General features: G+C 66.1%; 95 protein-coding genes, 1 tRNA gene and 1 other RNA gene (2 of these 97 running past the window's edge). 58 read left to right on the plus strand and 39 right to left on the minus strand.

Annotated features, from left to right (window positions below):
• Positions 1-457 carry the beginning of a calcium/sodium antiporter gene (locus LV475_RS09675; protein ID WP_136867589.1) on the minus strand. 515 nt of this gene lie to the left of the window's left edge, so 457 of the gene's 972 nt are visible here — the first part of the coding sequence; it begins with the start codon at positions 455-457; the stop codon falls past the left edge of the window.
• A gap of 246 nt (positions 458-703) precedes the next feature.
• On the opposite strand from LV475_RS09675, the gene LV475_RS09680 reads away from it, so the two are divergent.
• The 5 genes from LV475_RS09680 to LV475_RS09700 all read left to right on the plus strand — a co-directional run bounded on the left by LV475_RS09680 (position 704) and on the right by LV475_RS09700 (position 5413).
• On the plus strand, positions 704-1606 hold the full coding sequence (locus LV475_RS09680) for an energy transducer TonB (RefSeq protein ID WP_250106212.1): 903 nt from the start codon (positions 704-706) through the stop codon (positions 1604-1606).
• A gap of 96 nt (positions 1607-1702) precedes the next feature.
• The gene (locus LV475_RS09685; protein ID WP_136866677.1) at positions 1703-2440 is read left to right on the plus strand and encodes a MotA/TolQ/ExbB proton channel family protein; all 738 of its coding nucleotides are present in this window, start codon (positions 1703-1705) and stop codon (positions 2438-2440) included.
• A 3-nt stretch (positions 2441-2443) separates the two neighbouring features.
• Positions 2444-2857 (plus strand): ExbD/TolR family protein, encoded by a 414-nt coding sequence (locus tag LV475_RS09690; RefSeq protein WP_136866678.1) that lies wholly within the window; start codon positions 2444-2446, stop codon positions 2855-2857.
• Entirely contained in the window at positions 2854-3036 is a 183-nt protein-coding gene (hemP, locus tag LV475_RS09695) for a hemin uptake protein HemP (protein WP_125199421.1), read from the plus strand. Before LV475_RS09690 ends, hemP begins: the two co-directional genes overlap by 4 nt.
• Before the next feature lie 127 nt (positions 3037-3163).
• Positions 3164-5413, plus strand: coding sequence for a TonB-dependent receptor family protein (locus LV475_RS09700; RefSeq protein ID WP_250106213.1), 2250 nt, complete (start codon positions 3164-3166; stop codon positions 5411-5413).
• An 861-nt stretch (positions 5414-6274) separates the two neighbouring features.
• On the opposite strand, the gene LV475_RS09705 is transcribed toward LV475_RS09700, so the two are convergent.
• The 4 genes from LV475_RS09705 to LV475_RS09720 all read right to left on the minus strand — a co-directional run bounded on the left by LV475_RS09705 (position 6275) and on the right by LV475_RS09720 (position 10676).
• On the minus strand, positions 6275-7369 hold the full coding sequence (locus tag LV475_RS09705) for an ADP-ribosylglycohydrolase family protein (protein ID WP_250106214.1): 1095 nt from the start codon (positions 7367-7369) through the stop codon (positions 6275-6277).
• 1159 nt (positions 7370-8528) lie between these two features.
• Positions 8529-9308: a PhzF family phenazine biosynthesis protein gene (locus LV475_RS09710; protein ID WP_136866681.1), complete on the minus strand. Its 780-nt coding sequence runs from the start codon at positions 9306-9308 to the stop codon at positions 8529-8531.
• Positions 9309-9499: 191 nt separating this feature from the next.
• Positions 9500-10090, minus strand: coding sequence for a YceI family protein (locus LV475_RS09715; RefSeq protein WP_250106215.1), 591 nt, complete (start codon positions 10088-10090; stop codon positions 9500-9502).
• Positions 10091-10121: 31 nt separating this feature from the next.
• A complete protein-coding gene (locus LV475_RS09720) occupies positions 10122-10676 on the minus strand; it encodes a cytochrome b (protein ID WP_250106216.1) in 555 nt (184 codons plus the stop codon).
• A 426-nt stretch (positions 10677-11102) separates the two neighbouring features.
• Between LV475_RS09720 and LV475_RS09725 the strand changes: the two genes are divergently transcribed.
• The 7 genes from LV475_RS09725 (at position 11103) to LV475_RS09755 (ending at position 22743) form a co-directional block, all read left to right on the plus strand.
• On the plus strand, positions 11103-12029 hold the full coding sequence (locus tag LV475_RS09725; protein WP_250106217.1) for a LysR family transcriptional regulator: 927 nt from the start codon (positions 11103-11105) through the stop codon (positions 12027-12029).
• A 163-nt stretch (positions 12030-12192) separates the two neighbouring features.
• Positions 12193-13254: a Fe(3+) ABC transporter substrate-binding protein gene (locus tag LV475_RS09730; RefSeq protein WP_250106218.1), complete on the plus strand. Its 1062-nt coding sequence runs from the start codon at positions 12193-12195 to the stop codon at positions 13252-13254.
• 83 nt (positions 13255-13337) lie between these two features.
• A complete protein-coding gene (locus tag LV475_RS09735) occupies positions 13338-14969 on the plus strand; it encodes an ABC transporter permease (RefSeq protein WP_247709487.1) in 1632 nt (543 codons plus the stop codon).
• Positions 14970-14996: 27 nt separating this feature from the next.
• The gene (locus LV475_RS09740) at positions 14997-16076 is read left to right on the plus strand and encodes an ABC transporter ATP-binding protein (RefSeq protein ID WP_136866687.1); all 1080 of its coding nucleotides are present in this window, start codon (positions 14997-14999) and stop codon (positions 16074-16076) included.
• On the plus strand, positions 16054-16920 hold the full coding sequence (locus LV475_RS09745) for a TatD family hydrolase (RefSeq protein WP_136866688.1): 867 nt from the start codon (positions 16054-16056) through the stop codon (positions 16918-16920). The genes LV475_RS09740 and LV475_RS09745 overlap by 23 nt, the downstream gene beginning before the upstream one ends.
• A gap of 142 nt (positions 16921-17062) precedes the next feature.
• Positions 17063-21253, plus strand: coding sequence for a bifunctional diguanylate cyclase/phosphodiesterase (locus LV475_RS09750; protein WP_250106219.1), 4191 nt, complete (start codon positions 17063-17065; stop codon positions 21251-21253).
• Between the two features lie 44 nt (positions 21254-21297).
• Positions 21298-22743, plus strand: a complete 1446-nt coding sequence (locus LV475_RS09755) for a sensor domain-containing diguanylate cyclase (RefSeq protein WP_136866690.1) — start codon at positions 21298-21300, stop codon at positions 22741-22743.
• A 102-nt stretch (positions 22744-22845) separates the two neighbouring features.
• On the opposite strand, the gene LV475_RS09760 is transcribed toward LV475_RS09755, so the two are convergent.
• Together LV475_RS09760 and LV475_RS09765 are read right to left on the minus strand one after the other, a co-directional pair.
• Positions 22846-24735, minus strand: coding sequence for a sensor domain-containing diguanylate cyclase (locus tag LV475_RS09760; RefSeq protein WP_136866691.1), 1890 nt, complete (start codon positions 24733-24735; stop codon positions 22846-22848).
• On the minus strand, positions 24732-25079 hold the full coding sequence (locus LV475_RS09765) for a hypothetical protein (RefSeq protein WP_136866692.1): 348 nt from the start codon (positions 25077-25079) through the stop codon (positions 24732-24734). The genes LV475_RS09760 and LV475_RS09765 overlap by 4 nt, the downstream gene beginning before the upstream one ends.
• Positions 25080-25360: 281 nt before the next feature.
• On the opposite strand from LV475_RS09765, the gene LV475_RS09770 reads away from it, so the two are divergent.
• Positions 25361-26995 (plus strand): methyl-accepting chemotaxis protein, encoded by a 1635-nt coding sequence (locus LV475_RS09770; RefSeq protein WP_136866693.1) that lies wholly within the window; start codon positions 25361-25363, stop codon positions 26993-26995.
• 78 nt (positions 26996-27073) lie between these two features.
• On the opposite strand, the gene LV475_RS09775 is transcribed toward LV475_RS09770, so the two are convergent.
• The gene (locus tag LV475_RS09775; protein WP_211238788.1) at positions 27074-27586 is read right to left on the minus strand and encodes a DsrE family protein; all 513 of its coding nucleotides are present in this window, start codon (positions 27584-27586) and stop codon (positions 27074-27076) included.
• Between the two features lie 104 nt (positions 27587-27690).
• Positions 27691-28551 carry a 4-hydroxybenzoate octaprenyltransferase gene (ubiA, locus tag LV475_RS09780; RefSeq protein WP_284047304.1) on the minus strand — a complete coding sequence of 287 codons (861 nt, stop codon included), beginning with the start codon at positions 28549-28551 and terminating at the stop codon, positions 27691-27693.
• Between the two features lie 141 nt (positions 28552-28692).
• On the opposite strand from ubiA, the gene LV475_RS09785 reads away from it, so the two are divergent.
• On the plus strand, positions 28693-29223 hold the full coding sequence (locus tag LV475_RS09785) for a gamma carbonic anhydrase family protein (protein WP_136866694.1): 531 nt from the start codon (positions 28693-28695) through the stop codon (positions 29221-29223).
• A 22-nt stretch (positions 29224-29245) separates the two neighbouring features.
• Here the strand turns inward: LV475_RS09785 and LV475_RS09790 are convergent, their stop codons facing one another.
• A complete protein-coding gene (locus LV475_RS09790; protein ID WP_156227740.1) occupies positions 29246-30211 on the minus strand; it encodes a metal ABC transporter solute-binding protein, Zn/Mn family in 966 nt (321 codons plus the stop codon).
• A 131-nt stretch (positions 30212-30342) separates the two neighbouring features.
• Between LV475_RS09790 and LV475_RS09795 the strand changes: the two genes are divergently transcribed.
• Positions 30343-31014 (plus strand): metal-dependent transcriptional regulator, encoded by a 672-nt coding sequence (locus LV475_RS09795; RefSeq protein WP_250106220.1) that lies wholly within the window; start codon positions 30343-30345, stop codon positions 31012-31014.
• 1 nt (position 31015) lies between these two features.
• Here the strand turns inward: LV475_RS09795 and LV475_RS09800 are convergent, their stop codons facing one another.
• The 5 genes from LV475_RS09800 to ssrA form a co-directional block, all read right to left on the minus strand.
• Complete coding sequence (locus tag LV475_RS09800) at positions 31016-32140, minus strand: TRAP transporter substrate-binding protein (protein WP_250106221.1); 1125 nt, start codon at positions 32138-32140, stop codon at positions 31016-31018.
• Positions 32141-32275: 135 nt separating this feature from the next.
• Positions 32276-34480, minus strand: a complete 2205-nt coding sequence (gene uvrD / locus LV475_RS09805) for a DNA helicase II (RefSeq protein ID WP_250106222.1) — start codon at positions 34478-34480, stop codon at positions 32276-32278.
• 75 nt (positions 34481-34555) lie between these two features.
• Entirely contained in the window at positions 34556-35866 is a 1311-nt protein-coding gene (locus LV475_RS09810; protein ID WP_247709488.1) for a Glu/Leu/Phe/Val family dehydrogenase, read from the minus strand.
• A gap of 88 nt (positions 35867-35954) precedes the next feature.
• Entirely contained in the window at positions 35955-38849 is a 2895-nt protein-coding gene (locus tag LV475_RS09815) for an EAL domain-containing protein (RefSeq protein ID WP_169303564.1), read from the minus strand.
• Positions 38850-39039: 190 nt separating this feature from the next.
• Positions 39040-39401: a transfer-messenger RNA gene (ssrA, locus tag LV475_RS09820) on the minus strand.
• 275 nt (positions 39402-39676) lie between these two features.
• Here ssrA and LV475_RS09825 point away from each other — a divergent pair.
• The 3 genes from LV475_RS09825 to LV475_RS09835 all read left to right on the plus strand — a co-directional run bounded on the left by LV475_RS09825 (position 39677) and on the right by LV475_RS09835 (position 45346).
• Positions 39677-40894, plus strand: coding sequence for an EAL and HDOD domain-containing protein (locus LV475_RS09825; protein WP_169303565.1), 1218 nt, complete (start codon positions 39677-39679; stop codon positions 40892-40894).
• A gap of 56 nt (positions 40895-40950) precedes the next feature.
• Positions 40951-41187 carry a hypothetical protein gene (locus tag LV475_RS09830; RefSeq protein ID WP_136866701.1) on the plus strand — a complete coding sequence of 79 codons (237 nt, stop codon included), beginning with the start codon at positions 40951-40953 and terminating at the stop codon, positions 41185-41187.
• A gap of 397 nt (positions 41188-41584) precedes the next feature.
• Positions 41585-45346 carry an EAL domain-containing protein gene (locus tag LV475_RS09835; RefSeq protein WP_250106223.1) on the plus strand — a complete coding sequence of 1254 codons (3762 nt, stop codon included), beginning with the start codon at positions 41585-41587 and terminating at the stop codon, positions 45344-45346.
• A gap of 643 nt (positions 45347-45989) precedes the next feature.
• On the opposite strand, the gene LV475_RS09840 is transcribed toward LV475_RS09835, so the two are convergent.
• Both LV475_RS09840 and LV475_RS09845 read right to left on the minus strand, forming a co-directional pair.
• Complete coding sequence (locus LV475_RS09840) at positions 45990-47414, minus strand: heavy metal sensor histidine kinase (RefSeq protein ID WP_136866703.1); 1425 nt, start codon at positions 47412-47414, stop codon at positions 45990-45992.
• Positions 47411-48094, minus strand: a complete 684-nt coding sequence (locus tag LV475_RS09845; protein WP_136866773.1) for a heavy metal response regulator transcription factor — start codon at positions 48092-48094, stop codon at positions 47411-47413. Before LV475_RS09845 ends, LV475_RS09840 begins: the two co-directional genes overlap by 4 nt.
• 183 nt (positions 48095-48277) lie before the next feature.
• On the opposite strand from LV475_RS09845, the gene LV475_RS09850 reads away from it, so the two are divergent.
• The 7 genes from LV475_RS09850 to LV475_RS09880 all read left to right on the plus strand — a co-directional run bounded on the left by LV475_RS09850 (position 48278) and on the right by LV475_RS09880 (position 55769).
• A complete protein-coding gene (locus tag LV475_RS09850; protein WP_136866704.1) occupies positions 48278-49090 on the plus strand; it encodes a DUF4175 domain-containing protein in 813 nt (270 codons plus the stop codon).
• A gap of 154 nt (positions 49091-49244) precedes the next feature.
• A complete protein-coding gene (locus tag LV475_RS09855) occupies positions 49245-50237 on the plus strand; it encodes a YncE family protein (protein WP_136866705.1) in 993 nt (330 codons plus the stop codon).
• A 134-nt stretch (positions 50238-50371) separates the two neighbouring features.
• Complete coding sequence (locus tag LV475_RS09860) at positions 50372-51064, plus strand: DsbA family oxidoreductase (RefSeq protein ID WP_169303567.1); 693 nt, start codon at positions 50372-50374, stop codon at positions 51062-51064.
• Between the two features lie 173 nt (positions 51065-51237).
• Entirely contained in the window at positions 51238-52188 is a 951-nt protein-coding gene (locus LV475_RS09865) for a cation diffusion facilitator family transporter (RefSeq protein WP_136866707.1), read from the plus strand.
• Between the two features lie 234 nt (positions 52189-52422).
• Positions 52423-53607, plus strand: coding sequence for a cation:proton antiporter domain-containing protein (locus tag LV475_RS09870; protein ID WP_136866708.1), 1185 nt, complete (start codon positions 52423-52425; stop codon positions 53605-53607).
• A 390-nt stretch (positions 53608-53997) separates the two neighbouring features.
• Positions 53998-55500 (plus strand): multicopper oxidase domain-containing protein, encoded by a 1503-nt coding sequence (locus tag LV475_RS09875; protein WP_136866709.1) that lies wholly within the window; start codon positions 53998-54000, stop codon positions 55498-55500.
• A gap of 56 nt (positions 55501-55556) precedes the next feature.
• On the plus strand, positions 55557-55769 hold the full coding sequence (locus tag LV475_RS09880) for an SHOCT domain-containing protein (RefSeq protein WP_136866710.1): 213 nt from the start codon (positions 55557-55559) through the stop codon (positions 55767-55769).
• Positions 55770-55969: 200 nt separating this feature from the next.
• On the opposite strand, the gene LV475_RS09885 is transcribed toward LV475_RS09880, so the two are convergent.
• Positions 55970-56662, minus strand: coding sequence for a Spy/CpxP family protein refolding chaperone (locus LV475_RS09885; protein ID WP_169303568.1), 693 nt, complete (start codon positions 56660-56662; stop codon positions 55970-55972).
• A 319-nt stretch (positions 56663-56981) separates the two neighbouring features.
• On the opposite strand from LV475_RS09885, the gene LV475_RS09890 reads away from it, so the two are divergent.
• The 6 genes from LV475_RS09890 (at position 56982) to LV475_RS09915 (ending at position 64463) form a co-directional block, all read left to right on the plus strand.
• Complete coding sequence (locus tag LV475_RS09890) at positions 56982-57446, plus strand: cupredoxin domain-containing protein (protein WP_136866712.1); 465 nt, start codon at positions 56982-56984, stop codon at positions 57444-57446.
• Positions 57447-57513: 67 nt separating this feature from the next.
• A complete protein-coding gene (locus LV475_RS09895) occupies positions 57514-59436 on the plus strand; it encodes a copper resistance system multicopper oxidase (RefSeq protein ID WP_250106224.1) in 1923 nt (640 codons plus the stop codon).
• 63 nt (positions 59437-59499) lie between these two features.
• Positions 59500-60246, plus strand: coding sequence for a copper resistance protein B (locus LV475_RS09900; RefSeq protein WP_211238789.1), 747 nt, complete (start codon positions 59500-59502; stop codon positions 60244-60246).
• Between the two features lie 168 nt (positions 60247-60414).
• On the plus strand, positions 60415-62526 hold the full coding sequence (locus LV475_RS09905; RefSeq protein WP_136866714.1) for a copper-translocating P-type ATPase: 2112 nt from the start codon (positions 60415-60417) through the stop codon (positions 62524-62526).
• 39 nt (positions 62527-62565) lie between these two features.
• Positions 62566-62802: a GDCCVxC domain-containing (seleno)protein gene (locus LV475_RS09910; protein WP_136866715.1), complete on the plus strand. Its 237-nt coding sequence runs from the start codon at positions 62566-62568 to the stop codon at positions 62800-62802.
• A 302-nt stretch (positions 62803-63104) separates the two neighbouring features.
• The gene (locus tag LV475_RS09915) at positions 63105-64463 is read left to right on the plus strand and encodes an APC family permease (protein WP_136866716.1); all 1359 of its coding nucleotides are present in this window, start codon (positions 63105-63107) and stop codon (positions 64461-64463) included.
• Between the two features lie 381 nt (positions 64464-64844).
• Here the strand turns inward: LV475_RS09915 and LV475_RS09920 are convergent, their stop codons facing one another.
• The 4 genes from LV475_RS09920 to LV475_RS09935 form a co-directional block, all read right to left on the minus strand.
• Positions 64845-65366: a hypothetical protein gene (locus LV475_RS09920; protein WP_136866717.1), complete on the minus strand. Its 522-nt coding sequence runs from the start codon at positions 65364-65366 to the stop codon at positions 64845-64847.
• A 225-nt stretch (positions 65367-65591) separates the two neighbouring features.
• Positions 65592-65831: a type II toxin-antitoxin system Phd/YefM family antitoxin gene (locus LV475_RS09925; protein ID WP_136866718.1), complete on the minus strand. Its 240-nt coding sequence runs from the start codon at positions 65829-65831 to the stop codon at positions 65592-65594.
• 261 nt (positions 65832-66092) lie between these two features.
• Positions 66093-66168, minus strand: a tRNA-Thr gene (locus LV475_RS09930).
• Positions 66169-66205: 37 nt separating this feature from the next.
• The gene (locus LV475_RS09935) at positions 66206-67153 is read right to left on the minus strand and encodes a CHAD domain-containing protein (RefSeq protein WP_169303569.1); all 948 of its coding nucleotides are present in this window, start codon (positions 67151-67153) and stop codon (positions 66206-66208) included.
• Positions 67154-67339: 186 nt separating this feature from the next.
• On the opposite strand from LV475_RS09935, the gene LV475_RS09940 reads away from it, so the two are divergent.
• Genes LV475_RS09940 through ubiB form a run of 3 tightly spaced genes read left to right on the plus strand, consistent with a single transcriptional unit; the run spans position 67340 to position 70802 of the window.
• Positions 67340-68470: a phospholipase A gene (locus LV475_RS09940; RefSeq protein WP_169303570.1), complete on the plus strand. Its 1131-nt coding sequence runs from the start codon at positions 67340-67342 to the stop codon at positions 68468-68470.
• 35 nt (positions 68471-68505) lie between these two features.
• The gene (locus tag LV475_RS09945; RefSeq protein ID WP_136866721.1) at positions 68506-69144 is read left to right on the plus strand and encodes a ubiquinone biosynthesis accessory factor UbiJ; all 639 of its coding nucleotides are present in this window, start codon (positions 68506-68508) and stop codon (positions 69142-69144) included.
• The gene (ubiB, locus tag LV475_RS09950; protein ID WP_136866722.1) at positions 69144-70802 is read left to right on the plus strand and encodes a ubiquinone biosynthesis regulatory protein kinase UbiB; all 1659 of its coding nucleotides are present in this window, start codon (positions 69144-69146) and stop codon (positions 70800-70802) included. The genes LV475_RS09945 and ubiB overlap by 1 nt, the downstream gene beginning before the upstream one ends.
• Positions 70803-71004: 202 nt before the next feature.
• On the opposite strand, the gene acs is transcribed toward ubiB, so the two are convergent.
• The gene (acs, locus tag LV475_RS09955) at positions 71005-72966 is read right to left on the minus strand and encodes an acetate--CoA ligase (protein ID WP_250106225.1); all 1962 of its coding nucleotides are present in this window, start codon (positions 72964-72966) and stop codon (positions 71005-71007) included.
• 832 nt (positions 72967-73798) lie between these two features.
• Between acs and xerD the strand changes: the two genes are divergently transcribed.
• The 4 genes from xerD (at position 73799) to LV475_RS09975 (ending at position 78770) form a co-directional block, all read left to right on the plus strand.
• Positions 73799-74704 carry a site-specific tyrosine recombinase XerD gene (xerD, locus tag LV475_RS09960; RefSeq protein WP_250106226.1) on the plus strand — a complete coding sequence of 302 codons (906 nt, stop codon included), beginning with the start codon at positions 73799-73801 and terminating at the stop codon, positions 74702-74704.
• 184 nt (positions 74705-74888) lie between these two features.
• Positions 74889-75656 carry a DsbC family protein gene (locus LV475_RS09965; RefSeq protein WP_250106227.1) on the plus strand — a complete coding sequence of 256 codons (768 nt, stop codon included), beginning with the start codon at positions 74889-74891 and terminating at the stop codon, positions 75654-75656.
• 392 nt (positions 75657-76048) lie between these two features.
• Positions 76049-77689, plus strand: a complete 1641-nt coding sequence (locus tag LV475_RS09970; RefSeq protein WP_156227651.1) for a methyl-accepting chemotaxis protein — start codon at positions 76049-76051, stop codon at positions 77687-77689.
• A gap of 175 nt (positions 77690-77864) precedes the next feature.
• A complete protein-coding gene (locus tag LV475_RS09975) occupies positions 77865-78770 on the plus strand; it encodes an NAD-dependent epimerase/dehydratase family protein (RefSeq protein ID WP_169303571.1) in 906 nt (301 codons plus the stop codon).
• 11 nt (positions 78771-78781) lie between these two features.
• Here LV475_RS09975 and LV475_RS09980 read toward each other — a convergent pair whose 3' ends face one another.
• From LV475_RS09980 to ppa, 12 genes are all read right to left on the minus strand, one after another.
• Positions 78782-79468, minus strand: a complete 687-nt coding sequence (locus LV475_RS09980) for a transposase (protein WP_136866728.1) — start codon at positions 79466-79468, stop codon at positions 78782-78784.
• A gap of 416 nt (positions 79469-79884) precedes the next feature.
• Complete coding sequence (locus tag LV475_RS09985; protein WP_250106228.1) at positions 79885-80943, minus strand: porin; 1059 nt, start codon at positions 80941-80943, stop codon at positions 79885-79887.
• 347 nt (positions 80944-81290) lie between these two features.
• Positions 81291-82268, minus strand: a complete 978-nt coding sequence (gene lipA / locus LV475_RS09990; protein ID WP_250106229.1) for a lipoyl synthase — start codon at positions 82266-82268, stop codon at positions 81291-81293.
• A gap of 145 nt (positions 82269-82413) precedes the next feature.
• On the minus strand, positions 82414-83034 hold the full coding sequence (gene lipB / locus LV475_RS09995; RefSeq protein WP_284047306.1) for a lipoyl(octanoyl) transferase LipB: 621 nt from the start codon (positions 83032-83034) through the stop codon (positions 82414-82416).
• A gap of 98 nt (positions 83035-83132) precedes the next feature.
• A complete protein-coding gene (locus LV475_RS10000) occupies positions 83133-83516 on the minus strand; it encodes a YbeD family protein (protein WP_250106230.1) in 384 nt (127 codons plus the stop codon).
• Complete coding sequence (locus LV475_RS10005; protein ID WP_250106231.1) at positions 83513-84385, minus strand: aminotransferase class IV; 873 nt, start codon at positions 84383-84385, stop codon at positions 83513-83515. The genes LV475_RS10000 and LV475_RS10005 overlap by 4 nt, the downstream gene beginning before the upstream one ends.
• Before the next feature lie 34 nt (positions 84386-84419).
• Positions 84420-85592, minus strand: a complete 1173-nt coding sequence (locus LV475_RS10010; RefSeq protein WP_250106232.1) for a D-alanyl-D-alanine carboxypeptidase family protein — start codon at positions 85590-85592, stop codon at positions 84420-84422.
• Positions 85589-86407, minus strand: a complete 819-nt coding sequence (locus LV475_RS10015; RefSeq protein WP_250106233.1) for a septal ring lytic transglycosylase RlpA family protein — start codon at positions 86405-86407, stop codon at positions 85589-85591. The genes LV475_RS10010 and LV475_RS10015 overlap by 4 nt, the downstream gene beginning before the upstream one ends.
• Complete coding sequence (gene mltB, locus LV475_RS10020; RefSeq protein WP_250106234.1) at positions 86397-87446, minus strand: lytic murein transglycosylase B; 1050 nt, start codon at positions 87444-87446, stop codon at positions 86397-86399. Before mltB ends, LV475_RS10015 begins: the two co-directional genes overlap by 11 nt.
• A 263-nt stretch (positions 87447-87709) precedes the next feature.
• Positions 87710-88849 (minus strand): rod shape-determining protein RodA, encoded by a 1140-nt coding sequence (gene rodA, locus LV475_RS10025; protein ID WP_250106235.1) that lies wholly within the window; start codon positions 88847-88849, stop codon positions 87710-87712.
• A gap of 3 nt (positions 88850-88852) precedes the next feature.
• Entirely contained in the window at positions 88853-90691 is a 1839-nt protein-coding gene (mrdA, locus tag LV475_RS10030) for a penicillin-binding protein 2 (protein WP_250106236.1), read from the minus strand.
• A gap of 117 nt (positions 90692-90808) precedes the next feature.
• On the minus strand, positions 90809-91339 hold the full coding sequence (ppa, locus tag LV475_RS10035; protein WP_125198003.1) for an inorganic diphosphatase: 531 nt from the start codon (positions 91337-91339) through the stop codon (positions 90809-90811).
• Positions 91340-91546: 207 nt separating this feature from the next.
• On the opposite strand from ppa, the gene LV475_RS10040 reads away from it, so the two are divergent.
• The 9 genes from LV475_RS10040 to LV475_RS10080 all read left to right on the plus strand — a co-directional run bounded on the left by LV475_RS10040 (position 91547) and on the right by LV475_RS10080 (position 101472).
• The gene (locus tag LV475_RS10040) at positions 91547-92212 is read left to right on the plus strand and encodes an adenylate kinase (protein WP_136866737.1); all 666 of its coding nucleotides are present in this window, start codon (positions 91547-91549) and stop codon (positions 92210-92212) included.
• 9 nt (positions 92213-92221) lie between these two features.
• Positions 92222-94564 (plus strand): LPS-assembly protein LptD, encoded by a 2343-nt coding sequence (locus LV475_RS10045; RefSeq protein ID WP_250106237.1) that lies wholly within the window; start codon positions 92222-92224, stop codon positions 94562-94564.
• A 108-nt stretch (positions 94565-94672) separates the two neighbouring features.
• Positions 94673-96103: a peptidylprolyl isomerase gene (locus LV475_RS10050; protein WP_156227622.1), complete on the plus strand. Its 1431-nt coding sequence runs from the start codon at positions 94673-94675 to the stop codon at positions 96101-96103.
• Complete coding sequence (gene pdxA / locus LV475_RS10055) at positions 96084-97058, plus strand: 4-hydroxythreonine-4-phosphate dehydrogenase PdxA (RefSeq protein ID WP_430886874.1); 975 nt, start codon at positions 96084-96086, stop codon at positions 97056-97058. Before LV475_RS10050 ends, pdxA begins: the two co-directional genes overlap by 20 nt.
• Positions 97059-97060: 2 nt before the next feature.
• Complete coding sequence (gene rsmA / locus LV475_RS10060; RefSeq protein WP_156227618.1) at positions 97061-97894, plus strand: 16S rRNA (adenine(1518)-N(6)/adenine(1519)-N(6))-dimethyltransferase RsmA; 834 nt, start codon at positions 97061-97063, stop codon at positions 97892-97894.
• Positions 97895-97968: 74 nt separating this feature from the next.
• Positions 97969-98691 (plus strand): 6-phosphogluconolactonase, encoded by a 723-nt coding sequence (pgl, locus tag LV475_RS10065; protein WP_156227616.1) that lies wholly within the window; start codon positions 97969-97971, stop codon positions 98689-98691.
• Positions 98688-99089: a Co2+/Mg2+ efflux protein ApaG gene (gene apaG / locus LV475_RS10070; RefSeq protein WP_250106239.1), complete on the plus strand. Its 402-nt coding sequence runs from the start codon at positions 98688-98690 to the stop codon at positions 99087-99089. The genes pgl and apaG overlap by 4 nt, the downstream gene beginning before the upstream one ends.
• 124 nt (positions 99090-99213) lie before the next feature.
• Positions 99214-100050: a symmetrical bis(5'-nucleosyl)-tetraphosphatase gene (locus LV475_RS10075; protein ID WP_136866744.1), complete on the plus strand. Its 837-nt coding sequence runs from the start codon at positions 99214-99216 to the stop codon at positions 100048-100050.
• A 36-nt stretch (positions 100051-100086) separates the two neighbouring features.
• The gene (locus tag LV475_RS10080) at positions 100087-101472 is read left to right on the plus strand and encodes an MFS transporter (protein ID WP_136866745.1); all 1386 of its coding nucleotides are present in this window, start codon (positions 100087-100089) and stop codon (positions 101470-101472) included.
• On the opposite strand, the gene LV475_RS10085 is transcribed toward LV475_RS10080, so the two are convergent.
• Positions 101432-101893, minus strand: coding sequence for a nuclear transport factor 2 family protein (locus tag LV475_RS10085; protein ID WP_156227612.1), 462 nt, complete (start codon positions 101891-101893; stop codon positions 101432-101434). The two genes, LV475_RS10080 and LV475_RS10085, sit on opposite strands and share 41 nt — an antisense overlap.
• Entirely contained in the window at positions 101890-102666 is a 777-nt protein-coding gene (locus LV475_RS10090; RefSeq protein WP_136866747.1) for an SDR family NAD(P)-dependent oxidoreductase, read from the minus strand. The genes LV475_RS10085 and LV475_RS10090 overlap by 4 nt, the downstream gene beginning before the upstream one ends.
• Before the next feature lie 145 nt (positions 102667-102811).
• On the opposite strand from LV475_RS10090, the gene LV475_RS10095 reads away from it, so the two are divergent.
• The 6 genes from LV475_RS10095 to coaE all read left to right on the plus strand — a co-directional run bounded on the left by LV475_RS10095 (position 102812) and on the right by coaE (position 109376).
• Entirely contained in the window at positions 102812-103786 is a 975-nt protein-coding gene (locus LV475_RS10095; RefSeq protein ID WP_231505793.1) for a MerR family transcriptional regulator, read from the plus strand.
• Positions 103787-103877: 91 nt separating this feature from the next.
• Positions 103878-104327 (plus strand): PAS domain-containing protein, encoded by a 450-nt coding sequence (locus LV475_RS10100; protein ID WP_250106240.1) that lies wholly within the window; start codon positions 103878-103880, stop codon positions 104325-104327.
• Positions 104328-104795: 468 nt separating this feature from the next.
• Positions 104796-106493 carry a type IV-A pilus assembly ATPase PilB gene (gene pilB, locus LV475_RS10105; RefSeq protein ID WP_136866749.1) on the plus strand — a complete coding sequence of 566 codons (1698 nt, stop codon included), beginning with the start codon at positions 104796-104798 and terminating at the stop codon, positions 106491-106493.
• A 28-nt stretch (positions 106494-106521) separates the two neighbouring features.
• Positions 106522-107754, plus strand: a complete 1233-nt coding sequence (locus LV475_RS10110; RefSeq protein WP_136866750.1) for a type II secretion system F family protein — start codon at positions 106522-106524, stop codon at positions 107752-107754.
• A gap of 85 nt (positions 107755-107839) precedes the next feature.
• Positions 107840-108715 (plus strand): prepilin peptidase, encoded by an 876-nt coding sequence (locus LV475_RS10115; protein WP_250106241.1) that lies wholly within the window; start codon positions 107840-107842, stop codon positions 108713-108715.
• 7 nt (positions 108716-108722) lie between these two features.
• Positions 108723-109376 (plus strand): dephospho-CoA kinase, encoded by a 654-nt coding sequence (gene coaE / locus LV475_RS10120; protein ID WP_250106242.1) that lies wholly within the window; start codon positions 108723-108725, stop codon positions 109374-109376.
• Between the two features lie 106 nt (positions 109377-109482).
• Here coaE and LV475_RS10125 read toward each other — a convergent pair whose 3' ends face one another.
• Positions 109483-109944, minus strand: a complete 462-nt coding sequence (locus tag LV475_RS10125) for a hypothetical protein (protein WP_156227599.1) — start codon at positions 109942-109944, stop codon at positions 109483-109485.
• An 81-nt stretch (positions 109945-110025) separates the two neighbouring features.
• Here LV475_RS10125 and ygfZ point away from each other — a divergent pair, with 81 nt between their 5' ends.
• The 5 genes from ygfZ (at position 110026) to LV475_RS10150 (ending at position 114077) form a co-directional block, all read left to right on the plus strand.
• The gene (gene ygfZ / locus LV475_RS10130) at positions 110026-111084 is read left to right on the plus strand and encodes a CAF17-like 4Fe-4S cluster assembly/insertion protein YgfZ (RefSeq protein WP_156227597.1); all 1059 of its coding nucleotides are present in this window, start codon (positions 110026-110028) and stop codon (positions 111082-111084) included.
• Positions 111085-111119: 35 nt separating this feature from the next.
• Positions 111120-111932 carry a thiazole synthase gene (locus LV475_RS10135; protein WP_136866754.1) on the plus strand — a complete coding sequence of 271 codons (813 nt, stop codon included), beginning with the start codon at positions 111120-111122 and terminating at the stop codon, positions 111930-111932.
• Positions 111933-111936: 4 nt separating this feature from the next.
• Complete coding sequence (gene trmB / locus LV475_RS10140; protein WP_136866755.1) at positions 111937-112638, plus strand: tRNA (guanosine(46)-N7)-methyltransferase TrmB; 702 nt, start codon at positions 111937-111939, stop codon at positions 112636-112638.
• Positions 112639-112644: 6 nt separating this feature from the next.
• A complete protein-coding gene (locus LV475_RS10145) occupies positions 112645-112923 on the plus strand; it encodes a YrhK family protein (protein WP_136866756.1) in 279 nt (92 codons plus the stop codon).
• A gap of 260 nt (positions 112924-113183) precedes the next feature.
• Positions 113184-114077, plus strand: coding sequence for a phosphoribulokinase (locus LV475_RS10150; RefSeq protein ID WP_136866757.1), 894 nt, complete (start codon positions 113184-113186; stop codon positions 114075-114077).
• 100 nt (positions 114078-114177) lie between these two features.
• Here LV475_RS10150 and LV475_RS10155 read toward each other — a convergent pair whose 3' ends face one another.
• On the minus strand, positions 114178-115343 hold the 3' portion of the coding sequence (locus tag LV475_RS10155; RefSeq protein WP_250106243.1) for a sensor domain-containing diguanylate cyclase. 745 nt of this gene lie beyond the right edge of the window; 1166 of the gene's 1911 nt are visible here — the last part of the coding sequence; its start codon lies off the right edge, out of view; the stop codon is at positions 114178-114180.

A 115343-nucleotide genomic window follows, 5' to 3' on the forward strand; every position in this document is an offset into this window, starting at 1 on the left:
CGACCTGCCCGCGTCGGCCCTGGTAGATGTTCCAGCCGAGCAGGGCGACCAGCAGCACGAGCAGCACGGCGCCCTCGACGCGGGTCACCTCGCCGTCGTAAACCTGCAAGGCGGCCACGGCCGTGACCGCCAGCAAGATCGGCATCTCGCGACGGATCACCTGCGAATGCACCGCGATCGGCGCGATCACCGCCGTCAGGCCGAGGATCAGCGCGATATTGGCGATGTTCGAACCATAGGCGTTGCCCAACGCGATGCCGGGACTGCCATCCAACGAGGCCATGACCGAGACCACCAGTTCCGGTGCCGAGGTACCGAATCCGATGATCACCATGCCGATCAACAGGGGCGACATCCCGAGGTGCTTCGCGGTCGCCGCCGCGCCGTCGACAAATCGATCCGCGCTCCAGACAAGCAACACCAGCCCCGCCAGGACTGCCAACACAGGCATCAACATCGCCATTTCCTCGCTTCGAATCGTTTGGTGGTCGTTTAGGGAAACTCTGCACGAATGCCATACCGCTCTGCGTGCCCTGCGGAGACTGGCATTCGTGCAGAGTTTCCCTGGGGCGGCACTTTACTGCAGAACGCCCACCGGGGTGATGGCGAGCCACGCCACCCACCCTATGTTGCGAATCATTCCGGTTTGCATCCGCCTTCGCGATTCACTACGCTGCTCGCTCCATTACGTCGCCGAGTCACCATGACCCACTCTCGCCTTACCCGTCCGCGCCACCTGGTCTGGCTTGCGGGCGCCGTTACCAGCCTCGTCCTGCACGGCCTGATCGTCTGGGCCCTGCTGACGTGGACGCGCGACGACGACGTCCTGATGGCGGCCAATCGGGGCGGCGGCGAGCCGGTCGAGGCGCAGTGGGTGGACCTGAGCGAGACCACGCCCGCCCCGCCCTCGCCGGCCAAGTCGACGCCCCCCAATCACGTCCCCATGCCGACGCCCACGCCGGAGCCGGAGCCGGAGCCGGAGCCGGAGCCGGAGCCAGAGCCAGAGCCAGAGCCGGAGCCGGAGCCGGAGCCAGAGCCGGAGCCAGAGCCGGAGCCAGAGCCGGAGCCAGAGCCGGAGCCGGAGCCGGAGCCAGAGCCAGAGCCAGAGCCGGAGCCAGAGCCAGAGCCAGAGCCAGAGCCGGCGCCGGAGCCAGAGCCGGAGCCGGAGCCAGAGCCAGAGCCAGAGCCAGAGCCAGAGCCAGAGCCGGAGCCGGAGCCGGCGATCGAGGCCGACGAATCGCCCGAGCGCGTCTCGGAGGCCGCGACGGATACCGCCGCCGACGAGGCGACGGCGGCCCAGGCCAGTGCCGAAAGCGACGCGCCGACCACCGAGCCGGGCTTTTCGGCCGGCTACCTCGACAACCCGCCGCCGGCCTACCCACGCGCTTCGCAGCGCTTGCGCGAAGAGGGGGAGGTACGCCTGCGCGTCGTGGTCGATCGCGAGGGCAAACCGGTCACCTGGTCGGTCGTGCAGTCCAGCGGCCACGAGCGGCTCGACCGCGCGGCCAAGGAGGCCGTCGCCAAGTGGCGTTTCGACCCGGCGACGCGCGGCGGCGAACCGGTGCGAGGCGAGGTGATCGTGCCGCTGCAATTCACGCTGCGGTAACAACCTTTTCGCGAGTGCGAACAGTTTGCATTTCGCTTTATCTTGATTATCATGCCGCTGGTTAGCCAGCTACCGAATCAACCTGGGGCTTGTCCGATGGATCTCTTTCTTGTCTTCGATCACGGCGACGGCGTCCTTGTCGGGGTGTTCCTCACCCTGCTGATCATGTCGCTCGCCACCTGGGCGGTTGCCGCCGCCAAGCTGTTCGCCCTGATCCAGCGTCGACGCACGACGCGCGACAGCATGGACGCCATCGCGCGCAGCCACCGGGCAGCCGAGCTCGAGCCCCGCCTCGCCGGCCGCGACGACCCCACCGCCGCCCTCGCCCGGGCCGGGCTGCAAGCGGTGCGCGATTATCGCGGCCCGCTCGACGGCGATGCCCAGGCCCGCCAACGCCTCGACGAGGCCCTGATCCGCGGCATCCGCCAGGCACTCGACCGACAGGAAACCCGGCTTCAGGCCGGCCAGCTGCTGTTCGCCACGGTCGGCTCCCTGGCCCCGTTCGTCGGCCTGTTCGGCACGGTCTGGGGTATCTACGGCGCCCTGATCGACCTGTCCTCGGCCAAGAGCGTGTCGATGGGCCTGGTTGCCGGCCCGCTGGGCGAGGCGCTGGTGGCCACCGCCGCCGGCCTCGCCGCGGCGATCCCGGCGGTGCTGTTCTTCAACCTGTTCAACCGCAGCCATCGGCTCTACCGGCAGACCCTGGATGCCGCGGCCCATGACGTGCACTCGCTGCTGATGAACGACCCGGACCTGGCCGAGTGGGCAGCGCCGCGTCGCCAGTCGTCCGCGCAACCGTCGACGAGATCCGCCAGCCGGCCGGCGGAGGTCTGAGCCATGGCATTCGGTCGACTCGACGATCACGACGAGCCGATGGCGGAGATGAACGTCATCCCGCTGGTCGACGTGATGCTGGTCCTGCTGGTGGTCTTCATCGTCGCCGCACCGGTGATCACCCACTCGGTCACCCTCGACCTGCCCAAGGCGAGCAGCGAACGCCAGGACGAGGACCCCGAGGCGGTCACCCTCTCGCTCGACAGCCAGGGCCAGCTCTACCTCGACGACAAGCCCGTCTCGCAAGACCGCCTGAAGAGCGTGCTTATCCAGGCCCGCCGCGATAACGACGAGCTGGTCGTCTACCTGCGCGCCGACGAGTCCGTGCCCTACCGGCTGGTCGCCCGCGCGATGGCCTCGGTAAAGACCGCGGGCATCGAACGCCTGGGTTTCGTCTCGGAGCCGGAAACGCCATGAGCAAGCCCAGCAACCAGGACAAACCCAAGGCGACGGGCGCCGAACGGATCGGAGCGCAAGGCCACTGCATCGAAAGCCGCGAGCTGATCTCGCGCGACGGCCAATGCTGGATCTGCCACGACGGCCAGCGCTACCAGCTGCGAGTCACCGCCGCCAACAAGCTGATTCTCACCAAGTAATCGAGGGAAGACCCTAACCCGCAAGCCAGCCAGACCCCTGCCCCACCCGGGCGGGAGGTCAAGCCAGCCAGCACTGCCAATCGGCCGGTTCCTACCGGCATGACAACGACACGACAGGAGAGCTGACATGACCTTCCGACCCACTCAGCGTGGGGCGCTGGCCGCCGCCATCGCCACGGCACTGAGCGCGCCCGCCTTCGCTCAAGAGAGCACCCAGGACTCGAACCAGGACTCCACCCAGGCCGTGCCGGTCACGGCCAGCCCGGTGCTCGACCGCATCTCGATCGTTGGCGGTTCGGCGGCGATCCGCGACGTCGCCGGCTCGGCGCACGTGCTCGATCACGAGACCCTGGAAACCATCCCCGGCAACGACCCGATGAAGGTCCTGCGCCAGGTGCCCGGCGTCTACGTCACCGAGGAGGAAGGCCACGGCCTGTTCCCCAACATCTCCATCCGCGGCGCGAACCAGGACCGCAACAGCCGCATCACGGTGATGGAGGACGGCGTGATGATCGCCCCGGCACCCTACGCCGCGCCGGCCGCCTACTACTTCCCCAATATCGCGCGCATGGACTCGGTCGAGGTGCGCAAGGGCTCGTCGTCGATCGAGTACGGCCCCTACACCATCGGCGGCGCGCTCAACATGACCTCCACCCCGATCCCGGGCGAAGCGCAGGGCCGCGTGCGGGTCTCCGCCGGCGAGCGTGACGCCAAGCGCCTGCACGCCTGGTACGGCGACAGCGAGGAGACCTTCGGCTACCTGCTGGAAACCTACCAGGACACCACCGACGGCTTCCGTGATCTCGACACCCCGCAGCGCGGCACGGACCAGCCGGGCTACGAGATCCAGAACTACCTGGGCAAGTTCCGCCTCAACACCCCGGCCAGCGCCGAGCGCTACCAGGAACTGGAACTCAAGCTCGCCCGCGACGACAAGACCATCGACGAGACCTATCTCGGCCTGACCCGCGAGGACTACGAGGCCACGCCGTACCGTCGCTACGCGGGGTCGGCGATCGACGAGATGAACACCGAGCACACGCAATACCAGCTGCGCCACTTCATCGAGGTCAATCCGGATCTGGATGTGACCACCACGCTGTACCGCAACGAGTTCCACCGCAACTGGTACAAGCTCGCCAGCGTCGACGGCAACGGCATCTCCGGCATCCTCGCCGACCCGGATGCCTACGCGGGCGAGATGAGCTGGATCACCGGCGCGAACAGCGACGACCTGCGCGGCACCATCAAGGCCAACAACCGCGAGTACGTCTCACAGGGCATCGAATCGCGCGCCAACTGGCACGTCACCACCGGTGACATCGACCATCACCTGAAATTCGGCCTGCGCTACCACGAGGACGAGATCGACCGCTTCCAGTGGCAGGACGAGTACGACATGGTCGACGGCTCGCTGGTGCTGACCGACCGGGGCGCGCTGGGGGATGCCGGTAACCGCGTCACCGAGGCGAAGACCATCGCCGCCTTCGTCCAGGACCGCATGGACTTCGGCCGCCTGGCCGTCACGCCGGGGCTGCGCTACGAGTCGATCGCCATCGACCGCACCCGCTATGCCGACGCCGATCGCACTACGATCTCGCGCGACGACGAGTCCGCCGACTACAACGTCCTGATCCCGGGCCTGGGCGCGACCTTCGACGTCAACGAGAACTGGCAGCTGCTCGGCGGCGTCTACAAGGGCTTTGCGCCCACCGGCGTGGGCGAGGCCGACGAGGAAGAGGCGATCAACTGGGAAGCCGGGGTGCGCTACCAGAACGGCGCGTTCCAGTCCGAACTGATCGGCTTTCTCAACGACTACGAGAACCTGGTCGGCCAGTGCACCGCCTCGACCGGCGGCGGCTGTGACATCGGCGACACCTTCGACGGTGGCGAGGTGCAGGTCCGCGGTCTCGAGGCGCTCGCCCTGTACGACCTGGCCGCCGGGCGCGACTGGGCCGTCAACGTGCCGCTGCGCGTGGCCTACACCTGGACCGACACCGAGTTCCAGAACAGCTTCGACTCGGACTACGGCGCCTGGGGCGACGTGAACCAGGGCGACGAACTGCCCAACACCCCCGAGCACCAGCTCTCGGTGTCCGCGGGCGTGGTGGGTGAGCGCTTCGGCGTCCACGCCACGGCCAACTACGTCGGCGAGACCCGCGCCGTGGCCGGCAGCGGCTCGATCCCGGCGGACGAGAAGGTCGATGCCCGCACCATCTTCGATCTCTCCGCGAACTACCGGCTGACCAAGCACGCCAAGCTGTTCGCCGAGGTGGAAAACCTCACCGACGAGACCTACGTCGCCGCGATCCGGCCGGCCGGCTTCCGCGTGGGCAAGCCGCGCACCGTGATGGTCGGGGCGCAGTTCGACTTCTGATTGAAGGACGTCGTTAGACGCGAGACCAAAAACCCCCGGCAAGGGTGATCTTGCCGGGGGTTTTGTTTTTTGGAGGCGGCGTTTCGTTATAGACCGGGCTCGAGCCAACGATCCCGATCTCTCGAGCCGACGCGGAGGGTTTCGCCCGCCTGTTGCGCGGAGTGGCCTTGGTCCACCGCCGTGCCCGGCGCGCGAGCCCCTTTTCTTGCTTGTCCAAGAAAAGAGGCGAAAAGAAGGACACCCCACGGCTTGGCCCTTCGGGCCTTCGAGGCCGGACGGCGTCCGACCTCGAAGCCTCACGACCGGCGAATGTCTCGGGGCCGGCTCGACGCGACATCGTGTCGCGCTGAGCCTCGGAGCGACGTCCATGTCGCTCCGACCCCGGCCACCCGCCGGCCGTGAGGCAAGCCCTAGGGGCAAATACCTTCGTTAACCGCCATGCCGGCTGCAGAGCGTTCATTCCACCGGAAACCGAAGGCATGTGCGCCGTTGAAGTCCATGCATTACATGGATCGAAGGGGGAGCCCCCCTTACGCCTTGCCTCGCGGGCGGGGAATCGCAGGGTCGGGCCGCCAGGGACGGCGGCCCGAGGTTCGCCGCGACACGACGTCGCGTCGAACCGACCCGTCCGCGATTGCCCGTTCGCGAGGCTGATCGCGGCAGCGATCAGGCCCTCAGGGCCAAGGCGTCGGGGTGTCCTTCTTTTCGTCGGTTTTCTTGAACAAGCAAGAAAACCGACTCGCGCGCCTGCCAATGCTGTTTGGTAGTCAGCACTTGCGTTGAAGGCGTGCGAAATCACAGAAGCGTCTGAATGCTTCTGCCCCCTTGTTCAGGTTCATCGCGCGTTGGCGTGAAAAGCCATCATGGGAGAGCTTCGGCTGCCACGGCCGAGGCCACTTGCTCGGCCCGCTGCTGTAACTCGCCGGCGTTTTCCAATCCGTCGATAAACCGCTGCGGGATTCCGCTCAAGCCCACCTGTGCCCCGGTAAGCGCCCCGGTCAGCATCGCCCGGGCCATGTTCTGGCCACCGCCATTGACCGCATGCAATACCGCCGCCTCGAAATCGTCGGCAAACTTTGCCGAGAGGTAGTAGGCCGCCGGAAGCTGGTGATAAATGGCGCACGGCATGCCGTACACCAGGGAGACTTTCCAGGGCGGCTCGATGCGTACCCCGGGATCGGCAGCCGCTGCTGCGATGAAGGACGGTGTCAGCAGGGCATCGGGCGAGGCAAAACGACCGGCCCGGGGCGGGTCCGGCTGCCCCGGCTGGGGCGGCTGCAGGTCATCGCTGGTGACGGCATGAAACGGCAAATCGCCACGTTTCACCAGGGCCATCAGCTTGTCTGAGATTTCCGTATCCAGGCGTTGCCCCTGAACCAGCTGGCCCAGCAACGCACCGTACGCCACGGTCATGGAGACCACGGTTTCATCCACCTGCGTCAGTGCGGTGTTGTCGGCAATGGCTGCCGCCAGTTTCTTGGGCTGAAATGCATAGCGCACGGCAATGGCAAGCGTGCGTTCAATGGCTTCAGTGGTATCGGCGTGACCACCCACTTGCCCCCAGGGCAGGCCCTGCTCGACGCGTTTTCGCCAGGCATCACGGATGGATTGGCTGGTGTAACCACCGGGACCGGAGGCCGGGGTGCCATCGAGCATTGGGAAGAGGTCGTCATCCAGACGCCGACAGAAATCGGCTTCGTCGTAACCATCCGCCTCCACCAGCGAACACAGCATCAAGTCGAGGATGATCCCCGCCTGGGAGAACTGGCCTGCCTTGAGGCCCTCGTGGTATCGACCGGGCTTGGGGTCGGTGTAATCGTCGATCCAGTCGCCGTAGTCCCGACGCAACTCGTCGAGGTTGTAGTACCAGTGCGGCCCCAGCCCCAGGGCATCGCCGATGAAGGCCCCCATGATCGCGCCGGCGGCCCGGTTCTGGATATCGTCGCGATTGGTCATGGGGCCTCCGACGGTGATTCGGTAAAGACGTCTCCGGTTATCGCTTACAAGCGTAGTCGGCACTCGGGAGGACATCTATCAGCCGATAGGGGCGGCATACCGGGGGAGAATTGTTTCGCACGCCGGTTGCATGGAGTGACCATGAGCTATCGCCGTGCCCAACGCGCGAGGGTCTTTTCTAAACGCGCCAACGGCGCGTGCCCCGCCATAAGCCGCACCAAGCAAGTTATTCATGGCACCGAGTTATCAGGTTCGACTGTCCCCTTCGCCCTTGCCGAGCGGCCGGGGTGCCGCAGGGTCGGCGCCACATGGACGTGGCGCCGAGGTTCGCCGCGACAGGACGTCGTGTCGAACCGACCCGTCCGCGGTGCCCCGGACGGGAGGGAAGCCCGCAGGGCCAAGGCGAGGGGTGCCCTTCTCTTTGGGCACTTTCTCTTGGGCAAGCAAGAGAAAGTGTCTCGCGCGCCTGCCAAAGCGGTTTGGTAAGCGGCACATGCGTTGAAAGCGTGCGAAATCACAGAAGCGTCTTTTAAAGGGTTCTGCCCCCTTTATTGGAGTCACATTCTTGGATCTATTTCTGCTCTTTGTTATGAAGCTCTAAAAGCTCCAGCGCTACTTTGTCGGCGGCATGTACTAAGCGATGATCAGGATGCTTCTCACAGTAATCCGTAACGCTTATCAGAATCCCAATCTCGGCGGTTGAGTGTAAGTCGATTATTCGCGCAACCCCAGAAATGAAGCCGAAAGCCCACTGTTTATGGCCCTCGTGTTCGTCAGCACTTTTGTCGGCAATATATTCGTTGCAAGTGACCTCTCCCGCTCCATAAAGGACGTTGTGGCGACTCTCAGCGGACACCGGGAGTGTTGTTGCCGTTAGCAAAGCCACCAGTACGGCACAGGATCTCATTGTGGTCATTGTTACTACACATCCCTATAAATTCGATTCGGGACCAACCCGCCCAACGTGGCTGTCTGCCTAGTGCATCACCGGCTTGGCCAAGCGGGGCAGGTTGAACGATAGCAGAACGTAGTAGGACCCTTCGCATGGTCCGTATTGCGAGTGCACGGAGACTCAAGTTGGCGCTTTCGTCAGGCCTTCGCCAGCCAGCCACGGACAACAAGGGGTCCGGGTAAAGTGGTCAGATCCCTTTTCTGTGACTCAGAAAGTGACCTCCGCCACCATGACCGTCACCGCCCCACCAGCCAACCGCACCCGATCACCCACCACCTCACAACTGAGATTGCCACCCCGCCTGGAAACCTGCCTGGCGGACAACCTCTCCTTGCCCAGCCTGTCGGCCCAGTACGGCGCAAGTTGGCAATGGGCCGAGCCAGTGACCGGATCTTCCGGGATACCGAGCTTCGGCGCGAAGAACCGACTGACGAAGTCCGCCTCGTCACCCGGCGCGGTCACGATCACGCCGCGCCGGTCGAGCTGGCCGAGCAGGGCCTGGTCGGGTGACAGGGTTCGGATGGTCGCTTCCGAATCGAACACGACCACGTAATCGTCACCGGCGAGCACCTCGAGCGGCTGCGCACCGAGCCCGCGAACCAGCAGGTCCGGGATATCTCGAGGTGTCGGCGGGCAGGCGGGAAAGTCCAGTTTCAGGGCCTTGCCTTCCCGTCTCACGAACAACGGGCCGCTGCGGCTGGCGAAGGTGATCACCGACTCGTCGTGACCGATCGACTCGAAGATGACGTGGGCAGCGGCGAGCGTGGCGTGGCCGCAAAGGTCGACTTCCCGGGTGGGGGTGAACCAGCGCAGGTCGAACCCGGTCTCGTTGGGGACGAAGAAGGCCGTTTCGGAGAGGTTGTTCTCTTCGGCGATGGCCTGGAGCAGGTCATCGTCAAGCCAGCGCTCGAGCGGGCACACGGCGGCCGGGTTGCCTTCGAAGGCGCGCGTGGCAAAGGCATCGACCTGGTATTGCGTCAGTTTCATTGGTGATCTTCCTCTACAACGTCAACCTCGATGGTAACCGGCCGAAACGGCCCAATCAGCAGCGCCCCTGTTCGACAGGGTTGATCGATGCCAGGCCGGATCGGCATGACCGGCCCCGCAAAAAAACACCCCGACAAGTCTGCCGGGGTGTGGAGCAATGGGCGGGCCGGACGGACCCGCAAGGTATCGGCTTACTGGCGAACACCCTCCACCGACAACGTCACTTCAGCCGTGGTCGCCGCCGGGCCCAAGTCGTAGTCGATACCGAAGTCCTTGAGCGTCAGCGTAGTGGTGCCGTGGAAACCGGCGCGGTAGCCGCCCCAGGGGTCTTCGCCCTCGCCGATCTTCTCGGCCTCGATCTCGATCTCCTTGGTCACGCCGCGCATGGTCAGATCACCGGTGATGACAAAGCCGTCGTCGGTCGACTCGATGCCGGTGCTCTTGAACGTCGCCTCGGGGTACTCCTTCACGTGGAAGAAATCGGCCTCGCGCAAGTGCTTGTCGCGCTCGGCGTGGTTCGAATCAAGGCTGGCCATGTCGATGGTCACCTCGACGCTGGCATCCTCGATGGCACCGTCCTCGTACTCGAAGCTGCCCTCGAAGTCGTTGAAGCGGCCGTACAGCCAGGAAAAGCCAAGGTGGTTGATGCGCCACTCGATAAAGGCGTGCTGCCCCTCGGTGTCGATGACGTACTCGGCCGCCTGGGCGGTGATGGGAAGCGCCGAGACGGGCGCGGCGATGGCGCCGGCCAGCAGGGCGGCGGAAAGGCGTCGGGTAATCATGGGTCGTCTCCTTCTTATAGGTCGGTTGGTTTCAGCGCCGGGACGCGGCGGGCCGGAGCATCCGGCGCAGGGTGTCGTCCCGGTCGAACAGGTGGTGTTTGAAGGCCGCCAGCGCGTGCAGCACGGCCAGGCCGATCACGGTCCAGGCGAGCCAGCGATGCACGTCCCCGGCGATGTCTTCCTGGTCGGGCAGGTCGCTGATGGTGGCGGGCACCGAGAACAGGCCAAACACGTCGATCGCGCTGCCGTCGGCGGTGGAGATCAGGTAGCCGGCGATCATCAGGGCGAACAGCAACAGGTAAAACGCCCCATGCACCACGCTCGCGGCCCGTCGCTCCCACGGCTTGCCGAGCGGGCGCGGCGAGGGATTGAGCCACCGCCAGAGCAATCGGGCGGTCAGCACCAGGAACAGCAGCACGCCGGTCGCCTTGTGAATGGCCGGCGCCTGGCGATACCAGGGGTCGTAATAGGTCAGCTCCACCATCCACCAGCCCAGCGCGAATAGGCCGATCACGGCGACGGCCACCAGCCAGTGAAGGCCGATGGCGACGAGGCCGTATCCCGTTTCCCTGTTACGCCACTGCATGCCTGCTTCCTTCACCCGCGGTGATCATTCACAGCCGGTCCAACCCGGCGATTCGTCTGGTGAACGGAGCATGGCCGTTGCGCGGGTGTTTTTAAATCCCTAATCTCGAAAAACACTGTTGCCGAAACGAGAACGACACTGGGGCTCCTCGAAAAATCGTCATGAGCCGCGCGAGTGCAAGGAGCCGCGCAGCGAGCGACGAGACATATCAAGAAGATAGGCGGATGCAGGCCGTCCATGGCCTGCACTCTTCGAGCGCACTGCGTGCGCTTCGATTCGCTCCAGGCGAATCGAGAGGAGCGAGTGACGACATGGCCGGGATGCCATGCCGGACGCAAGCCTGGCTTGCGCCAGTGAGGGACAAGGATGTCCCGAATCCGCAGGCGACGCCGCAATCGGGCGGCACAATAGGTTTTTGAGGTGTCCATGGACCGCTTTGCCGCACTGGCGAACTTCATCAGCATCGCCGACGCCGGCTCGATCAGCGCGGCGGCCGATCGGCTGGGCATCGCCAAGTCGGCGGTCAGCCGGCGGCTGCGGGAGCTGGAGAATCATCTCGGCGTGGAGCTGGTGCATCGCACCACCCGGCACCTGGCGCTGACCCCGTCGGGCGAGGACTTCTACCACCGCGCCACCCGGCTGCTGGCCGATCTCGACCAGGCCGAGGAGGCGGTCACCCGCGAACACGGCGAGCTGTCGGGCGTGCTGCGCATCGCCGCGCCGCTTTCGTTCGGCCTGATGCACCTGCAACCGGCGATCACCGCCTTCATGGCCGTCCATCCCGGGGTGAGCTTCGACCTCAACCTGGACGACGACGAGGTCGACCTGGTCGCCGACGGCTACGATCTCGGGATCCGACTGGCGAGCCTGCCGGACTCCACCCTGATGGCCCGCAAGCTCGCGCCGATCCGCAACCTCGCCGTGGCCAGCCCCGACTACCTCGCCCGTCACGGCACCCCGCGCCACCCGGCGGATCTCGCCGATCACGATTGCCTGATCTACAGCAACGTGCCCGAGACCCAGGTCTGGGGCTACACCAACGCGCAGGGGCGCTGGCAGCCGGTGCACGGCCGACGGCGGCTGCGGGTGAACAACGGCGATTTCCTGCGCGAGGCGGCCATTCGCGGTGCCGGCATCGTGATCGAACCCACCTTCCTGCTGCATCGGGCAATCGCCGAGGGGCAGCTGGTCCCGATCCTCACCGACGTGCCCTGGCCGGAAATCGGTGCCTACGCGGTCTACCCGCAGACGCGCCACCTGTCGGCGCGGGTACGGGCCTTCATCGATTTCCTCGCCCAGCGGTTTGCCGGCGAGCCCTACTGGGATCACCACCTGCCGATCACACGCGGGTGAGGCAACCTGACGCGAAGCCCGAGCGGGGAACTCGGATACCAATCGAAGTTGGACTAGGAATGATTCTCATTTGACAGCCGAAAAAAGCTTGGCTATCGTGGCCCGGCTTTCGATCGAAAAACACCACCAAATTCGCCTTTTCAAGAGCCAAGAGGTCTCGATCATGTCCCGAATTTTCCCGTTGGCCGCCCTGGCCCTCGCCACCGCTGGACTCGGTCTCGCCGGTTGCAGCGACAACGCCGAGCAGAACGGCGACACCACCGCCAACCAGGGCACGACCACCCTGAACGTCTACTCCGCGCGCAAGGAAGACCTGATCGCGCCGCTGCTGGATCGGTTCACCGACGAGACCGGCATCGAGGTGCAATTGCTGACCGCCAAGGCCGGCGCCCTGCTCTCCCGCCTGGAAAGCGAAGGTCGCAATACCCCGGCCGACCTGCTGATCACCGTCGATGCCGGCAACCTGCAGCGCGCCAAGGAGGCCGGCGTGTTCCAGGCGATCGACTCGGCGACGCTGACCGATCGCATCCCGGCCAACCTGCGCGACGTCGACAACCAGTGGTTCGGTCTGTCGCAGCGTGCCCGCGTGATCTTCACCCACAAGGAGAACGTCGAGGAAGGCGCGATCACCAGCTACGCCGATCTGGCCGACCCGAAGTTCAAGGGCAAGATCTGCATCCGTTCGTCGGACAACGTCTACAACCAGTCGCTGGTCGCCTCCCTGATCGCCGAGCACGGCGAGGAGTGGACCGAGGAATGGGCCAAGGGCCTGGTCGCGAACATGGCACGCAAGCCGCAGGGCGGCGATCGTGACCAGATCCGCGCCGTGGCCGCCGGCGAGTGCGACATCGCCGTGGCGAACACCTACTACTACGGCGCCATGCAGAACGGCAGCGACACCGATCGCGAAGCGGCCGACGCCGTGCGGCTGGTCTGGCCGAACCAGGACGACCGCGGCGCGCACGTCAACGTCTCCGGCGCCGGCATGGTCGCGGCGAGCGACAAGACCGAGGCGGTCACGCAGCTGCTCGAGTTCCTGACCACCGAGGCCTCCCAGGAGTGGTACGCCCAGGTCAACAATGAGTTCCCGGTCCGCCCGGGCGTGCCGGCCGCCGAGACGCTGGCCCAGTGGGGCGAGTTCAAGGCCGACGACCTGAACCTCTCCAAGCTGGGTGAGCTCAACCCGGCCGCCGTGAAACTCATGGACCGGGCCGGATGGCAGTAAGCCAGGACCCACAACCCCACGTCCTGATCGACAAGCCGGCCGTCCCGACAGGGGCGGGCGGCTTGTCTGCGTGGAAGGGGGGCATGATTCTGATCACCGCGCTGCTGGCCCTGCCGCTCGCGGTGATCGTTGCGTCCGTGTTCTGGCCGGACAAGGCGACCTGGTCGCACCTGGCCGACACGGTGCTTGCCGACTACGTCATCAATTCCGCCCTGCTGGCGATTGGTGTCGGGTTCGGCACCTTCATCCTTGGCACCGGCACGGCGTGGCTGCTGTCGGTGTGCGAATTCCCGGGCCGGCGCCTGTTCGAGTGGGCACTGCTGCTGCCGCTCGCGATGCCGGCCTACATCATCGCCTATACCTACACCGGCCTGCTCGACGTCGCCGGGCCGGTCCAATCCGGCCTGCGCGCGCTGACCGGCTGGTCGGTGGGCGACTACCCATTCCCGGAAATCCGCTCGCTGGGCGGGGCCATCGTGATGCTCACGCTGGTGCTCTACCCCTACGTCTACATGCTCACCCGGGCGGCCTTTCTCGAGCAGTCCTCCAGCGCGCTGAACGTCGCCCGTTCACTGGGGCTGGGGCCCTGGGCGATGTTCCGGCGCGTGGCCCTGCCGCTGGCGCGCCCGTCGATCGTCGCCGGCCTGTCGCTGGCGATCATGGAGACGCTGGCCGACTACGGCACGGTGCAGTACTTCGGCATCCCGACGCTGACCACCGGCATCTTCCGCACCTGGTTCGGCCTGGATGACACCATCGCCGCGGCGCAGCTCTCGGCCCTGCTGCTGACGTTCATCTTCACGGTGATCATCATCGAGCGGCTCTCCCGGCGACAGGCGCGTTACCACCATCACGGCCACTGGCAGGCACGACCCTCGTTCCAGCTGCGCCGCGGCCCGGCGGCGCTGGCCGTCCTGGCCTGCGCCCTGCCGCTCGCGCTGGGTTTCCTGGTGCCGTCGGCCCAGCTGCTGGCCTGGAGCCTGGAGGTGGCCCCCACCCGGGATCTGGGCGAGTTCGCGGTGCTGGTGTCCCGTTCGGTGGGGCTGGCCGGCCTGACCGCGATACTCGCGCTGTTGCTGGCGCTGTTCCTCGCCTACGGCCATCGGCTGATGCCCGGGCGGCTGACCTTCACCATCAACCGCATCGCCGGCATGGGCTATGCCCTGCCCGGCACGGTGATCGCGGTGGGCGTAATCATCCCGTTCGCCGCCTTCGACAACACGCTGGATGCCTGGATGCGCGACCAGTTCGGCATTTCCACCGGCCTGCTGCTGTCGGGGACGGTCGCCGCGCTGGTGTTCGCCTACCTGGTGCGCTTTCTTGCCGTGAGCCTCAACACGGTCGAGGCGGGACTCGGGCGCATCCGCCCGAGCATGGACGATGCCGCCCGCTCGATGGGCGCGAACGCCGGGCGCACGCTCTGGCGGGTGCATATCCCGCTGATTCGTGGCAGTCTTCTCACCGCCGCGCTACTGGTGTTCGTCGACGTGCTCAAGGAGCTACCGGCGACACTGGTCCTGCGACCATTCGACTTCAACACGCTGGCGGTCAGGGCGTTCGAACTGGCCTCCGACGAGCGACTGCGCGACGCCGCGCTGCCGGCCCTGGCCATCGTGGCCGCCGGCCTGATCCCGGTGATCCTGGTCAGTCGCTCGATCACCCGCGCGAGAGGACATGAAGGCAGCATCTCCAGCCGTGACCCGATCGATGAATAAGCCCGCGGCTCCCCGTGGAGCTCACTCATGAGTGAACGGCTTAGCCTGGTGGACCTGACCGTCCGCTTCGGCCGCACCACGGCGGTCGAGGGCGTCAACCTCAAGCTGCCGACCGGCGTGATCGGCTGCCTGCTGGGGCCGTCCGGCTGCGGCAAGACCTCGATCCTGCGCACGGTGGCCGGCTTCGAGTCGCCCAGCGCGGGCGTGGTGCGCCTGCACGGCAACACGGTGGCCGGCGCCGGCTGGGGCCACCCGCCCGAACAGCGCCGGGTGGGCATGATCTTCCAGGACCTGGCCCTGTTCCCGCACCTGACCGTGGCCGACAACATCGGCTTCGGCCTGCCGAAAAAACCGGCCGAAAACCGACAACAACGCATCGACGAGCTGCTCGATCTCGTCGGCCTGCCGGGCATGGGCAAGCGCTATCCGCACCACCTATCCGGCGGGCAACAGCAGCGCGTGGCGATCGCCCGGGCGCTGGCCCCGCGCCCGGAAATCCTGCTGCTCGACGAGCCGTTCTCCAGCCTGGACGTGGAGCTGCGCGAAACCCTGCCGCGCGAGCTGCGCGACATCCTGCGCGAGGCGGAGACCACCGCCCTGCTGGTCACCCACGACCAGGCGGAGGCCTTCGCCATGGCCGACATCGTCGGCGTCATGCAGGCCGGCCGGCTGCACCAGTGGGACACGGCCTACAACCTCTACCACCGCCCCGAGACGCCGTTCGTCGCCGACTTCATCGGCCAGGGGACGCGCATCGCCGGCACCATGGTCGGGCCGGGGCGGGTCAAGACCGAGCTGGGGTTGCTCGAGGGCCAGGTCTCGCACGAGTACCCGCCGGGCACCGAGGTCGACGTGCTGGTCCGGCCCGACGACGTGATCATCGATGCCGACGGCCCCGGGGTGGCGGAGATCGAGGAGCGCGTCTTTCGCGGCGCGAACTTCCTCTACACCCTCGCCCTGCCCGGCGGCACCCGTCTGCTCAGCCTGGCGCCCAGTCACGATCACTACGCCCCGGGCGTGCGGGTCAACCTGCGCCCGGCGTTCACCCACCTGGTGCTGTTTCCGCGCGGAGGGGCCTCACGCCATGCCGACAGTGACGAGGAATAACCGCCGCGTACTGGCCGCCGTCGTGCTCGCCGGCCTGCTCGGCGGCGGGTCGACCACGGCGCTCGCGACCACCCCGCTATTCGACGCCCACCTGCATTACAACGCCGAGCAGCGCGCGGCCATCGAGCCCCGGGCCATTCTCGAGACACTCGAGAGCAACGGCATCGAGCACGCCGTGGTCACCAGCCGCCCGCCGGAGAACGCCCGCCTGCTCGCCGAGCTGGCGCCCGACCGCATCGTGCCGTTCCTGGGCGTCTATCGCGCCAAGGCCGACAAGGAAACCTGGATGCACCGGCCGGATCTGCCCGCCCGGGTGGAGACCTGGCTCGACCAGGGCGATTACCGTGGTCTGGGCGAACTGCACATCTTCGGTCGTGACCGCGACAGCCAGACGTTCAAGCGCCTGGTCGAGATCGCCGCCGAACGCGGGCTGGTGCTGATGCTCCACGGCGATCTCGCCATCATCGACCGCGCCTTCGAGATCGCGCCAACCGTCGACGTGCTCTGGGCGCACCTGGGCGACCAACCCGACCCCACCATCCTGCGCGCCGCGCTCGCCCGCCACCCCGAGCACCTGTTCATCGACACCTCGGTGCGCGACGAGCGCTTCCTGGATGAGCAGGGCCAATTGCTGCCCGAGTGGCGCGCCCTGTTCGTCGACCACCCCAACCGCTTCGTCGTCGGGGTGGACACCTACAGCCTGGCGCGCTGGCAGCGCTTCGACGAGGCGGCCGACACCATCCGCCAGTGGCTCGACCAGCTACCCGACTCGGTCGCCCGGCGCCTGGCGCGCGAGAACGCACGCGAGTTACTGCTCGACCCGTTGCTGCTGGGCAATCCCTGACCCTCGACCCCGCCCGGCCAACAGACTGGACTTGCTCGCGGTATTGGACCATTCTTGAGCTAGCGCCGACGGTGCCCCACGCGGGCCGCCCTGGCAGCCATCATCATCCACCGCGAACCACGCCAGGGACTCCCCGGACGACATGACGTCGCGAGACCAGCAACCCGATCCCGCCCGACGACGCCGGTCAATCTCGCCCCTGGTGCTGGCGATTTCCTACGTGGTCTACGCCGGCCTGTGGATCCTGACCTCCGACTGGTTGCTGGGCCTGTTCGTGCCGGCCGAGCAACTGGCGCGGGTGGGGTTGTTCAAGGGGCTGGGCTTCGTCGCCGTCACCGGGGTGATCCTCTACCTGCTGCTGCGCTGGCTGGAGTCGAACCGCGCCGCGCCAGCCACCCCCGACCAGGTACCGCGCCGCCGGCGCAGCGGGCCGTTCATCGTCTTCTTGGCCAACCTCCTGGTCGTCGCGATCGTGACGGCCGGCACCTATCTCTACCGCGCACCACTGGTCATCGAATCGGCCCAGTCCCGACTCGCCGACGTCGCCGCCCTGCGCGCCGACTTCATCGATGCCTGGCTCGAGGAACGGGCCAGTGACGCGCTGGTACTCCAGTCATCGACAACGATGCAGGACGCCGCCGGCCGCCTGATCGAATCCACCGACGACAGCACCGAGGCTGAACAGGCGCGCGTGCTCATCCTCGACCGATTCGAGGCCCTGCGCCGCGCCTACGGCTACGAGGCCGCCGCCCTGCTCGACGCGAGCGGCGCCACCCCGCTGGTCAACCACGGCATGACCCGCTGGCCCGATGAACTGCGGCGCGCCGCCGATCTCGCCGTTGACGGCCAGGTCGTCGAACTCTCGCCCGATCTCTACACCGACCGGCACGCCCACATCGACTGGCTGATACCGATCGGTGACGAGGCACCGATCGCCTACGCCCTGCTGCGCGCCGACGTGCCGCCGATTCCCCACGGCATGACGAACGACGGCATGGCCACCCACCTGGCCCGCGCCCAGGACGACACCGTGCTGCTGCTCGACGACACCGCACGGCAAACCGCCGAGGACCCCTGGCCCAACCTGCCCTGGGAGCAGAGCGGCCTGCGCCCGGCGGACTTCACCGTCGACGCCCGACCGCATGCCATCGAAACCAGCAATGTGAGCGGGGCGCCCGTGATCGGGGCCGTGCATCCGATCCCGGGGCGGGAATGGGCGGTGGTGGCCACCCAGACGCGCGCGAGCGTCCTGCAACCGCTCTACCAGACGTTGTGGCTGCTCGCGGTGGTCGCCTTCTTCCTGCTGGCGATCATGGCCGTGATCCTCACCCTGCTGTGGCGCCGCACCCGCGAGAGCGACGCGTTGCGCTGGACGGCGCGCACCGCCGAGCAGGATCGGTTGCTGCGCGTGTTCTACGACATGCCGTTCTTCGGCATGGCCATCAGCTCGCCAAACGACCGCCGCCTTACCGATGCCAACCCGCGGCTGGCCGAGATGCTGGGGCACCCGGGCGAGTCGCTGGTGGGCAAGAGCTGGGACGAGTTGCTGGGCGATGCCCTGCACGGTGACGAACACCAGGCCATGCAGGACCTGATCAACGGGATGGTCGATCACTGTGCCCAGGAATTCAGCCTCAAGCGCCCGGACGGGACGACCGCCCACCTGCGTTTCGACACCCGCCTGACGCGCTCGGAGGATGGCCGGGCCGAGCGACTGGTCTCGATCGCCGAGGACGTCACCCGCGAGCGCGAGGCCTACCACGCCCTGGAGCATCAGAAGGATCTCTACGACCTACTCTCGCAGACCAACCAGGCGATCACCCGCTGCCGCACGGCCGACGATCTGTTTGAGACGGCGTGCCGCGTGGCAGTCGATCACGGCCACCTGGCATTCGCCTGGATCGGACTGATCGACCGCGACAGCGGCTCGGTCGAACCGGTGGCGCAATACGGCGACCAGACCGGCCACATCGACCAGCTCGAGGTCAGCATCTACCCGCATGAACCGGCCGACCAGGGACCGGTGGGCCGGGCGATCCGCGCCGACGAACTGGTGGTGGTGAACCACTTCCAGAGCGCCCTAGCGACCGGCATCTGGCACCAGCAGGCCATCGAGGCGGGCGTCGATGCCGTGGCGGCCTTCCCGATTCACCGGGGCGGCGAGATCATCGGCGCGATGGCCCTGTACGCCGAGGTCAGCGATTTCTTCGACGACGCGATCTGCCGCACGGTGGAAGAACTGGCCACCGACATCTCGTTCGCGCTGGACTACTTCGACCGCCTCGAGGACCTAGAGCGCGCCCGCGAAGCCGTCCAGGCCAGCCCCGCCGTGCTGTTCCGCTGGCTGCCCGAAGACGACTGGCCGACGGCCTTCGTCTCGAGCAACCTCGAACGCTGGGGGTATTCGGCCGAGGAGTGGCAGGCGCAACGGTACCCGTACGCCGAGATCATCCATCCCGACGACCTGGCGATGGTCGCCAGCGGTTTCGAGGAACAGGTCGCCAGCGGCGAGACGCAGTACCACCAGGAATACCGCGTGCGCATGGGCGACGGCGAGTACCGTTGGGTGGAAGAAGTCACCCTGGTGCGGCGCGACCCGCAGGGCACGCCGCTGTGGTTCGACGGCGTGGTCACCGACATCCACGACCGCCACGAGGTCGAGCAGCACGAGCGCCTGATGGCCAAGGTGATCGAGAACACCCGCGAGGGCGTGCTGATCACCGATCGGGACCAGGTGATCCTCGAGGTCAATCCCGCCTTTACCGACCTGACCGGGTACAGCGCCGAGGACGTGATCGGCCAGACACCCGACCTGCTCGCCTCGGGCCAGCACGACCGGGATTTCTACCATCGCATGTGGGAGGAGCTGGAACGCGACGGACACTGGCAGGGCGAGATCTGGAACCGTCGCAAGAACGGCGAGACCTTCCCGGAGATCCTGAGCATCAGCACGGTCACCGACCGCGAGGGCAACATCAGCCACTACGTCGGGCTGTTCGTCGACATCAGCCGCCAGAAGGAAAACGAATCCAAGCTCGATTTCCTCGCCCACCACGACCCGCTTACCGGCCTGCCCAACCGCCTGCTGATGATGGCCCGCCTCGAGCAGCTGATCGACGTGGCACGCCGCGAACATGATCATGTCGCCGTGCTGATGGTCGATCTCGACCGCTTCAAGGACGTCAACGACAGCCTTGGCCACGCCGTCGGCGACCAGCTGTTGATCAAGGTCAGCGAGCGCCTGCGCGACCGATTCGGCCAGGCCGACACCATTGCCCGGCTGGGCGGCGACGAATTCGCCCTGGCCGTCGCCGGCATCGACTCGGCCGCCGAGGTGGGCGAGCTGGCCGACCAGGTAATCAACGCGCTGGGCGAACCTTGGGAACTGGCCAAGGGTCAGCAGGTGCGCGTGCTCGCCTCGGTGGGCATTTCGCTCTTCCCGGACAACGCCGCCTCGCCGCTGGGCCTGATCCAGCAGGCCGACACGGCGCTCTACCGCGCCAAGGACGAAGGCCGCGGCACCTTCCGCTTCTTCTCCGACGAAATGACCGACGCGGCGCGCGATCGCGTCGCCCTCGAACTGCAGTTGCGTCAGGCGATCGACAACGACGAACTGCGACTGGTATTCCAGCCCCAGACCCGCCTCGACGATCACGGCCTGCACGGCGCCGAGGTGCTGGTGCGCTGGCAGCACCCGACCGAAGGGTTGATCTCGCCCGACCGCTTCATCCCCGTGGCCGAGACCACCGGCCTGATCTGGCCGCTGGGCGAGTGGGTGTTGCGCGAGGCCTGCCGCCAGGGCAAGGCCTGGCTGGATGCCGGCAGCGATTTCGGCCGCCTGGCGGTCAACCTCTCGCCGCACCAGTTGCGCCACGGCGAGGTCGACCGCCTGGTCAGGCGGGTACTCGAGGACACCGGCTTCCCGGCCGACCGGCTGGAACTGGAACTGACCGAGAGCGCGATCGTCCGGCGCGAGTCCGAGGCCCGCGACCTGCTCGATCGCCTGCGGGCGATGGGCGTGCACGTCGCGCTCGACGACTTCGGCACCGGCTACTCCTCGCTGGGCCAGCTGCGCGAATTCGCCATCGACGTGCTCAAGATCGACAAGCGCTTCATCGACCTGATCGACGAGCCCAGCGACCGCGGCCAGATCGCGCGCGTGATCATCGATCTGGGCCACACGCTCGGCCTGAAGGTACTCGCCGAGGGCGTCGAACGGCAAAGCCAGCTCACCTTCCTGCGCCAGTACCACTGCGACATCTACCAGGGCTACCTGGAAAGCCACCCGCTGCCGGGCGACGAGTTCGCCCAGCGTTACCTGTCCCACGCCTAACCCGGGCGTAGCGATTCACGCCCCGGACGTCATCTCCCGCGCCCATGCAACGCAACAAGCTCCTCTTTGCCACCGCCCTGACCGTCCTGCTGACCCTGGGATTCGTCGCCACCAGCGTGATCGGCTACTTCGTCGCCGAGGATTCGCTGGAACAGCAGATCGCCGAGGAGACCCTGCCGCTGACCAGCGACAACATCTTCTCGGAGATCGAGCGCGACCTGCTGCGATCGATCCTGATTTCCTCGTTGATGGCGCACGACACCTTCGTGCGTGACTGGGTGGTCGAGGGGGAAGAGGACCCGGAGGCGATCATCCGCTACCTCGCGGAAATCCAGCAGAAGTACGAGACCACCACCGCGTTTTTCGTCGCCGAGTCCAGCCGGCGCTACTACCACCCCGACGGGGTGCTGACGACGGTCACACGGGCGAACCCGGGCGATGCCTGGTACTTCCGCGTACGGGAGATGAACGAGCCGTTTGAGATCAATATCGACCACGACACGGCCGATCCCAGCCGGCTGTCGATCTTCGTCAACTACCGGGTCGAGGACGAGGCGGGCGAGTACATCGGCGTCACGGGCATCGGGCTCGCCGTCGAGACGGTCGCCGGGTTGATCGAGAGCTACCAGCGTCGCTACGGCCGCTCGATCTACTTCATCGACCGCGAGGGCACGATCACCCTGCGGGGCTCCGGCTACGACGGCCCGGAACGCATCCAGGCCCAGCCAGGACTGGCCCGCCACGCCATCCGCATCCTCACCAGCCCGAGCACCGATTTCGCCTACGAGCGCCCCGGCATCGGCACGACCTACGTCAATACCCGGCTGATCCCGGAACTCGACTGGTTCCTGGTGGTGGAACAGCGCGAATCGTCCGCCAATGCCCGATTGCTCAACACCCTGATCGTCAACATCCTGCTGGCGCTGGGCGTGACCGCCCTGGTGCTGCTGACCGGCGGCTGGACGCTGCGCAACTATCAGCGTCGGCTGGAGGCCATGGCCACCACCGACCGTCTCACCGGGGCGCGCAACCGCCAGGCCCTGGAGGTATTGTTCGAGCAGGCGCTGCGCCTGGGACGGCGCCATGACCAGCCGGTCTCGATCATCAACCTCGACATCGATCACTTCAAGGCCATCAACGACAGCCACGGTCATCAGGCGGGTGACCGGGTGCTCAAGGAACTCGTCGACACCGTTTCCTCGCAGATCCGGGAAATCGATACGCTCTGCCGCTGGGGCGGTGACGAATTCCTGATCCTGCTCCAGGACACGGATGCCGACCGCGCACGCCTCACGGCCGAACGCATTCGCGAGGCGGTGGCCCGACGCCAGCGTTCGCCCCAGAGTGAGGAGGGGTGGACCGTCAGCCAGGGCGTGGCGCAGTGTCGAGAGAACGAATCCCTCGACAGCCTGATCCATCGGGCCGACAAGGCGCTCTACCGGGCCAAGCGCAATGGCCGCAACCAGGTCGCCGTCGCCGAGCCCGGCTGATCGCCGCACCCGACCGCTGACCATCGTCGTCCACGAGCCCGGCACCCCGCCGATGGACGCCTGGCGGCTCGCGAAGGCATCGAGGTCGTGCCGATTTTCCCCCTACCGCTCGCGCTTTTGCCGGTACATGTCGGCGTCGGCCGCCTGCATGAGGGCCTCGGCGCTGCGACCGTCCTCGGGACAACAGGCCACCCCGATCGACACGCTCACCCGCGCCTCGCCCTGGTCGAGCTCGTAGGGCCGACCGACCTCCTCGCGCAGCTTGTCGACCACCACGCGCGCCTCGGCACGACTGGCGTGGCTGACCATCACCACGAACTCGTCGCCGGACAGGCGCGCCAGGCTGTCGGCCGACCGCATCTGCTCGCGCAGGCGCTCGGCCACCTGCTGCAGGAGCTGGTCGCCGGCGGCATGGCCGAACCCATCGTTGACCGCCTTGAACCCGTTGAGGTCGAGGTAGAGCAGGCAGAAGCCGATGCCGCCGTAGCGATGAAACTCGTTGACCGCCAGATGTAGCCGGTCGAGGAACAACCGTCGGTTGGGCAGCCGGGTCAGCGCGTCGTGGGTGGCCGCCCATTCCAGTGCGTTCTCCGCCTGCTTGCGCGCGGTGATATCGATGATCAGGATCAGCACGCTCGCCTCGGTCAGCGGCGAGCAGCGCCCCTCGTAGTAATGTCGCGAGCCGTCGAAGTCGAGGTGATACTGGTAGGTCTGCACCTCGCCGCTCGCCAACGTCCGTTGGATCACGGACAAGGTCAGCTCGGCGAGATCCGGCGGCAACACGTCCGCCACGGTGCGGCCCAGAAACGTCTCCGGCTCGGCCAGCAGGGGGATGCCGTCACCCGGCTCGAAATCGAGGATGCGACCCTCGGTGTCCATGGTGAACAGCAGGTCGGGCATCGCCTCGATGATCGCGGCATTGCGCCGGTGACTCGCGGCCAGGCGCCGCTCGCTGATCGCCACCTGCTCCAGCGCCGAGGCACGCCGCGTGAACAGCCAGCCGACCAGGAGCAGCAACAGCCCGGACACCACCGCCCAGATAAGCAGACGCCAGTGATGGTCATTGGCGTTGGCCGCCAGGCGGGACGACAGCAGGCTCAGGTCCTCGGCGGCCACCACGTCCAGCGGCCAGCCCGTCGGCCGGGCCAGCGCGTATTGAAACGCGTGACCACCGGACACGCCGGGAAACCGCCCGACCGGCTGCGCCGGGTCACCGGCCCGCAGCCAGTCAAGCAGGGTTTCCGACGGCAGGGTCGGGTCGGCCCGATCGAGCAGCAGGCCACCCTGACGATGGGCAAGCAACGAGACGAGGCGCTCGCTCGCCGTCACCCGATCGAGCAGCGCGGCCACGGCGGCGAGATCGATATACGCCACCAATACCCCGTGAAACGTCCCGTTCGCGTCGAGGAGTGCACGGCTCATCGCCATCAGGCGCGTGTCGCCCGCGTCGATCGGCTGGGAAAGGAACGCCGGATCCCCGGCGCGACGCGCGGGGGCCTTCACGTGGACACGGAAAAAGGCCTCCCCGGCGGGGTCGATCGGCAGGTCCGCGGCGCGACGGCGTGTGGCCACCGGCGCGCCCGATTCGTTGAGCCACCACAGGTCACGGACCAGGGCATTGGCATCGAGCGAGGACTCCATGGTCCGCGCGTGCTGCGAGGCCGGCTCGTCCAGGCGCTGGATCAGGCGCTCGCGGACCACCCGCAGGTCACGGTCGATGGCATCGAGCTCGCTGTCGATCAGGGTTGCCTGCATCAGCGCGACCAGTCGCGTGCGCTGTTCGACCTGTTCGTTGGCATGACGCTCATAGCGCTCGATCGCCTGCCAGCTCGACCAGGCCAGGACCGAGAAGATCAGTGCCCAGATCGCGAGCAGCAGCAACCCGACTCGATACGCCGGCCAGGTGGCGCGGGTCGGCGATCCGCTGCCCTGGATCGAGCGACCCGGAAGTGAGGCCCCGGCATCCTGGCGGGACTCCGAGGACGAAGTCATCCGTCGGTTTCCAGCAGCCGGACACGCGCCGCCCCGTCGCGACGGTCAATCTCGAACTCGACCTCGACGTACTCGGGCTCGTCATTCATCGGGGTGGGGTCATTGGTGCAGGCACAGCCGGCAACCACGCTGGTAAAGAACAGGCCGGCATGGATGCGCAATCGCGTCGCATCGCCCCGGCTGCTGATCACCATGACCGACAGGGCATCGCCCTGCGCGACGTTGCCGTGGGCCATGCCCTGCTGTAGCGGCAACTCGTCCGGGGACAGTGCCGACACCTCGGCCTTGAAGGTCGCCTCCCGGTCGGCGGGCGCGGCGCTTGCGGTTTGCGGCAGGGTCAACATCGCCAACTCCTCATGCCGGGAAATGCCCGGCCATGGCTCGACTGTAGCGCATGGCGCGGAACGCATGAAGCCCGGCCCCGTGCCGCCAGGAGCGGCCCGCGCGGCAGGCGGACCGATCGTGCACTACCCTTTTGCGGTCTATGCAATCGGTCGACCCGACCAATCGGTTTATGAGCGAATGCTAAACCTTTCGTCCAACCGGCCGATACGCCAACTCAACAGCACCTTTCGCCCCGCGCGGGCCGACTCGCAGCAAATCGACCCGGCACAGGAGATCCATAATGAAGAACCTGCCCATCGGCACCCGGCTCGGCCTGGGTTTTGGCCTGCTCACCCTGTTGATCGTGCTGATCGCCGGGGCAGTCTGGACGCAGTACAGCCAGGTGCGCGACGCCCAGGCAATCAACCAGCACACCTACCTCGTGCTCGAGGAACTCGAGAGCCAGGTACTGTCCCTGGTGAACATCGAAACGGGCCAGCGGGGCTACCTCGTGACCGGCGACGAGAGCTTTCTCCAGCCCTATCACGACGGACGCGAGTCCTTCCTGCGCCGCAACGATCGGCTCGAGGAGATGACCGCGGACAACCCCAAGCAGTTGGAGCGCCTGGCCGAACTGGAAAAGCGTTACCACCACTGGATGGACAACTACATGCAACCGGCGGTCGATCTGCGCCGCGCGGCCGGCAATATCTCGCTGGAGGTGCGCCGCCAGGTCCAGGCCCTGATGGACGAGGCCAAGGCCGACATGGACGCCATGCGCGAGCTCGATCACGCCATGATCGACGAGGAGCGCGCCCTGCTCGAGGAACGCCAGGCCGCTCTGCAAACGGTCGATGCCCGCATGAAGGGCGTACTGTTCTTCGGCAGCCTGATCGGCGTGCTGATCGCCATCCTCGCCGGCCTGCTCATTACCCGCTCGGTGGTCCGCCCGATCCAGGAGGCCGTGGACATCGCCGATCACGTCGCCCAGGGCGACCTGACCATCGATCCGACCTCGGACGCGAAGGACGAGACCGGCCAGCTGATCCGGCGTCTCGGCGCCACCGTCAAGCGCCTGCGCGAGATGATGGGCGACATCTCCAACAGCTCCTCGCAACTGGCCGCGGCCACCGAGGAGATGTCGGCGGTCTCCGAGCAGACCAAGGGCGGGGCGGAGAAGCAGCGCGACGAGACCTCGCAGGTCGCCACGGCCATCACCCAGATGAGCAGCGCGGTCGAGGAGATCGCCCGGAACATGCAGAGCGTGAACGACTCGGCCACCGAGACCGACGATCGGGCACGGGCCGGCATGGAGGCGATGGACGACAACATGCGCGCCATGCAGTCGCTCGCCGACGACATGCAGCGCGCCGGCGACGTCATCCGCGACGTCAACAAGCACAGCGACTCGATCGGCTCGGTGCTCGACGTGATCGGCGGCATTGCCGAGCAGACCAACCTGCTGGCACTGAACGCCGCGATCGAGGCGGCCCGTGCGGGCGAACAGGGTCGCGGCTTTGCCGTGGTAGCCGAGGAAGTGCGCAGCCTGGCCAATCGCACCCAGGATTCGATCGGCGAGATCGAGCAGATGATCGAGAAGCTCCAGTCCGGCGTGCGCGAGGCCGTCGGCGTGATGGAGCGCAGCAGCGAGAGCGCCCGCGACACGCTCGACCGCACCGGCCACACCCAGGGCCTGCTCGACGAGATCGCCCAGTCGGTACGTCAGATCACGGATCTCTCCACCCAGGTGGCCAGCGCGGTCGAGGAGCAGACCGCCGTGACCGAGGAGATCAATCGCAACGCCGTGAACATCGACCAGGTCTCCAACGAGTCGCTCGATGCCATCGAGCAGATCAACACGGCCAGCGCCGATCTCGCCCGCCTGGCCGCGTCGCTCTCCGAGATGGTCGGCCAGTTCCGCCTCCAGCGCGGCTGAGTTTCGTCCGTCGCAATCAGCAAGGCCCCGCGTTTGGCGGGGCCTTTGTCGTTCATGTCGCGTCGACCGGGCGGGTGGTCAGAACATGGTGACCGGGTGGTAACCCTGGGCCTGCCAGCCGATCATGGCGACGAAACCGTCACCGGTCAGGTCCAGGCCGTCGAACAGCGTGTCGTTGTCGACCCCGAACACCTCGGTGGCCACCGCGCACACTTCCAGACGCACGCCGAGCTCGGCCAGCCGCGCCACCTCGGATTCGATCCGCATCAGGGTCGCCGGATCGGCCACGTCCTCGCCCGCCTCGGTGGTCAGGAACTGGACGGTCGGGCCGATGAAGACGATCACCAGGTCCGGCTCCAGGCCCTGGCGAACGAAATTGGCGTGCGTGCCGCGAATGATTTCCAGGTAGAACGCGGTCTTCTCGGCCTCGGTGAAGTCGATCTGGAAGACGCCCTTGGCCTCCTCCACCCCGGCGAGTGCCGCCGTGTCGTCGACGGGAGCGGCGGCCTGCGCCGACAAGGGCATCGCGATGGCCAGCACCACGGTGGCCATAAAGGCCGCCATGAAGGATTGGATCGTGCGCTTGATCATGGGAACACTCCGTTTCGCCTGAATGGGAACGCCGGCTGACCCGAGTAGGCAGACCAGATTACTTAGCCAGCTATCGGAGTGTAATCGGCCATGGCCGGCACTGCTCAGAGAAATCCCGCGATCAGGGCCAGCATGACGATGGCACCGAAGACGTTGTTGCGTCGAAAGGCCAGCACGCAGTCGTCGAGCTGGCGCGAGCGGGCGGTGCGCAGGATCCAGACGGCCGACACCGCGGCGACGGCCAGGCCGACGAAATAGCCGGCGGCGAGATCGACCATCGCGCCCACGGCCACCAGCCAGGCCAGCGTCCAGACATAGGAGAGCCCCACGGCCATGAGATCAAAACGACCAAACAGGATCGCCGAAGACTTCACCCCGATCTTGAGATCGTCCGGCCGGTCGGCCATGGCATACAGGGTGTCGTAGGCGAGCGTCCAGCCAATGTTCGCCAGCAGAAGCAGCCAGGCGACCGGGGCGACCTCGCCATGGTGGGCGGCAAAGGCCATCGGGATGGCCCAACCGAAGGCGAGCCCCAGGTGCACCTGGGGCAGGTGATGGAAGCGCTTGCCGAAGGGATAGGTGGCGGCCAGTATCACCGCCACCACGGACAGGGCGATGGTGGTGGCATTGAGCTGCAGCACCAGCAGGAACGAGATACCCACCAGGACGGCGAACACGCCCAGTGCCTCGCGCGAGGTGATCCGCCCGGTGGCCAGGGGGCGTCCCCTGGTGCGAGTGACGTGACCGTCGACGTGCCGATCGGCATAGTCGTTGATCGCGCAGCCGGCCGAGCGCATCGCGATCACGCCCAGGGTGAAGATCAGGAAGATGAACAGGTCGGGTTGCCCCGCGCCGGCGACCCACAGCGCCCAGTAGGTGGGCCAGAGCAGCAGGAAGATGCCCACCGGTCGATCCAAGCGGGTCAGGGCGAGGTAGGCGCGGGTTTTCTCGGCGATCAGGGACAAGGGGATACCTTAGCGGTCAGAAATCAGAGGGAAGATATCAGAACCACGCCCAAGCCTCTGCCCCTGACCTCTTCAAGCTTCCCGCTCCCGATACGCTAGAATGCCGGCCTGCAATCGCCCGATCGAACCCGAGGTTTCCGCATGATCCGCAATTTCCAGGCAAAGCTTCCGACCGTGGCCGAGGACTGCTGGGTCGACCCGACCGCGGTGGTGATCGGCGACGTGGTGCTGGACGAAGGGGTCTCGGTCTGGCCGAACGCGGTGCTGCGCGGCGATGTCCAGCAGATCCGTGCCGGGCGCCTGACCAACCTGCAGGACGGCGTGATCGTGCACGTCAACCAGCCGTCGGCCGCTCATCCGCAGGGCATGCCCTGCCGGATCGGCGAGGAGGTGACCGTGGGCCATCGTGCCATCCTGCACGCCTGCACAGTGGGCAACCGGGTGCTGGTGGGCATGGGCGCGATCGTGATGGACGACGTGGTGGTCGAGGACGAGGTGATCATCGCCGCGGGCAGCGTGGTCTCGCCCGGCAAGGTCCTGGAAAGCGGCCACCTCTACGTCGGCGCCCCGGCACGCAAGATCCGCCCGCTCAGTGACGAGGAACGCGAGCACCTGGTCGAGTCGGCGCGCTTCTACCGCGAGCTGGCGCAGGACCATCGCGCCAGCGGGTGATCGGCACGCCCACGGTACCCGGTTACTCGGCCGGCGCCTCGTTGCCCGCCGCCGGTAGCGGCTTGAGTCCCAGGATCAGTTCGCTGACGTTCTGACGGAACAGCCCGATGAACGTCCCGGTCGGGAGGTTGCTGTCGCCGAGCCACAGGCCGGTCAGCGGAGGCGCCAGGCCAACCGACTCGGGCAGCGCCGAGCCGCGCTTGTCCTCGAGCCATTGCTCGAGCGCGCCGTCGCCGACCCCGGCCACCGGGAAGACGTGCGGCGTCTGATTGCGCTCGATCAGCTCGATGGCCTTCTCGCTCTCGGCGGCGTCGGTCACGTTCAAGAGCTCGAAGTGATAGGCCTTGGCGAAGTAGGCGAACACGTCGTTGTCGGTGACCAGCACCCGCTCGCCCCGCGGGATGTCTTCCAGCAGGCCCTCGGTCTCGCGGTCAAGCGATTGCAACTCGATATTCACCCGCAGGCGATTGCCCTCGATCTCGCCGGCGACCGACTCGAGACGCTCCTTGAGCTCGATCGTCAGGTGATCGACCGCGTACTGGAGCAGCGAGGGATCGTGGTAGGTGTGCGGGTTGACGCCGTCCTCGGTCTCGATCAGGCGAAACTCCGGAATGCGATCGGTCAGCGTCACCCGGTCGGATGAGTCGCGCGCCTCGGCCGCCTCGATGAACTCGGGCATCAGACCCAGCCCCTGGTAGACCACGAGATCCGCCGACTCGATCCGCTCGCGATCGTCATCGTCGAGCTCGTACCCCAGCGGCGAGCGCTCGCCCTCGACGACCGCCTCGACCTCGACGAAACCGCGGGCGAGGTTCTCCACCAGGTTGGCGGTCATCGAGGTGTCGGTCACCACGACCAGCGTGTCGATATCCTCTTCGCCACCGGCGTATTGCAGCACCTCGTCCTGGGCGTGGGCCGCGGGGACCAGGATCACGGCGGCCAGCGACAGGGTCGCGGCGCGGGAAAGCCAACGGAAAAATGTCTGCACAACGAGCCTCGGATAGATGAATGCGTGGGGCGAGATCTGGCACGCGTGATGGTAGGAACCCGCGCCTGCCGGCGCAAGGACGTCTCGCTGCGGGCATGCTAACGTAAGGTCCCCCGACCCGAGGCGTAACCATGGCGAGCACCGCGTACGAGGATTACCTGAAAGCGATCTTCAAGCTGGCCGAGCAGTCGCCGGAGCCGGCGGTGTCCACCTCGGCGATCGCCGACCGGCTGGGCATCGCCCGCGCGTCGGTCACGGCCATGCTCAAGCGCCTGCATGCCGACGGGCTGATCCACTACGCCCGCTATCAGGGCGCGGCGTTGACCGACGCCGGCTGGACGATCGCCGTCGACATGATCCGCCGCCACCGGGTGATCGAGACCTTTCTCGCCCAGGATCTCAAGCTGCCGCTGGCCGAGGTCGATGCCGAGGCGGAAATCCTCGAGCACGCCTTTTCCAGCCGACTGATCGACCGGTTGTGGGACCACCTCGGCCAGCCCGAGTTCGACCCGCACGGCGCGCCGATCCCACGCCCGGACGAGGCGCCGGTCGAGCGGCGTCAGATGGTCGCGCTGGGAAGTCTCGCCATCGACGAGGGCGCCACGGTGGTACGTCTCGCCGCCGAGAACGCCGCCGACCTGCGTCGCCTGACGCAACTGGGAATCCTGCCCGGGCAGTTCGTGCGACGGCGCGCCAGCCAGCCCGGGTCGGCCGACGTGGTGGTGACGATCGGTCGCCACGAGCGGCCGCTGGCCGCGACGCTGGCCGAACGGGTCTGGACGATCCGCTCGGCCAGCGACTGACTCAGTCGAGGAAGCGCTGGCGCGAGGTGAGGAAGGCGTACTCCGAGCCCTCGGTCCAGCCGGCCACGTCACGGCGGTAGTCGGTCAGCGACTCGTAGACGCGCTTGGCGAACGCATCGCCCTCGGTGATCTCGGCGAGCACCTCGTTGGACTTCTCGAACAGTGCTTTCATGATCTCGTCACTGAAGTAGCGCAGCTCGACGCCGTGCTCTTCGGTGAGCGTCTTGAGCGCCCGGTTGTTGCGCGCGGTGAACTCGGAAAGCATGTCCAGCGCCGCGCTCTTGATCGCGCCCTCGACGATCTGCTGCAGATCCTCCGGCAGCGCCTCGAAGGCCTCCTGGTTGATCAGGGCCTCCATGGTCGCCGACGGCTCCTGCCAACCCGGGGCGTAGTAGTACTTGGCCGCGCGGTGGAAGCCGAAGGCGAGATCGTTGAACGGCCCGACCCACTCGGCGGCATCGATAGTGCCGTCGTTGAGCGCCTGGAACAGCTCGCCGCCCGGGGTGTTGACCACCGAGACGTCCAGCCGGCGCAGCACCTCGCCGCCGATCCCCGGCAGGCGCATCTTCAGCCCCTTGAAGTCCTCGACCGAGTCGATCGGCTTTCTAAACCAGCCACCCATCTGCGGACCGGTATTGCCACCCGGACGCGGGATGATGCCGTGCGGGGCGTAGAGCTCTTCCCACAGCGCGATACCCTCGCCGTGGTAGAGCCAGCCGTTCATCTCGTCGGCGGTCAGGCCGAAGGGCATGGCGGCGAAGAAGGCCGCCGCCGGCATCTTGCCCTGCCAGTAGTAGGCCGCGCCGTGGCCCATCTCGGCGGTGCCCGCCTTGACCGCGTCGAACACCTCGAGTGCCGGGACGATCTCGCCGGCGCCATAGACGTCGACCACCAGCCGGCCGCCGGACATCTCGGTGATGTACTTGGCGATGTTGTTCGCACCGGTGCCCAGCCCCGGGAAGTTCTTTGGCCAGGTCGTGACCATCTTCCAGCGGATGGGGTCGGCCGCGGTCGGGCCGCTCGCGGTGGCCGCACCGGCCTGTTCGCCGGTCTCGCTGTTGCAGCCGGTCAGGGCAGTGGCGGCGCCGGCGACACCGGCCCAGGTCAGAAACTCGCGGCGTTTCATGGCAGGACTCCTTAGATGGGTTCGGATGATTCAGTATTTGAAAAAACAGGAGGCGCGAGCCGGAAGCTCAAAGCCTGAAGCCGGAAGAATAGCCGCTTAAAGCTTCCCGCTTCCAGCTTCCAGCTTCACGCTCGGCTAGGCCGGCTGGAGATTCGCATACGACAGGATCAACCACTTCGCGCCGTGCTGGCCGAAGTTGACCTGTACCCGCGCCGAGGCGCCGGTGCCCTCGCAATCGAGGATGGTGCCCTCGCCGAACTTCGCATGACGCACGGTCTGGCCGATCTCGAAACCGGTCTCGTTCTGCTTGTGGGTGCGCGGGCCCGGCTCGCCCTCGGGTCGCCGGGCACCGAAGGCCGCCGCTGCACGGGTCGCCCGCGGGCGGACCTCCTCGACAAGATCCGGCGGCAGCTCGCCGAGAAAGCGCGACGGCATGGGGAAGATCTGCTTGCCGTGCAGGCGACGCGACTCGGCGCAGGTGATGGTCAGCTGCTGTTCGGCGCGGGTGATGCCCACGTAGCAGAGCCGGCGCTCCTCCTCGAGGCGCCCGGGCTCGTCGATCGACATCTGGTGCGGGAACAGCCCCTCCTCGACGCCGACCAGGAACACCTGCGGGAATTCCAGGCCCTTGGCCGCGTGCAGGGTCATCATCTGCACGCAGTCCTCCCAGGCCGCGCCCTGCGCCTCGCCCGCCTCGAGGCTGGCGTGGGCCAGGAAGGCCTCGATCTCGTTCATCTCCTCGTCGGTGTTGCGCTCCATGACGAAGCCGCGCCCGGCGGAGACCAGCTCGTCGAGGTTCTCGATCTTGGCCTCGCCGCGCTCGCGGTCGCGGTCCTTCTCGAACAGCGCGCGCAGGCCGCTCTTGTCGATGGTTTTCTCGATGCGCTCGCCCAGCTCGTCGTTGATCGTCTGCTGGTCGATCGCCTCGATCAGGGTCATGAACTGGCGCAGCGCACCGGCGGCACGCGGGGAGAGACGGTTCTCCGCCAGCAGGATCAGCGCGGCGTCCCACAGCGAGGCGCCCTGCTCGCGCGCCGCCTGGCGGATTTCATTGAGCGTCTTGTTGCCGATGCCGCGGGTCGGCCGGTTGACGATCCGATCGAAGGAGGTGTCGTCGTGGCGATTGGCCACGAGCTTCAGGTAGGCGAGTGCGTCGCGAATCTCGGCGCGTTCGAAGAAGCGCAGACCACCGTAGATGCGATACGGCATCCCCTCGCGGATCAACGCCTCCTCGAGCAGACGCGACTGGGCGTTCGACCGATACAGCACCGCGCAGTCGGAACGCTGGTGGCCCTCGCGCACGGCGGTGGCGATCTGCTCGACCACGAAGTTGGCCTCGTCCTGGTCGTTGAAGGCGCGGTAGAAGCGGATCGGCGCGCCCGACTCGCCCTCGGTCCAGAGGTTCTTGCCCAATCGCCCCTGGTTCCTCGCGATGACGCTATTGGCCGCCTCGAGGATGGTGCGCGTCGAGCGGTAGTTCTGCTCGAGGCGGATCAGGTGCGTGTTGGGGAAGTCGCGCGAGAAGTGCTGGATGTGCTCGACCTTCGCGCCACGCCAGCCGTAGATCGACTGGTCGTCGTCGCCCACGGCGAAGATGCCGTTGTCCTCGCCCACCAGCAATCGTGCCCAGGCGTACTGCAGGGCGTTGGTGTCCTGGAACTCGTCGATCAGCACCTGGCGGAAGCGACGCTGGTAGTGGGCCCGCAGGGCGTCGTTACCGCGCAGGAGCTCGGTGGCACGCAGCAGCAGCTCGGTGAAGTCGACCAACCCGCTGCGCTCGCAGACACGCTCGTAGGCCTTGTAGATCACGATCACCTGGTCGCGGATCGGGTCGTCGCCCGGTGTCACGTGGCGGGCGCGCAGTCCCTCTTCCTTGAAGCCGTTGATCATCGAGGCGACCAATCGCGGCGGGAACCGGTTCTCGTCGAGTTCCGCCTCGCGGATCAGGCGCTTGACCAGCCGCAGCTGGTCGTCCGAATCGATGATCTGGAAGCCCTCGGGCAGCCCGGCCTCCTTGGCGTGCTGGCGCAGCAGGCGATGCGACAGGCCGTGGAAGGTGCCCACCCACATGCCGTCGACGCCGCGCGGCCCCAGCTCCTGCCCGTCGAGCAACGAGCCCAGTCGGCCGCGCATTTCGCCGGCGGCCTTGTTGGTGAACGTCACGGCCAGCAGCGAATAGGGCGAGATGCCCTGCTCGGCGACCAGCCAGGCCATGCGATGGGTAAGCACGCGCGTCTTGCCCGAGCCCGCGCCGGCGAGCACCAGGGTGGCCAACGAGGGGCTAGTGACCGCCTCGCGCTGGGCGGCGTTGAGTGGGTCGAGAATCGGATCTTGAGACATGGGCGCATTGTACCGGAACCGACCCGCAAACCGACCGCCCGAACGGGCGGTTCGGGCAGCCAGCCAGCATCGATCCTACGGCCCGGTATCGCCGCAGAAATACCGCTCGGTGCCCAGCCCGTCCATCGCCATGGCGATGCGCTCGATCCCCTGCCGGTAGGCGGCCGAGCGCAGGGATTCGTCCTCGGCGATCGCCCGCTCGAACACCAGATCGGCCTGCTCGCCCAGCCGCTCGGCCAGGCGTCGTTCGATCTCGTCCTCGCTCCAGTAGTCGCCCATGCGGTTCTGCACCCACTCGAGGTGACTGACGATCACCCCGCCGCTGTTGGCGAGCACGTCGGGGATGACGGTCACGTCCCGCTCGGCCAGCTTGCGGTCGGCGGCGTTGTTGATCGGGCCGTTGGCGATCTCGAGGATGGTCGGTGCACGAATCGCATCGACGTTCTTCTCGGTGATGGCGTTCTCCAGCGCCGCCAGCACCAGCACGTCGACGTCGAGGGCCAGCAGTTCCTCGTTGGTGAGCTTGTCGACCTCCACCTCCGAGCACACCGTTTCCTCACAGTAGACCTGCCCCGAAAGCTCGGAGGACTCGTGCTTGCGCTCCCAGATCGGCAGCGGGTCGAGCCCCTCCTCGCGGTAGATCGCGCCGCGCGAATCGGCGATCGCGACCACCCGGTAGCCGGCATCGTGCGCCAGCCGCGCGAAGTGGAAACCGGCGTTACCGAAGCCCTGCACCGCGATGCGCGGACGCTGGTCGGCCCGGCCGCGGCGGCGCTCCCAGATATTGAGCACCTGCAATGCGCCGCGACCGGTGGCCGCCGTGCGACCGAGCGAACCGCCATGGCCCGGCGGCTTGCCGGTGATCACGCCGCGCTGGTGGCGGCCGGCGGCCTGACGGTACTCGTCGGCCATCCATCCCATGATGGTCTCGTTGGTGTTGACGTCCGGCGCGGGGATGTCGCGGTCGGGACCGATCACGTCGAGCAGGGCGCGGATGTAGCCGCGCGACAGGCGTTCGAGCTCGAGGCGCGAGAGCTGCTTGGGATCGACGCAGATACCGCCCTTGGCACCGCCAAACGGCAGGTCGACCACGGCGCACTTCACCGCCATCCAGAAACTCAGCGCGGCGACCTCGTCGCCGGTGACGTTGGGGTGGAAGCGGATGCCGCCCTTGCCCGGCCCGCGGGTGTTGTCGTAGAGCGAACGCCAGCCGGTGAACACCTTGAGCGAACCGTCGTCCATGCGCAGCGGAATCTCCACCTCGACCACCCGGTTGGGTTGCGACAGCCGCCGCCGGGCGTCCTCCGAGATGCGCTCGTCGTCCATCAGGGGCTTGAGATGCACCAGCGCATCGGCCAGCAGTCCACCGTTTTTCGTCATCGTCATTCCTCCATCGTCACGCGACCCCTGCCCGCCAGCGGTCACCGAGGGGCCATCGCCCTGAGCGTAGCAGCGCGTGAACGAGCCGACCGACTCAATCCGACAGGAGACGGGCAAAGCCCGCGGGTGGCAATGGCGGGCTGAAGAGGTAGCCCTGGTAGGTGTCGCAGCCGTTGGCGCGCAGGAAGGCCAGTTGCGCCTCGGTCTCGACCCCCTCGGCGATCACCGACAGCCGCAGGGCGTGGCCCATGGCGAGGATGGCACCGGCGATCTCGCGGTCATCGTTGTTCTCGGCGAGATCGTCGACGAAACGCTTGTCGATCTTGAGTACGTCGATGGGGAACTGGCGCAGGTAGGCGAGCAACGAATACCCGGTGCCGAAATCGTCGATGGCCAGGTGTAGGCCCAGGCGACGCAGGGCACGCAGCACCCGCACGGACCGCTCCTGCTGGTGCATCAGCGCGCTTTCGGTCAACTCCAGTTCCAGCCGGTCGGGCGGGTAGCCGGTCTCGTCGAGCACCGCCCGGACACGCTCGACCAGCGACTCGTCGTGCAGCTGGCGCGCCGAGAGGTTCACCGCCAGCCGTGGGACGGCCAGGCCGGCATCGCGCCATTCGCGACCCTGTCGACAGGCCTCGCGCAGAACCCAGTCGCCCAACAGGCCGATCATGCCGGTCTGTTCGGCCACCGGGATGAAGGCATCCGGCGGCACCAGGCCCCGCTCGCCGTCCCGCCAGCGCACCAGCGCCTCGGCGCCGATGATCCGCCCGCTGGCGATCTCGACCTGGGGCTGGTAGTGAAGCTCGAGCTCGCCCGCCTCGATCGCCCGGCGCAGGCGGGTTTCCATCTCGATGCGGTGTCGCGCGCTGGCCGTCAGGCTGTCGTCGAAGAAGCGGAAACCGCCGCGCCCCTCGGCCTTGGCCCGGTAGACGGCGGCATCCGCCTGCTGCAGGAGGGCTTCGGGGCTGCGACCGAAATCCGGGTAGCAGGTAATGCCGATGCTCGCGCCTAGGCGCACCTCGGTGCCGTTGTCCAGCCGCCAGGGCCGACTGAGCACCTCGATGACGGTCTCGGCCAGGCCGGCCAGGTCGGTTCGGCCCAGGTTCTCGGCCAGCACGGCGAACTCGTCGCCGCCCAGGCGGGCGAGACAGCGACCCTCCAGCAGGGATTCGAGACGTTGTGCCGCCTGGCGCAACAGGGTGTCGCCCACGTGATGCCCGTAGCTGTCGTTGACGTCCCGGAACCGGTCGAGGTCGATCAGCAGCAGCCCCAACGCGGCCACGTCCGCCGAGGCGACGCGCTCGTGCAGGTGGGAAAGCAACAGCGCGCGGTTGGGCAGATCGGTGAGCGCATCGTGGCGGGCGAGGAAATCCAGACGCGCCTCGGTGGCCCGCAGGCGCGACATGTCGGTGAACAGGTGGACCACGTGGTCGTCCTCGCCGACCGGCCCGACCACCCGGCTGATCGCGCGCAGCTCGGGGAAGATCTCGCCGTTCTTGCGCCGGCTGGTCAACTCCCCCTGCCAGTGCCCGCTCGTCGCCAGCGCCGTTCGAATCGTCGACCAGGGACTGGTGACGTGCTCGGCGTCCAGCAGGGTGACCGGTTGCCCCAGCACCTCGTCCTCCGTGTAGCCGGTCAGCGACTGGAACGCCCGGTTGACCATCACGATCCGCTCGTCGGCATCGGTGATGATCACGCCCTCGAGCGTGTTTTCCAGCACCGCGGCCGCCTCGCGCTGGCGTCGCTCGCCCTCGCGCTGCTCGGTGATGTCGGTGACCACCCCCTCGATCCGCTCGACCTGACCGTGCTCGTCTCGGAAGACGTGGGTCAGATCACCGACCCAGCGCGATGTGCCATCGGCGTGCAGGATGCGGTACTCCTGGCGGTAGGCCGTCGCCCCGGCGGCGAGCCGCTCCTCGACCTCCGCGCCGATCCGAGCGAGATCATCCGGGTGGACGATGTCGGCGAAGTGGCGGCGGCCCTCGAGGAAGTCCTCGGCCGTGTAGCCCCACCGCGAGACGTTGCCGGAGACGAACGCCACCGGCCAGCCCGGCGCCAGCCGCCAGCGAAACAGCACCACGGGGCTCGCCTCGATCACCTCGTAGGCCGTCTCCAGTTCCCGCCGGGTCTCGGCCAGGCGGCGACCCCGATTGACCACCGTGCGACGGAGCCAGAACGCCACGCCCAGGGCGAGGAACAGCAACGCCCCGCCAACACCCACCAGCCACGCCACCCAGCCGGGCACCAGCACCCGTGGGCGCTCGCCCAGCCAGCGTTCGAGGATGTCGAAGTACACGGAATCGCCGTCGGCCTGCCAACTGGACAGATGCCGGTCGATCGCCGCCAGCAACTCGGGGTTGCGCCCCTCCCCGGTCGCGAAGAACAGCCGTGCCGGCTCCATGACCACCGGCGTGCGCTCGAGGGCGTACTCGTCGTGGTAGCGACTGCCGAACAGATGGTTGACCACCGCCACGTCGGCGCGTCCATCGGCGACCGCCGCGAAGGCCGCGTGGAAGTCCTCGACCACGAGCGGCTCGAAGTCGACACCGAACTCGTCGAGCAACACCTCGATCCGCGACTGCTGGATCGAGCCTTCCAGCAGCGCGATGCGCCGGTTGTCCAGATCGAGGATCGAGCGGACCTGCAGATCCGGGCGACGATAGACCTGTGACCAACTGTGCAGTGCCGGCAGGGCATGAAAGTCGAGCCGGGCCTCGCGCGCCTCGCTGATCGCCACGTCCGGCATCAGGTCGATCTGCCCCTGGGCCACGCGATCGAGGCAATCGCCCCAGGCACAGTCCTCGAAGGAGAGCGTCCAGCCCTCCGCCACGGCAATCCGCTCGATCAAGTCGACGAATATGCCGGCCGGCTGCCCCGCCTCGTCACGAAACACCTTGGGGTCGTTTTCGTAGAGGCCGACCGTCACCTCACGGGCCGACACCGCGGTGGCCAGCAAGCTCAGCGCCAGTGCCCAGGCCAGTCTCCGCATGGCCCGGCCTAAGCCTCCGTAAAACAGTCGGTTAATTCCATAACCGGATAATGGCATGTTCTCCGCCACTTCGGAACGCCTATAGCGACGCCCCGACGTGCCTGGCCCAGGGCGCGCTCGCTCATCGGCGGCAAGGATCAATAAAAACAAAAAGGGCCAACCATCGCTGGCTGGCCCTTTCGGCAGGAATTGGTGGAGGTGGCGGGAGTCGAACCCGCGTCCGCAAGCCCTACGCTCTCGGTCCTACATGCTTGTCCTGTCTATTGCTTTAACCGAGTACTACCCGACAGGCAGGGAAGATACTCGGCGAGTCCGGTTTGAGTTTTAGTGGATCCACGCCGGACGCGCTTCACCACGAGCTTGTGAGAGTCGACGCCTGGGTTCCGGACGCACAAGCACGGCTCCGGCCAGACGGCACCCTACAGGGTTTTAAGCTGCGAGTGCGTAGTTGTCGTCGTTGGCAACTATTGGTTTTGCAGTTGTTTAACGAGGAGACTACACCTCGGCATGCACCTTGAGTTTCGCGACCCACGTCGAAGCCGTATCACCCCCAGGATGTCTTGCTGGAAACTGGGGCCCCGATTGGCGTTTTCAAGGGCCCACCCGGTCGCAACCGAGCATTCGTGCTTCAAGCTTACCGAAGTTAGAGGAAGGGATAGTGGAAAAGTTCCCTACCCCGCACACCTCCCGCTCCGGGACTCTGGAGTGTAGGTCATATGCATGGCGGCGCCAAGCGAATACCCTCTTGGCGCGATCACATGGTGATAAAGTGTCTCCTGTCCGCTTTCGCAGGTCTGATGACCAGACCGACTCGCAGGAATCCAGCCATGTGCGCTGACGTAGATCTCCCCTCCATTCTGCTCGCTGCACAGCCCATCTACGATGGCGCCGATAACCTGCGCGGCGTCGAGTTGCTGTACCGCGACAACCTGCAACGCACGGTCGAACAAATCGGAGACGAGCGCGCCACCAGCCAGCTGATCGTCAATCTCTGCGCCGGGATCACCGAGCAGATCGACCATTACCAGGGACCCGCGTTCATCAACGTCTGCCGCGACTTCCTCATGTCGCGGGCATTCCTGCCGCTGGAACCCGACAGCGTGGTGATCGAGCTAGTCGAACGCATCAAGCCGACCCCGGAACTGATCGAGGCCGTCGCCGAATGGCACGCCCAGGGGTTTCGCTTCGCACTCGACGACTTCGAGTTCCATGCGGACTGGGAACCGCTGCTGCAGTACGCCTCGGTGATCAAGGTCGACGTGCTCGACCGCGACGTCGACGAAATACTGGCTCAGAAGGAGCGCCTGGGGAATCTGGACTGCCAGTGGCTGGCCGAGCGGGTGGAGGACGAGTCGACCCGCAACCGGTTCCGGGACGCGGGCTTCACCCTCTTCCAGGGGTATTTCCTAGCGCGCCCCCGCGAGGTCCTTGGCACCCAACTGAACCCGTCGGCCCTGCACATGGTCCGCGTCATCAACACCCTCTTTTCCAGGGAGCCGCAATGGGCCGAGATCGCCGAGGCCATCGCCCATGACCCCGGCCTCGCAATCAGCCTGATCCGGATCGCCAACAGCCCCCTGTATCGCTCTCGGCAAGAGATCACCTCGCTCGAGGGCGTGGTGCGGCATCTCGGCCTCAACCATTTGCGCCGGTGGGCCGCGTTGATCACGTCATTGAATGCCAGTTCGCCGGAGGCCGCGCGGCTCATACTGTGGCGGGCCCAATTCTGCCAGGAGCTGGCCGAGCACTCGCGCCGAGGGGAGGTGAAGCCCGAGCAGGCATTCCTGGTGGGGTTGCTCTCGGGGGCCGACATCCTGCTGAACGTCTCCCTGGAGCGATTGCTCGATGAACTCGAACTGGGCGAGAGCAGCCGCGCGGCGATTCTCCATCGCCGCGGCGCAGCGGGTGCCATGCTCGCCCGGGCACTGCACGTCGAGCAGACCGTGGCCCTCAAGCGGGACCTCCATCAACTGCACCCGCGCATTCTCACGCGATACCGCCAGATCGGCGACCGTGTGCAGATGCTGATCAACCAGGCCAGCTGAGCCAGCCAGGCGCTGCCCAGGAGGGCACCGCCACGAGAAGGAAGGGACATCTGCTCATGGGCATGAAGACCATCGGGGCCGAATTCCAGATCACCAAAGAAAAGGTGCGTGGCCTTCGGCTGAGGACAGTCGAAGGCCTCGACGCCCACTCCGACCTCACGCTCACCGTCATGCACAACGTACTGAAAAAGCGGCGCGACGGCTCGTCACTGACCGAGAAGGACCAAGGTCATCGTGCTTCACACCTCGGGCCGTCTCACGCCGACGCGACAGTTCCCCGCGCCGCACGCTAGCGTTAAATGCCTCACCGGGTTCCCGCCATGAACACCCTGGCCACCCCGGCGAGGGCTCTTATCCCCTTCTAGGTGTCATGCAAACGACTGACTTCCGTTTCCGCTAGCGAGCAAGAGGTTCCCAGCTGCACCCCCAATCTCGCAGGCTGATCCGAGCCGAATACGCCTGAATAACGCACTCGATCGCTAACTATGCGAGCCTATTGCCTGATCGCTCAGGCTATCTCGCACCAAGGATTCCAGGAGCGGACACAGCCAACTCAACGCGAGACGAATTCCCAGGCCGGAATGTCTCGTTCTTGATTACGCTTTAGGCGTCTCGAAACCGAGCGGAGCATATGAGAATCACAGGCTACGAAACACTTACCAGCACCGCACCGCGAGATTTGATTCGGGGATGATTCGCGTGCGCCGTTTCGGCAAACAATCTCGCCCGTTCGAATCGGAGGCCCGCCTTTCCGCCCAGCTGATTATCTGGTCGGCGGGACTCGTAATGCTGCTAGGGTGCACGGTGCTGATCGGTTGGGGCGTCGGGTCACCCGCCCTGACCAGCATCCTGCCGACCTGGAAACCGATGGTCCCCGGGACAGCCATTGGGCTTGTGCTGGCCGCCTCGCTACTGCTCCTGTCGAGTGACAGTGCGCACCCCTCCTCTACGGTTAATCATCAAATCTCGACGGCCGCGGCCTCCCTCCTCCTGATCTTGCTGGCCGGCCGGCTCATCGCACCGGACTGGATAGCAGCTACCGGCCCAGCGCTTGCGGCTGGCTGGCTGGCGCTCTACGACACCCACTCCGGCCAAATGTCGTGGATAACCACTGCCGGCCTCGGGCTCTTCCTTGTCGGCATACTCGGCCTGTCACTGTCGGGCAGACGGCTTGCCGTGGTGGCAAGCGCGACGTCAATGGCTCTCTTGCTTGCCGGCATCCTAAGCTTAGTGGCCTACGCGATCCGCGCCCCGCTCCTGTTCGAGGGCGCATGGCTGGCCAGCGGCCTGATCTGGTTCAGTGCGCCGACCGCGGTGGCATTCACCCTACTAGGCATGGGCCTGTGGGCCGCTGCCCACGCCGCACGCCCGGCCAAGGCTCGCCTGGTCGTCGAGGCAAAACAACAGGCGCGACGGATCTACGCGACCACCGCCGTGATCGTGGCTCTGTCGTCGTTGCTGGTCGGCGTGATGGGCCTCAACCACCTGCAATCCACTACGCTCCACCAGGCCGAGTCGTCGATGCAGCAGACCCTCGAGGCCAAACGATCTCACCTCGACACCCTGCTCAACAAGGCGCTGGATCAGGCGGAACTGGTCGCATCGAGTCGCCGCATCGAGGCGATGTTCGACGCAAATCGCAACACCTTCTCGCGAGCGCACACCGAACGACTCGAGGCCAATCTGGCCCGCTTGGGCATCGACGCGGCCGTGATCGAGCATAACGGCCAGCAACGCCGCGTATTCGGATCGCTGCCGCCCGACTGGGTGGCTCGGTTTCCACTTCAGCTGGACCGGCCGGCCTCCCTGATCTGGGACGGCAGCTACGCTCTGGAGACCCGAATTTCACTGCAACAGTTCGACGTCGACGAGGATGCCGGCGGTGAGCTGGTGTTGCTCCACGCCATCCCAGCAATCGAGCGCTTGGTTGAAGAGGCCAACGACTGGGGACGTACCGGGACGCTGCCAATGTGTCTGCGTCTGGATGCTCGCTTGCTCAACTGTTTTCCGCAACGTGAGCAAGATGGCATGTACGTCATTAGCGACCAGATCAATGGCGAGCCGATTCCGATGAGCCGCGCACTGGCCGGGGCAACCGACGTCGAGATTCTCACCGATTATCGCAACCGGACGGTCTTGTCCGCTTACGGCCCGGTGGGCACTACGGGGCTTGGTCTGGTATTGAAGATGGACCTGGCCGAGATACTCGCCCCGGTTCGTAACGAACTGGTCACGCTAGCCGCTTTTCTTTCAGGTCTGATCGCGCTGGCCATCCTGCTCGTCCGATTGAGAGTTCGCCCACTGGTACGGGCACTGGTGTCCAGCCATGGGCGCGAAGTACGCGCGCATCGGCGCTTTGAGGCGGCGATGGAGTCGAGCCCGGACATCTTCGTCATCTACGAGGCGATACGGGATGCCAGCGGCGCGATCCGCGACTATCGCGCGGTGTACGCCAACCGCAACGCCAAGCAGATACTCGACCGCCACCGGGACGACCCCTCGCCTCACCCCTGCGCCGAACTGGTACCAGGAGACCCGGCACTGGTCGGCAGCTACCGGCGCGTCCAGGAAGCACGCGTGCCTCGCACCGACGAATGCAGCTGGACTGACGCCCAGGGGAACGCCCACTGGTTCCAGCGCCAGGTGGTCCCGATGGCCACCGGGGTGGCCACAACTTTCCGGGACGTTAGCGAAGAACGCCGGCTAACCCATCGACTGCAGGAGTCCAACGAGCAACAGCGCGCCATCGTGGAAAGCGCCGGGTACGCCATTGTTTCCACCGATCTCGACGGCGTCATACGGACATTTAACCGGACGGCAGAACGCATGCTCTGGCACACAGCGGACGAGCTGGTCGGCAACACGCGACTTGACGTACTGCACGATCCGGCGGAACTGCGCGATCGGGCCAACCAGCTCTCGCTCGAGCTGGATGCCTCGATCCCTCCGGGCACCGATGCCCTGGTAGCCAAGGCGCTGGCCCTCGGGCGCGACGAACACGAGTGGACGCTCATCCGGCGTGACGGCTCACGGTTCCCGGCGCGGGTCGCAATAACAGCGCTTCTCGATGATCTCGGGCGCCCGCGCGGCTATCTGGCCGTGGCCAGCGACATCACGGAACAGAAGCGGGCCGACGAATACATCCGGCACATCGCGCTTCACGACGTGCTCACCGGCCTACCTAACCGGGCCTTGCTCAATGACCGTCTGGGCGTAGCGATCGAGCAAGCCCACCGGAACGGCACCCCGTTCGCCCTCGCGATGATGGACATCGACCGCTTCAAGCAGATCAACGACACGATGGGCCACCACATCGGCGACCGGATCATCCAGGGGTTTGCCGAACGCATCGGTACCTGCCTGCGCCAGACGGACACGCTTGCGCGCATGGGTGGGGACGAATTCGTCCTGTTGCTCGACGACACCGACCAGCCCGGCGCCGAACGGGTCTGTCAGCGAATCAAGGAGTCGTTGACCCATCCCATCGAGACCGAGTTGCGCGGCATCTACGTCACCTCCAGTGTCGGCATCAGCCTGTGCCCGCGCGACGGCGACGACCCACACGAACTGTTGCGTTGTGCAGACGTAGCGCTCTACTGGGTCAAGGAGCACGGGCGCAACGGCTTTGTCACCTACCGGCCGGACATGGACCAGGGCGCATCCGAGCGAATGGCCGTGGAGGCCGACCTTCGCGAGGCCCTAAAGGACGAACGGCTCGAGCTGCATTACCAACCCAAGATCGACCTTCAAACGCAGGCGGTCGTCGGCCTCGAAGCCCTTGTTCGCCTGCGCCGGGGCGACGGCAGCTTGATCCCGCCAAGTCAGTTCGTGTCCGTGGCCGAGGAGGCCGGTCTGATCGTTCCTGTCGGCCAGTGGGTACTCGAGAAGGCCTGCCGGGATCTCGTTGAGCTACGCGATATGCTGGGGGCCGACCTGTCGGTAGCGGTGAACGTCTCGCCGCGCCAGTTCGTCAACGGCGACCTGGTCGCCCAGGTGACCGCCACCCTCGAACACAGCGGCCTGCCGGCCAATCATTTAGAACTCGAACTGACCGAAGGTGTGCTGATCGACGACCGCGAGGCCGTGCATGCCGCGTTGCGACAGCTTGACGCGCTCGGCATCACGTTGTCGATCGACGATTTCGGCACGGGTTATTCCAGCCTGGGATACCTCAAGCGTTACCCAATAAGCCAACTCAAGATCGACAAATCGTTTGTGCACGATCTCGCCGTCGACAGCAGCGACGCCTCGCTGGTCGAGGCGATCATCCAGATGGCCGCCAGCCTGGGGTTGTCCGTGGTTGCCGAGGGCATCGAGACTGCCGCCCAGCTCAAGATGCTGAGCAATCAGCGCTGCCGGTTCGGCCAAGGCTTTCTAATTGCGCCTCCCATGCCCAAGGCCGAGCTGATCACTTGGATGAACGACCACCCCACCGGCCGAACCGGAGACTGACCAGACCGACCCCGACCACCACGTCTTCGCACTCGGCACCCTCGACCATGTCGACCCACCCTGGCTGGCCCTTCACACTTTGGCGCTTCAAGCGGGCAAGCCCCCGACGAGGCCGCCAGGATGCAGGTCGGCGTGGTGGGCGTGGTGCGATTGCCGGAAATCGGAATAATAAAGGCCCCGCCCGGTTCGCTCCAGGATCGCCCTTGATGGACGTCCTGGCCGACCGTCTGGCGGGGCCTTTTCTGCCTCTTTTGAGGCCTGCACGCGTGTGCATTCTGTGTGCAAAACGTGTGCAAATCGGTTGATTTCGAGTGATATCTGGTGATGGCGTCAGCCATAGGAAACGCCAGAAATCAAGGACTTGTGGTGCCGGAGAGAGGAGTCGAACCCCCGACCTTGTCATTACGAAGACGACGGGATTTGGCGAGGACGGGGGACTGAAAAAGAGGACTTCGCGCTGCCGCGTGAAATGCGCACAACGGTGACGGCGAGTTGCTCAGGCTGGACTTGGTTGAGATCAATCAATCCGCGCGCGAGGGGGATCTATCGCACCCTGATTCGGGAAGGCCTGTCAGAGGTCACGGAGGGCCACCCGCTCCCAATCGGGTTCACTCACCCGCGAAGAGGGACAACCCTCCGTCGCTCATACCGGGACACCTGCCACCCTCTCCTCGGGCACCCGGGGCAGGGTAACGATGAAGCGCGCGACCCCCTGCGCGGAGCTCGCCGTGACATCACCCCCATGCGCCCGCACGATCGCCCGAGTGATGGCAAGCCCGAGGCCAAGACCACCGGTCGAGTCCTGATACCTCGGCCTGGCGTCATCCGCACGGTAGAAACGCTCGAATACGCGCGTCAGTTCCTCCGGGAGAATCGGCTCCCCCGTGTTCTCGACCGAGACCGACACGGTCGAGTCGTGCTCGGCGATGCTTACCCCAACACGGCCGCCTTCGTCGGCATGCCGGACCGCGTTGGACAGCAGATTGCTGAATGCCCGCCGCAGCATCAGGCGATTACCCCGGACCATGGCCCGCCCCGACGTGATCAGCCGCACGCCCTCCTCCTCGGCCAAGGCATCGTAGAACTCCAGCAATTCGCTCATTTCCTCGTGCATCCGGATGTCCTGGACCGACGGCAAGGAAAGCCCGTTGTCTGCCTTCGCGAGGAACAGCATGTCGCCGATCATGCGCGACAGCCGGTCGAGCTCCTCGCTGCTCGAGGCCAGGATCTCCTGATACTCCCTCTGACTGCGGGGCTGTGACAGCGCGACCTGGGTCTGCGTGAGCAGATTGCTGACCGGCGTACGCATCTCGTGGGCGAGATCGGAAGAAAAGTTGGACAGCCGCCGGAAGGCCTCCTCGAGGCGATCGAGCATGCAGTTGAGCTCGTAGGCCAGCCCGGTCAGTTCACGCGGGGCCGCGTCCTCCGGCAGGCGGTGGTTGAGCTGCGATGCCGTGACGGACGCTGCCCGCTCCTCGATCAGCCGCAATGGCGCCAGGCCGCGGCGGGTGGCTCGCCAGCCGAGAAAGCCGCTGAGGATGGCGGCGACGGGAATGAAGGCGGAGAGCGTGCGGCTGTAACGCTCCATGAAGCGCTCGTGGTGATCGATATTGATCGCCGCGACGACGATCATGGGCTTGAAGTCGGGCAGGGCGGGCTGGACCGCCTTGACCAGTCCGCGATATCGCGACCCATTGTCCCACCACGAGAAGACTCTCGGCGTCGAGCCGTTGGCCAGGTTACGCAGCTTCTCGCCCGGGAACGCGATATCCCCCGGCGACAGGATCGGGTTGCCGTCGGCCGTCTCGACGAACACCTTCAGCTCGGGGTCGCTTCGGAACATATCCACCACGGCACTCTGCAGGGCGGTCAGCTCCTCGGCCGCCGGCGGACGTTTCAGCAGACGCTCGAGCACATTCACCTTGCTCTGAAGGATGTCGCGGTCCATCTCCACGAAGTGGCGCTCGACCGCCGTGTGCAGTACCCAGGCGAGTCCCAGCAATACGGAGGAGGACACCAGGACGAACAGCAGGGTCAGGCGGGTGGTAAGGGAGGCAGGAGGTCTCATGCGCCCCCCTCGACCTCCATGACGTAACCCATGCCACGGATGGTCCGGATCAGGCGGGTATCGAAGGGTTCGTCGATCTTGCGTCGCAGGCGACGTACGGCGACCTCGACCACGTTGGTGTCGCTGTCGAAGTTCATGTCCCAGACCTGGGACGCGATCAGCGAGCGCGGCAGCACCTCGCTCCGGCGGCGCATGAATAGTTCGAGCAGCGCGAATTCCTTGGCGGTGAGATCGATGCGCTGCCCCGCCCGGGTCGCCCGATGACCGAGCAGATCCAGCTCCAGATCGGCGACCCGCAACGTGGTCGGTTCCGGCTCGACCCGCCCGCGACGCAACAGGGTGCAAACCCGCGCCAGCAGCTCGGAGAAGGCGAACGGCTTGACCAGGTAGTCGTCCGCGCCCAGCTCGAGACCGCGGACCCGGTCCTCGACCTGGTCGCGGGCGGTCAGAAACAGCACCGGCATGTCGCGGCCACCGCGCCGCAGGGTCTCGAGGATCTGCCAGCCGTCCATGTTCGGCAACATGACGTCGAGAACAACCAGGTCGTGATGTCCGGTCAGGGCCTGATGCAGTCCCTCCACGCCATCCGTCGCCAGGTCGACGGTATAACCGGCCTCGGTCAGGCCCTGCTGCAGGTACGTGCCGGTTTTTCGTTCGTCCTCGACGATCAACACCTTCATGCCGTTCTCCCGTTCGGTCCCAAGGGCATTCTGCCACTGCGTCATGATCCCCGCTCCGGATTACCGAGTTGTAATGTCCCGGTCAGGTTCCGGACAGGCCAGCGGACTAAGGTCATTCCCAAGAGCGGGGCGAGCAGGTGCCCGCCCCGCGCGATGCTGCATTCTCTCGAACGGAGGCAAACCATGAAAGCACTCTCCAAGACCGTTCTTGCCCTGTCCATGGGACTCGCCACGACATCCTTTGCCGCCGAGACGCCCCAACCGAACATGCCCGGCGGGATGATGGGCATGGCGAACAGCACGATGCCAATGGAGCGCATGCAGGAAAACGTCGAGCGCATGCGCTCGCAACTCGACCAGGCCCAGTCCGCCCAGAACGATGAAGAGCGCCGCAAGCTCATGCAGGAGTACATGCAGACCGTTCGCGAGACCATGGGCATGGCGGACAGGGCGATGCCCATGGCGCGCATGCAGTCGAACGTCGAGCGGATGCAGTCGCAACTAGAGCGGGCCCAGTCCGCCCAGAGCGAGGCGGAACGTGACGACGTCATGCAGGAATACATGCAGACCATGCGCGAGAACATGGGCATGGCCCGGCAGATGCAAGGCGGCATGAGCCGACAGATGCGAGGGCAATCCCGGCCGGGGGCAACGGAGTACTGCGATCGCGGCCAAGGAACGATGGGTAAGGGCATGATGGGCCGCAGCCCCGGGGGCCAGGGCATGATGGGCTCGGGCATGATGCACGGCGGCTCGAATCAGGGGGCCATGGGCCCGGGCATGATGGGCCACGGCAAGGGCTCGATGGGCTCGGGCATGATGGGCTCCGGCATGATGATGGGTCCTGGGATGGGAGCGCGCTGTGCCCAGCAGGGATCGACGCCCGCGCAGTCCGGACCAATGGCCGGCGGGGCGCCTTCCCGCATCGATCGCCTAGAACGTCAGGTGCAGCAGATGCGCGAGCAGATGCAGCGCATGCAGTCGATGAACGACTGAATCGCACTCACCCAGGAAAGGACAGCCCCGCCCTCCACCGCCAATGGCCCCGGTCGTCATCGCGACCACCAGCCGGTGGAGGCGGACGTCGACATGACAGGGGCGCGAGCGTCCACACCTCCTCCGCCCCTGCGCCTACATGGAGTGCATTCAAATGAGCCCTGAACGCCTGAAAAAGCTGCTTCTCCCGCTTGCCTTCGCGCTGCCGTTCGGCGGCGCCCACGGGGCGCCCACGGTGTACATCCCCTTGGGGAGCGGCGACGAAGTCATTGCAGTGGACGCGGCCACCGACGAGATCACCGCCACCTATACGGGGCTCAAGAATCCGCACGGACTCGTGGCGACCCCGGACGGCGAGTACCTGGTGGCAGGCAGCCTCTCGGAACGGCCGCTGGCCGAAGACGAGGATGCCGAGACGCCCAACAGCAAGCTCTATCTCGTCCACCCCGTGCACGGGCACGTAATGATGACCATTCCGGTGGCCGGCTGGACCCATCACGAGGCGATCACCCCCGACGGCCGCTACGTGGTGTCCACGCACCCGACCCGCGGCGGGGTTAGCGTCGTGGACCTGCGCGACAACCAGGTGGTCGAAACCATCCAGACGGGGCCGGCGCCGAATTACACGCTGATGGCACCGAACGGGAAGACTGCCTTCGTCAGCAACAGCGGGAACGGCACCATCAGTGAAATCGACCTGTCCAACTGGACGGTCAAGCGCACGCTCCAGGGCGGCCCCTCGCCCGAGCATCTGGTGCTGTCGTCGGACGGCCAGACGATCTACGCAACCAACCCCCGTGCCGGCACGATCTCGGCCGTGTCGGTGGACTCGGGGAAGGTGACCGAATCGTTCCACATCGGTGACGGCCTGCACGGCCTGGACATCGGCGATGACGGAAAGACGCTGTTCGCCAGCGCCAGAAGCGAGGACAAGCTGGTCGCGATCAACCCGGCCACCGACGAGCGCCGGACGTTGACACTCTCCCCGGCCCCCTACCACCTCGATACCATTCACGGCACCGGCAAGGTCTACGTCTCCAGCAGCAACCGGCCGGTCATCTGGGTCGTCGATCAGACAACCATGAAGCGGGTCGGCACGATCGACCTGCCTGGGGGCGAAGCCCACCAGATGGCGGTGGTTCCCTGACGCTTCCGGATCGGCGTCCCGGGCAGGCTCGCACCGCCTGCACGAGTCGACGCACCGGCTGATCCGTCGCGGTGTGACGCGAGAGCCACCACCGGATGCGAGCAACACGATCATTGCACCAACGAGGTTCCGGCATGAGCCACCAACTGCACGCAGAGTATTTCACCGACATCCTGTGCATCTGGGCCTACGGTGCCCAGATCCGGATCGAACAGCTGCAACAGGACTTCGGCGACGAGGTCACCATCACGCCGCGCTATATCCCGCTGTTTGCCTCCACGGACGAGCGCATCGGAGAAGGATGGCGCGACCAGGGCAGCTTTATCGGCTTCGGCCGACACATCCGCGAGGTGGCGCGTGACTGGGACCATGTCGAGGTGCATCCCGATATCTGGACGGGGGATCCGCCTGCCTCGTCTACCAGTGCGCACCTGCTGATCAAGGCGGTACAGCTGCTCGAACAGAATGGCGAACTGGATCACGCGGAGACAGAGGACTCCCCTTCCGAGGCACTGGCCTGGAACCTGCGAAAGAGCTTCTTTGCAGACAACGCAAACATCGCTCGGCGCGACGAGCAGCTCTCCATTGCCACATCGATGGGCCTGCCCATCCCGGCGATCAACGACATGCTGGATTCCGGGCAGGCACACGCAGCCCTGCACGACGACATGGAGGCTCAACAGCGCTACCAGGTGGCCGGCAGTCCCACCCTGGTACTCAACGAGGGGCGGCAGCGGCTGTACGGCAACGTGGGCTACCGCATTATCGAGGCCAACGTTCGCGAACTGCTCCACAACCCCCAGTCAGGTGAGGCGAGTTGGTGCTGACACCGATGCGCCCCGCACACTCGATGCGCCGTGTCGACATGTTCGGCTGGACTTGCCTGTGGCCCGATCCCGACAACGCTGGCGGTAGTTCGCTAGCGTGGTGTCGATGATGGCCCTCCGGTCGGTTATGCCGGCCGGACAACAAGCCCACTGACGTCCACAGGGTAGCGGTCATGTCGAATCATGCACGGCACGGCATCCAGGCTCACGGTGATCATCTGCCTTCCAGCGGACCGGGGATGCTGATCTCGGCCTGGCTGACGGGCACCTACTTCTTCGTCGAGATGGGGATCGGTCTCTGGACCGGCTCCATTGCCGTGATCTCGGACGCCTTCCACACCTTCTCCGCGGTTGGTGGCGTCCTGGTCGCGATAGTCGCCGCCCGGCTCGCCCACCGTCCGGCTGACGAGGACCATAGCTTCGGCTGGTATCGGGCCGAAATCATCGGTGCGTTGGTCAACGGCGGCTTTCTGCTCGCCATGGCCTTGCTGGTGCTGGTGATGGGGGCCATGCGCCTTTCCGATCCGATCGACCTGCCGACGGGGCCGATGCTCGCCGCAGCCGCCGGCGGGCTTTTGACCGAATTCATATCGTTGGGTTTGATCTGGAAGCAGAGCCGGAGCGATCTGAACGTGAGGGGTGCGCTGTGGCACATCCTCCAGACCTTCGTGGGCAGCCTGCTCATTATCGTGACGGCGCTGGTAATCCACTTCACGGGCTTTCTCCTCATCGACCCGATCCTCGGCATGGGGTTCGGCGTGGTCCTGCTCTGGGCGAGTTGGGGCATCCTGCGAGATGCAGCCCATTTGCTGATGGAGGGCACACCGGCTGGCATTGAACTGGGCGAGGTCGTCGAGGCGCTGGTAGCGCTCGATGGGGTTGCCGACGCCCACCATGTCCATGCCTGGGCACTGACTAGCGGGCGATACGTCTTCTCCGGTCACCTGCGAACCGTCGACGGCGTGGACCCGCAGGCCGTGCTGGAGTCTGGTCAGAAGCTACTGAAAGAGCAATTCGGTTTCTTTTTCGTCACGCTCCAGGTGGAGGCGGCCGCGCTGGACGAGAGCAGCGAGGGGGCTGTCGACGTGACACCCGGGCCGGTGTCGGGCCGGGACGAGCCGTGAAAACGACCACCCTGACTCAGACGTGGTCACGCGGACGACGGTGACGGCCGCTGGCCTCCGTGTCGGCCGGATGCAACCCGTCGCCCGGGGCGCCGGCCAACGCGAGCATGCGGGTCTCGACCCCGCCACGGACGCGGCAACGGAGCGACCAGGAATCGCCACGGCTCGCGCACCCGGTTCGGCCGCGCGGCAGACAGTGGACCATCCATCGCGGGGAGGCCAAAAAGCCAGCACATGGAACACACCGTTCTCACCGGAGTGATCATACTTCTGGCCGCGTCCGTCGTCGGACTGGCCGTATTCGCGCGACTCGGGCTGCCGGCACTGCTGGCCTATCTGGTCGTGGGCGTCATCGTTGGCCCCCACGGCCTGTCCTGGCTACCGCACACGGCAGACATCCACTTCCTTGGTGAATTCGGGGTGGTGCTGTTGCTGTTCACGATCGGCCTGGAATTTTCGCTGTCCCAACTGTGGTTGTTGCGAAAACAGGTCTTTGGCGTTGGCGGGGCGCAGGTCTCCGTCAGCGCCGCCGTCGGTGCCGGCCTGGCGTGGCTGTTTGGCGCTGAACCATCCGCCGCCTTCGTACTGGGCGGCGCCCTGGCGCTTTCCTCCACGGCCGTGGTCAGCCGGGAGCTGGCCCGCCGGGACGAGATCGGCCAGCCCCATGGCCGGCTATCGGTGTCGGTGTTGATATTCCAGGACCTGGCCGTTGTTCCCTTTCTGATCCTGATCCCGGTCCTGGGGGGTGATGCGGATACCGGGGCGTGGCAGGCAGTGACTGCGGCGCTCGCTCAGGGTGCGCTGGTCGTCGTACTGATGCTGGCGACGGGACGCTGGATCTTGCGACCACTGTTCCGCCGTCTGGTTGCCTACGGCTCCCAGGAGATCTTCCGGCTCACGGCGCTGCTGTTCGCCCTGGCGGCCGCCTGGGTCACCGAATACGCCGGGTTGTCGCTCGCGCTGGGGGCCTTTCTGGCCGGCGCCATGCTGGCGGAAACGGAGCACCGGCAGCAACTACAAATGGAGATCACCCCGTTCCGCGATGTGCTGCTGGGACTGTTCTTTGTCGTCATCGGCATGATGCTGGATCTGCAGGCCGTCGTGCGCTGGCTGCCCTGGGTGCTGCTGGCCCTAACCGTGCTTCTGCTCCTCAAAACGCTCACCACGACGCTCCTCGGCCGGATGCTGGGTGTGCCGAGGGGCACGGCCATGCACGCGGGCATCCTGTTGTCGCAGGGTGGCGAGTTCGGCCTTGTGCTGGCCACGCTGGCGGCGGCGGAAGGCCTCCTCGATGAGGCGGTGGTGCAGGTGATCCTGGCGACGATCATCCTCAGCATCGCCCTGACCCCGCTGCTCGCCCGATGGGCGGAACCATTGTCAGATCGGCTCTGCTTCGCGCACGGTCCGGCAAATCGATGATCGGTCCCGGGTGTCGCGCGTCCTCGACGACCAACATCCTCGTGCGGCTCTCCGATCCACGCAGGGCGTACTGCGCCTTCCGAGACCGCTGCCCACCCAGATTACCGCGTTGTAATCCCCGGGTCAGGCACGAGACAGACGGCAGGACTAGGGTTGGCGATAGGATCCAAGCATCAGGCGCGAGGAGTCTTCATCCGTCCCGCCTTGATCCTCAGCCAACGGGAGATTCGCCATGAGAGCGCGTTCCAGGACGTTGATCGCCGTCGTCAACGGCGCCGACCATAGGCGACGTTTCCAGCGGCCCAATGCAAGTGGCCAGGACCCGGCCCAGGGGTGCCAAGACCGACCATCGAGCCGGTTGCCTGATCAGACAATGACGGAGGAGTTGAAATGGATCGACGTCGCTTCCTGAAGAACAGTCTCGCCGCAGCAACTGCCGCAACGTGGGGCAGCGCCGCGACCGGAAGGGCCTGGGCGCGCCCGGCAGAGCGCCCGATGTTGCCCCTGCCCGGCCTGGTCGACGTGGAGAAAAGCGGTCGCCTCGACCTCACCGCACAGCAAGGTAGGCACACCTTTGGCTCAGGCACGGTCTCGTCCACGCTCGGCTACAATCAGGATTACCTCGGCCCGATCGTCCGGGCACAGCGCGGGCAGGACGTTGCGGTGCGATTGCTGAATGGGCTCGATGAGCCGCTGGCGACGCACTGGCACGGCCTGCTCGTCCCGGGTGAGGTCGACGGCGGCCCGCACCAGGCAATTGATCCCGGGGCCGTATGGGAACCCGTTCTTCCGATCGATCAACCCCCATCCACCGCATGGTTCCACGCCCATACCCATCCGCACACGGCCAGACAGGTCTACGCGGGACTCGCCGGCGTGTTCCAGATCGACGACGGGCGGGACGACGAGCGCGGCCTGCCGCACGAGCATGGCGTGGACGACTTCACCCTCGTCATCCAGGACCGGCGCTTCGACCCGTCGGGACGTCTGGACTATCGACTGGCCATGATGGACCGAATGCACGGCTTCCGGGGCGACCACATCCTGGTCAACGGCGCCCCCTACCCCCGCGCCCGGATGCCTCGCTCGATCGTCCGCCTGCGACTGCTGAACGGATCGAATGCCCGCATCTACCACCTACACTTCGACGATGGTCGCCCCATGCACGTCATCGCCAACGACTCGGGCTATTGGCCGAAGCCGGCGGCAGCCACCGAACTGCGTCTCGCCCCGGGCGAGCGCCTCGAAGTACTGGTCGACTTCCGCGACGGGCGAGAAGCCGAGCTGGTGACCGGCCCCGACCAGAACCAGGGCGGCCCGGGGATGATGGGCATGATGAGCGGCCTACGTTCGACCGCTTCTGCGCTTCTCGAAGGCGATATGCCGGTGCTGTCCTTCCACCCCGCTGGCGAGAAGGCCAAGGTCGACCGACTGCCAGAGACCATCGACGACGAACTGCCCGCGCCACCGACGGCATTCGCCCGGCGCCGTCACTTCACCCTCGACATGATGCTCGGCGGCATGCCGATGATGCGCGGCATGATGGGCGGAAGCGGCGGCCCGACCATGGGCATCAACGGCCGACCGTTCGACATGCAGCGCATCAACGAACAGGTAGGCCTTGGCACGACCGAGCACTGGACCATCGAGAGCAACATGCTGATGCACCCATTCCATATCCACGGGGTGCGTTTCCGGGTACTCACCGATGAGGCCGGACGTTCACCGCGGCTGGAGAACCGCGGCTACAAAGACACCGTGCTCGTGGATGGACGCGTCGAGGTTGCCGTGGACTTCACGCAACCGGCCAGCCGGGAAACACCCTTCATGTACCACTGTCACATCCTGGAGCACGAGGACGCCGGGATGATGGGGCACTTTAACGTTTCCTGACCGGTAGGCGGGCTCGCCACTGACATTCACCAACAATCCCGACGGGAGGAACGAACATGGACTACGCACATTTCATGGGATTCGGAGGCGGCTTCATGTGGATCATCTGGGTGCTCTTGATCGGAGTCGTCGTCTGGCTGCTTTTCGCCATCTCGCGACAGGATCGCTCCCTGGAATCCCCCAGCCCCAAGGAAATCCTCGACCGGCGGTATGCGAGAGGCGAGATTGACGACGAGACCTACGAGCGCATGAAAAAGGAGCTTGACTGACCCTCCTTGAATCGCTGGACGAGTCTGCGATTCACCAATGCCCGTTGGCGATCCAGCAAGGTGGCCACCCGAACCAGATTCGTCTCTGCCAACCAACCTCCCGCCGCACGCCTGGGCGTCCGCATGGCATCGAGCCACATAAAGTAGGCCGCCTGAACATCAGGCGGCCTTTTCTCTCTCAGACGAGGCGATAGTGGCCGTCAGTCGGCCCCGAGCGCTTTCTCCATACGCTTATGAGCCTCGATACGCTCCTCGGCCATCTTCTGCTGAAGATTACCGATCTCGCGCGACTTCTTCTTGATCGCCTCGTAATCCGGCTCGTCGGTCAATTGCAGGCGATAGAGCTCCCGCTGCCTCTCCTGCATCTTCTGCATGAGCTCGACCTGCTTGTCGTGCTGCTCCTCCTGAACATCCCGCAGGCGGTCGCGCTGCTGGTCGGTCAATCGCTGACCGCCCGCACCCCACTCGGGAACATAGCCACCACCATAACCGGGGCCCATCATCCCGGGACCGTAACCACCGCCTTGACCAGGGCCCATCATGCCGGGGCCGTAGCCTCGCATCATCATGCCGGGGCCATAGCTACTGCCCCGACCCATCATGCCGGGGCCATAGCCACCGCCGTAACCGGGCCCCATCATCCCCGGCTGACAACCACCTCGATAGCCGGGCCCCATCATGCCGGGGCCGTAACCACCACCCGGACCCATCATGCCCGGGCCATAGCCACTGCCGAAGCCGGGGCCATAAGGCCCGGAACCACCCATCATCCCGGAGCCGTACATGCCTTGCCTCGGCATGTGCTCATCGCTGAGGGCAGCAGGCGCCGCACCGGCGACAACAACAGCAAGGGCACAGGCGGACAGTTCGCGAACAAGTCTGACTTTTCTCATGACACTTCTCCCTCCTTCCGGATTGAAGGCCGTTTCGGATCTACGGAACGACGCCGCCGACCATAGCGATTGCTGTCGCCATAACTCAACGTGGTCAATCCCGCACATTCGAACCTTAGAAGCCCTGCCCGATGCTTCCCACTCCCCCCAAGCCATCTGACAAAAATGTAATCCGCCGGTCAGGCCGATGACAGAAAACCCGGCTGACAAAAACGTAATCCGTCGGTCAGGCGGGTGACAGGCCAGCGCACTAAAGTACTTGCAACGCATCGGGAGGCAGGCGCTTCCCCCACGCACCGCCATCAAGAGGACGACAGGCATGAACCGACGACAGACCCTGCTTGCACTCGCGCTGATGCCGCTGATGGCGAATGCAGCCGGCAATCATGGCGGCGGCCATCAGGAGACGACCGGCACGGCGGGCGACCCGGCACAGGTGGATCGCACCATCGAGGTCACGATGAGTGACCGGATGCGGTTCGACCCGGCGCGGATTGACGTGAAGGCCGGCCAGACCATCCGCTTTGCCGTGAAGAACACCGGCCAGCAGCCCCACGAAATGGTCATCGGCTCGCTCGACAAGTTGAAAGAGCATGCCGAGAAAATGCGCCGCAACCCCGGCATGAAGCATGAGGAACCCAACATGCTGCGGCTGGATGGCGGCGAAACGGGGGAGGTCATCTGGCACTTCGCCTCGCCGGGCGAGGTGGACTTCGCCTGCCTGATACCCGGGCATCTCGAAGCCGGCATGAAGGGGACCATCGACGTCCAGGCCGCGCCCTGACCCCCGGCCCGCGAAACGCCCCGCCACCGAATAAACCACGCTTTCCGTACGACGGAGGGAGACAACAATGGACCAGTACGAAACCCTGACCGGGAAGGGCCACTCTCGGCGCCGATTCCTGCGCAACGTCACATCCATGAGCGTCCTGGCGGCGCTGTACGGCTATGGTGGCGTGAGCCCGGCCCTCGCCTGGCCGCAGGTCGGCAACCATGAAGCCGAGCGCTTGGAGGATGGCGATACCGACATCTTCAACCTGGTGATCGATCGCACGCCGATGAAGATCGACGGCAAGCCGGCCAACCCGATCACCGTCAACGGCACCGTGCCGGGACCGGCGATCCGCATGCGCGAGGGCCGCAACGTCCGCATCCGGGTGCAGAACAAGCTCGATGAATGGACCTCGATCCACTGGCACGGAATCCTGCTGCCGTTCCAGATGGATGGTGTGCCCGGCGTGACCTTCGAAGGCATCCCGCCGAAGGACACCTTCGAGTACTACTACCCGCTCAAGCAGGCCGGCACGTACTGGTATCACAGCCACTCGGGCCTGCAGGAACAGCTGGGACACTACGGCCCGCTGATCGTCGAGCCGGCCGAGCCCGAACCGTTCGACTACGACCGCGACTACGTGATCATGCTGTCGGACTGGACCTTCGAGGATCCGCACGACGTCTTCCGCAACCTCAAGGTGGCCGAGGGCTACTACAACTACCAGAAGCGCACCGTCGAGGATCTGCTCGAGGACATTCAGAAGAAGGGCTGGTCGCAGACCATGCGCGAACGTGCCATGTGGGGCGAGATGCGCATGAGCTCGCGAGACCTGCTCGATGTCACCGGCAGCACTTACACCTATCTGGTCAACGGCCGCTCGCCCAACGACAACTGGACCGGCCTGTTCAAGCCGGGCGAGAAGATCCGCCTGCGCGTGATCAACGGTTCGGCGATGAGCTTCTTCGACGTGAGCGTTCCCGGCCTGAAGATGACCGTGGTGCAGGTCGACGGCCAGAACGTCGAGCCGGTGCCGGTCGACGAGTTCCGCATCGGCGTGGCCGAGACCTACGACGTGATCGTCGAGCCGGACGACCAGCAGGCCTACACCATCTTCGCCGAGGCCATGGATCGCAGCGGCTTCGCGGCCGGCACGCTGGCCACCGAGGTCGGCCTGACCGCCGAGATCCCCGAGCCACGCTCCATCCCGTCGCGCGGCATGGAGGCCATGGGCATGGACATGAGTAACATGGACATGGGTGGCATGGACATGGGCAACGGCGGCATGGAGATGGGTGACCAGTCCGGTGGCATGGACATGGGCGGCCAGTCATCCGGCATGCAAGGCGACCAGGCCATGAACGGTCAGACGTCGCATGCCGGCATGGCGATGAACAATGACGATCCCGCCAAGGGCGGCATGAACATGGCCATGGACTCGAAAGGAGGCAAGGCACCCTGGCCGCTGGCCGATCGCGACATATCGCACGGTCCGGACGATCATGGCCCCGGCGCGGCGATGGTCGCCCGGAGTCCCGGCAACCGGTTGAACGATCCCGGCATCGGCCTGAAGAGCACGCCGGAGCACAAGGTGCTCGTCTACGACGACCTCAAGGCACTGGCGCCCTGGCCCGACCCCCGCGAGCCGGAACGCGAGATCGAACTTCATCTCACCGGCAACATGGAACGCTACATGTGGTCGTTTGACGGCGAAAAGTTCTCCGAGGTGGACGGCCCGATCCAGTTCCACCATGGCGAACGGCTGCGGCTGATCCTGGTGAACGACACCATGATGGATCACCCGATCCACCTGCATGGGATGTGGATGGAGCTCGAGAACCAGCACGGCGATCTGCGGCCACGCAAGCACACCATTTCCGTGAAGCCCGGCGAGATGGTCTCCGCGCGGATCACCGCCGACGCCCCGGGGCACTGGGCGTTCCACTGCCACCTGCTCTATCACATGAAGGCCGGCATGTTCCGCGTCGTATCCGTCGCCTAACGTTTCAGAGGAGCACAATTGATGATCACCAACCGACACCTTTATATGACCGTTGGCGGCCTGATGAGCGCGACTCTGCTGGCCGTCATGCCCCTCGCCGCCACGGCCGATGGCCAGGCGCCGTTTGCCGTTGAAAAGGGCTGGGCGCCTCCGGTGGGCGACGAGCCGCATGGACGATTCCTGATCGATCGTCTCGAATACGCCGCCGGCGACGACGAGGACAGCGTCAACCTCGAGTTCAAGGGGTGGTACGGCGGCGACTACAACCGGATCTGGATCGAAGGCGAGGCCGAGGACGTCGTCTCCGGTGGCAGCGGCGGGGCCATCGAGAATCTCGACCTGCTCTACGGCCGACTGATCTCGCCGTACTGGTCCGTCCAGGCCGGTGTGGGCTACCAACTCGAATACGGCCCAGGGCCCGATCCCGACCGCGGTTACGCCGTGCTCGGCCTGCAAGGTCTCGCCCCCTACTGGTTCGAAGTGGACACCAACCTGCGCCTAAGTGAGGACGGCGATGCCTGGGCCGACTTCGAGGCCGAGTACGACTTCCTGCTGACCCAGAGGCTCGTCCTGCAGCCGCGCTTCGGCACCATGGTCGCCTTCGACGAAGTCGAGGAATTCGGCGTCGGCCAGGGCATCAACAACGTCAAGCTGGGCTTGCGCCTGCGTTACGAGATCAAACGCGAGTTCGCACCCTACGTCGGCGTGAGCTGGAACAAGAAGCTCGGCGACACCGCCGACATGGCCGAGGCCGAAGGCGAGGACACCGGTGACTTCCGGGTGCTCGCCGGCGTGAGGATGTGGTTCTAGGTCGACCGCAGGCGACCGATCCTCAACCCACCGGCCCGTTGCCGGTGTGACCCGCGCACCCGCGGACCCCGGGGGCGTGCCGTTTCCGTCCGCATCCGGGCACGATCGCCACCGGTGTGCTTGAGTAGTCCCACCACCATTGAATGACGACCGAGGAGACCGCGATCCATGAGCCAGGACTCTCCGTCCGTCCATGCGCATCATCACCATGACAGCCGTGAGCATGACCATTCGGGTCACGATCACTCGGGCCATCATGGCGGCCACCATGGCGGGCATGACCACGGCGCGATGATCGCCGACTTCCGGCGCCGCTTCTGGGTCTCGCTGGCCCTGACGGTGCCGATCCTGCTGCTCTCGCCGATGATCCAGGGCTTTCTGGGCCTGGAGGCCGCCCTCGACTTCCCCGGCGACCGCTACCTGCTGTTCGCCCTGTCGATCGCGGTGTTCTTCTACGGCGGCTGGCCGTTCCTCACCGGGCTGGTCTCCGAGCTCCGCGGGAGGGCGCCGGGGATGATGACCCTGATCGCCCTGGCCATCAGCGTGGCCTTCCTCTACTCCTCGGCCGTGGTCTTCGGCCTGTCCGGACGCATGTTCTTCTGGGAGCTGGCCACCCTGGTCGACGTGATGCTGCTGGGCCACTGGATCGAGATGCGCTCGATCATGGGGGCCTCCGGGGCACTGGAGGCACTGGTCAAGTTGATGCCGGCCACCGCCCATCGCCTGACCGACAGCGGTGATACCGAGGACGTGCGCGTCGACACCCTCGAAAAAGGCGACCGGGTGCGGATCAAGCCCGGTGAGAAGATCCCCACCGACGGGCTGATCGTCGAGGGCCGCTCGAATCTCAACGAGTCGCTGCTGACCGGCGAATCCAGGCCCGTGAGCAAGGGACCGGACGACGAGGTCATCGGCGGGGCAATCAACGGTGAGGGCTCCCTGACCATCGAGATCCAGCGCACCGGCGAGGCGACCTACCTCGCCCAGGTCATCGAGATGGTGAAGAAGGCCCAGGCCTCGCGCTCGCGCACGCAGGACCTGGCCAACCGCGCCGCCGCCTGGCTGACCTACATCGCCCTGACGGTGGGGGCGATCACCCTGATCACCTGGCTGATCCTCGGCTACGCCTTCGACTTCTCGCTCGAACGCATGGTCACCGTCATGGTGATCACCTGCCCGCACGCCCTGGGACTGGCCATCCCGCTGGTCATCGCGGTATCGACCAGCAAGGCGGCCCGCAACGGCCTGCTGATCCGCGATCGGGCCGCTTTCGAGCGGGCGCGGAACACCGACGTGTTCGTCTTCGACAAGACCGGCACGTTGACCGAGGGGCGCTTTGGTGTCAGCGACGTGGTGCCCCTGGGCGACCGCGACGAGAACGAGGTGCTGGCGCTGGCCGCGGCACTCGAGTCCCGATCTGAGCACCCGATCGCCGTGGGCATCACCGAGGCGGCCGCCGAACGCGACATCGCGCTGTCGGAGACGAGCGATTTCGAGAACCTGCCCGGTGAGGGGGTGCAGGCGCAGGTGGACGGTGCCAGCGTGCGGATCGTGAGCCCGGGCTATCTCGAGCGCGAAGGCATCGCCATCGACGACGACCGGATCGAGCGACTCGCCGAGCAGGGCAAGACGGTGGTCTTCGTCCTGGTAGACAACCAGCCGGCCGGCGCCATCGCCCTGTCGGACATCGTCCGCGAGGTCTCTCGCGAGGCGGTCGACCGGCTCCGAGCCATGGGCATGCAGTGCATGATGCTCACCGGCGACTCCCAGCCCGTGGCGAAGGCGGTGGCCGACGAGCTGGGGCTGGACGACTTCTTCGCCGAGGTGATGCCCGACCAGAAGGCCACGCGCATCCGCGAGCTCAAGGAGAAGGGCCTGTCGGTGGCCATGGTGGGCGACGGCGTCAACGACGCCCCGGCGCTGACCGAGGCGGATCTCGGCATCGCGATCGGCGCGGGCACCGACGTGGCGGTCGAGTCGGCCGACATCGTGCTGGTCAACTCCGACCCGCGCGACGTCGCCACCGTCACCGAGCTCTCGGCGGCCACCTACCGCAAGATGATCCAGAACCTCTGGTGGGCGGCCGGCTACAACATCGTGGCCATCCCGCTGGCCGCGGGCGTGCTCTACGGCGTGGGCTTTCTGATGCCCCCGGCCATCGGCGCGGCGGTGATGTCGGTCTCCACCATCGTGGTCGCGATCAACGCCAAGCTGCTGGAACGGTTCCAGCCCGCCTCAGGTCCGACCCATGAACGCCGTTTGGTCGACTCGGCTGCATAGCCGCCGAGACCACCGACAAACACTCAGGTGGAGGCTGCAATGCCAAGTGCGAACATTTTCCTGGAATCGACGATCACCTGCCCCGAGTGCGGCCATTCGCAAACCGAGACCATGCCGACCGACGCATGCCAGTGGTTCTATGAATGCGTTGGGTGCCAGACCTTGCTACGCCCGACGCCGGGCGACTGTTGCGTGTTCTGCTCTTACGGCAGCGTGCCATGCCCACCGATCCAAGGCGACTACGGATGTTGCGAAGCAAAACCCAACAGAACTTGAGCGGGGCCTCCACTTCGTTCAAGTCCACGTAAACGGATCGTTCGGATCCACATTCTGCTTGCGAGTCTTGCGAAGCTTCTTCTTTCCGCTTGGCGGTGTCGGCAACGACCTCGGTAAAACGTCTAGAAAAAGCATGAGGCAAGTCCCCCGTCTCAGGATGGGGGCTATTGTCCGTTAACGAATGGCGTCACCTGCGCTACGACATCCCCGCGTTCGGGGACGTCCGCACGGACGTGTCTTTCGGGTGACCGCCACCACAAGGCCATGACGATCGATTCCGAAGGCCTACACCGGGGACCAGGATGAGCAAAGAGAACGACAGATCGACCACCTACCAGGAAGGGAGCCTCACCCTGCCCGGAGCGGTGATGCTGGGCACTGGCGTCATGATTGGTGCCGGCATCTTTGCCCTGACGGGGCAAATGGCTGAGATGACCGGCGTGCTGTTTCCCCTCGCCTTTCTGTCCGCGGCGGTCATTGTGGGCTTCAGTGCCTATTCCTATATAAAAATCTCGAACACCTGGCCATCTGCCGGCGGCATTGGCATGTACCTCTACAAGGCCTACGGAAACCGTTTGCCGACAGCATTCAATGCCTTGTTGATGTATTTCTCGATGGTCATCGCTCAAAGCTTCCTTGCACGAACCTTCGGATCGTATTCCGTGCAACTTTTCGGTGGAGATGGATCCGGCAGATTGGTATCCATTCTCGGCGTGTCACTCATTATCGCCGCCTTCCTGATCAACCTACTGGGCAACCGCCTCATTCAGGGAGTTGCCTCGCTCATCGGCATTCTCAAGATCGGCGGCATTTTACTCTTCGGCCTGGTGGGGGTCTGGCTCGCTGACAGCATCACCGTTGATTTCTCGAGCACCGGTGAGGCGGGAACCATCGGGAATTTTCTCGGCGCCACCGCGCTGGGCATCCTGGCCTTCAAGGGTTTCACCACGATTACCAACAGTGGGTCCGAAATAAGCGACCCCCATCGAAACGTCAGCCGCGCGATCGTTATTTCCATCGCCGCCTGTGTCGTCATTTACACCCTGGTTGGCTTTGTCGTCGCCAGCAATCTGTCATTGGCCGAAATCATAGAAACGAGAGACTATTCACTGGCGGCAGCAGCTCGACCTGCCCTGAGCGAATACGGTGTTTGGTTCACGGTCATCATCGCGATGATGGCGACGGCGGGCGGCATCCTCGCAAGCATCTTCGCCGTCTCACGCATGCTTGCAATGCTGACCGAGATGAAACTGGTTCCTCACCGGCATTTCGGGATGCCTGGTAGCATCCAGAAACATACCCTGGTTTACACCGTCGTCCTGGGGATCCTCCTGACGGCGTTTTTCGATCTTTCCCGGATCGCGGCCTTAGGCATCGTCTTTTACCTGGTCATGGACATCGCTATCCAGTGGGGTGTGCTTCGTTATCTAAAGACAGAGGTAGATGCGCGGGCATGGGTTCCCGCTATGGCCATTTTCCTGAACCTGCTCGCTCTGTTGGGCTTTGTCTGGGTGAAACTCAACACGGACCCGTTTGTGCTCGGCGTGGCGGTAGCCGCGATGATTGCCATCGCGGCAGCGGAGTGGTTTTTCCTGCAAAGGGTCTGGGGACGAAGTCACTCGGACGACGAAGAGAAACGCACGCCCGAGCATCACGATTAAGTGACCGATCACCGACTTGATATGTCGATCGACGCAGCCGGTTCAGACGACCCAAGAGAAGAAGCCATGCCCAACGGCATGATCACCCTCCAGTCGGCAATCACCTGTCGAGCATGTGGGCACTCAGCAACTGAGACCATGCCCACTGACGCCAGTCAGTAGCTCCACGAGTGCCAGAACTGTGGGGTGCTGCAACCTGTCCTTCCCCAGACCATCCGATCCGGAGTCCTCCCATCTCGTCGCATCCAATCTCATCTCATATCATCTGATATCAACTCATATCTGAGGGGATTACACCGAATCCGCGGATCTCACCCAACTGCGCCCCCTCATGGATACCCATGACAATTTGCCTGAAGGGCCGACCGACCCCGAACGACCTCAATGAACCGCGTGAGCCGACTGCCGAGGACGACCGGGTCCTGGCTTGGCCACTGGATGTGAGGATTGCGCCGGCATCAGCGGCTCCCTGAGCCATACCTCGATGGCGACAAGCGAGGTGACTCGGAGGTCACCCATGCGACGGAGAAAGGGAAGATCTGGGGCGTGACGTCGTAGGGTCGCGACCGAAATGTCCAGAAAGTCAATGATCGTCTGGTCACCGACCAGGAATCCGACATTCGTTGACGGACGGCTTGGCAGGCAAGCCCAGGCAGGCATCGTCAAAGCGGCATCGCCGGATGCCTCGGATCGTCGGAATGTTGGGCCTTCCGACTCCTCCACCTGCACACTGCCTTGGCCAACTAGGTGCGCCGTCCAGCCCATCAGCGCGGTATCCGAAGTGATTCGCTTCTCCCCGATCCGGCGAATCACCGAGAGCTCGTCCGCATGTCGGTGGACGTGGACCACGGAAACGTTCAGAACCTCGACAATCGCCTGGTCGCCCGTGTAGATGGTGGTCATCGAAAGATCTCCTGTTAGTGGGTGAGACCCATTAGCGGACGACAGGATTTGGCGAGGAGAGGGAGACTGAAAAGGAGGGCTTCGCGCTGCCGCGTGAAATCCACACAGCAATGACGACGAGTTGCTCAGGCTGGACTTGGTTGAGACCAATCAACCCAATCAAGGGCCGTCAGGAGGCCGCCGCGCACGAGCCGAACCTGTGTTACCTGACTTGGGAAGGCAGGCTCAGAGGTCGCGAAGGGCCACCGGCACGGTTTCCTGCCCGTCGGACAGGCGGGCATCGGCGATGGCGTTCGACCCTTGGTCCTCCGCCATCTCGACCAGTTGCTCATAGATGTCAGGCGGCACGCAGTAGAAGACCTTCTGATCGCGATGCAGGATCCTGACCGGGTGCCCCTCGGCCTCCTCAAGGACCTTTATCGGGTTTTTCTTCAGCTCACTGATGCTGGCTACCAAGCTCGTCATGATTCGCACCTCGCGATCGTCTCAACCATCAATTAGACAGGTCTCCCCGCGGGATGCAAGCCAACAAAAAGGCCCCGCCCGGTTCGCTCCAGGATCGCCCTTGATGGACGTCCTGGCCGACCGTCTGGCGGGGCCTTCTCTGCCTCTTTTGAGGCCTGCACGCGTGTGCATTCTGTGTGCAAAACGTGTGCAAATCGGTTGATTTCGAGTGATATCTGGTGATGGCGTCAGCTATAGGAAACGCCCGAAATCAAGGACTTGTGGTGCCGGAGAGAGGAGTCGAACCCCCGACCTTGTCATTACGAATGACCTGCTCTACCAACTGAGCTACTCCGGCGCGGGACCGGGCATTCTTGTCGTTTTCCTCTGGCTTGTCAATTCGCTACCGGCGCGGCCTTTTCGAGCTCGCCGATCATGCGATTGCGGGCCGCATACAGTCGTTTCTCGAGCGCCGGGCGGCGTGTTTCCCAGTCACGCCACATCGCCTCGAACTGGGCGTCCTGCCAGGCCGAGAGCCGGATGATGTCGTCGCGCACGCCGGCGAAGGTCTGAGTCAATGGCCGGGCCTGCTTGCCGGGACGGGCGAGCGGGGCGGGCAGCGTGTCGGTCAACAGCCAGCCGCCGTAATCGGCCAGGTGCGCGCGGAAGACCACCAGGTCGTGCAGGTCGCCCAGCCAATCCTGGATGGTCTTGAGGTCGACCAGCATGGGGTCGACCGCAGCAAAGGGCTCGTTCATGGGTTCGATCAAATAGCGCAGATGCTTGACCTGGATGCGTGCGGCGTGGAACCCCGAACGACCGACCGACAGGTCCCGCTCGATGTACTCGGTCATCATGGCGACCTGGCTCGCGAACCAGCGGTCGAACGGCATAGTGTCCTTGCGTGCCCGCGGCTTGAGGCCGGGCTTGACGTCGAACACCAGCTCGACGTCCGCCGGCTGACGTGCCTCGGCGAGACGACGTATCCGAGCCGCGACATCGGCGCCGTCGGCATCCCGGGCCACGCGATCGAGCAATTCCAGCATCACCTCGTGATCACGCATCGGGCTGCTGGCCCTAGCCAGCGCCTTGAGGCGCCGCCGTGTCGACTTACGCGTTCGAACCACGTCGCGCGACAACCGCAACCAGACACGCAGGCGCCGCAACTCGACCCGCAGATCGTGCAGGGCCTCGGGATCATCAGCGGCCGCCTCTAGATAATGGACCCAGGCGCGACGAAAAACACCCTGCTGGGCGCGAATGAGCACGGCAGCGACCTCGCCGGCCGGCTGGGCGAGGAAATCGGCATCCAGTTGCCGAGCGTGCTTCTTGGCCTGCCCCATACCCTTCTCCTCCGGCCCTTCTCCTCCGGCATTGGTGGCGGAACTCCGAGCCCCTGACTCATGTCTTCCCCGAGGCGGCATGCCGCCGGCTGAGTCGGAACGATGCCGAGCGCTATCGGATTCGTGCCGACCTTCCCTTCCGTCTATCATGGCCCACCGACCGCCATCCATCAAAGACTTGCCGCCATGTCCCGTCCCCTGCTCCATCTCAACCACGGTCATCTATCCGCCACGCTGTCCGGACTGGTCCTGCTCGGCGTTCTGAGCCCGGCCACTGCCCAAACCGCCGTGCCCGACTGGTCGGCCTGCGCCAAGATCGATGCCGACACGGAACGGCTGGCCTGCTTTGATCGACTGGCCTCGAGCGGACCGGTAGCGATCGAGAACGACACCACCAAGAACGACACCGCGAAACCCGGGGCATGGGAACCGTCACCCAGCAGCACGCAGGAAACACCTGTCGCCGACTCTGGGATGGAGGACAATGAGACCATCCCGCTGATCAACGAGTCCGAGCCGGTTGCCCTGGAGCGACGACTGCAGTCCGAGCAGTCGGGCGAGCGCAATCCGTTCGTGATGCGCAGCTACAAGCCCAACTACATCATGCCGGCGACCTACACGCCGACCGACCTGTCGCGTGACGTGTACGACTTCGAGCCACAGCACGCCGAGACCAAGTTCCAGCTCTCGTTCCAGTTCGACTGGTTCGAGGACCCGTTCGGCCCCAATACCGCGCTGTATTTCGGCTACACGCAACTGTCGCTCTGGCAGACCTACAACACCAAGCTGCTGGGCGAGGAGCAGGATGCCTCCTCCCCGTTTCGCGAGACCAACTACGAGCCGGAGGTGGGCCTGACCATCGACACGGACTTCTCGCTGGCCGGTCTGACCTTCAAGCGCAATCGACTCTCGCTGATCCATACCTCCAACGGCCAGGGCGGCGAGCGGTCGCGCAGCTGGAACCGGCTCGCCGCCAGCACCTCCTTCGGCCGCGGCAACTTCGCCGGCCGGCTGCGCGCCTGGTACCGGCTGCCCGAGGCCGACGAGGACGAGAACCCGGACATCACCGACTACATGGGCTATGGCGACCTGCTGCTGGCCTACAAGTGGAACGAGCAGACCATTGCCGCCACACTGCGCAACAACCTCGACTTCGCCAACAACAAGGGTGCGATCCAGGTGGACTACAGCTTCCCGCTGTCCAAGCGCGTCAAGGGCTATGTGCAGTACTTCAATGGCTACGGGGAAAGCCTGATCGACTACAATCGCTCGGTCAGCCGCATCGGCGTGGGCATCGCCCTGACCGATTGGCTTTGATCCACCCGTGTTTGCCCCGTAATTGCCACTGCCCCATGATTTCCACCACCCTGCGCTTCAGCGCCGAGACCGTGATCAACCGGCTCATCGAGCGCGACGCGACGGCGCGCGCCCGCCTGGCCGCCCTGGCGGGGCTGGTGATCGCCGTCGAGATCGAACATCCCCCTCTCACGATCACCATCACGCCCACCACCAAGGGGCTGATGTGGCGCATGGGCGATGACCTCACCCCGGATGCACGCATCCACACCAGCGGCCCGGCATTGCTTGCCGCCCTGCAAAGCGAACACCACTCGGACTCATTGTTCACCGGCGACCTCGCGATCGAGGGCGACGAGCAGGCAGCCACCCGCCTGCTGCGCGCCCTGAGCGAGCTCGACATCGACTGGGCCGACTGGCTGGCCGAGAAGATCGGCGTCTCGGCCGCGGGCGTGATCGAACAGGTCGCCCGCAAGGCACGCCGCACGGCCGCCGAATGGCGCGAGACCCGCCGTATCGAGCAACACGACTACCTCGTCCACGAGGCACGACTCGTCGCCGACGACTTCGACCTGCCGGCGTTCCTGGAAGGGGTGGACGAAACGCGTGCGGCGGTCGAGCGTCTCGAACGACGCATCCAGCGACTCGAGACCGCCGCGCCCCCACACGCCACACCCGCCACCAAGGAGGCCTGATGCGACCCCGACTGCTCTGGCGCCTGGTGGTAATCCAGTTCGTGCTGCTGCGCCACGGTCTCGACGAGATCGTGCTGGCGCTCAAGATCTTCCGCCCGATCCGGTTTCTGAAGTTCGTCTCGCCCTGGTACTGGTTCTCCAACAACCGCCAGCGCACGCGTGGCGAACGGCTGGTCGCGGCACTCGAGGACCTCGGGCCGATCTTCGTCAAGTTCGGCCAGATGCTCTCCACCCGGCGCGACCTGCTGCCGCCGGATCTCGCCGAGGCCCTCTCGGCCCTGCAGGATCGGGTCCGCCCCTTCCCCGCCGAAATCGCCCGCCAGCGCATCGAGGCGGCCCTCGGCGCCTCGGTCACCGAGCATTTCGCCCGCTTCGAGGCCGAACCGCTGGCCTCGGCCTCCATCGCCCAGGTGCATGCCGCCACCCTGGACGACGGCCAGGAGGTGATCGTCAAGATCACCCGGCCCGGCATTCACCGGCGCATCCGCAGTGATCTCGAGATCCTCTACACCGTGGCGCGGCTGGCGGAGCGCTACTGGTCGGAAGGCCCGCGCCTGCACCCGGTGGAGGTGGTCACCGAATTCGACAAGACGTTGATGAACGAGCTCGACCTGCAGCGCGAGGCGGCCAACGCCGCCGAATTGAAGCGCCAGTTCGAGGGCTCACCGATGCTCTACGTGCCGGCGGTCTACTGGGACTGGTGCCGCACGGACGTGCTGGTCCAGGAGCGTATCCACGGCATTCCGATCGCGCGCACCGATCTCTTGCGCGCGGCGAACGTCAACATGCAGCGGCTGGCCGAACGCGGCGTGGAGGTGTTCTTCACCCAGGTGTTCAAGCACAATTTCTTCCACGCCGACATGCACCCGGGCAACATCTTCGTCGACGCGAGCGACCCGGAGCAGCCGCGTTACATGGCGGTGGACTTCGGCATCGTCGGCTCGCTGATGCCCGAGGACCAGCGCTATCTGGCCGAGAACTTCCACGCCTTCTTCAACCGCGACTACCGCCGCGTGGCCGAGCTGCACGTCGAGTCCGGCTGGGTGCCGAACACGACGAGGGTCGAGGAGTTCGAGGCGGCCATCCGCACGGTCTGCGAGCCGATCTTCCAGAAGCCGTTGCGCGAAATCTCCTTCGGCCACTTCCTGCTGCGTCTGTTCCAGGTCGCGCGCCAGTTCGACATGGAGGTCCAGCCGCAACTGGTCCTGCTGCAGAAGACCCTGCTCGCCATCGAGGGGCTGGGCCGGGAGCTCTACCCGGACCTCGACCTGTGGCAGACCGCCAAGCCGTTCATCGAACGCTGGATGCGCGAGCGCATCGGCCCCAAGGCCTTCCTCGAACGCTTCAAGGACGAGCTGCCCTACCTCAACCAGCACCTCTCCGAACTGCCGCGCCTGTCCATCCAGGCCATGCAGCAGGTCCACCGCCAGTCAGACCTCCTGGAAGGGCAGCAGCGGGAACTGGCATCACTGCGCCACGAGGCCCACCGTGACCGCTTCCGCAACCGCCTGACGCTCATCGGTGCGCTGCTGCTGGTGGTGTTCCTCGCCACGCAGGGCGCGCGCATCGAGCAGGAAGGCCTCATGGCCTTGTCGTGGATCGGTTGGGCGGAACTCGTGGGTGCCGTCGGCTTTCTCTTCGCCGGCTTGCGGCGCTGAACGCTGGACGAGAGGGTCGGCAGGGCGGTCTCGGCGTTCATCCCCGGCGAGGGCAGGCCACCTGCTCGATCTTGCCATCGCGGCTAAAGCCGCTCCTACGCGCTCCCTCTTCCGGCATCTAGCGGATAGCCTTGAGCTTCCAAACAAAAACCCCCGCAGCCATCGGCGACGGGGGTTTTTTGGTTCCGCGAGGGCGGATGGGTCAGTCGTTGCCCATCAGCTGCTCGAGGATGGCCGGGTTCTCCAGGGTGGAGGTATCGCCTTCCGGCGGCTCGCCCTTGGCGATGCCGCGCAGCAGGCGGCGCATGATCTTGCCCGAGCGGGTCTTGGGCAGGTTGTCGCCGAAGCGGATGTCGTCCGGCTTGGCGATCGGCCCGATCTGCTCGGTGACCCAGTCGCGCAGGGTCTTGACCATGGCCTCGGCGGCTTCGCCCTGCGGGCGGTCGCCCTTGACCACGACGAAGGCGACGATCGACTCGCCCTTCACGTCGTGCGGACGGCCCACCACGGCGGCCTCGGCGACGTCCGGGTGCGCCACCAGCGCCGACTCGACTTCCATGGTGCCCAGGCGGTGGCCCGAGACGTTGATGACGTCGTCGATGCGACCCATGATCCAGATGTAGCCATCCTGATCACGACGCGCGGAGTCACCCGCCAGATAGTAGCCCGGCAGGTTGTCCGGGAAGTAGGTGCGCTTGAAGCGCTCGTCGTCGCCCCAGATGGTGCGCAGCATCGACGGCCACGGCTTCTTGATCACCAGGTTGCCACCGCTCTCGGTCGGCACCTTCTTGCCGTGATCGTCGACCACGTCGGCCATGATGCCCGGCAGCGGCAGGGTGCAGGAGCCCGGCACCAGGTCGATCGCGCCCGGGATCGGGGCGATGGCGTGGGCGCCGGTCTCGGTCTGCCACCAGGTGTCGGTGATCGGGCAACGACCGCCGCCGATGACCTGGTGGTACCAGACCCAGGCCTCGGGGTTGATCGGCTCGCCGACCGTACCCAGCAGACGCAGGCTCGAGAGATCGTACTTGTTCGGCACCTCGTCGCCGAGCTTCATCAAGGCACGGATGGCGGTCGGCGCGGTGTAGAAGACACTCACCTTGTGGCGCTCGACCATGTCCCAGAAGCGGCCGCCGTCCGGGTAGGTCGGCACGCCCTCGAAGACCACCTGGGTGACGCCCAGCGCCAGCGGGCCGTAGGTGACGTAGGTGTGGCCGGTGATCCAGCCGACGTCCGCCGTGCACCAGTAGACGTCGTCGTCGTTGAGATCGAAGACCCAGGAACAGGTCATCGCCGCGTTGACGAGGTAACCGCCCGAGGAGTGCACGATGCCCTTGGGCTTGCCGGTCGAGCCGGAGGTGTAGAGGATGAACAGCGGGTGCTCGGCCTCGACCATGACGGGCTCGCACTCGGCCGGCTGACCGTCGATGGCCTCGGCCCAGGTCATCTCCTTTGCGCTGGAGGTGCCGGTGGCCACGCCGCCGATGTGCTCGAGCATGATGACGGTCTCGACCGACGGGCAGCCGTGCTCGAGCGCCTTGTCGACCTGGCCCTTGAGGGTGACCTTCTTGCCGCCACGCATGTTGCCGTCGGCGGTGATCACCAGCTTGGCCTCGGTGTCGTTGATCCGATCGCGCAGCGCCTCGGCGGAGAAGCCGCCGAAGACCACCGAATGGATCGCCCCGATGCGTGCGCAAGCCAGCATGGCCACCGTCGCGTCGGGGATCATCGGCAGGTAGATGACGACGCGATCGCCCTTCTCGATGCCCTGCGCCTTGAGCGCGTTGGCGAATTTCGCCACGCGGTCATGCAGTTCCTGGTAGGAAATGTGGGTGACGGTGCCGTCGTCCGACTCGCCGATGATGGCGGTCTTGTCGGCCTTGGCCGGCAGATGGCGGTCGATGCAGTTGACCGACACGTTGAGCCGCCCGTCGGCAAACCACTTGAAGAACGGGGCGTTCGAGTCGTCCAGCGTCTGGGTGAACGGGGTGTCCCAGGTAACGAACTCGCGCGCGAGCCGCGCCCAGAAGCCCTCGAAATCGCGCTCGGCCTCGGCGACCAGCGCGTCGAAGGCCGCCCGCGACCCGATTCTCGCCCGGTCCGAGAATTCCGGCGACGGCGAGAAGACGCGGTTCTCGCTCAGAATGGACTCGAGGTTATCCATAAAGACTCCATCGGTATTCGTGAATCGGTAGTCATGGCGCCCGCACACGGGCAGGCGCCGCCCCGGACCGAACGAGGTCGACCCAAGGGCCCGGGGCAATCGCACGGCGCAAGATTAGCAAAATTCGCCGCGGGGCTGGGAAACGCCACGCCAGTAGGCCGTCAACTTAGCGCGTGATTCCTGAACGCATCCCCAAGTTTTGCTGCCAAGTGATTGCCGGGAAAGGGTTTCGACGAGACGAAAACCAGTTATGCACAGAAGCTGTGGACAACCTCGTGGAAAACGCGCCGACAACCTCCCCGGACAACGCCCCATCAGGCAGTTGCGCGAATTGCGTATTTTTTGACCAGCACCAACCCACCCCGAACGCGGAATATATAACTGTTTGTTATTAAAACCTTTCTCTCACACCCGCCCCGCGAGACCACTTTCCCTGACAAAGCCCTTGGCGCGTCGCCGGTGGCTGTGATAAGCGGCGCCCCAAGCCGGACTGATTGTGGATAAAAAAGTGGAAAACCCGTCGGAAAAGTGGGGAATCCATCCGGTTTCATCGCCAGATCAAGCGGTTCGCTCCCGGTGGAACCCCGGCACGATTCGAAGACGCTCCTGGCTGACCAGTTTATTCGCGATTCGGGTGTCGCGCCGCCGACGGGCCGAGAGCCGTCACCAAGGGCGATAAACCTTGGCCCGGCCAAGGGGAAACACCCAGCAAGGGCATACCGCCCAGGCCCATGTAGACGACTCGCTAATATCGAGTCGCGCCGCGTTTCCTTGGAACCGAACTCTCCCCGCATAATGGAGGCATGACCCCGAGACACCGCCAGGCACAAGCATGCAGGACGACGAACTGATCACGGCCTTTGTCGAGGCGCTGTGGCTGGAGGAGAACCTGGCCGAGAACAGCCGGGCGGCCTATCGCCGCGACCTCGAACTGGCCGCGCGTCGGCTGTCGGGGGACGAAGCCACCGACGAGAGCCGTGCCCTGGTCGTGGCGAGCGGCGAGGCCCTCAACCGCCTGCTCGGCGAGCGGCTCAGCGAGGGGGCCGCTCCGCGCTCGGTGGCGCGCATGCGCTCGGCCCTGCGCCGGTTCTATGCCTGGGCAAACCGCGAGGGCCTGATCCAGCCCAATCCGGCCGCCGACCTGCCGGCACCTCGTCGCCCGCGCAGCCTGCCCACCGACCTGAGCGAGGCGGACGTCGAGGCCCTGCTCGATGCCCCCGATACTGCCAGCCCACTGGGACTGCGCGACCGGGCCATGCTGGAGACCCTCTACGCCACCGGCCTGCGGGTCTCGGAGCTCGTCAACCTGACGCTCAACGAGATCCATCTGGCCCACGGCCTGGCACGCATCACCGGCAAGGGCGGGCGCGAGCGTCTGGTGCCGATCGGCGACGAGGCGATCGACTGGCTGCGACGCTACCTCGGCGAGGCGCGCCCAGCGTTATTGGGCGAGCGCCAAGTCAACGCGGTCTTCGTCACCAACCGGGCCGCGCCGTTGACCCGTCAGGCCTTCTGGTACCGGCTCAAGCACCACGCCCGCCACGCGGGGCTGGCACGCCTGCCCTCGCCCCACACCCTGCGCCATGCCTTCGCCACCCACCTGCTCAACCATGGCGCCGACCTGCGGGCCCTGCAGATGCTGCTGGGCCACGCGGATCTGTCCACCACCCAGATCTACACGCACGTTGCCACCGCTCGACTGCAGGCGCTGCACGCCGAGCACCACCCGCGCGGATGACGATGTCTCGGACCGCCCCGCCTGGAAAATCCCGGGCGCCCACGGTGGACGATCTGGATTCAACCCAGCCCCCGGTGGTGTCACAATGCCCGGTTGATGGAACCCGGACGGCCCTCGAGCATCCAATTCGATCCGTCCGACCCCATATCCGGACACGACCATACAAACCCAGGTTGATTACACGATGCGAAACACAGGCTTTCCCCTAGCCACCCGCCGCGGCCTGACGGCCCTGCCCCTTGCCATCGCCATGAGCATGGGGGCGACCGCGGCCGTGGCCGCCGACCCGGCCAGTGACAAGGACGCGATCACCGCCAGCATCCAGAAGCACATGCCGGGCGTGCCGATCGACTCGATCGAGGAAACCCCCGCCCAGGGCATCTACGAGCTCAACTCCAATGGCCAGATCGCCTACGTCACCGCCGATGGCAAATACCTGATCGCCGGCGACCTGATCGACGTGGAGAACCGGCAGAACCTCACCCAGGGAAAGCAGGACGCCCAGCGACTCGCGACCCTCGAGGACATCGGCGAGGAGCGCAAGCTGGTCTATCCCGCCGAGGGCGAGACCAAGCACGCGATCACCATCCTCACCGACCCGACCTGCCCGTTCTGCGACAAGTTGCACAAGGAACTGCCCAAGCTGCGCGAGGCCGGCGTCGAGGTCACCTACATCCTCACCCCGCGCCAGGGACCGGGCTCCAAGGGTTTCGAGCTGTCCTCCAAGGTGGCATGCGCCGACGACCCGAAGGAGGCCCTGGAGCGGGCCATGAAGGGCAACTCGGTTGATGCCGAGGCCTGCCGCAACGACATGATCGAGGAAAACATGGCCCTGTCCAGCCGTCTCGGCATGAGCGGCACGCCCTACACGATCCTGCCCAATGGCGCGGCCATGCCCGGCTACCGTCCGGCCAACGTGATGCTGCAAGCGATCGAGAAAAGCGGCGGCTAACCAACCCACCCCTCTCGACGACAGACAGGCCCCGCGCCCCCTCGGCGCGGGGTTTTTGTTTGTGGCTCCGCACACGAATCGCTCCGGATCGTGGCGACGCATCCGTCGTCAAGCCATTGACGATCCGGCGACCCTCGAGTGTCCACACCTCGCGCAAACCCCGCCCCGCCAACACGCCTCGCCTCCGGCACGATTCTGGCTAGACATGCCCTGACACGCGGCGACGTGGACGAAATGTCACGCGCTTCGCTAAAGTCGGGCGCCTCCCGACCGATAGAACGACACAAGAAGATCGAGATCCCGTCACGAACACGCCCACCAGTCATTACGAAGGCGGCGTGTCGGCGTTGACGACGGGCAACTCGAGCCACCACAGGAGCATTGCCACCACCATGACGATCAAGGCCAAACTCATCCTGCTCGTGGTCCTTGCCGGCGCCGCCACGGTCGGCACCAGCCTGTTCGGCATCTACGCCGAGCTCAAGGGGCACGAGCTCGCCGAGAAGAACCACGAATTGCGCATCATGCCGATTGACCACGTCGGCACGTCGGTGCAACTGCTCAACCAGATGACCACCCAGTCGCTGCTGGCGCTGCAACACGATCCGGAAGGCCGAACCGCGGCGATGCATGCCCACGGCATCGACCAGCACATGGACATCATCCGCAACAACTTGACGGCGCTGGAGGAGGTCAACGCCAAGATCGCCGCGATCGAACATCGCCAGGCCGAATCCAACGAGGCCCAGCAGGCGCTGTTCGCCACCCAGGAGGAATTGGTCAACGTCGCCTTCCGGCCGCTGATCGAGAAACTCGAGGAGGGCAACTACGTCGGCGCCCAGGCCCTGCTGATCCTCACCCTCACCGAGGTACTGCCGCGCTTCGAGGAGGCGGCAAGCACCTACGAGGGCATCCTGCGCGACAACATGGAGGAAGAGCTTGCCCGCACCAGCGAGCGTGTCGAGCAGGACGTATTGATTTCGATCGGCATCACGTTAATCAATGTGCTGATCATCATCGCGATCGCGGCCTGGATCATCCATGGCGTCACCCGCGGACTGAAGGCGGCCGACCGGTTTGCCACCAACTTCGCCGAGGGCAACCTCAACGAGCCGGTGACGCTCGACAGCCGTGACGAGATCGCCGAGATCATCACGCACATGAACACCGCGCGCGAATCGCTGCGCGAGACCCTCAAGCGCATCGGCGAGGCCTCCGAGCAACTGGCCTCGGCGGCCGAGGAAACCTCGGCGGTCTCCGAGCAGACCGATCGTGGCGTGGCGCGCCAGATGCAGGAAATCGAGCAGGTCGCCGCGGCCATGAACCAGATGACCGCTACCGTCGAGGACGTCGCCCGCAATGCCTCGGATGCCTCCAGCAGCGCTCAGGCGGCCAATGATTCGGCCAAGCACGGCCAGACCATCCTCGGCAACGCCGTCAACGCGGTGGGCATCCTGTCCGACGAGATCCGCCAGTCCTCCGAGACCATCGACTCGCTCAAGGCCGAGTCCGAGGAAATCGGCAAGGTGCTCGACGTGATCGGTGCGATCGCCGACCAGACCAACCTGCTGGCGCTGAACGCGGCGATCGAAGCGGCCCGCGCCGGCGAGCACGGTCGCGGCTTCGCCGTGGTCGCCGAGGAAGTGCGGGCGCTGGCCTCGCGCACCCAGGGCTCCACCGAGGAAATCCACGGCATGATCGACCGGCTGCAATCGCGTTCGACCGCCGCAGTGGCGGCGATGCAGCGCGCCCACAACCAGGTCGATCACAGCACCCAGGCCATGTCGGAGACCGAGGCGGCCCTGGGCGAGATCGCCAACGGGGTCAACGGCATCAACGACCTCAATTTCCAGATCGCCAGCGCCGCCGAGGAGCAGAGCGCCGTGGCCGAGGAGGTCAATCGCAACGTGCAGACCATCTCGCAGATCAGCGAGGAATCGGCACAGGGCGCCACCCAGACCAAGACCGCCTCGGCCGAGCTTGCCCGACTCGCCGAGGAACTGCAGGCGCGGCTGGCCGGTTTCAAGCTGTAGCCTCCGCCGTCGCGAACGCCGAAACGTAACGACCCGCCTCACGGCGGGTCTTTTTCGTGACGTTTGCCTCGCAGGATGACAACAAGCCGCGTGATGGACGATGGACATGCTGCAGCCACCACACCGAACGGCTAGTCTTGAGCCCTTTGCCACCACTCCGACGATCAGGCACCCCATGCAATCAGACGCCCATCCCAACCGCTCGCCGATCGTCCTGATCGGCTACGGCGATATCGCGCGACGACTCGCCCATCGACTGACCGACCACGACCTCATCGCGGTGAGCCGCCATCAGGCAGAACGCCCCGAGGGCCATCGCGGCGAATGGCGTGCCGTTGCGGTCGACCTGGACCGCGAGGATCACCTCCCCGCCGAGGTCGCACCGAACGACGCAATCTGGATCTACCTGGCGCCACCCCCGCGTGAAGGCCAGACCGACCCGCGCCTGACACACTGGTTGCGCGAGGCCGCGAACCCACCGACGGGCCTCGTCTACATCAGCACCACCGGCGTCTACGGGGATCGGGGCGGCCACTGGGTGGACGAGACGACACCACCGGCTCCGGCCCATGATCGAGGGCACCGGCGCCTGGACGCGGAAACCCAGTGTCACGCCTACGCGCAGACACACGGGATTCCACACTGCAATCTGCGCGTGACCGGCATTTACGCCTGCGACCGCCTGCCTGTCGAGAAGGTGCGTCGAGGCACCCCCGTGCCAACCGGCCCCGAAGCGCCCTGGTCCAACCGCATCCACGCCGACGACCTGGTCGACATCCTGCGCCTGCTGATCGATCGTATCGAGACTGGGCACCCCGTCACCGGCACCTTCAATGTCTCCGACAACCACCCTACCCCGGTAAACGTCACCTACCGCCAGATCGCGGCCCACTTCGGCCTGCCACAACCGCCGGAGGCCTCGCTGGCCAGCATCCTCGAGCAGGCCAGCCCCATGGCCCGAGAATTCCTCACCGAGTCACGGCGCGTGGACGCCAGCGCCATTCAACGCGCCCTCGGATGGCATCCCCGCTACCCCACCCTGGCCGCGGCTTTGGCAGATTGCCCGCGAAATCTCTCCTAAAGGGGTCAGAACTATTTTCTGGCAGGACGGCCGGGTGGCCGGGGAGCAACCGTTCGACCAACCCTGTCGGCCATCCGACGCTGAAAATCCTCGGTGCCAGCGACGGCCGACTGTTCGGTCGCCCGACGGAGAAGATTAAGATCGCCACCCGGAATGGCAGCGGAGAACAATTCACGATATTTCTCTTGCCGCCTCTCCGGCGTTGACGCCAGGCTCAGATAACGCTCGTGCGGCACGACCAGGTCATCAAAGGCGCCAAAGGCGTTGCTGGCGTAGCTTGACCATGGATATTCGCCGGGAGCCGCCACCATGCGTGCGCGGACCGGATTGAGTTCGATGTAGCGATAACACGTCAGCAAATACCGCTCCGATCCCACCAGCCCCGCCTTGAATCGCCCTTCCCACAACGTCCCGCTCCGGCGGTACTTGCGATTGATCTTCAGCACATACTGACGCCCGACGGATTGCATCGTCCGGGACAACCCCTCGGCCGAATCCGGCGTGACCAGCAGGTGGACATGGTTGGTCATCAGAACGTAGGCATGAACCGACACACCGAACTCCTCGCCCGCCAGACGAAGGCACTCGAGGTAAAGCTGGAAATCGGACTCATCGAAGAAGGTCTGCTGACGATTGTTACCGCGCTGAACCACATGCTGTGGCACACCGGGCACGAACAGCCGGGGCTTTCGGGGCATGACGACGTCCTTGTCGTGGCATGAATAAATTGGTTGGTCGCCAAAGACTAGCGAACCAGGATGCCGGAAAACAAATCACAAAAGGGTTCTGACCCCTTTTCGGAAAAGGGTTCTGACCCCTTTTTCCCGCGCAGGATCGGCGGCATCGGCAAAGCTTTACGGTATGCCATCGCGACGTGTATCAACCCTCACAGACCCGGCCGACGAGAACCCCGATGCGTCAAACGAAGGCCAAAGCCTTTCGCCTTGTTTACCCGACCCAGGCACGAAATGACGGACACGTCGCATCGCCATAAATATCGTGCAAAACCCGCTTAACTTAGCGCCATTCGGTTCTGACCCCTTTTCCTGACCCCTATTCCATTAAAAAAGGCGCCCGAAGGCGCCTTTTTGGTTCCGTTCAATCTCAGGATTGATTAGAACTTGTGGACAACACCCACGGAGAATGCGTTGCTGTCTTCTACAGTACCGCGGTCGAAGGCTTGTTCGACCTGTGCGGAGTGACCAGTCTTGTAACCAAGCAGGTAACCGTTGCCTGTTGCGTCAGCCTCCATGGAAGCATATACAGCGTAGACGCTGGTCTGCTTGCTCAGCTTGTAGTCGTAACCGACGGCCCACAGGTCTGCACCGGTGTCTTCGTTGCCAGCACCCGATACGTCGTCAGCAGTGTAGTACTGAGCCTTCAGGGTGTGCTTGCCTGCGAAGGTGTAACCGGCACCCAGACCCCATACGTCCTGGTCGCCATTTTCCGGGCTAGCCGTGATCACGTCGGCGTTCTGGTACAGACCAACGATCTTGAAGCCGCCGATCTTGTAGCCAGCACCAATACGGTAGGCTTCCATGTCGCCGGCGTCGCTGTTGTGCTGCTCCCAGGCACCGTCCAGCATGAAGCCGGCGATTTCGTAACCCGCGCTGATGCTGTAGGCGTCTTCGTTGTTGTTTACGTCATTATCCATGTCGGAAACGTAAGCAGCTTTGGCTTGGAAACCGCCCATATCCGGAGTCATGTAGGCAACGGTACTGTTAGTGCGCGCATCCCAGTCGTTGTCGCCAGACAGGGCCTTGCCGCGGGTGATGGCGCGGGCGTCGGCAACCGTATCTTTGAACAAATCGTACTTACGACCGACCATCTTCATCGGGGTGTCGTGACGACCGGCAATGAGAGTACCCCAGCTGTCACCGGTGAAGCCGACAAAGGTGTTACGCGGCCCGCCGATGCCTTCGCCGTCGGCGCCCCAGTCGACCTGTTCTTCCCACTGGTAGATCAGGGACAGGTTGTCGGCGATATCTTCCTTACCCTTGATACCAATACGGGAAGAGTTGGACCCGAGGCTGTAATCACGATCGTTGAGGTTATCACCATCAAAGAAGTCGTAAGACGCGTGGATCTTGCCGTACAGGGTGGTGTCGGCCATAGCAGCTGCCGGAGCGGCAACAGCGGCAGCAACTGCCATTGCGATGATGTTCTTTTTCATCGGTTCCATCTCCAATGTGGTTGTGAGATTTCCAAATTTCCCCGGCATCATGCGGTGCGTTTGGCCAGGTACGCGGCCAATACTAGTCAGATGGGATGCGCTGACAACCCCTCGGGGGCCGGTTTGCAACAAACGGGGGTTTTTCTGTTGCATGGGTGCAACAAGGCGGCTCCGGAGCATGAGGTGAGAGGTCAGATAGGAGAGGTCAGAGGACGGGGCGGTCGGGGTTGGAGCTGGTTGGCGTGCCTGCCACCACCTGACCTCTGATCTCTGACTTCTTATGTCTTCCGTCTTGATCGGGCATCGCGGCTAAAGCCGCTCCTACGCTCTTTTCCGGCTTCCGGCGATCAGCTACCCGCTTTCTTCAACACGTCAAACCCGCCCTGGTCCGCGTGGTAGGACGAGCGCACCATCGGGCCGGCGGCGACGTGGGTGAAGCCGAGCGCCTCGGCCTGGCGGCCGAGCTCGGCGAAGTGCTCGGGGGAGACGAAGCGCTTGACCGGCAGGTGGTGGACGGAGGGCTGCAGGTACTGGCCAAGGGTGAGCATGTCGACGCCGTGGTCGCGCATGTCCTGCAATTCGCGCATCAGCTGCTCGTCGGTCTCGCCCAACCCCAGCATCAGCCCGGACTTGGTGGGCACGTCGGGGCAGCGACGTTTCATCTCGGCGAGCAGGTCGAGCGAGCCCTGGTAGCTCGCGCCCGGTCGGGCGGCCCGGTAGAGCTCCGGGACGGTCTCGAGATTGTGGTTGAACACGTCCGGCGGCTCGGCGCCGAGGATGTCGATGGCCTTTTCCACCCGGCCACGGAAGTCGGGGGTCAGTATCTCGACGATCAGTCCGGGGTTGACCTCGCGCAAGGCGCGGATCACATCGGCGAAGTGTTGCGCGCCGCCGTCGCGCAGGTCATCGCGATCGACCGAGGTGATCACGACGTACTTCAGCCCCATGGCGCGCACGGTCTCGGCCAGTCGGGCCGGCTCCTCGGGATCGACCGGGCGCGGCTTGCCGTGGGCCACGTCGCAGAACGGACACCGGCGCGTGCAGATGTCGCCAAGGATCATGAAGGTGGCGGTGCCGTTGTTGAAACACTCGCCCAGGTTGGGGCAGTTGGCCTCCTCGCAGACGGTGTTCAGCCCCTGCTCGCGCACCACGCGCTTGAGGCGCTGAACCTCCGCCCCGCCCTGCGGCCGGGCGCGAATCCAGCTGGGCTTGCGCATCGGCTCGCTGGGCTCGATCTTGACCGGGATGCGCGAGACCTTGTCGGAGGAGCGCATTTCCCGGGTGGGCGCATCGGGCTTGACGGCGTTGTACGAGGCGTCGGTCATGGTTGGGTCTCCGGCTGGGTCTCCAGCGTGTGCGAGGCGCAACGGGCATCGTGGATCGCGGAGTTGCACTCCGCGTTGGCGAGTACAACTCGCCGCTCCAAAAACGGGGCGGTCGCGTTAGCGGATATCGCGCCTGAAGGCGCTCTTACGGCGTTGATGACCTGGCCAGGCCGGCGGTCAGCTCGCCGGCGATGTCGGGCAGGGACCCGGTCTCGCCGAGCAGGCGCTTGACGTCGGTGACGGCCAGCCCCTGGTAGCCGCAGGGGTTGATCCGGGCGAATGGAGCCAGGTCCATGTCGATATTGAACGACAGGCCATGATAACAGCGCCCCTGTCGGATTTTCAGGCCGAGGGCGGCGATCTTGGCGTGATCGACGTACACGCCGGGGGCATCCGATCGGCGCGCGGCGAGCACGTCCCGCGCCGCCAACCAGTCGATCACGACCTGCTCTAGCCGATGGACCCAGTCGCGCGGCCCCAGGCCGGCGCGGCGCAGATCGACCAACGTGTACAACACCAACTGGCCCGGGCCGTGATACGTCACCTGCCCGCCGCGGTCGGTCGGGATGACCGGAATGTGGCCGGGACTCAGCAGGTGCTCCGGCCGACCCGCCAGCCCCTGGGTGAACACGGGCGGGTGGGTCAGGGCCCAGAAGGCATCCGGGCTCTCGGTTGACCGTTTCGCCGTGTAACGCCGCATGGCCGCCCAGGTGGCGCGGTAGTCGCGCCGTTCGCCTAGCCAATGGAAATCGGGGGAGATAGACATGAGAAGTCAGGTATAAGAGGTCAGAGGACGGAACGGCCACCCTCTGACCTCGTCCGTCTGACTTCTGATTTCTCTCTGATCCGGGCATTGAGCCCGGATCAGAGGCACATCTTCACGTCCGGGTGCGCGGTGATCGCGCGGTAGACGTCGTCGATCTGTTTCCGGGAGGTGGCGGTGAAGGTGACGGTCAGGCCGACGAAGTTGCCCTTGCCGCTGGCGCGCTGTTTCCAGGCGGACTCGGGCAGGCCGGGCACGACGCCGTCGACGGCCTGTTTGATGTCGTTGATGAAGGCATCGGTGGCCGGGCCCATGACCTTGATCGGGAATTCACTCGGAAAGTCGATCAGGGTCTCGCGCTCGAGCGCCGCCTCGTCCTCGGCCGCCGTGGGCTTGGCGTTGGGATCGCAGGCGGTCAATTGCCCATCGGGTCGAGCCTCGAGGGGGTCATTGCCTTTCCCGTTCGGGGAAGAATCGTCGGTCATCGCGAGCTCCGTTGCGGGTGTTTGAGTGCCTGGAAATGCTGATCGAGTTGCCGGGTAACCGGGCCAGCCCGACCCGCGTGCGCGCCCGAGCCGACCGGCTGGCCGTCGATCTCGACCACCGGCCAGAGATCCTTGGTCGAACTGGTCAGGAACACCTCGTCGGCCTCGCGCAGGGCGCTGATCGTGATGAACGATTCGTCCACCTCGACCAGCCGCTCGTCGCGCACCAGGTCGAGCAACAGCCCGCGGGTGATGCCGGCAAGGATGCGCGTCCCGGTCGGCGCGGTGACCAGCCGCCCGTTGACCACGGCGAACAGGTTGGTCGCCGCCCCTTCCATCACCAGCCCGTCACGCACCAGCACCGCCTCGTCACAGCCCTGCTCGAGGGCCTGCTGGCGCGCCATGGTGTTGGGCAGCAGGTTGATGCTCTTGATGTCGCAACGCGCCCAGCGCGCATCGGGCAACGTGATCACGCGCGCGCCGCCGGCGATCGCACCGATCGGCGAGACGGTGGCCATCACGCCCGGAGACACCTCGTCACCCGGCCAGGCATGGTCACGTTTTGCCGGCGCGCCGCGCGTCACCTGCAGGTAGATGGCGGCATCGGGGGCGTCGATGCCGGCGAGCAGCCGGTCGAAGATGGCCTGCCAGTCATCACGTCCCAACGGCTCGGCGATGCCGATCGCCTCGAGGCTGCGCGACAGGCGCGCCATGTGCTCGTCGAGACCGAACAGCCGACCGGCGAAGGCCGGGATTACCTCGTAGACGCCGTCGCCGAACAGGTAGCCACGATCGAGCACCGACACGCGCGCCGTGTCGGTATCGCACCACTCACCGTTGAGATAGACCGGCCGTGACTTGCTTGTCACAAGAGCACCTCGACAAACGGCATCGGGTCGATCATCAGTTATCCCACCAGAGCCAGAAACTATCGGTCGCCTGCTTGACCAGGCCGCCCTCCGGATTGTCCGACAGGGCGACCACCGGTCGCTCGGCGATGGCCTGCTCGCCCAGGCGCACCACCAGCGAGCCGACGGCATCGCCCTGGTTCAGCGGCGCGGTCAGCTCGCCGTCGAGCTTGAGGCTGATGGCCAGGTCGTCGCGCTGATTCTTGGGCACCAGCACCGAGAGATCCTGGCGCAGCCCGACCGGGGTCTGGTCCATCTCGCCCTTGTAGACGCGCGGACTGGCGAGTGTCTCGCCACCCGAGCGCACATCGACGGTCTCGAAGTGCCTGAAGCCGTAGTTGAGCAGGGCCTCGGCCTGGTTGTTGCGCGCCTCGTCGCTGTCGGTGCCCAGCACCACGGCGATCAGGCGCATGCCGTCGCGCGCCCCGGAGGTGGCCAGGCAGTAGCCGGCCGCCTCGGTATGACCGGTCTTGCCGCCGTCGACCCACTCGTTGCGAAACAGGAGCTTTTCGCGGTTGTACTGCTTGATGCCGCCATAGGTGTAGGACTTCTGGCGGAAATACTTGTAGAGGTCCGGGAACTCGTGGATCAGCTGCGAGAGCAGGGTCGCGATGTCGCGCGCGGACATCCGGTGTCCCTCGGCCGGCCAGCCGGTGGGGTTCTCGAAGTGGGTCTCGTCCATCCCGAGGCGCTCGGCGGTGGCGTTCATCTGCGCGACGAACGAGTCCTCGTTACCACCGATGTACTCGGCAAGCGCGGTGGCGGCATCGTTACCCGACTGCACGATCATGCCCTGCAGCAACGCCTCGACGGTGACCTGCGTGCCCACCTCGATGAACATGCGCGACCCGCCCATGCGCCAGGCCTTCTCGCTGACCGTCACCTGGTCGTCGAGGGCGATATTGCCGCTCTTGATCGCCTGGAAGGCAAGGTAGGCCGTCATCAGCTTGGTGATACTCGCCGGCGGCACGGGCCGGTCGGCGTCGCGCTCGACGATCACCTGCTCGGTGGCGTAGTCGAGCAGCACGTAGGAACGCGCCGAGAGATCGGGCGCGCCCGGCGTGGGCAGCGCGGCATACGTGCTTGTTGCCACCAGGGAAAGCAGGGTCGTCGCCAGCAGGCCGGCAAACCAGCCGCCTCGCCATGTCGTGGACAAGGCCTTGATCATTTCTTCACCACCATCGTTGTTTCGTGAAAGCCGAGTTGTCGCAGGCGCTCGCGCACGTCATCGAACTCGTCGGCCGAGGCGAGCGGGCCGACGCGCACCCGGGTCCAGCCGCCGGCCGACTGGCTGACCGTCGAGAGCCCCGCGCGACGCAGGCGCGCACCGATTTCCTCGGCATTGTCCGCGTCGCGGAAGGCGCCCACCTGGACGAAGACATTCTCGCCCCAGCGGGCATTGGGCATCGCGCGACCGGAACGGTTCCCCGACGAGGCGGAATTCCGGGTCGCGGTGCGCGTGTCGTCGGGACCGACCACCTCGATCTCGACCGGCACGGTGCCCTTGCCGGTCATCTCGATCTTGTGCGCCGCGGCGTAGGACAGGTCGATGATCCGCCCGTCGACGAACGGGCCGCGATCGTTGACCCGCACCACCACGCTCTTGCCGTTGTCGAGGTTGGTCACCCGGACGTAGGTCGGCAGGCGCAGCGACTTGTGCGCCGCGGTCATCTTGTACATGTCGTAAGGCTCGCCCGACGAGGTCAGCCGCCCGTGGAATTTATTGCCGTACCAGGAGGCAAGACCGCGCTCGCGAAAGCCCGTGTTGCTGGCCAGCACCGTGTAGCGCTTGCCCAGCACGGAATAGCTGTCGGGGTTGCCGCGGCTCGAGTAGGGCTCGTCGCGGGGGACGGCATCGCGGGTGGCCGCCCGATCCGGAGACGGACCGCTGGCACAACCGGCCAGCAACAGCGTGCCGACTAGCGCGACGACCGCCGCGCCGGTCAGCCGGTGGCGCCCGATGGATGCGGCCTCAGCCCGCATCGGCCTCGTCGTGCGCCGCGCCGGTGGCGAGATCGGCCGCTTCGACGGCCTCTTCGATTGCCTGGGCCAGCTGCCAGACGGCGGTCGCGTAGAGCACGCTGTGATTGTACCGGGTGATGACATAGAAATTGTTGAGTCCCACGTGATAGGCGACGTCATCGCCATCGGTGAGCGTAAACAGCATCACCTCGAAGTCGTCGGGCACCGGCGCGTCGTCCGGCACGACCACGCCGCGCTTGCGCAGCTCGGCCAGGGTGGTCTTGGGCGCGAGATCACGCGCCCGGTTGAGCAGGTCGTCGACCTCGGCACCGTTGATGTCCACCTCGAACATCACGGGTTCGCCCTGCCCCCAGCCATGCTCGACGAAGTAGTTGGCCACGCTGGCGAAGACGTCGTGGTGGCTGTCCCACAGGTCACGGTCGCCGTCACCATCGCCGTCGACCGCGTAGTGCCGGTAGCTCGACGGGATGAACTGCGGCAATCCCATCGCCCCGGCGTAACTGCCCTCGGCCTTGTCCATGGAGATGCCTTCCTCGCCGGCCAGGCGAATGAAGTCGACCAGCTGGCCGCGGAAAAATTCCCCGCGGCGCGGGTAATCGAAGCCCAGCGTGGCCAGCGCGTCGATGACGCGATAGCCGCCGGTGATGCGCCCGTAATAGGTCTCCACGCCGATGATGGCGGTGATCACGTAGGGCGAGACGCCATAGGTCGAGGCGACCTCGTCGAGCAGAGCGCGGTGCTCCTGCATGAAGACCGCGCCGCGCTCGATCCGCTTGTCCGTGAGAAAGATGGGCCTGTACTCGCCCCAGGTCTTGGACTCGGCCGGGCGAGTGATGGCGTCGATGATCTTCTGCTGGTAGGCGGCATCGCCCAGCCAGGCCTCGATCTGCTCGCGCGGGACCCCGGTCTCGCCGACCGCCTCGTCGATGAACGCCTGCACCGGTTCGCGGTCGAGGTAATCGCCGGCCTGCGCGCTGCCGACAGCGAGGAAAGCGGCGGCCAGAACGCCTTGCGTGGCGCGGTTCAAAGCGTGTGTCATTAAGGAACCTCTCGATGAGTTGGCAACGTCTCTGGCAGCCGGGCTATTTCGCGATCCGGGCACCGCAGCGCCGGCGGGTAACGGTCCGCCGAGGGCGGCAACACCAAGCGGGAGCAAGCCCGGCTGCCCCAGCGGGCGGGCCGCCAAGGACCCACCTGCGGCGTTGCCGCCCTTGTGAAGGACTCGGCCCTTCACTACGGACGGCGTCTTGCATCTGGGCCCTTGGCGACCCGCAGAGACATCGCCAAATCATCGAGCGGCCCCTAACGATCGTGCCCCAGGAAACTGCGTTGCGTGCGGATGCTCATCAGCATACCCAAACCCACCATGATGGTCACCAGCGCGGTGCCGCCGTAGCTCATCAGCGGCAGGGGCGCACCGACCACCGGCAACAGCCCCAGCACCATGCCGGCATTGACCAGCACGTAGACCATGAAGGTCATCGAGATCGAGGCCGCCAGCAGCCGCCCCTCGACCGACTCGGCGTGTTCGGCGATCCACAGCCCGCGCCAGATGACGGCGAGATACAAGAGGAACAGCACCAGCAGCCCCATCAGGCCAAACTCCTCGGCGTAGACCGCGAGGATGAAATCCGTGGTTCCCTCGGGCAGGAAGTCGAGGTGCGACTGGGTGCCCTGCAACCAGCCCTTGCCCCAGACACCGCCTGAACCGATCGCGATCATCGACTGGATGGTGTGGTACCCGGCGCCGAGCGGGTCGCTGGCCGGGTCGAGCAGGGTCAGCACGCGCTCCTTCTGGTAGGCGTGCATGACGAAGAACCACATCACCGGCATCGCGGCGGTGGCCAGCGCCAGAAAGCCGCCGATGTACCACCAGGACAGGCCGGCGAAGAACAGCACGAACAGCCCCGAGGCCATGATCAGGAGCGACGAGCCCAGGTCCGGCTGGCCGGCGATCAGGACGGTGGGGATGCCCACCGCAAGCATCGCGACCACCACGTCTAGCGGTCGCGGCGGCAGGGGGCGACGGGCGAGGAACCAGGCGATCATCATCGGCATGGCCACCTTCATCAGCTCGGCCGGCTGGAAGCGGATCACGCCCAGATCGAGCCAGCGCTTTGCCCCGCCACCCATGTCGCCCACCAGCCAGACGGCGACCAGCATCAGCACCACCGCGGCATAGAGCCAGGGTGCGACGGCGAAAAACCAGCGCTGCGGGATCTGCGCAATCAGCAGCATGAGCCCGAAGCCCAGGCCGAGGCGCACGATGCTGCGCTCGACCCAGGCATCGCTCTGCTCGGCAGCCGAGTAGCCGGCCACCACGCCGATCATGGCGATCAGCGCGACGAAGAACAGCAGCACCGGGTCGAGCTTGAACACAGAGCGCAGCGTGGCCCCGAGCCGGTCGCCCAGGCGGATGGGTTGCAGACGGTCAACGGCCATGAATCAGTCCCCGTACTCGGAAAATTCGGGCTGGACGTCGGCGTCCGGCTCGACATCGAACCAGAAATCCATCACCTGTCGGGCGATGGGCGCGGCCGTCCCCGACCCGCTACCGCCGTGCTCGGCGATCACGGCCACCGACAGCTTGGGGTCGTCGAACGGCGCGAAGCCGACGAACAGGGCATGGTCGTGCAGCCGTCGTTCAAGCTCCTCGGCGTCGTATTCCTCGTCCTGGGCCACCGAGAACACCTGTGCCGTGCCGGTCTTGCCGGCAATCGGGTACGGCGCCTCGATCTTGTGGGCCGTGCCGCGCTCGTGGCCGACCACCGCTCGCATCGCCTCGCGGGCACGTTGCCAGTAGGAGTCGCTCGAGAGCGTCAGGCGGGGCTGCAGCTCGCGGTCGTCGGCGACCAGCCACGGCACGTGCCGCACCCCGGAGAGCGCCAGCGTCGAGGTCATGTCGGCCAGTTGCAGGATGGTCGAGAGCATGTAGCCCTGGCCGATGCCGGCAATCACCGTCTCGCCGGGGAACCACACCTGCTGCTTGACCCGCTGCTTCCAGTCGCGCGAGGGCATCAGGCCCGCCCGCTCGCCGGGCAGGTCGATGCCGGTCTGCTGCCCAAGACCGAACCGGGTGAAGAACTCGTGCATCCGGTCGATGCCCATGCGGTAGGCGAGATCGTAGTAGTACACGTCGACCGAGCGGAACACGGATTCCTCGAAATCGACCCAGCCGTGGCCCCACTTGCGCCAGTCGCGATAGCGGTGGTCGTTGCCCGGGATCTGGTAGTACGGGCCGGCGAAGAAGCGCTCGTCGGGATCGAGCAGGCCATATTCCATGCCCGCCAGCCCCATCACCGGCTTGATGGTCGAGCCCGGCGGGTAGGTGGCAGTGGTCGCGCGGTTATAGAGCGGACGGTCCGGGTCCTCGAGCAGGTCGCGGTAGGCCTGGTGGCTGATGCCGTCGACGAACAGGTTGGGGTCGAACGACGGCCGGGAGACCATCGCGCGGATCGCCCCGTCACGCGGGTCCTGGGCGACCACCGCCCCGGCGTACTCGCCCAGGGCGGCGGCCGCCACGCCCTGCAGGCCGACGTCGATGGTCAGGGCGATGTCCTCGCCCGGCACCGGCCGCTGGGTCTCGAGCACCTTGACCTCGCGCCCGAGCGCGTCGACCTCGACGATCCGGTACCCCGGCTGGCCGTGCAGACGATCCTCGTACTGGCGTTCGATGCCCGTCTTGCCGACGTACTGCGTGCCCTGGTAGGCGTCCGGATCGAGACGCTTGACGTCCTCGGCGTTGATCCGACCGACGTAACCCACCACGTGGGCGAGCAGCTCGCGGTACGGGTAGACCCGCTTGAGGCTGGAGACGATCTCGGTCCCGGGAAGCCAGGGCTTGAGCCGCGCAAGCCGCGCCCGTTCGACCTCGTCGAGGTCGGCCTTGACCAGCACCGGGTCGAAGCGGCGACTGACCCGGATGCGCTCCTCGAGCGCCTCGACCGCGCGGGCGTCCAGCCTCAGCACGTCGGCCAGCATCGCCAGCTCCGCCGCCACGTCACGACTGTGCTCCGGGGTGATCTGCACCTGGTAGGTCGCGACGTTGTCGGCCACCACCTCGCCCTGGGCATCGAAGATCCGGCCGCGCTCGGGCGGCACCACCACCAGGCGGGTCCGGTTCTGCTCGGCCTTGGCGAGATAGTGCTCGTGCTGGGCGATCTGCAGCCAGGCGGCCCGCCCCAGCAAGGTGAGGACGACCACGAGCGAGACCAGCGCCGCGAACAGGATTCGCAGCCGGAATACCCGCCTGGCCCGGCCATGATCATGGAGACGATCTAGCATCGATTCGCTCGGGGCTCGCCGTTACACTGAAAACAAGCGCGGCCGACGGGGAAGCACCCCGCCGGCCGCGTCAATGCAGTCATGTCGGACGCACACCACGCTCCGACTCGCACCGGATCACTGCTGCTCGTGGCGGGCGATCGAGTCCTCGATCTCCTTGCAGGCCGCGGCCTTGTCGGCAAAGCCCTTGCACTCGACCCACTTGCCCGGCTCGAGCGCCTTGTACTGCTCGAAGAAGTGCTGGATCTGCTCGAGCAGGAAGCCCGGCAGGTCCTCGACCTTCTTGACGTCGTGGTAGTGCGGGGTGAGCTTGTCGTGCGGCACGGCGATGATCTTGGCATCGATGCCCGATTCGTCGGTCATCTCCAGCATGCCCACCGGACGCGCGCGGATCACCGAACCCGGCTGCAGCGGCAACGGCGCGACCAGCATCACGTCAACCGGATCGCCATCGTCGGAGAGCGTCTGCGGGATGAAACCGTAGTTGGTCGGGTAGTACATCGAGGTCGCCATGAAACGATCGACCAGGAGCGCGCCGGAATCCTTGTCCAGCTCGTACTTGACCGGCACGCCCTGCACCGGGATTTCGATAACGACATTGATGTCTTCCGGCGGGTTCTTGCCGGCGGAGATCTTCGACAGGTCCATAGGGATCGGCCTCGATAGATTGCTGTTGAACTGAAGGGAAACTCTGCATGAATGCCATGCCATTCGTGCAGAGTTTCCGAAGAAACGGGAAGCCATCTCGCCGCAAGTCACGGCGTTTTGGTTATGATACCGTTTTTCGCCGGTCGACCGGAGTCCCGGTCTCGAATTCGGTCGGCAAAATCCACGGCTATCAAGATCTGGAAAACCATGCGAATCGTACTTTTGGGCGCCCCGGGTTCGGGCAAGGGCACGCAGGCGGCACGCCTGGTGGAACACTACAAGGTCCCGCAGATCTCCACCGGCGACCTGCTGCGCGCCGCCGTGGCCGCGGGCACCGAACTCGGTCTCAAGGCCAAGGCCGCGATGGACGAAGGCCAGCTGGTCAGTGACGACATCGTACTGGGCATGATCCGCGAGCGCCTGGCCCAACCGGACACCCAGCGCGGTTTCATCCTCGACGGCTTCCCGCGCAACATCGCCCAGGCCGAGGCGCTCGACGAGATGCTCGAAGGCCTCGAGCGCCCGCTGGAGCTCGGCATCCTCCTGGACGTGCCGCTCGACAAGCTGATGAAGCGCCTGACCGGCCGCATGACCTGCAAGGAATGCGGCGCGGTGTTCAATCGCTTCACCAATCCGCCGGATTCCGACCACCAGTGCGACCACTGCGAGCACGAACTGGTTCAGCGCAACGACGACAACGAGGACACCGTGCGTCGCCGCCTGGAGGTATTCCAGGAGCAGACGGCGCCGTTGGTCGAGTACTACGAGCGCGACGGGCGACTGGCCCGCATCGACGGCGAACGGGAAATCGACCAGATCGCGGCGGACTTCCGCGAGATCCTCGACCCGATCGCCCCGTCATCCGAGAGCTGAGCCCAACGCATGGAGTCAGGGAAGACGCGCACGCCACTGGCCATCGCCATCGCCGCTGCACTCGGGGCCGGCGGACTGGCCGGGAGCCAATCGCTGCAGCCAGTCGAAGCGGCCTCGGGCGGCGAGTGGGGCCTGTGCCCGGCCTTCGGCCCGGAGCGCCCCGCCTACCAGCCATTGGCCGAGGGCGAGCCGGGCAAGGCCTCGGCCGACCGGGCCGAGTACGGCACTGACGGCACCGTCACCCTGATCGGGGATGCCATCGTCGACGAGCCGGGGCGGCGCGTGCGCGGCGAGCGGCTGATCTACCGGCAGGGCTCCGAGGCCAGCGTCTCCGCCGAGGGCAACCTCTGGCTGCAGACCGGCGACATGGCCGTGCAGGCCGAGCGCGGCGAGCTGAACCTCGACACGGACGCCGGGCGACTGGAGCGGGCGCATTACTGGCTGGAGAGCCAGCACCTCTCCGGCGTGGCCGAGACCATCGTCCAGGACGACCGGCAGCACTATCGCCTCGGCCAGGCGACCTTCTCGACCTGCCCGGCCGAAAAACGCGACTGGGAATTCCAGGCACGCGAGGTCAACCTGAACCGTGAGACCGGCCGCGGCGAGGCCTGGCACACCACCTTGCGAGCCGGTGGCGTGCCGGTGTTCTACGCGCCGTATCTCAACTTCCCGATCGACGACCGGCGCCAGTCCGGCCTGCTCTACCCGACCTTCGGCAACAGCACCGAAGGCGGCTTCGAGTACGCCCAGCCCTACTACTGGAACATCGCGCCCAATCTCGACGCCACGCTCACCCCCACCCTGCTGACCAAGCGCGGTCTGGGCCTGGGCGGGCAGGTGCGCTGGCTGCACCAGTTCGGCAGCGAGGACCTCGGTCGTGACCAGCTCGATTTCTTCTACCTGCCCGACGACCGGGTCGAGGGCGGCTCGCGTTGGTCCCTGGGACTCGACAGCAGCGGGCGGGTCAATCCGGACCTCGACTACCGCGTCGACATCAATCGGGTCTCCGACGACCAGTTCTTCCAGGACTTTTCCACCAACCTGGAACAGTCGACCACCAGCCATCTCCGCAGCGACGTGCGACTCAACGCCCGCCCGGGCGGCGGCTGGAACCTCGGGTTGCTGGCGCAGCGCTACCAGACCATTAATCCCGACCTGAGCGAGTACCAGTACCCGTACCGAATCATGCCGCGGCTGACCGCCAGCAACCGCTTCGGCCTGGGGCAGTGGGGCGAACACGTCGCGCCCAGCTTGAGTGTGCGCGCGGACGTCACCCGGTTTGCCCACCCCTCGAGCGAACGCATCGTCGGCGATCGTGCGCATGCCGCGATCGGGCTTGGTCAGACCTTCGACGACACTTGGTACCGTCTGCGCCCGCAGGTCACGCTCGACACCACCAGCTACCACCTGGATGACGCCGATCCCAACACGATTGACGGCAACCGGGCATTCGACACCAGCGCCACGCGCAGCGTGCCGATCTCCAGCATTGACGGCAGCCTGTTCTTCGAGCGCGCCTACGGTGAAACGGGTCGTTACCGCGCCCTGCTCGAGCCGCGGCTCTACTACCTGTACGTGCCGTACCGCGACCAGAGCGACATCCCGCTGTTCGACACCGGGCAGCCGACGCTCAGCTACAGCCAGCTGTTCCGTCCCAATCGCTACTCCGGCGGCGACCGGATCGCCGACGAGAACGCCCTGACCTACGGCCTGTCCTGGTCGCTGATCGACACCCAGCAAGGCACCGTGCCGCTGTCGCTGCGCGTGGCCCAGCGCTACCGGTTCGAGGACTCCGAGACGGTGCTGCCGCCCAATTTCGCCACCCCGGAGACGCACCCGAGCTACCGAGAGGCAGGTGGCTCGACCGTGCTCGCCGAGGTCTACAGCGACGTCACTCAGAACTGGAACGGCTCGTTCACCGCCGAGTACGACACCGATCGGGAACGGGTCTCTCGCTCGCAGACGCGACTCGGCTATCGGGGAGAAGACAATCGCGTCCTGAATTTCTCCTGGTTCACCCGCGAGGGCATCAACGAGTCGGACCGCGACTACCGCCAGGGCGACGTGTCGTTCGCCTGGCCGCTCTCACGGCGCTGGTCGATGCTCGGCCGGGTCGGCTACGACTTCGAGTCCGAGCAGGTGGTCCAGTCGCTGCTCGGCGTGGGCTACGAGTCCTGCTGCTGGTCGGCACGCCTGGCCTTCAAGCGCTACATCGTCCGACCGGACGTGGGTACCGACCTGGGCGACGATGCCGAGTACTCCAACGCCGTGGTCTTCCAGGTCGAGCTCAAGGGCCTGGGTGGCATCGGCGGCAACCAGTTCCGCGACGACATCCTCGGCTTCGATCCCTGACCGCCGGGCATCGGCCCCAACTGCCCGGATGCGTTATGATCGCCCGAGCCCGGGTATCGTCACCCCGGAACATGACCGAATTTCAACGCCGCAACCGCGAGTAGATCCATGCCCGTTTCGCACGCCCCGACACACCGCCACGCGCGTCGACCGCTGGCCGTGCTGGCCACCCTGCTGCTCACCGCCACCTCGATGACCCTGACCGCGTCACCGGCGGCCGCCCAGGCCAACGGTGGCTCGTCCGGCCAGCAGAACCCCGGCATGAGCGGCTTCCAGCCACTGGACCGCATCGTGGCCGTGGTCGATGACCGGGTGATCACCCAGCGCGAACTGCAGGCCGAGGTGGCCCAGTTGGGTGGCCAGGTGGATCTCGCCAACATGAGCCCGGCCGACCAGCAACGCCTCGGCGAGCGCGTGCTCGACCGCATGATCACCGAGGCGACCATGCTCGAGCGGGCCGACAAGATCGGCATCCAGATCGACGACACCCGCCTCAACCAGGCGCTCAACGGCATCGCCCAGCGCAACGGCATGAACCTTTCGCAACTGCGCGACGCCGTGGTCGGCCAGGGCCAGAACTGGGCCGAGTTCCGCGACGGCATCCGCGAGCAGATGCTGCTCGAGGAGCTGCAGAAGCGCGAGGTCTACAGCCAGATCAATGTCTCCGATCGCGACATCGACGCCTACATCGAGCAGCGCACCGGGGCGTCGGCCGAGCAGACCGAGTACCGCCTCGCCCAGATCCTGGTCTCGGTCCCCGAAAATGCCTCGCCCGAGGCGATCGAATCGGCCCGCGAACGCGCCGAGGCGATCCGCGACGAGCTGCGCGACGGCGAGGACTTCGCCCGCGTCTCGGCCGAGCGTTCCGATGCGCTCAACGCCGACGAGGGCGGCGATCTCGGCTGGCGCGAACCGGCACGCATCCCGTCGCTGTTCCTGCCGGTGGTGCAGGACATGCAGGCCGGCGAGGTCAGCGAGATCATCCGCAGCCCGAACGGCTTTCACATCGTCAAGGTCAAGGACACGCGCAGCACCACCGGCACCGCGGCCGTGACGCAGTATCGGGCCGAACACGTCCTGCTGCGCCCCCGCCAAGACCGCGACCCGGCCGCCACCCGCGAGCTGGCCGAGCAGCTGCGCGCCCAGGTCGCCAGCGGCGAGACGACCCTCGCCTCGGTCGCACGCGAATTCTCCGACGATCCGGGCTCCGCCCAGCGCGGCGGCGACCTGGGCTGGGTAAACCCGGAGGACATGGTGCCGGCGTTCGCGCAAGCCCTGGAATCGGTCCAGACCGGCGAGTTGAGCCCGGTCTTCGAAAGCCAGTTCGGCTTTCACTTCCTGCGGGTCAACGACCAGCGCCGCCAGGAGGTCTCCGGCGAGGACCTGCGCGAGCAGGCACGCAATGCCATCGGCGAGCGCCGCGCCGACGAGGAGCTGACCAAGTACATCCGCCGCCTGCGCGCGGAGGCCTACATCGAGAACCGCCTGACCGGCACCGTCAACGACGCCAGTGGCCAGCGTGCGCTTGGTCGTCAGTAGCGGCGAACCGGCCGGGATCGGCCCGGACCTGCTGCTCGCGCTGGCCGCCGACCCGGCCTTCACGCCGTCCGACGAACTGGTCGTCCTCGGCGACCGGGACGTGTTCGCCGCGCGCGCCGAGGCCCTGGGTCTGCCCTTCGACTGGCCGGCCGCGGACGACTCGGCCGCCACCTCAGCCGGCTTTCGCTTCCACCATCTGGCCGCGGCCAATCCGGTCACGCCGGGTCGGCTCGATCCGGGCAACGCCCGCCACGTGCTGGACATGCTCGATCACGCCGCCGATGGCTGCCGTGATGGCCGCTACGCCGCGATGGTCACCGCGCCGCTGCACAAGGGCGTGATCAACGACGCCGGCATTCCCTTCACCGGGCACACCGAATACCTCGCCGACCGGGTCGGCGGCACCCCGGTGATGATGCTGGTGGCCGACACCCTGCGCGTCGCGCTGGCCACCACCCACCTGCCCCTGGCCCGGGTGCCGGCCGCGATCACCGGCCAGACGCTGACCACCGTGATCGAGACGCTGCACGCGGCGATGGTCGACTGGCTGGGCAAGCCGCAGCCGCGCCTGCTGGTCGCGGGCCTGAACCCGCATGCCGGCGAATCCGGGCACCTGGGCGACGAGGAAATCCGCGTGATCGGCCCGACGCTCGAGGCGATGCGCGAACGCGGCATCCAGGCGATCGGCCCGCTGCCTGCCGACACCCTGTTCACGCCCCGCCACCTCGACGGCGCCGATGCCGTGCTGGCGATGTACCACGACCAGGGCCTGCCGGTACTCAAGTACGCCGGCTTCGGTCGGGCGGTGAACGTGACCCTGGGCCTGCCGATCGTGCGCACCTCGGTCGATCACGGCACGGCCCTGGACCTGGCCGGCAGCGGTCGGGCCGAGCACGGCTCGCTGGCCGAGGCGATCCGGCTTGCCGGCGAGATCACCCGGCGGGCGGCGGCCTGACCATGGCAGCCGCGGGCAATTCCAAGAAAGGCGTCCAGGACGGCCACCGGGCGCGCAAGCGCTTCGGCCAGAACTTCCTGGTCGACTACGGCGTGATCGACCGCATCCTCGGCGCCATCCCGGGCGATGGGCCCGTTATCGAGATCGGGCCGGGGCTCGGGGCACTGACCGTGCCACTCGCCCAGCGCGGCAACCGCGTGGTCGCGATCGAGCTCGACCGCGACGTTATCCGTCACCTGCGCGTCAAGCTCGATGCCGAGGGCGTTGGCCGACAGGTCGAACTGGTGGGGCAGGATGCCCTGCGCCTGGACCTCGATGCGCTGTGCGAGGCGCAAGGGCTCACCCCGCCGCTGACCCTGGTCGGCAACCTGCCCTACAACATCGCCACCGCGCTGATCACCCGGCTGCTGCAACAGTCGACACGCATCCATGACATGGTGTTCATGGTGCAGCGCGAGGTCGGCAACCGCCTGGCCGCCGGCCCCAACGACTCGGCCTACGGGCGATTGAGCGTGCTCACCGCCATGCACGCCGAGGTCGAGCACCTGTTCGACGTGCCGCCCGAGGCCTTCAACCCGCCGCCCAAAGTGGAGTCGAGCGTGATCCGCATCACCCCGCGCGCCGAGCCGCTGGTGCCGCCCGCCGAGCAGGCCCGCTTCGAGACGCTGGTCACCGCGGCCTTCGCCCAGCGTCGCAAGACCCTGCGCAACAACTTGAAACCCCTCATGCCAGCGTCAACAATTGAGGCGTCGGGAATCGACCCGTCGCTGCGCGCGCAGGCACTGGACATACCCGCCTTCCTGACGCTGGCCCGACGGCTCGACCCGAGCAGTTGACGAGCGACCGACCCGCGCCCCGATCGGGCGCCGGGCACCGGCACCCCCTTCACCCATCGCAGGAAACCACGGCCATGTCCGCGACCGCCGACATACACGCCTACCCCCAGGCCGAGGACGCCTTCGCCGCCTGCGCCGACTTCCTGGTCGATCGGCTGGCCGCGGCGGTGCGTGCGCGGGGCATCGCGCGGATCGCACTGGCCGGCGGGGGCACGCCGAGACGGCTCTATCAACTGCTCGCCCACCGCTACCGTGACGCCCTCGACTGGCAGGCAGTGGAGTTCTACTTCGGCGACGAGCGCAACGTGCCGCTGGATCACCCCGACAGCAATTTCCGCATGGCGCGGCTGGCCCTGTTCGAACCATTGGGCATCCAGCCGCATCGCACCTTCCCGATGATCTCGGACCAGCAGCGTGACCCGGAGTGGGACGCCGATGCCTACGAGACGGCACTGCGGCGCTGGACGGCCGGGGCCGTGCCGCGCTTCGACGTGACCCTGCTCGGGCTGGGCAGCGACGGGCACTTCGCCTCGCTGTTCCCGGACACCCCGGCACTGGCCGAACGCGAGCGCCTGGTGGTGGTCAACCCGGTGGCCAAGCTCCACGGCCATCGCCTCACGCTGACCTTCCCGGTTTTCGAGGCCGCTCGCGACGTGGTCTTCCTGGTGCTGGGCGCGGACAAGCGCCGGGCGTTCGCCCGCATTCGCGACGGGAAAAGCGAGCGCCCCGCCGAACGATTGGCGGCCGAGCGGACCACCCACTGGTTCGTCGATCGCGCCGCGGCGGGGGCGCCATGATGCTGACCGCCTCGCCCCTGGCCGAGTCCATCCGCATCCGCCCGCGGGCGGTATTCGTGCCCGAGCACAGCGACACCGCCGCGAATCGATTCGCCTTCGGCTACGAGATCGTGATCGAGAACGACAGCGATCAGCCGGTCACCCTGACCGACCGGCACTGGGTCATCGACCACGGCAACGGCTGCCTCAAGGAGGTGCGCGGCGAGGGCGTGGTCGGCGAACAACCGCGCATCCTGCCCGGCGACCGGTTTTCCTACCGCTCCGGTGCCGTGATCGAGTCACCCGCCGGGCGAATGTGGGGCGACTACGGTTTTGTCAGCGATCAGGGCGAGGTACTCCGGGTGACCATCCCGACCTTCGACCTGGTGGCCCCGGCGGCCTTCCGCAGCATCCAGTAGCCACGATCCAAGCTCGGGCCGGCAACCCGGCCAACATCGCTGTCGATCCCGCCGCACCACTCCCATGCGTCGGGTGCTAGCATCCCCCCTTTGCCCACTTCACGCGACGGAATTCCCCCGCCCCATGGCCACCTACGCAATCGGCGACCTGCAGGGCTGCCTCGACCCGCTCGAGGCCCTGCTCGAACAGATCCGCTTCGACCCGGCGGCCGACCGGCTCTGGTTCGTGGGCGACCTGGTCAATCGCGGCCCGCAGTCGCTCGAGGCGCTGCGCTTCGTCCGCGGGCTGGGCGACCGCGCCGTCACCGTGCTGGGCAACCACGACATCCACCTGCTGGGCTGTTATTTCGGTACGCGGGTCGCCCGCGGTCGCGACACGCTGGCCCCGATCCTGTCCGCCGCCGACGGCGACGAGCTGATCGACTGGCTGCGCCGGCAACCGCTCCTGCATCACGACCCGGGCCTCGACTGGACCCTGGTGCATGCCGGCATCCACCCCGCCTGGGACCTGCCGACGGCACAGGCCGCCGCCCGGGAAGCCGAGGCGGCCATGCAGGCCGACGAGCCGCTGACCTTCTTCGGCGAGATCTTCGGTAACCAGAGCGATCATCCGGACGGCAATACCACGCCAATCGACCGCCAGCGCTTCGCCATCAACGTCTTCACCCGCATGCGCTACTGCCACGCCGATGGCCGGCTCGACTTCACCGAGAAGCGTCCCCCGGCCGATGCCGACCCGGCGCTGATCCCCTGGTTCGCCATGCCCGAGCGGGCGATGGCCGAGCGTCGGATCGTCTTCGGTCACTGGTCGACCCTGGGCCCGGCAAAGGCGCGTGCCAATGCCTGGGGCATCGACCAGGGCTGTCTCTGGGGTCATCAGCTGACCGCCCTGCGCCTGGAGGACGAGGCCCTGTTCGCCACCAACTGCCCGGGCGCGCAGAAGCCCAAGGGTGGCAAATGACCATGGCCGCCCCGGGACAGGCCGCGGAGACGCGCGATGCTTAGCACGGTGTTCTCGGTCCAGTCGCTGCTCGCCGGCATGGGCGTGCTGCTCGCCGGCTCCGGCCTGCTCGCCACCCTGCTCGGCCTGCGCGCCGCCGAGGAGGGGTTCTCCGACGGCACCATCGGCCTGGTCATGTCGGCCTTCTACCTCGGCTACGTGCTGGGCACGCTCACCATCCCGGCCATCATTCGTCGAGTAGGCCACATCCGCACCTTCGCCGCGCTCGCCGCGATCTCCTCGGCGGCCGCCATCCTGCACGGCCTGTGGGTCGAGCCCTGGTTCTGGATGCTCCTGCGGCTGATCAACGGCGTGACCCTGCTGGGCCTCTACATGGTGATCGAGAGCTGGATCAACGAGAAGGTGACCACGCACCGCGGGCAGGTGTTCGGCATCTACATGATGGTCAGCCTGTTCGCCTACGGCGCCGGCCAGTTCCTGATCGGCATCTACGGCCCGATGGAGGTCTCGACCTTCGCCATCGTCGGCCTGCTGTTCTCGCTGGGGCTGGTGCCGATCGCGCTCACGCGGGTGAGCCAGCCGCCACCCATGGAGACCACCCGGCTGCCGCTGAGCGAGCTGTTCCGGCTGGCGCCCACCGGCGTGATCGGCGCGGCGATGTCCGGGGTGATCACCGGCACCATCTATGGCATGGCGGCGGTCTACGCCAACCGGGTCGGCCTGCCCGACACCCAGGTGGCGACCTTCGTTGCCGCCATCATCGTCGGCGGCGGGTTGCTGCAATGGCCGATCGGGCGCCTGTCCGACGGGCGCGACCGCCGTTACGTGCTGATCGTGATTTCGGCGATCGGCGGCGCGTTTTCCGTGCTGCTTGCCCTGCAGGACTGGTTCCCGGGCTGGACCCTGTTCGCCCTGGCGCTGGTCTTCGGCGGGTTCTCCTTCTCGCTTTACGCCATCAGTGTCGCGCAGACCAACGACCGCCTGTCGAGCGACCAGGTACTCGAGGGCACGCGCGGGCTGTTGATGGTCAACGGGGCCGGCTCGGCCGTCGGCCCGATGATCAGCGGCCTGGCCATGGGCTGGTTCGGCGCGGCCGGTTTCCCGCTGTTCGTCCTCGCGGCGCTCGGCACCATGATCCTGCTGGTCTTCTGGCGCATCCTGATCGACGCGCCGGTACCGGACGAGGAACGCGGCGATTACGTCTTCACCCACCGCACCTCGGCGGCGGGCCTGGAGCTCGATCCGCGCACCACCGACGAGGAGACCGAATCGCCACCGGCCCACGAGCACGTCAGCGACGCCGCCCCGCCCATCTATGAGACCGACCCGGCCTGGGAGGACTACGAGGGCCCGCCCGGGGCGATCGACGAACCCGACCGCGTCAACGACTCGGGCTCGTCGGGGCGGCGAGGCGACGCCTGATCCGGCGCATCAGCCAGCCAAGCACCGGCACCCGCTCGTAGAGCTGGGCGGCCGGGTCCCAGTAGTCGACGTGGTCGACCACCCGCCCGTCGCGCCCCAGAACGAGCTCGGACATGCCGTCGATCGACAGGCCGTGCGCCGAGGCATCGCAGCGCATCCGCCAGCGCAGCAGGGCGCGATCGCCATCCACGGCCCGGGCCTGCACCACGAATCGCATCCCCGGACACTGCGCAAACCCGTGGGCGAACACCGATTCGATCGCCTCGATGCCGCGCACCTCGTTGAACGGGTCGACGAAGCGCGCCTGCTCGGCATACACCGACGCCAGCGCGTCGAGGTGATCGACCCGCAGCCCCTCCATCACGGCCACGTAGCGCTCGAGGGCGGCCGCCCGATTCAGGTCGCGCCCCGACACCGTCACGCGCCCGGTTCCTTTAGCATCCGGCGGGTCAGCCGGAAATACAGGGCGTAGGGCAGCAGTCGCAGGCCCTTCATCACCCAGCCAAAGCCTCGTGGTGCGAGGATCTCGAAGCCCCGTCCCTCCAGGCCACGGGCGATCAACTCAGCGGCTGCCTCCGGTTCGATGCGCCCCGGCATGGCGAAGTCGTTCTTGTCGGTCAGGCGGGTGCGCACGAAGCCGGGATTGATCACGCGCATCGCCACCCCCGCCCGCTCGAACTCGGGACGCAACGACTCGGCCAGGTTGATCATGGCCGCCTTGCTCGCGCCGTAGGGGGCCGCGTAGGGCAGGCCGCGGTAGCCGGCCACACTCGCCGTGAGCACGATTTCACCGGCACCCCGCGCGATGAAATCCTCACGCACGGTATCGATACCGTTGACCGCGCCTAGGAAATTGACCCGGATCAATCGCTCGAACAGTCCGGGATCGAAGTCCGCCAATCCCATCGGCTCGTAGTCGCCGGCATTCAGGATCACCGAGTCCGGCACCCCCCAGTGCGCCACCAGCTCGCGGTAGGCATGGGCCAGCGACTCCGGGTCGGTGACGTCGACGGCCAGCGCCAGCACCCGCTCCGGATCGCGGCTGGCCCGTTCGTCGAGGCGCGCCTGGTGTCGGGCCGAGATGGCGACCCGATGACCGCGCGCAACCAGTCGGTCGGTCAGTGCCGCCCCGATCCCGGCGCTCGCGCCCACCAGCCAGTAAATACGCTCCGTCTTCAGCTTCGCTTCGGTCATGTCGGTTATGCCTCGTGTGAATGCGGACCGGTCAGGGCGACGAACACCGTCCGGTTGCGCGGTATCGTTTGACGCGAGCGTAGTCGAAGGCTGCTACAATATCGATGCACAAGTTATACAACACCCATTGCGTCGCAGGTGGCCCGTGTCCACGACCGAATCGAACCCAACCGAAACCGAAAGTCAGGCCCTACTGCCGATCCGGTCGGTATCGCAGATCACCGGGGTCAACCCGATCACCCTGCGTGCCTGGGAGCGTCGCTACGACCTGATTCGACCGACGCGCACGCCGGCCGGGCACCGGCTCTACAGCCAGGCCGACATCCGCACCATCCAGCGCATCCAGGAACTGGCCGAGAGCGGCATGGGCTTCGCCCAGATCGCCCTGCTGCTGGAGCAGGAAGGCCCGGACGCGAACGAGGACGCGGGCGACGAGACATCGACCACCGCCCCGCCGACCACGGTGGCACCACCTCGGTCGCTCCTCGACCGGGTGATGCGCGCGGCCATCGACCTCGATCCGTCCGAATTGCGCGCCGCCGAGGTGACCGCCCTGATGTGGCTCACCCCGGAGGACTACCTGCGCGAGGTGCTGATCGAGGCCCTGGCCCAGCTCGAGGCGCGCACTGCCTGGCCGGACCGCGACCTGGGGCTGGTGTGGCTGGCCGAGTACATCAAGGGGCGCGCCGAATGGGTCGCCGACGCCCCGGGACGAGCGACCGCCCCGGTGGTCGTGATCGACAACCTCGTGCCGGGCCGGCCATTCTCCGCCGGCGGCCTGCGGCTGTTCACCGCCCTGCACGACGACCAGTTCCATGTCCGGCTGCTGCCGACCGGGCTCAACGAGACCCAGCGCACGCAGATGGCCCGTCGCTGGGGAGCGCGCGCCTGGATCCGGCTCGACACGACCCGCCCGGAAAACCCCACCACCAGCGCGGCCGGGGCGCGCGTCTTCTGGTGCGAGCTGCCGCTGCTCGAACCCGAGGACGGCGACCAGGCCGTCGATTTCATGCAACGCTGGCGCGAACTGGTGGAGCGGGACATCCAGCACTGCCGCGAGCAGGTGGCCGAAGCGCTCGGCCGCCCCGAACCCGCCCCGGTTCGCCTGACCCGGCACTGAGCCGGGATCGATCCCAGGCGGCCGTGTGGACATCATGCCGTCTGTGTCACAATGCCGTGACCCTCATGCACCACAGGAGATCCAGACCTTGATGCTGGATGCGAATCTGCTGAAGAAGGCGGTCAACGCCTCGACGGACGGTATCGTGATTGCCGAGCAGGAAGGCTCGGACAATATCTTGATCTACGCGAACCAGGCCTTCGAGGAACTGACCGGTTACTCACAAGACGACATCCTCTACCAGGATTGTCGCTTCCTTCAGGCCGGTGATCGCGACCAGGCCCCGCTGGCCGAGGTCAGGGACGCCATCCGTCGGGGCGAGGCCACCCGCGTGGTGCTGCGCAACTACCGCAAGGACGGCAGCCTGTTCTGGAACGAGCTGTCGATCACCCCGGTCTTCAACGACGACGACCACCTGACCTACTTCATCGGCATCCAGCGCGACGTGACCGAGCTGGTTCGCATGCGCGAGGAGAACGAGCGCCTGCGTGCCCGGGTGGCCGAGCTCGAATCCCGCCAGGAGTCCGACACGCCCGACTGAGCCGACGCCCCCGGGGCCCGGGTGCCCGGGTGCCCGGGTGCCCGGGTGCCCGGGGAAACCCTGCACGATTCGATGGCATCTCTGGCTCGCGGGTTTGTGCGCAATCAGGGCGCCGGAGCGAAGACGGGCTCATTGCCCGTCGAGGGACGGCTTTGCTGCGTGCGGGCAAACCCGCGAGCCCCGTCTGGGTGAACCGGGACCGGAGCGACTCAACGTCGCTCCGCAGCCCGGTGAACGCGGAGCTGGAACGGGCTTCCAAGGGTCCATCTGCGGCGTTGCCGCCCGTGTAAAGAGCGACGACCCTTCACGGCGGGCTGCGCCTTGCATCTGCACCCTTGGAGGCCCGCAGAGACGTCATCGAATCGTGCAGGGTTTCCCTTGTCAGAAACCGGCCAAGCGGGCATCCTTTGCGCATGCCGCCCCGCCCGCGGGGCACGAACACGGACGCGACAACGCACAGGCGGATCGATGAGCGCACCCCCCGTCAATGGACTGCTCAGCGCCCTGGTCAGGGAGGAAGCCCTGTCCTCCGACCAGGCAAAGACCATTCAATCCAAGGCCGAAGCCAGCGAGGACTCGCTGCTCAACACCGTGATCGCGGAGGGCGTGTCGGCGGCAACCATCGCCGCCGTCGCCTCCAAGCGTTTCGGTCTGCCGCTGGTGGATCTCGATGCCATCGACACCAGCGACCTGCCCCTGAAACTCGTCCCCGAGAAGGTCCTTCAGGCCAACATGGCGCTGCCGCTGTTCAAGCGCGGGCGTCGCCTGACGGTGGCCGTTGCCGACCCCTCCGATACCGGCGCGATCGACGGCTTTCGTTTCTCGACCAACATGGCGATCGAGGCGGTGGTCGCCGAGGCGCCGACGATCGCGCGACTGCTCGAGGAAGCCCTGAGCGACAGCATGGATGCCCTGGGGGACGAACTCGACGACGACCTGTCGAACGTCGAGTTCGAGCGCGAGGACGACGAGGCCCACGACGTCGAGGATGCCTCGATCCAGGACGACGTGGTGGTCAAGTTCGTCACCAAGCTCCTGACGGATGCCATCCGCAAGGGCGCCTCGGACATCCACATCGAGCCCTACGAGAAGCAGTTCCGCGTGCGTTTCCGCATCGACGGCATGCTCACCGAGAGCGCCAAGCCGCCGGCCAACCTGGCCGACCGCATCATCGCGCGCGTCAAGGTGATGAGCCGGATGGACATCTCCGAGCGGCGCATCCCGCAGGACGGGCGCATCAAGCTCAAGCTGTCGAAGAACCGCTCGATCGACTTTCGTGTCAACACCTGCCCGACCCTGTTCGGCGAAAAGGTGGTGCTGCGTATCCTCGACCCGACCAGCGCGCAACTGGGCATCGACCAGCTCGGCTACGAGCCCGGGCAGAAAGCGCTCTACATGGACGCGCTCGACAAGCCCTACGGCATGATCCTGGTCACCGGCCCCACCGGCTCGGGCAAGACGGTCTCGCTCTACACCGGCCTGAACATCCTCAACAGCGGCGACCGCAACATCTCGACCGCCGAAGACCCGGCGGAAATCGTCGTGCCGGGCATCAACCAGGTCAACGTCAATCCCAAGGTCGGGCTGACCTTCGCCAACGCACTGCGCGCCTTCCTGCGCCAGGATCCGGACGTGATCATGGTGGGCGAGATCCGCGACCTCGAAACCGCCGAGATCGCGATCAAGGCCGCCCAAACCGGGCACCTGGTGCTCTCGACCCTGCACACCAACGACGCGCCACAGACGCTCACTCGGATGGTGAACATGGGCGTGCCGGCCTACAACATCGCCTCGTCGGTGAGCCTGATCATCGCGCAGCGACTGGCGCGACGCCTGTGCAATAATTGCCGCACCAAGGAAAGCATCCCCGACGAGGAACTGCGCCGCGAGGGGTTCACCGCCGAGGACCTCGCCGGCTCGCCGACCATCTACAAGGCGGTGGGCTGCGATCAGTGCACCAACGGCTACAAGGGCCGGGTCGGCATCTATCAGGTCATGCCCGTGTCCGAGGCGATGGGGCGGATCATCATGGAAGGCGGCAATGCCATGGACATCGCCGACCAGGCGCGCAAGGAAGGCATCGACGACCTGCGACGCTCCGGTCTGAAAAAGGTGCTCGCCGGCGTGACCAGCCTCGAGGAAATCAACCGCGTCACCAAGGACTGAAGGCGGCCGGGATCAAGGGAGAGACAAGATGGCCATTGCGGCAAGCAAGAACAAGACAAGCGAAAAACCCGTCTTCACCTACGAGGCGCGCACCAAGGAAGGCCGGGTGATCAAGGGCGAGATGGCGGCGTTCAACGACACCGCCGTGCGTGCCGAGATCCGGCGTCTGGGCATGACCCTGATCCGGGTCAAGCGCAAGGCCAAGCCGCTTTTCTCCAGCTCCAAGCCCGTCCAGCCGCGCGACATCGCCACCTTCGCCCGGCAGCTCGCCACCATGATGACCGCCGGCCTGCCCATCGTGCAGGCCTTGGACATCATCGCCCAGAGCGCCGAGAAGAAGACGATGAAGGACCTCATCAACGAGGTGAAGAACGACGTCGAGAGCGGCACCAACCTCGCCGACGCCCTCGATCGGCACCGCAAGTACTTCGACGAGCTGTTCGTCAATCTCGTGCGCGCCGGCGAGCAGTCCGGTGCCCTCGAGGTGGTGCTCGACCGCATCGCGACCTACAAGGAAAAGACCGAGAGCCTCAAGGGCAAGATCAAGAAGGCCCTGTTCTACCCCACCGCGGTACTCGTGGTCGCCTTTATCGTCACCGCGATCCTGCTGATCTTCGTCATCCCGCAGTTCGAATCGCTGTTCCAGGGCTTCGGTGCCGACCTGCCGGCCTTCACCCAGTTCGTCATCGGCCTCTCCGACCTGTTCCGCGAGTACTGGTACTGGATCTTCGGCGGTATCGGCGGGGCGATCTTCCTGTTCGTGTTCGTCAAGCGGCGCTCGGATCGTTTCAACCACTTCCTCGACCGGATGATCCTGAAGCTGCCGATCTTCGGCCCGCTGATGGAGAAATCGGCGATCGCGCGCTTTGCCCGCACCCTGTCGACCATGTTCTCCGCCGGCGTCCCGCTGGTCGAGGCCCTGCCGCCGACGGCCGGGGCGACCGGCAACGCGGTGTTCCGCGACGCGGTGATGAGCATGCGCGACCTGGTGGCTGCCGGCTCGCCGCTGCGCATCGGCATGCAGCAATCGAACCTGTTCCCGGTGATGGTGATCCAGATGGTCGCGATCGGCGAGGAAACCGGTGCGCTCGACAACATGCTGGCCAAGGTGGCCGACATGTACGAGGAGGAGGTCGACAACATGGTCGACGCCATGTCGAGCCTGCTCGAGCCGATGATCATGGCCTTCCTCGGCATCGTGGTCGGCGGTCTGGTCATCGCCATGTACCTGCCGATCTTCAAGCTGGGCGCCGTGGTCTGACCACCGCGCCACCCGACGGAACCCACACGGCCCGCCATGCACGGGCCGTTTCGCTATCCGGCCCCGACCCAGGTCCACATACCTCATGAGCGAACTGCAAGCGATCTTCCAGCAACACCCGGCCATCTGGATCGGCGTCGCTACGGTGTTCGGCCTGCTGGTGGGCAGCTTTCTCAATGTGGTGATCAACCGCCTGCCGGTGATGATGGAGCGGGAGTGGACGCGCGAATGCCGTGCCCTGCTGGACCGCGAGGAGGCGCCCGCCGACGAGCCCTTCAACCTGGTCCGGCCGCGCTCGGCCTGCCCGGGCTGCGGGGCGCCGATCCGGGCCTGGCAGAATATCCCCGTGCTCAGCTGGCTGATGTTGCGCGGTCGTTGCGCGAATTGCGGTCAGGCCATCGCCTGGCAGTACCCGCTGGTGGAACTGGCGAGCGCCGCGCTTACCGGTCTGGCGGCCTGGCACTTCGGGCCAACCGCGCTGGCCCTGGCCGTGTTCCTGTTCGGCTGGGCCCTGCTCGCCGCCTCGATCATCGACCTCAAAACCCAACTGCTGCCCGACGTGTTCACCCTGCCGCTCTTGTGGCTGGGCCTGCTCCTGCCGATCGTGCTGGACGACTACCATCTCTCGCTGGACCAGGCAGTGCTGGGCGCCGTGTTCGGCTATCTCGCCCTGTGGTCGGTGTACTGGCTGTTCCGGCTGCTCACCGGCAAGGAGGGCATGGGCTTCGGCGACTTCAAGCTGCTCGCCGCCCTGGGGGCCTGGATGGGCTGGCAGCTGTTGCCGCTGGTGATCCTACTCTCGGCCCTGGCCGGGAGCCTGATCGGCATTGCGATGATCGTGGCCCTGCGCCACGACCGCCGCATCCCCATCCCCTTCGGCCCGTATCTTGCCCTCGCCGGGCTGGTCGCCCTGTATCTCGGCGAGCCGATCATGGCGGCCTACCTGGGCGGCGCGCTCTGACCCCGGCATGACGAACCGCTCCCCGGATCGCGAGGAAACAACAGGCAAGGTCATCGGCCTGACCGGCGGTATTGCCAGCGGCAAGAGCCTGGCGACCTCGATCTTTGCCGAGCTAGGCGTCCCAATCGTCGACACTGACGCGATCAGCCGCGAACTGGTCGAGCCGGGCAGCCCCTGCCTTGAGGAGATCCGGGCCCGATTCGGCGACGAGATACTCCGGGACGATGGCCGTCTCGATCGCGACCGGCTGCGCCGGCGCATCCTCGACCAACCGGCGGAGCGCGCCGCGCTGGAGGCGATCCTGCACCCGGCCATCCGGGCCACGGCCCGCGAGCGGGCAAACGCCGCGAGGCGTCACGCGCCCTACGTGCTGGTGGTGGTCCCGCTGCTCGCCGAGGCCTCGGTGTGGCCGGCCTATCGGGACTGGCTCGACGCCGTGATCACCCTGACTGCGCCACACGCGCTGCGCCGAGAGCGGCTCACCGCCCGCCCGGGCATCGACGCCCGCCAGGCCGAGCAATGGATGGCCGCCCAGGTCGATGACGCGGCGCGCCGGGCGATCGCCGATTTCGAGTTGGTCAACGATGCCGCGCCCGAGGCCCTGCGCGCACGGATCGTGGAGCTGGATCGCCGCCTGCGCCGGCCCGGCTCGCGCATCTAAGGAAACTCTGCACGAATGCCATACCGCTCGGCGTGCCCTGAGCCGGGCAGCTACAAGCCGCTCGTCCGCCGCAAAAGGGCGATTCCCTAAGAACGCGCGCGACGGATCACGGCGTCCCCAGCATCAGGAAGCGTTGCAGACGCCACCAACCGCGCCGCCCCAGGCGCGCCGGCGTCAGCCAAAGCGTGAAACGTCCGCGCGTGGCGGTATCGAGCCTCACCCCCACCAGCAACGGGCCTTGCCACAGCACCCGCGTCTCTCCACGTATCGACTCGCCCGAGGGCAGCAGCACCTCCGCACGCCCGGCCGACCACGCCAGTTGCCCCTCGATCGCAAAGCCCGGCGGGCGATAATGAAGCCAACGCCACAACCCGCCGGAGACCACCAGCCAGGCCGCCGTTCGCCACAACCATTCCAGTGACGGCGTGTGGCCCCCGACCGGCCGGGGCGCCTGCCAGATGACCAGGCTGACCGCCAGCCAGGCGGCCAGCACCAGCGCGGTCCACGCTGCCAGTAGCCAGCGGTCGGCAACCAGCCGCTCACTGAATCCTTCCGATACCCGTTCCATGGGTCGCCCTCCATCTCGCAGCGAAGCCGCCGGCGGTGATGCTATCCTTGCCGACCGAACTTGACGAGCCTGAATGCGCCAATGTCCGACGCGATCGATACAACCTGGCACGACCTGATGCAACCGACCGGCCACGCATCCACCGGCACGATCCTGCTGACCGACCTGCCCGAGCGGCGCGTCATCGAGGTGGCCGGCACGGAGGCGCGCGCCTTCCTGCACGCGATCCTCACGCAAGACATCAACGCGGTGAGCGACGAGGCCGCCTCCTTCTCCGCCCTGTGCACCGCGAAGGGACGGGCACTCGGATTGCTGCGTATCGCCGCGCACGACGACCGCTTCCACCTCATCACGCGTGCAGAACTCGCCCCGGGCCTGCTCAAGCGCCTGCAGATGTACGTCCTGCGCCGCGACGTGCAATTGTCGCTCGCCGACGACCAGGCCGCGATGGGCATCATCTGGCCGGGTGAGACCCGGTCGTCCGATTGCCCGTTCGACGACGCCGAGGCCTGCGCGGCCATCGAACGACTCGCCCAGGCCGACCCAACGCCGGGCCGCTGGCCGACGGTCGTGGACGCGCGCGGCTGCCTCTATCTGCGCGAGGACAAGGGCACGAGCCACGGCATGCGCGTTGCCGTTCACGGCCCGACCGAGGCACTCAAGGCGATGCTCGGCACCGCCCCGGACAGCAGCGCCATCGTTGCCAGCGACCATTGGGAACGCGCCGAAATCGAGGATCGCATCCCGGAGGTAACCGGCGAGACGGCCGAACACTTCGTGCCGCAATGGATCAACCTCGACGAGCTCGATGCCTTCAGCCTGAAGAAGGGCTGCTATCCGGGTCAGGAAGTCATCGCCCGGATGCATTACCTCGGCAAGCCCAACCGGCGCCTGTTCGCCGGCCATGTGCTCGGGCTTGCCGCGCCGGCAGCCGGCACGCCGGTGAAAAACGACCGTGACGAGACCGCCGGCGAGGTCGTTCGCAGCGCCCCGCTGCCGGACGAGTCGGGCAGCCTGGTGCTCACCGTGATCAAGCTCAAGCACCTGCACGATTCCCTGAGCATCGACGGGCTGGCCCTGAGCCTCGACCCGCACGACACCATCGAGGGCGGCAGCGACCGGGCCGGCGCCCGGCACTGACCCCACCCCAAATCACACGCAACGAAATCAAGCCCATGACTGACAACCGTCCCGAATCCAGCCCGACGGCCGACCAGCCGCTGGTCGTCGGCAGCCGTCGCTTCACCTCGCGCCTGCTGACCGGCACCGGCAAGTACAAGGACATGACCGAAACCCGCGAGGCCACCGAGGCCGCCGGGGCCGAGATCGTCACCGTGGCGATCCGTCGCAGCAACATCGGCCAGAACCCCGACGAGCCCAACCTGCTCGACGTGCTGCCACCGGAGCGATACACCATCCTGCCGAACACCGCCGGCTGCTACACCGCCACCGAGGCGGTGCGCACCTGTCGACTGGCGCGCGAACTCCTGGACGGGCACAACCTGGTCAAACTCGAGGTGCTCGGCGACGAGAAGACCCTCTACCCGGACATCACCAACACCCTGCTCGCGGCCGAGACCCTGGTCGAGGACGGCTTCGAGGTGATGGTCTACACCTCCGACGACCCCATCGTCGCCAAGCGACTCGAGGAGATCGGCTGCGTCGCGGTCATGCCGCTGGCCGCGCCGATCGGCTCGGGCCTGGGCATCCAGAACAAGTACAACCTGATGACCATCATCGAGAACGCCGAGGTGCCGATCATCGTCGATGCCGGCGTCGGCACCGCGTCGGATGCGGCCGTGGCCATGGAGCTCGGCTGCGACGGCGTACTGATGAACAGCGCCATCGCCCACGCGAACAACCCCGTGCTGATGGCCTCGGCGATGAAGAAGGCGATCGAGGCCGGCCGCGAGGCCTTCCTCGCCGGGCGCATGCCGAGAAAGCGCTACGCCAGCGCCTCCTCGCCCGTCGACGGCCTGTTCTTCTGATCCCATGAGCGAAACCAGCCAGAAAAGCGACGGCTTCCGGCGTCGCATCCGCTCGTTCATCCGCCGCGAGGGTCGACTCACGCCCGGCCAGCAGCGCGCGCTCAACGAGCTGGGGCCGAAGTACCTGATCGAGGCCGAGGGCCCGCGGATCGACCCGGCCGAACTGTTCGGCCGGACCGCGCCACTGACCCTGGAGATCGGTTTCGGCAACGGCGACAGCCTGGTCGAGATGGCCGCCAAGGACCCGGAGCAGGACTTCATCGGCATCGAGGTCCACCGCCCCGGCGTGGGCCACCTGCTCAACGGCATCGAGCACTTCGGCCTGACCAACCTCAAGGCCGTCTGCGGCGACGCCGTGCCGTTCCTCGAGCAGCGCCTGGGCGAGCAAAGCCTCGACCGACTGCTGCTCTACTTTCCCGATCCCTGGCACAAGAAGCGCCATCACAAGCGCCGCATCGTGCAGACGCCATTCGCGGATCTCGTCGCCACCCGCCTCAAGCCCGGCGGGCTGTGGCACCTGGCCACCGACTGGGCCGAGTACGCCGAACACATGCGCGAGGTGCTCGACGCCCACCCGGCCTTTACCGCCGAGCACGAGGGCACGGGCGAGAACGCCCGGCCCGACTGGCGCCCGCGCACCAAGTTCGAGCGGCGCGGCGAGGAACGTGGCCATCAGGTGTTCGACCTGCTCTACCGCCGCCGCTAGTCGGGCATGAGTCGCGACCCCTCACTGACCCTGCCGCTGGGCCGCGAGGCGCTGGTCATCCGGCGCCGCTACGAGACCGCCGTACTGGCGAACGATTTCCTGATCGGTCTGTGGTTCACGCTCGGCAGCGTCGCCTTCCTCGTTCCCGACTACGAATCGGTCGGCGCCTGGGTCTTCGTCATCGCCTCGCTGCAGTACCTGGTTCGCCCCAGCATTCGGCTGGCTCGGAACATCCATCTGCAGCGAATTCGGCGTCGCCAGGCCGTGTCGGCCAAGACACCCTGAAACTCAGCAGGTGCTCGGCTCAAGGAACGCAGAGCGGTATGGCATTCGTGCAGCCTTCCCCAAGGCCCGGCAACCGCGCCATTCCGGGCCGGTTCGATAGGCAGCAACTTGTTCCCGGTGCCGTAAACCCATATTATCGTGGGCTTTCGTTTGCCCGGCGAGTCTCGTAGCGCGACCACGATTGCGCTCCTCTCCGGCCTACCGACCGAATTGCACCGCTTTTCCACGTTTCGTTTTATTGCTTTCCAACAGGAGGGACCATGTCCAAGAAGCATCCCGTTGTCGCGGTTACCGGCTCGTCCGGCGCCGGCACCTCGACCGTCAAGACCGCCTTCAATCACATCTTCCGTCGCGAGAGCATCTCGCCGGTCGTGATCGAGGGCGACAGCTTCCACGCACTCAACCGCAAGGACATGCGCGAGCGCATGGCCGCCGAGGCCGAGAAGGGCAACAACTTCTTCTCCCACTTCGGCCCCGAGGCCAACCACTTCGACAAGCTGGGCGAGCTGTTCAAGAGCTACGGCGAGTCGGGTTCCGGCAAGAAGCGCTACTACCTGCACAGCGACGAAGAAGCCGCCGAGCACAACGCGCGCCTGAACACCAACCTCGGCCCGGGCGAGTTCACCCCCTGGGAAGACATCCCGGCCGGCTCCGACCTGCTGTTCTACGAAGGCCTGCACGGCCTGGTGAAGACCGATGACGTCGACGTCGCCCAGCACGTCGATCTGGGCGTCGGCGTCGTGCCGATCGTCAACCTCGAGTGGATCCAGAAGATCTTCCGCGACAACGCCGAGCGCGGCTACTCCGCCGAGAAGATCGTCGACACCATCCTGCGCCGGATGCCGGACTACGTGAACTACATCACCCCGCAGTTCTCGCAGACCGACGTCAACTTCCAGCGCGTGCCGACCGTCGACACCTCCAACCCGTTCATCGCGCGCGACATCCCGACCCCGGACGAGAGCGTGGTCGTGATCCGCTTCCGCGATCCGGACGAGTTCGGCGTCGACTTCCCGTACCTGCTGCAGATGATCCCGCACTCGTTCATGTCCCGCTACAACACCATCGTGGTGCCGGGCGGCAAGATGAGCTACGCGATGGACCTGATCCTGACCCCGCGTATCCATCGCCTGATCCAGGAACGCGACGCCTAAGCGTTCACGGATTCGCCGGAACGAAAAAAGCCCCCGCCGGCTCTGCGCCGCGGGGGCTTTTTCGTGTCCGCGACGGATCAAACCGTCCGGTGAGCCGACTTCAGGAGGGGGAATCGTCTCCGTTGCGCGACGTGGTCACATCCGCAGGGCCGTCGAAATAGCGGTAGCGGTCCCGACCGGCGGCCTTGGCCTCGTACATGGCCGCATCGGCGTGGTTGACCAGTGCCTCGGCATCATGCCCCTGCTCGGGGAAGACCGCGATGCCGATCGACACGCCGATCGAGACCGACTCGCCGTCGAGGTCGAATGGCTGGGTGAGCACCTCGATCACCTTGGCGGCGACCTGCCCGGCAAAGCGCGGCGCGGGCAACCCCTCGAGCAGGATCAGGAACTCGTCGCCGCCCAGGCGCCCCACGATATCCTCGTGGCGCAGCAGGCGTTGCAGGCGGCCGGCGACCTCGCGCAGCAGCCGGTCGCCCATCGCGTGGCCGAGCCGGTCGTTGACCTCCTTGAAGTAGTCCAGGTCGAGGAACAGCACCGCCAGGCGCGTGTTGTCCTGGCGCGCCCGGGCCACCGCCTCGCCGATCCGATACTTGAGCGAGGCCCGGTTGGGCAGGTCGGTCAACGAATCGTGGTGGGCCTGATGGCGGATCTGCTGCTCGGCCACCTTGGTCTCGGTGATGTCGTTGAAGATGTGGATGAAGTGGCTGACCCGATCCTGCTCGTCGGTCACCTTGCTGATGGTCTGCAACGCGGTCAGCCGCTCGCCACGTCGATTGCGGTAGTCGAGCTCGCCCTGCCAGCTGTGTTCGCGATTGAGCCGCTGGCAGATGCGCTCCAGCTGCTCGCTTTCCTCGTCATCGAGCTGGAACAGGTCGCTCATCGGCCGCCCCATCACCTCGTCGGCGCTGAAACCGGTGATGCGCGTGAACGCCGGGTTGACCCGCAGGATGCGATGGTTGGGCGAGGTGATCATGATCGCCTCGCCGGTGCCCTCGAACACGCTGCCGGCCAGGCGCAGCTCACCGGCCGAGCGCTCGAGCTCCTCGGCCTGCTCCGACAGGCGTTGCAATACCGGACGCAACGCCCGCGCGGCCAGCCAGGCGACCAGCGGCAACAGCAGGAGCACCACGCCCAGCGGCCAAAGCAGGCGCGCGACCACCGGCTGGTAGAAGCTCCAGAAATCGGACTCGATCAGCAGCAGGCAGCGACCGCCGCCGACCGGCGTGTGGAACAGCACACGGGCCTCGCCATCCAGCTCGGGCC

The organism is Guyparkeria hydrothermalis (genome assembly GCF_023555375.1).
GTDB lineage: Bacteria > Pseudomonadota > Gammaproteobacteria > Halothiobacillales > Halothiobacillaceae > Guyparkeria > Guyparkeria hydrothermalis.

Coding starts and splice junctions, on each gene's coding strand:
- LV475_RS09680 (WP_250106212.1), top strand. CDS start 704: ATGACCCACTCTCGCCTTACCCGTCCGCGCCACCTGGTCTGGCTTGCG.
- LV475_RS09685 (WP_136866677.1), top strand. CDS start 1,703: ATGGATCTCTTTCTTGTCTTCGATCACGGCGACGGCGTCCTTGTCGGG.
- LV475_RS09690 (WP_136866678.1), top strand. CDS start 2,444: ATGGCATTCGGTCGACTCGACGATCACGACGAGCCGATGGCGGAGATG.
- hemP (WP_125199421.1), top strand. CDS start 2,854: ATGAGCAAGCCCAGCAACCAGGACAAACCCAAGGCGACGGGCGCCGAA.
- LV475_RS09700 (WP_250106213.1), top strand. CDS start 3,164: ATGACCTTCCGACCCACTCAGCGTGGGGCGCTGGCCGCCGCCATCGCC.
- LV475_RS09705 (WP_250106214.1), bottom strand. CDS start 7,369: ATGACCAATCGCGACGATATCCAGAACCGGGCCGCCGGCGCGATCATG.
- LV475_RS09710 (WP_136866681.1), bottom strand. CDS start 9,308: ATGAAACTGACGCAATACCAGGTCGATGCCTTTGCCACGCGCGCCTTC.
- LV475_RS09715 (WP_250106215.1), bottom strand. CDS start 10,090: ATGATTACCCGACGCCTTTCCGCCGCCCTGCTGGCCGGCGCCATCGCC.
- LV475_RS09720 (WP_250106216.1), bottom strand. CDS start 10,676: ATGCAGTGGCGTAACAGGGAAACGGGATACGGCCTCGTCGCCATCGGC.
- LV475_RS09725 (WP_250106217.1), top strand. CDS start 11,103: ATGGACCGCTTTGCCGCACTGGCGAACTTCATCAGCATCGCCGACGCC.
- LV475_RS09730 (WP_250106218.1), top strand. CDS start 12,193: ATGTCCCGAATTTTCCCGTTGGCCGCCCTGGCCCTCGCCACCGCTGGA.
- LV475_RS09735 (WP_247709487.1), top strand. CDS start 13,338: ATGATTCTGATCACCGCGCTGCTGGCCCTGCCGCTCGCGGTGATCGTT.
- LV475_RS09740 (WP_136866687.1), top strand. CDS start 14,997: ATGAGTGAACGGCTTAGCCTGGTGGACCTGACCGTCCGCTTCGGCCGC.
- LV475_RS09745 (WP_136866688.1), top strand. CDS start 16,054: ATGCCGACAGTGACGAGGAATAACCGCCGCGTACTGGCCGCCGTCGTG.
- LV475_RS09750 (WP_250106219.1), top strand. CDS start 17,063: ATGACGTCGCGAGACCAGCAACCCGATCCCGCCCGACGACGCCGGTCA.
- LV475_RS09755 (WP_136866690.1), top strand. CDS start 21,298: ATGCAACGCAACAAGCTCCTCTTTGCCACCGCCCTGACCGTCCTGCTG.
- LV475_RS09760 (WP_136866691.1), bottom strand. CDS start 24,735: ATGACTTCGTCCTCGGAGTCCCGCCAGGATGCCGGGGCCTCACTTCCG.
- LV475_RS09765 (WP_136866692.1), bottom strand. CDS start 25,079: ATGTTGACCCTGCCGCAAACCGCAAGCGCCGCGCCCGCCGACCGGGAG.
- LV475_RS09770 (WP_136866693.1), top strand. CDS start 25,361: ATGAAGAACCTGCCCATCGGCACCCGGCTCGGCCTGGGTTTTGGCCTG.
- LV475_RS09775 (WP_211238788.1), bottom strand. CDS start 27,586: ATGATCAAGCGCACGATCCAATCCTTCATGGCGGCCTTTATGGCCACC.
- LV475_RS09785 (WP_136866694.1), top strand. CDS start 28,693: ATGATCCGCAATTTCCAGGCAAAGCTTCCGACCGTGGCCGAGGACTGC.
- LV475_RS09795 (WP_250106220.1), top strand. CDS start 30,343: ATGGCGAGCACCGCGTACGAGGATTACCTGAAAGCGATCTTCAAGCTG.
- LV475_RS09800 (WP_250106221.1), bottom strand. CDS start 32,140: ATGAAACGCCGCGAGTTTCTGACCTGGGCCGGTGTCGCCGGCGCCGCC.
- uvrD (WP_250106222.1), bottom strand. CDS start 34,480: ATGTCTCAAGATCCGATTCTCGACCCACTCAACGCCGCCCAGCGCGAG.
- LV475_RS09810 (WP_247709488.1), bottom strand. CDS start 35,866: ATGACGATGACGAAAAACGGTGGACTGCTGGCCGATGCGCTGGTGCAT.
- LV475_RS09815 (WP_169303564.1), bottom strand. CDS start 38,849: ATGCGGAGACTGGCCTGGGCACTGGCGCTGAGCTTGCTGGCCACCGCG.
- LV475_RS09825 (WP_169303565.1), top strand. CDS start 39,677: ATGTGCGCTGACGTAGATCTCCCCTCCATTCTGCTCGCTGCACAGCCC.
- LV475_RS09830 (WP_136866701.1), top strand. CDS start 40,951: ATGGGCATGAAGACCATCGGGGCCGAATTCCAGATCACCAAAGAAAAG.
- LV475_RS09835 (WP_250106223.1), top strand. CDS start 41,585: ATGATTCGCGTGCGCCGTTTCGGCAAACAATCTCGCCCGTTCGAATCG.
- LV475_RS09840 (WP_136866703.1), bottom strand. CDS start 47,414: ATGAGACCTCCTGCCTCCCTTACCACCCGCCTGACCCTGCTGTTCGTC.
- LV475_RS09845 (WP_136866773.1), bottom strand. CDS start 48,094: ATGAAGGTGTTGATCGTCGAGGACGAACGAAAAACCGGCACGTACCTG.
- LV475_RS09850 (WP_136866704.1), top strand. CDS start 48,278: ATGAAAGCACTCTCCAAGACCGTTCTTGCCCTGTCCATGGGACTCGCC.
- LV475_RS09855 (WP_136866705.1), top strand. CDS start 49,245: ATGAGCCCTGAACGCCTGAAAAAGCTGCTTCTCCCGCTTGCCTTCGCG.
- LV475_RS09860 (WP_169303567.1), top strand. CDS start 50,372: ATGAGCCACCAACTGCACGCAGAGTATTTCACCGACATCCTGTGCATC.
- LV475_RS09865 (WP_136866707.1), top strand. CDS start 51,238: ATGTCGAATCATGCACGGCACGGCATCCAGGCTCACGGTGATCATCTG.
- LV475_RS09870 (WP_136866708.1), top strand. CDS start 52,423: ATGGAACACACCGTTCTCACCGGAGTGATCATACTTCTGGCCGCGTCC.
- LV475_RS09875 (WP_136866709.1), top strand. CDS start 53,998: ATGGATCGACGTCGCTTCCTGAAGAACAGTCTCGCCGCAGCAACTGCC.
- LV475_RS09880 (WP_136866710.1), top strand. CDS start 55,557: ATGGACTACGCACATTTCATGGGATTCGGAGGCGGCTTCATGTGGATC.
- LV475_RS09885 (WP_169303568.1), bottom strand. CDS start 56,662: ATGAGAAAAGTCAGACTTGTTCGCGAACTGTCCGCCTGTGCCCTTGCT.
- LV475_RS09890 (WP_136866712.1), top strand. CDS start 56,982: ATGAACCGACGACAGACCCTGCTTGCACTCGCGCTGATGCCGCTGATG.
- LV475_RS09895 (WP_250106224.1), top strand. CDS start 57,514: ATGGACCAGTACGAAACCCTGACCGGGAAGGGCCACTCTCGGCGCCGA.
- LV475_RS09900 (WP_211238789.1), top strand. CDS start 59,500: ATGAGCGCGACTCTGCTGGCCGTCATGCCCCTCGCCGCCACGGCCGAT.
- LV475_RS09905 (WP_136866714.1), top strand. CDS start 60,415: ATGAGCCAGGACTCTCCGTCCGTCCATGCGCATCATCACCATGACAGC.
- LV475_RS09910 (WP_136866715.1), top strand. CDS start 62,566: ATGCCAAGTGCGAACATTTTCCTGGAATCGACGATCACCTGCCCCGAG.
- LV475_RS09915 (WP_136866716.1), top strand. CDS start 63,105: ATGAGCAAAGAGAACGACAGATCGACCACCTACCAGGAAGGGAGCCTC.
- LV475_RS09920 (WP_136866717.1), bottom strand. CDS start 65,366: ATGACCACCATCTACACGGGCGACCAGGCGATTGTCGAGGTTCTGAAC.
- LV475_RS09925 (WP_136866718.1), bottom strand. CDS start 65,831: ATGACGAGCTTGGTAGCCAGCATCAGTGAGCTGAAGAAAAACCCGATA.
- LV475_RS09935 (WP_169303569.1), bottom strand. CDS start 67,153: ATGGGGCAGGCCAAGAAGCACGCTCGGCAACTGGATGCCGATTTCCTC.
- LV475_RS09940 (WP_169303570.1), top strand. CDS start 67,340: ATGTCCCGTCCCCTGCTCCATCTCAACCACGGTCATCTATCCGCCACG.
- LV475_RS09945 (WP_136866721.1), top strand. CDS start 68,506: ATGATTTCCACCACCCTGCGCTTCAGCGCCGAGACCGTGATCAACCGG.
- ubiB (WP_136866722.1), top strand. CDS start 69,144: ATGCGACCCCGACTGCTCTGGCGCCTGGTGGTAATCCAGTTCGTGCTG.
- acs (WP_250106225.1), bottom strand. CDS start 72,966: ATGGATAACCTCGAGTCCATTCTGAGCGAGAACCGCGTCTTCTCGCCG.
- xerD (WP_250106226.1), top strand. CDS start 73,799: ATGCAGGACGACGAACTGATCACGGCCTTTGTCGAGGCGCTGTGGCTG.
- LV475_RS09965 (WP_250106227.1), top strand. CDS start 74,889: ATGCGAAACACAGGCTTTCCCCTAGCCACCCGCCGCGGCCTGACGGCC.
- LV475_RS09970 (WP_156227651.1), top strand. CDS start 76,049: ATGACGATCAAGGCCAAACTCATCCTGCTCGTGGTCCTTGCCGGCGCC.
- LV475_RS09975 (WP_169303571.1), top strand. CDS start 77,865: ATGCAATCAGACGCCCATCCCAACCGCTCGCCGATCGTCCTGATCGGC.
- LV475_RS09980 (WP_136866728.1), bottom strand. CDS start 79,468: ATGCCCCGAAAGCCCCGGCTGTTCGTGCCCGGTGTGCCACAGCATGTG.
- LV475_RS09985 (WP_250106228.1), bottom strand. CDS start 80,943: ATGAAAAAGAACATCATCGCAATGGCAGTTGCTGCCGCTGTTGCCGCT.
- lipA (WP_250106229.1), bottom strand. CDS start 82,268: ATGACCGACGCCTCGTACAACGCCGTCAAGCCCGATGCGCCCACCCGG.
- lipB (WP_284047306.1), bottom strand. CDS start 83,034: ATGTCTATCTCCCCCGATTTCCATTGGCTAGGCGAACGGCGCGACTAC.
- LV475_RS10000 (WP_250106230.1), bottom strand. CDS start 83,516: ATGACCGACGATTCTTCCCCGAACGGGAAAGGCAATGACCCCCTCGAG.
- LV475_RS10010 (WP_250106232.1), bottom strand. CDS start 85,592: ATGATCAAGGCCTTGTCCACGACATGGCGAGGCGGCTGGTTTGCCGGC.
- LV475_RS10015 (WP_250106233.1), bottom strand. CDS start 86,407: ATGCGGGCTGAGGCCGCATCCATCGGGCGCCACCGGCTGACCGGCGCG.
- mltB (WP_250106234.1), bottom strand. CDS start 87,446: ATGACACACGCTTTGAACCGCGCCACGCAAGGCGTTCTGGCCGCCGCT.
- rodA (WP_250106235.1), bottom strand. CDS start 88,849: ATGGCCGTTGACCGTCTGCAACCCATCCGCCTGGGCGACCGGCTCGGG.
- mrdA (WP_250106236.1), bottom strand. CDS start 90,691: ATGCTAGATCGTCTCCATGATCATGGCCGGGCCAGGCGGGTATTCCGG.
- ppa (WP_125198003.1), bottom strand. CDS start 91,339: ATGGACCTGTCGAAGATCTCCGCCGGCAAGAACCCGCCGGAAGACATC.
- LV475_RS10040 (WP_136866737.1), top strand. CDS start 91,547: ATGCGAATCGTACTTTTGGGCGCCCCGGGTTCGGGCAAGGGCACGCAG.
- LV475_RS10045 (WP_250106237.1), top strand. CDS start 92,222: ATGGAGTCAGGGAAGACGCGCACGCCACTGGCCATCGCCATCGCCGCT.
- LV475_RS10050 (WP_156227622.1), top strand. CDS start 94,673: ATGCCCGTTTCGCACGCCCCGACACACCGCCACGCGCGTCGACCGCTG.
- rsmA (WP_156227618.1), top strand. CDS start 97,061: ATGGCAGCCGCGGGCAATTCCAAGAAAGGCGTCCAGGACGGCCACCGG.
- pgl (WP_156227616.1), top strand. CDS start 97,969: ATGTCCGCGACCGCCGACATACACGCCTACCCCCAGGCCGAGGACGCC.
- apaG (WP_250106239.1), top strand. CDS start 98,688: ATGATGCTGACCGCCTCGCCCCTGGCCGAGTCCATCCGCATCCGCCCG.
- LV475_RS10075 (WP_136866744.1), top strand. CDS start 99,214: ATGGCCACCTACGCAATCGGCGACCTGCAGGGCTGCCTCGACCCGCTC.
- LV475_RS10080 (WP_136866745.1), top strand. CDS start 100,087: ATGCTTAGCACGGTGTTCTCGGTCCAGTCGCTGCTCGCCGGCATGGGC.
- LV475_RS10090 (WP_136866747.1), bottom strand. CDS start 102,666: ATGACCGAAGCGAAGCTGAAGACGGAGCGTATTTACTGGCTGGTGGGC.
- LV475_RS10100 (WP_250106240.1), top strand. CDS start 103,878: ATGCTGGATGCGAATCTGCTGAAGAAGGCGGTCAACGCCTCGACGGAC.
- pilB (WP_136866749.1), top strand. CDS start 104,796: ATGAGCGCACCCCCCGTCAATGGACTGCTCAGCGCCCTGGTCAGGGAG.
- LV475_RS10110 (WP_136866750.1), top strand. CDS start 106,522: ATGGCCATTGCGGCAAGCAAGAACAAGACAAGCGAAAAACCCGTCTTC.
- LV475_RS10115 (WP_250106241.1), top strand. CDS start 107,840: ATGAGCGAACTGCAAGCGATCTTCCAGCAACACCCGGCCATCTGGATC.
- coaE (WP_250106242.1), top strand. CDS start 108,723: ATGACGAACCGCTCCCCGGATCGCGAGGAAACAACAGGCAAGGTCATC.
- LV475_RS10125 (WP_156227599.1), bottom strand. CDS start 109,944: ATGGAACGGGTATCGGAAGGATTCAGTGAGCGGCTGGTTGCCGACCGC.
- ygfZ (WP_156227597.1), top strand. CDS start 110,026: ATGTCCGACGCGATCGATACAACCTGGCACGACCTGATGCAACCGACC.
- LV475_RS10135 (WP_136866754.1), top strand. CDS start 111,120: ATGACTGACAACCGTCCCGAATCCAGCCCGACGGCCGACCAGCCGCTG.
- trmB (WP_136866755.1), top strand. CDS start 111,937: ATGAGCGAAACCAGCCAGAAAAGCGACGGCTTCCGGCGTCGCATCCGC.
- LV475_RS10145 (WP_136866756.1), top strand. CDS start 112,645: ATGAGTCGCGACCCCTCACTGACCCTGCCGCTGGGCCGCGAGGCGCTG.
- LV475_RS10150 (WP_136866757.1), top strand. CDS start 113,184: ATGTCCAAGAAGCATCCCGTTGTCGCGGTTACCGGCTCGTCCGGCGCC.